Origin of the sequence: Lonsdalea quercina subsp. quercina, from assembly GCF_000688655.1 — a bacterium.
Lineage (GTDB): Bacteria > Pseudomonadota > Gammaproteobacteria > Enterobacterales > Enterobacteriaceae > Lonsdalea > Lonsdalea quercina.
This window is the reverse complement of the sequence record NZ_JIBO01000004.1, coordinates 1-115,343: the sequence shown is the minus strand read 5'-3', so window position 1 is coordinate 115,343 and position 115,343 is coordinate 1. Positions and strand designations below refer to the sequence as shown.

The following is a 115,343-nucleotide window of genomic DNA, read 5'->3' as shown; positions in this document are numbered from 1 at the left end:
GGTAGCTCATACGCTACTTTTCAACCTATGCGCGTGTTTTTTTTGGCTGCTAACGTTTTTACCTATAGTCACACGGCGTGACTATTCGTTACGATTCACTCAGGAGACAGACAATGGAATGCCCAGATGTGATCAAGGCGACTATTTCACGTACAGGTTAAGAATATAATAATGCGATAGCCGTTAGTATCGGTCAAATACACCATCCCGAATGGGAAAATGCATTACGATAAGCTGTATAAATGCTAACTTATAGAAGAGTAAGAGAAGGCTCTTTATGTCAGACAATATCCGTATCGAAGAAGATCTGTTAGGCAGCCGAGAAGTACCCGCCGATGCTTATTACGGCATCCATACCCTTCGCGCTATTGAAAACTTTTACATCAGCAATCAGAAAATCAGCGACGTCCCCGATTTCGTCCGCGGCATGGTGATGGTGAAAAAGGCGGCGGCAATGGCCAACCGCGAACTGCAGACCATCCCGCGTAGAATCGCCGACGTGATCATTCGCGCCTGCGACGAAGTGCTCAACAACGGCAAATGTTTGGATCAATTCCCGGTGGACGTCTTCCAGGGCGGAGCAGGCACCTCGTTGAATATGAACACCAACGAAGTACTGGCTAACATCGGTCTCGAACTGATGGGACACCAAAAGGGCGAATACCAATACCTCAATCCCAACGATCACGTGAACAAGTGCCAGTCGACCAACGATGCCTATCCGACCGGTTTCCGTATCGCCCTCTACAACGCGATCCTGAAACTGGTTGATGCCAACACGCATCTGGGAGAAGGGTTCGAGCGCAAAGCTAAAGAGTTTGAAAACATCCTGAAAATGGGACGGACCCAGTTGCAAGACGCCGTGCCGATGAGCCTGGGCCAGGAGTTTCACGCCTTCAACATTCTGCTGCAGGAAGAGAACAAAAACCTGCTGCGCACCGCAGAACTGCTGCTGGAGGTAAACCTGGGCGCGACGGCGATCGGCACCCGGCTGAACACGCCGGACGGCTACCAACAATTGGCTGTGCAAAAACTGTCCGAAGTGAGCCACCTGCCCTGCGTTTCCGCGGAAGACCTGATTGAAGCCACATCTGACTGCGGCGCTTATGTCATGGTGCATAGCGCGCTCAAACGCCTGGCGGTCAAACTGTCGAAAATTTGTAACGACCTGCGCCTGCTCTCCTCCGGGCCGCGCGCCGGTCTTAATGAAATCAACCTGCCGCAGTTGCAGGCCGGGTCATCCATCATGCCGGCGAAGGTCAATCCGGTTGTTCCTGAAGTAGTCAATCAGGTGTGCTTCAAGGTGATCGGCAACGATACCTGCGTCACGATGGCGGCCGAAGCAGGCCAGCTACAGCTGAACGTGATGGAGCCGGTGATCGGACAGGCCATGTTTGAGTCCACCCACATTCTGACCAACGCTTGCTACAACCTGTTGGAAAAATGCGTGAACGGCATCACCGCCAATCAGTCTGTCTGTGAGTCCTACGTATTCAACTCTATCGGCATCGTCACCTACCTTAACCCGTTTATCGGTCATCATAACGGCGACATCGTCGGTAAGATCTGCGCCGAAACCGGAAAAAGCGTACGTGAAGTCGTGTTGGAACGCGGCCTGCTGACCGAAGCTGAGCTGGACGATATTTTCTCCGTACAGAACCTGATGCACCCGGCCTACAAAGCAAAACGTTACACTGACGAAAACGAACCGCAGTAACCTTCTCCGCTCCCTTCGCCCCGACACTCGGCGGCGAAGGGAGATTCTGTGACCTTCCCCCNCTTCCTGAAGCGTCTATTTTCAACACGATCCGCGCTTACGCTCACGCTGGCCTCAAGGTATAGTGTGGCGACATTTCACGTTTCCGCTGCTGAGGTCATTATGTCTGAACCCAATGCCTGCGACGCCGTGGTGGTACTGTGTACGGCTCCCGACGACGCCAGCGCCAGAGAGTTAGCCGCCGCCGCGCTGGAAGCCGAACTGGCGGCCTGCGTCACGCTATTGCCAGGCGCCACGTCGCTTTATCGCTGGGAAAGTAAACTGGAGCAACAGCAGGAAATCCAGCTGATGCTGAAAAGCGATCAGGCGCACCTTCAAGACCTGTTTACGTTGCTGAAACAGCAGCATCCCTACCAAACGCCGGAATTATTGGCGCTCCCGGTTCACGACGGCGATAACGATTATCTCTCATGGCTCAACGCTTCTTTACGCTGATTATCCTATTCGGCACATTGCTTTTTACCGCTGTCGCACCTGCCGACAACCCCTTCGGACGTGCGCAAACGTCTCGTTTTCTACCCGCCGCGCAGGCGTTTGTCTTCGACTTCCAGCAACAGGGGAAGCAGTTAAAACTTCAGTGGATCATCCACTCCGGCTATTACTTGTATCGCCAAAAAATAGTGATTCACTCAGGCGGCACAAGGCTCACACAGGTTGATTTTCCGGCGGCCGAACGTCATCAGGACGCTTTTTTCGGCATGGTCGATATTTTCCGAAACCGCCTGCAACTGAATATTCCTTTGGACGGGATCCCACAGGGCAGCACCTTAACGGTCAGCTATCAGGGCTGCGCCGATGCCGGATTCTGCTATCCGCCGGAGCAGCACAGCATCCCGCTTAGCCAATGGGATACGGGGGAAAAGTTGTCTACCGCGCCACCGCTGCCGTTTTCGCCGTGGTGGGCCATATTGATTGGTATCGGGATCGCCTTTACACCCTGCGTGCTGCCGATGTACCCACTGATCTCCAGCTTGATTCTGGGACGGCGGGAACGCCTTTCCGCTCGACGCACTCTGCTGCTGGCCTTCGCCTATGTGCAAGGCATGGCGCTCACCTATACGCTGCTGGGATTGGTCGTGGCGGCGGCGGGTCTGCGCTTTCAGGCGGCGTTACAGCATCCTTACGTGTTAATAGGGTTGGCGTTGATGTTCACTCTGTTGGCGCTTTCCATGTTCGGGCTCTTTAACCTGCAGTTACCTTCCGCCATGCAAACGCGACTCGTTGACTGGAGTAACCGACAGGAAAGCGGTTCGTTGTATGGCGTCTTTTTGATGGGGGCGCTCGCTGGTCTGATTTGCTCGCCCTGCACCACCGCCCCACTCAGCGCGCTGCTGCTGTATATCGCCCAAAGCGGCCATATGCTGGCAGGCGGCGGTACGCTATACCTGTATGCGCTGGGGATGGGGCTGCCGCTAATCGGCGTCACCCTGTTCGGCAACCGCATCCTCCCGAAGAGCGGCCCCTGGATGAACCACATTAAAGAGGCCTGTGGCTTCGCGATGCTGGCGCTACCCGTATTCCTGCTGACGCGTCTGCTCGGCGACGATTGGGCCTGGCGACTATGGGGACTCCTCGGCGTCGCCTTCTTCGGCTGGGCGTTCGCCCTCAGTCTCCGTGGGCGAGGCGGATGGATTCGGGGTCTACAGGTCTTATTACTGCTCGGCGCGCTTATCTCCGTACGACCAATACAAGACTGGGTGTTCACCTCGGCCACATCGCCTACCGAATCCTCTTCCGGCACCGCTTTCTCGCCGATTAATACTGTGGATGAGTTGAATGCCGCGCTTCGCGACAGCAACAAGATAACTATGCTGGATCTCTATGCCGACTGGTGCGCGGCCTGTAAGTCGTTCGAGAGGGTCACATTCAGCGACGGCGAAGTTAAGCGTCAAATGTCGCGCCTGCGGCTACTGCAAGCCGACGTGACGGCGAATACGCCCGAGCAGAACGCCCTACTGACGCGGTTGCAGGTACTGGGCCTGCCAAGCATTCTGTTTTTCGACGCCTCTGGCAAAGAAATTCCGGGGTCGCGCATTACTGGTTTTATGGACGCGGCGCAGTTCCGATCGCATTTGCAGAAACTATCTCCGTCAACGACACTTGTTGATTAACGGTCACGCACTGAGAGGGGGCCCCATGCAACGGGAAAAAGTTTTGGAGCATGCGCTGACCTTGCTGGAACAGCATGGTTTCACCGCCATGACACGGGAAAAACTGGCCGACAGTCTGCACATTTCTGTGGACGAGCTGGCTCCCTTCTGGCCGGATGACGAAGCGGTGCTGTATGACAGCCTGCGCTATCACAGCCAGCAAATCGATGGTTGGCGCAGACGACTGATGCTGGACGAATCGCGTGATGTCGAGCAAAAGCTCTTGGCGCGTTATCACGTCCTGCACGAAGCGGTTAAACAAGGGCGCTACCCGGGCTGTTTATTCATCGCAGCCTGCAGTTTTTACCCTGACGTTCACCACCCTATCCACCAACTGGCCGAGCAACAAAAACAGGCGTCTTACCACTACACTAAGGCGCTGCTGGTCGAATTGGAAACAGACGATCCTGCGATGGTCGCACAGCAGATGGAGCTGATTTTGGAGGGTTGCCTGAGCAAACTGCTGGTGAAGCGTCAAATAACCGATATTGCCGTCGCCAAACGGTTGGCGGAAGACGTGTTGCGCATCGCGTGTTGCCGCCAAAACGGCGCGTTGAGTTAAGCCAGTCCTTTGATATATATCAGATAGCGTGTCTTTGACTGAAAAGTCACCAGTCAGCGCTGTTTTCCCATAAAGCCGTTGACGGCGCGGAACCAATACGGTTTAATGCGCCCCGTTGCCCGGATAGCTCAGTCGGTAGAGCAGAGGATTGAAAATCCTCGTGTCCTTGGTTCGATTCCGAGTCCGGGCACCACTTATTAAAGAAACCAGCCTGATGGCTGGTTTTTTGCTATCTGGAGTATGGACTCTCCATCGAACTCCGTTCGATTATTCGCCGCAAGCGGCTCACCCCTTTGGGGCCAGCGCGTAAACCGCGCTGTTCAACGCCTACGGCGTAGTCCGAGTCCGGGCACCACATTTCCTTTTTTATGCCTCCTTATCAATCCCTATGTTGTTGCGATTCAATAAGTTGGCGTGAAAATCTTTTCCGATGCGTTTTGATTTATNCCTTCGTATCGGGGAATTTGTGGGTCAGATTGCGGGTCATTCAGTTCGATGAACGAACGAGGCCCTATAGGGCAGGATCGTCTACCGGGGTGGGGTCAGTCCACTTCGGGTGCAGCATTACATCGATCGGAATTGATGAAGCTGCTACAGGATACAGAGCCAGGGGCTGCGATTCTCATCGAACAAGTAGACCGGACTTTCACGTTTGGATGATAGCGAGCGTTGCTGCTTTTTATTGCCAACAAATGACCACATTTCATCAACTTCGCAGATAAGCTGAATCTGGAGATTATCCAGTGGAAGTGTGGTTACATATCGCGGCGCGAGTTTTTTAAGGTGCGAACAACAGCATTAATACTGATATAACGCCCTGGCAGTATCACGAATGCCGGCCTTGTTCATTGCAAGGTCAACACTTTTACAAGAATATCCACGAATTGAACAAATGATCCTTTTAGGCTTAAATAAGGTTTTATACATAATGATATATCCTTTTTATGGCGTTATATTTAATAATAAATACAGTTACAGTCTATGCTCCGAATAATTCTCGTTGCAGACAGGTCGTCAGGAATTCGAGTGATGAGGCGCAGCCAGCGCACAAGCAACTTGAAGTATAAAGAATATAGCGACTTATCATTAATTAATTGTGTGATTTAAATCATCCCGCCTATTTTTGTTGTTGCTATTTAATCGAAGGTTTTTGATTAAATGTAGAAACAAGCGAGAATCATTCGTTCACAATGAATCGACTCGTAATCAATGCGCAAACTTTATTGTCAATAAAGTCGATCACGTTAAATATAAAATATTCTATTTTTATTTTTAGTACGGGGAGAGATAGCGATAGTTAATTTATTCCTCTGTCGAGTCACTTAATAAAAATAATTCGTTTTTTATAAAAATACATTGGCCGACGAATGATATTGAGTTATTCGCCGCTATTCCGACCGACGGATTTTCGCCGACCGATGTGCACCAACATGGATCGAACCTGCACAAATTTTGCGCTTTCAACACCGTATTCTTGGCCGAAAAGGCGAACAACTACCGCTGCAAGGCGGTTTTAGCGCCGGGAAAAAATTGGCACGCCCCCTGCATTGTTATTCGTATAACAAAAGTTCTATTGATGACAACAAGATAACATCGGGGCGGGAAATGGCGGAAAAAACGGAGTTAATCGCAAAGATTGAGGCAAGTTTTAGTCAGCAAACGCCAAGCGGCAAGCGTATCGCCGCCTGGCTGCTCACGCATGTTGAACAGATTCCGTTTGAAACTGCGGACAGCATCGCCAAAGCCACGGGAACCACCGGCATTACCGTGGGCAGATATTTACGCAAGCTGGGCTACCGTAATCTGGAGGATGCCAAAAGCTGTTTGCGCACGGTGCCGGAGATTCCCTACCGGCCCTGGGGCGTAACCGATCGTCTTGATTCATGGCAACAACAGCCCGCGTCCTCCGAACGTTTTTCCCAGTCGCTTCAGCTTGAGCTGGATGCCATCACCCGCGTTTATCAGCTGGCCCGAAGCGAAACCTTTGCTCGCGTGAGCCAGCAGCTTGCCGAGGCGGAAGCGGTCTTTGTGCTGGGGATCCAATCCACTCGCGGCATCGCCAACGTGTTTTTCAGTCACCTTGAATACCTGCGCCCGCGCGTCAGCTATGTCGACGGATTATCCGGCACCTGGGTGGAGTCGCTCAACTCGGAGTTCTCCCGACCCTATCTGGTGGTGACCGATACGCGCGCCTATTCCGCGGTGGCCCGCCGGTACTGCCGGGCCGCCAGCGAGCGCAACCTGCCGCTGGCGCTGGTGACGGATATCTGGTGTCCGTGGGCGCGGGATTACCCGATGGATTTATTACAGGTGCACACCGATACCGGCCATTTCTGGGATTCACTGGCTCCGCTGAGCTGCCTGTTTAACCTGCTGCTTTCGGCCGTGGTGGAACGGCTTGGCGAGCGTTTAGGCCCGCGCCTGGCGTTGAACCGCCAATTGCAGGAGGAGTTTGGGCAATTTGAACGTTAAACAAGGTCTGTATATGACGCAACAAATTGAATTAGTTGATGTTTTCTCTTCCATATCACAGGTGGAAGTCGATATGAAGTATGCAACGCCGGACAATATTACGGGCCAGATCATTTATAGCGAAAATCGCTGTTTACTCCATCCCGACGCGGCAAGCGCCTTGATGCGCTGCGTGGAGATCGCCGCGCTGGCGAATTTCACGCTGTTAATTTACGACGCCTACCGTCCAAAGCAGGCGCAAGAGTATCTGTGGCTGGCCTGTCCGGACCCGAAGTATGTGATGGAAGTTCCACTCGGTTCCAATCACAGCCGCGGCACCGCGGTTGACGTCACCCTGATTGATGCCGACGGCCGAGTTCTGGATATGGGCACCGGCTTTGATGAAATGCATGAATGCTCTCACCCTTATCACCCTGATGTGCTGCCTGCGGCGCAACGTAATCGTCTATTGCTGAACGCCATCATGTTTGCCGGCGGTTTTGTCGGTATCAGCAGCGAATGGTGGCACTTTGAACTGCCCGACTCCGCGGCCTATCCGTTATTAAGCGACCGTTTTAGCTGTATCGCGCCGCAAAAGGCCACGGCACCCTACCTATCTTGACACCAGGAGTACAGCCATGAAGATGACCAACACTGTTGTTTCGCTGTTTCGGCCGGNGCTGATTGCCGTGGCGATTGCCATGAGTATCACGCCTACTCTGGCGGCGGTGCCGAAAGATATGCTGGTGATTGGCAAGGCCGCCGATCCGCAAACGCTCGATCCGGCGGTGACCATCGATAATAATGACTGGACGGTTACCTATCCGGCCTATCAGCGTCTGGTGCAGTATAAAACGGTGGATGGAAAAGGTGCGACGGAGGTGGAAGGCGATTTGGCCGACAGCTGGCAAGCATCCGACGACCAGAAAGTCTGGACGTTTAAGCTGAAAAGCGGCGCCAGCTTTGCCGACGGTACGCCCGTTACGGCCGACGCGGTGAAATTCTCGTTTGAGCGGTTGCTGAAAATCGGCCAAGGGCCGTCGGAAGCCTATCCGAAAGATTTAAGCGTGGAGGTGGTCGATCCCCTGACGGTTCGTTTTACCCTCAGCGCGCCTTTCGCGCCGTTCCTGTATACCCTGGCTAACGACGGCGCCGCGATTATTAACCCGACGATGTTGAAAGAACATGGCGCCGATGACGCCAAAGGCTGGTTGGCCGAGAATACGGCCGGCTCCGGGCCTTATATGTTGCAGCGCTGGCAGAAAGGGCAGCAGCTGGTGCTGGTACCCAACCCGCATTACGGCGGCGCGAAACCTGCCTTTAAACGGGTATCCATCAAGATTATCGGCGAGAGCGCGTCCCGTCGCCTGCAGCTTTCCCGCGGCGATATCGATATCGCCGAGTCGCTTCCGGTCGACCAGCTGGCGGCGCTGAAAAAAGAAGGGAAAGTCGCGGTGGAAGAGCATCCGTCCCTGCGCGTCACCTATCTCTATCTGAATAACGGTAAAGCGCCGCTGAATCAGGTCGATTTACGGCGCGCCGTCTCATGGGCGACGGATTATCAGGGCATGGTGAACGGCATCCTCGGCGGCAACGGCAAGCAGATGCGCGGCGCCATTCCGGATGGGCTATGGGGCTACGATCCGCAGGCCATGCAGTACAGCCTCGATGCGGAGAAAGCCAAAGCCGCTTACGCCAAGGTGGCGGATAAGCCCGCCGGCCTGACGTTCCTCTATTCGGACAGCGATCCCAGCTGGGAACCGATCGCCATCTCCACGCAGGCAAGCCTCAAAACCCTGGGCATTAACGTCAGGCTGGAAAAACTGGCCAACGCCACCATGCGCGATCGCGTAGGCAAAGGAGATTACGACATCGCCATCGGCAACTGGAGTCCTGATTTTGCCGATCCCTACATGTTTATGAACTACTGGTTCGAGTCGGATAAGAAAGGTCTGCCGGGCAACCGCTCATTCTATGACAACAAAACCGTCGACGGTCTGTTGAAGAAAGCCGTCGCCACCGTCGATCAGGGGGAACGCATCAAAGATTATCAGGCGGCGCAGAAGATCGTGATCGACGAAGCGGCGTATGTCTATCTGTTCCAGAAAAACTATCAGGTGGCGATGAATAAAGACGTAAAAGGCTTTGTGTACAACCCGATGCTGGAGCAGGTGTTTAATGTGGCGGCCATGAGCAAATAACCGGCGCCGCTAATAAAAAGCCCGGCGTCGCTATTTCCCGCGCAGGCGGGGAATCCCGGTAATAACGAACAAGGATAAATAAACGGATGCGAAGGCCTTGGGGAATATCGTTTCTTTCGTCAGGACGTTGACAGCAAACGTTAAGCGACAATCGCCGGGTCAGACGCCTGNCCCTTCTTTTTCGGGGAATGCGGATCAGCGACACGACAGGGTGCGCGTCCAGACGCCACTGAACGGCGTTACTTTTTTACTGGGGGCTTCAATATGACCTTCTGGAGTATTTTACGCCAGCGCTGTTGGGGGCTAATACTCGTGGTGGCGGGGGTTTGCGTCATCACCTTTATTATTTCCCACCTTATCCCCGGCGATCCGGCCCGTCTGTTGGCCGGCGATCGCGCCAGCGATGAGATGGTGCGACATATTCGCCAGCAACTGGGATTGGACCAGCCGCTGTATGTGCAGTTTATCCGCTATGTCGGCGATTTGCTGCATGGCGATTTGGGCACGTCCATCCGCACCGGCCGTCTGGTGCTTGACGATCTGCGGACTTTCTTTCCCGCCACGCTGGAACTGGCCTTTTTCGCCCTGCTGCTGGCACTGGCGCTCGGGATTCCGCTCGGGGTGCTTTCCGCGGTGTACCGCAATCGCTGGCTCGACCACATGGTGCGTTTGCTGGCGCTCACCGGTATCTCAACCCCCGCATTTTGGCTGGGGCTGGGGGTTATCGTGCTGTTTTACGGCCAACTTAACCTACTGCCGGGCGGCGGTCGTCTGGATGACTGGCTGGACCCGCCGGCGCACGTCACCGGGTTTTATACTATCGACGCGCTGCTGGCGAAGGATGGCGAGGCGTTCTGGAATAGCCTGCAGCATTTGATTTTGCCTGCGGTGACGCTGGCCTTCGTGCATTTGGGCATTGTGGCGCGCCAGATCCGTTCCGCCATGCTGGAGCAGCTCAGCGAGGATTATATTCGCACCGCGCGCGCCAGCGGCCTGCCCGCCTGGCGCGTCATTCTTGGCTATGCGCTGCCGAATGCGCTGATCCCGTCGGTCACGGTGCTGGGGCTGGCATTGGGAGACCTGCTGTACGGCGCCGTTTTGACCGAAACCGTTTTTTCCTGGCCGGGCATGGGCGCTTATGTGGTGTCTTCTATTCAGGCGCTTGATTTCCCTGCGGTAATGGGCTTCGCGGTAGTGGTTTCACTGGCGTATGTTGCGGTGAACTTGGTGGTGGATCTCCTTTATTTATGGATTGATCCCCGTATTGCGCGTGGAGGGGCAGAATGATGTTGACCAATGAGGCGACTGCCGCGCCGGTTAAAAGCGAGCGCCAGCAACGCTGGGGTAAACGCTTCTGGCTGTTGAAAAGCAGTCCGCTGACGCTGATAGGCGGCGTCATTATGCTGGTCATGCTTTTTTTGATGATTTTCTCGCCCTGGCTAACGCCGGCGGACCCGAACGCCATCGATCTGGCGAGCCGCCTGCAGCCGCCATCGGCGCAGCACTGGTTCGGCACCGACGAGGTCGGGCGCGATCTGTTCAGCCGTGTGATGATCGGTAGCCAGCAATCGGTGGCCGCCGGGCTGGCGGTCGTGCTGTTCTCCGGCATTATTGGTTCGCTGCTGGGCTGCTTTTCCGGCGTTTTGGGCGGCTGGGCCGATGCGCTGATTATGCGCGTGATGGACATCATGCTATCGATTCCCTCCCTGGTGCTGACGATGGCGCTGGCGGCCGCGCTTGGCCCCAGTCTATTTAATGCGATGTTGGCCATCGCCATCGTGCGCATTCCGTTTTATGTTCGCCTGTCGCGCGGACAAACGCTGGTGGTGCGCCAGTTGGCCTACATTCAGGCGGCCAAAATCTTCGGCGCCACCCGTTGGCATCTGGTCAGCTGGCATGTGCTGCGCAATGCGCTGCCGCCGCTGATTGTGCAGGCTTCGTTGGATATCGGCACCGCCATCCTGATGGCCGCGACGCTGGGATTCATCGGTCTCGGCGCCCAGCAGCCAACGGCGGAATGGGGCGCGATGGTGGCTAACGGCCGCAACTATGTGCTCGACCAGTGGTGGTATTGCACCTTTCCCGGCTTGGCGATTTTGATTACCGCCGTCGGTTTCAATCTGTTCGGCGACGGTTTGCGCGATTTGCTCGATCCGAAAAGCGGGGGACGACACTAATGCACGACGACGTTCTGAATATCGATAATTTGCAGCTGAGTTTCCCCATCTATAACGGCGAAGTTCAGGCGCTTAATGAGGTTTCGCTGCATGTGAAGCGCGGCGAAATCGTCGGCGTGGTGGGGGAGTCGGGATCCGGCAAGTCGGTGACCGCGATGTTGGCGATGCGCTTGCTGCCGCCCAATAGCTATCGCATCAACGGCGGCAGCCTGACCTTGCTGGGTCAGGATGTGCTCAACGCCGACGAGAAACAGATGCGTCGGTTGCGCGGCGCCAAAGTGGCGATGATTTTTCAGGAGCCGATGACCGCGCTGAACCCGACGCGTCGTATCGGACGGCAGATGACCGACGTGATCCGTCAGCATCAGCCCCTGTCCCGCAAAGCGGCGCTGGAGAAAGCCGTCAGCCTGCTGAGCGATATGCAAATTTCCGACGCGGCGCAGGTGATGGATCGCTATCCCTTTGAACTCTCCGGCGGCATGCGGCAGCGGGTCGTGATCGCGCTGGCGTTCTCCTGCGATCCGGCGCTGATTATCGCCGATGAACCGACCACGGCGCTGGACGTCACCGTACAGCGCCAGGTGCTGCGTCTGTTGCAGCAAAAGGCGCGCGCCAGCGGCACCTCGGTATTATTTATCAGTCACGACATGGCGGTGGTATCCCAGCTTTGCGATCGGTTGTATGTGATGTACGCCGGCAGGGTGATAGAGAGCGGCGTGACGCAGGATGTGATTAAGCGTCCTGTGCACCCTTACTCAATCGGCCTGCTGCGCTGCGCGCCGGAGACATCGGCGCCCCGCGCCGTATTGCCCGCCATTCCGGGCACGGTGCCCAACCTGGCGTCGATGCCGGCCGGCTGCGCCTTTCGCGAACGCTGTTGCGCCGCAGACGAACGCTGCCTGCAACAGCCGGCATTAACATCTTGCGGCGCCAGCGGACAACGCGCCGCCTGCTGGCATCCGCAACGGGAGGTGGCGTATGTCTGAAATCTTGCTGGAGTTACAGGATGTTCACGTCAATTTTCCCGCCCGCAAAAACTGGCGCGGCAAAGTCACCGAGCGGGTACATGCGCTCAACGGTCTGGATTTACGCATTGTTCGCGGCGAAACCTTAGGCATCGTCGGGGAATCCGGCTGCGGTAAAAGCACCCTCGCCCAACTGCTGATGGGGATATTATCGCCCGCCAGCGGTGAGTGTTTTCGCGCCCGAAGCCCTTATTCGTGGCTGGGCAGCGGCATGCAGATGGTGTTTCAGGACCCGCTCTCCTCGCTCGATCCGCGTTTACCGGTATGGCGCATCATCNCCGAACCTGTCTGGCTACAGGAACATAACCGTGAACGCGAGCGCCGCGCACTGGCCGTGGAGCTGGCCGAGTTGGTCGGTATTCGCCCGGAGTATCTCGATCGGCTGCCCCATGCTTTTTCCGGTGGACAGCGGCAGCGGATTTCCATCGCCCGCGCGCTCTCTTCGCAGCCTGACATTATCGTGCTGGATGAACCGACGTCGGCGCTGGATATTTCCGTACAGGCGCAAATCCTCAACCTGCTGGTGAAATTACAGCGTCAGCGCCAACTGACCTATGTGCTGATTTCGCACAACGTGTCGGTGGTGCGGCATATGAGCGATCGGGTGGCGGTGATGTATCTCGGACAGATTGTCGAACTGGGCGATGCGCAGCAGGTGCTCTTTGCGCCGCAGCATCCCTATACCAAACTGCTGCTTGATTCGGTGCCGCGCGTCGACGGTTCGCTGGACAGCGAAGTGAAGGATCGGAAAGGGGAGCTGCCGAGCAATCGCGTATTACCGCAGGGCTGTTTTTTCCGCGAACGCTGCCCGCTGGCGGCCGCGGGATGCGAGCGGCAACAGCCGATGCAGTCGACGGCCCAGGGCAGTGAGGTTCGCTGCTGGCGCGCAGGCTAGTTTTTGTGCGCATGGCGGCGGCTTTATCCCACCCCATGACGGAATCAAAATCGGATGCAAGCCGGGACCACGCAGAGAACGCCGATTACGCTCCGCGAAATCGGCGATGATTGAGTTTTTAGGGCGGCAAGCCGCCCGCTACGCCCCTGTTCCCGCCGACGCCCGCCGCAACAATCGTCCCTGCCGCTGCTGTACGCGGCCCTGTTCATAACTCACCACACCGTTGACCACCACCAGGTCGATGCCTGGCGCAATCTGGCACGGATCGCGGTAGGTCGCCACGTCCTGAATCGTCATCATATTCACCAGCGTCACGTCGGCGAAAGCGCCTTCGCGCAACACCCCACGCTCCTCCAGACGAAAGCGCGCGGCGGACAGCCCCGTCATTTTTCGTACGGCCTCGGCAAGGCCGAACAGCTTCAGATCCCGGCAGTAATGCGCCAGCACGCGCGGAAAGGTCCCCCACAGTCGCGGATGCGGATTGGGGTCGTTAGGCAGCCCGTCGGAGCCAACCATCGACAGCGGATGCGCCAGGATCTGGCGCACGTCGTCTTCGCTCATCATGTGATAGATCGCCCCCGCAGGGCGCAGCCGCTCCGTCGCCTGCCACTGATCCACGCCCCACTGTTCAGCAATCGCTTTGAGCGTCTGTCGGGCCATCTCCGGATGGGGATCGGACCAGGTAATGAAGATCTCCATCTTGCCGTCGACGCGCCAGGCATCCAGCGTGGTGGAACTGGCTGAATAGGGATAACAGTCGCAGTTGCAGGATTGTTCGCTGGCCGCCTTTTCCAGCGCGGCCAGCGCCAGCGGCGCACGTCCCCAGTTGCCCGCACCGGCGCACTTAAGATGGGAAATCACCAAATCGGCGCCCGCCCGTCGAGCGGTGCTGAACGACTCTTGCAGCGAATCCAGCAGGCCATCATGTTCGTTGCGCATATGCGTGGTGTAGAGCGCGCCGTGTGCGCCGACGATGTCCACCAGTCGCTGCATCTCCGCCGTTGGCGCCTGCTTCGCATTGGTGTATGCCAGCCCAGAGCTGAGGCCGATAGCGCCCGCGTTGAGCGCTTTTTCCAGCGTCTCGCACATCCGTTCTAGCTCTGAAACCGTCGCCGGTCGATCGAAGCGATCCATGACGTTGGCCCGCAGCGCCGTATGGCCGATCAACGCCGCTACGTTGACGCTGGGACGGGCGTTTTCGACGGCGTCGGCATAGTCACAGAAGGNCGGATAAATGAACGCGTCTTCACCCCCCAATAAATTCATCGGATCCGGCGGCGCTCCCGGCAGCGTCACTGGCGACGCGCTGATCCCGCAGTTGCCGACGATCACCGTGGTCACGCCCTGCGAGATCTTCGCCAGCATGTCCGGTGTGCGGATGACGTGCGTATCGTCATGCGTATGGACATCGATGAATCCCGGCGTCAGACAACGGCCATCTCCTTCGATCGAACGGCCTGCGGCGTGTCCGGCCAGTTGACCGATGGCGGCGATCCGATCGCCGCGGATCGCAACGTCGGCGACATAGGGATCGGCGCCCGTCCCATCGACCACGGTGACGTTCAGGAACAGCAGATCGTAGGTCATGGTCATATCATAGCCTCCGTCCGGCGGCGAAGTCCCACTCCTTACCGGGGACCGCCTCCATCAGCTGCTGGGTATAAGGCTGCTGGGGATGGGCCAGCACATCGCTCGCAGGCCCATATTCGATCACCTGACCGTGCTGCATCACCAGCACGTCGTCGCAGATCTGCGCGGCCACACGTAAATCGTGGGTAATGAACAAGATGGCGACCTGCATACGCCCCTGAATATCCGCCAGCAGTTGCAGCACCTGCGCCTGCACCGAAACATCGAGCGCAGACACAGCCTCATCGGCGACGATGACATCCGGCTCCATCGCCAGCGCGCGGGCAATCGCGATACGCTGCCGCTGCCCGCCGGAAAACTGGTGCGGAAAGCGGTCGATAGCGTCCGCCGGCAACCCGACCAGCTCCAGCAGCTCCTGACCTCGCGACCAGGCCTGCGCGAACGGCATACCGAAATTCATCGGCCCTTCCACCAGGCTCCGGCCGATACTCATGCGTGGATTCAGCGATCGGTTAGGATCCTGAAACACCATCTGAATGCGCTTGCGGTGCGGCTTCAGCCCCACCGGCGTCAGCTCGGAAATATCTTTGCCGGTCACCCGCACCGCGCCGCAGGTGGGCGTCAGCAACCGCATCACGCAGCGCGCCAGCGTCGACTTGCCGGAACCGCTCTCCCCGACGATGCCCAGCGTACGGCCGCGCTTGAGCATAAACGACACGTCGTGCACGGCCCGCGTGCCTTGCCGCCGTTTCCGAAAGAGTGACCACGCGCTGCCCGCTGCCGAATAGGTTTTACCCAGCTCGACGACGTCCAGCACCACCTGTGCGCTGGCGGCCTCGCGCCGTGCCGCTCGGGGAGCCAGACTCGGCACCGCCGACAGCAGGGCCTGGGTATACGCTTCTTTCGGCGCTGAAAGCACCTGCTGTACGGTGCCGGACTCCACAATATGTCCTTGGCGCATCACGCACACGCGGTCGGCGATATCCACCACCACGCCCATATCGTGCGTGATAAACAGCACTGCCGTACCGTGCTTCTGTTGCAACTCGCGGATCAGTTTGAGGATCTGCTGCTGGGTCGTGACATCCAACGCGGTGGTCGGCTCGTCGGCGATGAGCAGGCGCGGCTCCAGCACCAGCGCCATCGCAATCATGATGCGCTGGCGCTGACCGCCGCTCAGCTGATGCGGATAGGCCTCGTACACCCGCTCAATATCCGGCAGGTGCACCTGCGACAGCGCGTTCATCACCCGCGCCTTACGCGCCTGAGCGTTCAGAGCCGTATGGGTCTGCAACACCTCGTCAATCTGCCGCCCGACCGTCAGCACCGGGTTAAGCGCGGTCATCGGCTCCTGAAAGATCATCGCCATGCGGCTGCCGCGCAGCGCCTTGAGACGCGCGTTGCTGACCTGCAACACATCTTCGCCGTCCAGCAGGATGCGCCCGCCGGTCGCGCTCAGCGCGCCTTTGGGCAACAGCCCGAGCGTCGCCAGCGACGTCACCGACTTGCCCGATCCGCTCTCTCCCACCAGACAGACCGTCTCTCCCGGCTGGATCTCGAAGGAGATGTCTTGCAGGATGGGCACGCCCTGCGCCGTACTCACACAGAGGTTTTCTACGCGCAAAATGTCCTTCCGGTGTTCGCTCATGCGGCTCCCCTTTTCTTCAGGCGCGGGTCGAGCGCATCGCTCACCGCATCGCCCAGCAGGTTGATCGACAAAATACACAGCGACAGCGCCAGCCCGGCCCNCAGCACCAGCGAAGGCTTGAGCTGAAAATAAACGCGCCCTTCGGAAATGATGTTGCCCCAGGTTGGGATCTCCGTGCCGATGCCCGCGCCAAGGAACGACAGGATCGCCTCGGTGAGGATGGCGGAGGCGCAAATATAGGTGCTTTGCACGATAAGCGGCGCCAGCGTGTTCGGCATCAGATGCCGGGTGAGCACCTTGAACGTCGAGGTGCCCATCAGCACCGCCGCCTCGACATACGGCTCTTCGCGCGTCGACAGCACCCGGGAACGCACCAGCCGCACCACCTGCGGGATCTCCGGCACCATGATCGCCACCATGACGGTCCAGATCCCGGCGCTGCTCAGGGAGACGATCGCAATCGCCAGCAGGATACCGGGGATCGCCATCAGGCCGTCCATCACCCGCATCATCAGCGCATCAATGCCGCGGAAATAACCGGCCAGTAGGCCCAGCGGCAGGCCAATCAACACGCTCATCACCGTCACGCCCACACCGACAATCAGGGAAATGCGCGCGCCGTAGACAATGCGCGAAAACAGGTCGCGTCCGTAGGCGTCCGTCCCCAGCCAAAATTCCGCGCCGGGCGGTTTCAGACGTATCGCGGGCGACAACGCGACCGGATCGTGGTTGGCGATCCAGGGCGCAAAGATCGCCATCGCGACGATAATCGTCAGGATCGCCAGCGCGATCGCCGAGGTCAGCGGCATGCGTGGCAGTGTGATCCATCGATGCCGGGGCGCGGGCAGGGTCAGAGAATCGGGTTTGCTCATAGCCTTGCCCTCAGTAACGAATGCGTGGATCGCTGATCGCATAGGACAGATCGATCAGCAAGTTGATGATGACATACACCCCGCTGGTCAGCAGGATCATGCCCTGAATCACGGGATAGTCGCGCGCCAGTACGGCGTCGACGATCAGCCGTCCCAGACCCGGAATATTGAATACGCTTTCGGTCACCACCACGCCGGAGATCATCAGGGCGAAACCGGTGCCGATCACGGTGAGGATCGGGATCATCGCGTTGCGCAGCGCGNGCCGGAACAGCACGTGGATCTCCGACAGCCCCTTGGCGCGCGCGGTGCGGATATAGTCTTCTCCCAACACTTCCAGCACGCTGGCCCGGGTCATGCGCGCCACCAGTGCAATGTAGACTGACGACAGCGTCAGCGCCGGCAGCACGATGCGCTGGGCGAAAGGCCCCACGCCGCGGGTGATGCTGCTAAATCCCTGCACCGGCAACCATCTCAGCTCCAGCGAAAACACGGTGATCAACACATAGCCGATGACGAAAACCGGCACCGAAAAACCCAGCACCGACGTCGACATCACCAGATTGTCGATCCAGGTGCCGTGCTTCCACGCCGCCAGTACGCCGAGCGGCACGGAGATGAAAATGGTGAAGACGATGGCCACCAGCGCCAGACTCAGGGTCGGTTCCAGCCGCTGGCCGATCATCGTCAGCACCGGCGTGTGGGCCATCAGAGAAGTACTGAAGTCCCCACGCAGCAGCTGTGAAATCCACACGAAAAACTGCTGATATAGCGGCTGATTCAGACCCAAACTTTCGCGGATCGCCTCCAGTTGCTGCGGGGTCGCCATGTCGCCGGCGATAATCGCCGCCGGATCGCCCGGTGACAGCCGCAACAGCAGGAAAACAAACAACGCGACCACCAGCATCACCGGGATCGCCGCCAGGACGCGGCGAATGAAGTAACCAAGCATAGGGACCTCCGAAGGCATTAATCACACAATAATCAGTCGCTTTTCTCGACGTTCCAGAACACCGTGGACGGCCCTGTCATCAGGTGGCTGATGCGACTGCTCCAGACCGCCACGTCATAGAACTGGCCAAGCGGGATGTAGCTGACCTGGTCCATCGCGTGTTTCTGGATTTCCACCGCAATCGCTTTCTGTTTGGCTGGCTCGGTGGCGGTCGCGAACGCTACGCGCAGCTCATCCATCTTCGGATCGGTCGGCCAGCCGAACCAGGCGCCCTGTCGTCCGCCGCCATCCAGCATCGGGTTCACCACCGGGTTCCAGATGGTTTCCGCGTTCCAGTAGGTAAAGAACAGGTTCCATCCGCCCTGAGCCGGGGCGTTCTGATTCGCCCGGCGCGACACCAGCGTCTGCCAGTCCATCGGCTGCAAAGCGACGTTAAATCCGGCCTTGCGCAGCGCCTGCGCCACGACCACCGGCTGCGGCGCCTGGCTGGGCACGTCGGTCGGCTGCATGATCACCACCGGCGTGCCGTCATAGCCCGCTTTCTTCAGCAGTGCCTTGGCCGCGTCGATGTCGCCGCCTTTCAGCAGCGATTCGCCGCCCTCCTGCGTCTCCAGCGCGGTGCCGCAGCCAAAGACGGAGGCGCACAGCTTGAAGTATTCCGGATTGCCCACCAGCGCATCGAGCACATCTTTCTGGCTCATCGCCAGCAGCGCGGCGCGGCGAATATCCGGGTTATCAAACGGCGGATAGAGGAAGTTCATGCGTCCGCCGGTCAGCGATCCCAGCTTGCTGAGCACCCCGGACTTCAGATCCGGATTGGCCTGCACCATCGGCAACAGATCGATCGGCAGCTGTTCGATAAAGTCGATATCGCCGGAGGAGAGCGCGTTAATCGCCGTCATGCGATCCGGCATGTTGATCCACTCCACCCGATCGACCTTGACCNCCTTGCCGCCCGCGCTGCCGCTGGCCGGCTCTTTGCGTGGGACGTATTGCTGGAACTTCTCGTAGACCACGCGATTGCCGGGATCGAATTCGCCGGCGACGAACTTGTACGGGCCGGAACCGGTGTAATCGGTGATCATCTTGCCGTCAGGCGTATTGGCGACACGCTCCGGCATCATGAATGCCGCGACGGAGGAAGGCTTGGCTAACAGTTGCAACACATAGCCAAACGGTTTGGATAGCGTCAGGACGATCGTTTTGTCATTAGTGGCGGAGATCCCCGCGGTGTACTTCATCATCAGCTGACCGCCCACGTCGTAACGCGCCCAGCGCTTGAGAGAAGCAACGCAGTCCGCGGCGGTCACCGGTTTGCCGTCATGCCACAGCAGACCGTCGCGTAGCGTAAAGGTATAGGTCAGACCGTCGGGAGACACGGTCCAGTCGGCCATCTGCGGTTTCGGAACCTGATGTTCATCCATCCCGATCAGCGTGTCGTAGATCATATAGCCGTGGTTACGGGTGATTTGCGCGGTGGTCGCAATCGGATCCAGCACGCGCAAAGAGGATGACATGACCGCGTGCAGCGTTTTCTCCGCAGCCAGCGCAGAGGGGGAAAGCAGCGCGGCGCTCAGGCCGATCGGCAACAGCAGAGAGGCAATCAAGGAACGGGATGGAGACTTTTTCATTCTCAACACTCCTTAAAAAGGCAACAAATGGTGTCGGGGCTTGCTGTGTGGTCGCGTTAAAAGAAAGCGGTATGCCGGAAGCCGTGGCCTGCCGCCCGGTTATGTCAATGCGCTCAGCGCGTGGTCGATATAGAGGCGGCGTAACCGCGGGGCCAACGGCCCAGGTTTACCGTTGCCGACAGGCTGGCCATCCAGCTTCACCACCGGGTACACAAACGAGGTGGAAGAGGTAATAAACGCTTCAGCGGCCTGTTTGACTTCATCCAGCGCAAAGGCGCGTTCCTCAAAACGCAGACCTTGCGCCTTTAACAACGCGAGCAGGGAACCGCGCGTGATGCCGGGCAGCAGCGCATGCGACAGCGCCCGCGTGACCACTGCGCCATCGCGGGTCACGATGAACGCATTGTTGGACGTGCCTTCGGTAATCCAGCCGTCTTTCACCAGCCAGGCGTCGTCCGCGCCCTGCGCGCGCGCCTGTTCTTTCGCCAGACAGGGATACAGCAGCTGCGTGGTTTTGATGTCGCAACGTCCCCAGCGCAGATCCGGCAGGCTGATGATGCTCATGCCGCGTTCCGCCATCGGGCTGTGGATCACGGCTTTCGCCTGCGTATACAGCACCACCGTCGGCGGCGTTCCCGCCGGCGGAAACTGAAAGTTGCGATCTTCCGCGCCGCGGCTGACCTGCAAATAGATGAGGCCCTCCTGCAGATGGTTGCGGGCGATCAGCGTGCGGTGGATCGCCAACAGCGCGTCATTATCCAGCGGGAGCGACAACGACAACTCGCTCAGCGACCGGCGCAAGCGGGCCAGATGCCGTTCAACGTCCACCAATCGGCCTTGCAGCACGGCGGTCACCTCGTAGATCGCATCGGCGAACGTGAAACCACGGTCGAAGACCGAGATCCTGGCTTCGTTCTCCGGCACAAATTCCCCATTCAGGTATACGGTGCGCATGGCTTGCTCTCCAGGTCAGGAACGCTCAACGCCGGTTTGGCGGGTGATGATGCCGTAGTGCTCAATACGCCGGTGACGGGCAAAATCGAAGATCGTGGTCTTGCCGAACTGGCACAGATCCATATCGCAGCGATGCACGATCAGCTCGTCGTCCTGCCCTTTGGCGCGGGCCACGACAAACCCGTTCGGATCGATGATGACGCTGCCGCCCATCAGCGGAAAACCATCTTCCACCCCGGCCTTGGCGACGCCGACCACCCAGGTGGCGTTCTGGTAAGCGCCGGCCTGCATGCACAGCTCGGAGTGGAACAGACGGTGTTCCTCGCCCTCGCCGCGATTCTGCGAATTGACCGACGGCGTGTTGTAGCCCAGCGTGACCAGTTCAACGCCCTGCAATCCCATGACGCGATAGGTTTCAGGCCAGCGGCGGTCGTTACAGATGCACATGCCCATGATCGTGTCCTGCGTTTCCCAGGTCGGAAAACCCAGATCGCCCGGCTCGAAATAGCGTTTTTCCAGATGCTGGAAGTCGCGCTGAGTATCGAACTCCACGTGCCCCGGCAGATGGACTTTGCGGTATTTGCCGACAATGTTGCCCTGGCGATCCGTCAGGATCGACGTGTTGTAGTGGTGGCCGTCCGGGGTCAGCTCCGCATAACCGAAGGTGATCGCGATGCCGTGTTCGCGGGAAAAATCAAACAGCGGACGAGTCGCATCGTTCGGCATTTCACGTTCGAACCAGCGATCAACCTCCTGCTGATCTTCCATGAACCAACGGGGAAAGAAGGTGGTCAGCGCCAGCTCGGGGAAAACGACCAGCTCACAGCCTTGCTGCCGGGCCTGCTCCAGTAGCGCCAGCATGCGCTGGACCACGCTTTCTCTTGAGTCGCTTTTTTGGATCGCCCCCAACTGGGCGCCGCCGATAACGATATCTCGCATGCCGTCTTCCTCCACAAGACCGACCCGATGTCGGTCAATCATTTACCGTGTGTAAGGCCATTGTGGGAGCTACGGCTGCCCCTGTCGTATGCCTATTTGTCGGTCAGGATTAACCTGATGTTAATCCAGGTTGAACAGATGAAAACCGCCCTCGTCCAGCGTACCGCGCAGGGTGTCGACAAAGACCTGCGCAAACTGGGCCAACGGTTCACGCCGCAAGTGAACCAGGCTGATCGTCAGCCGTTCTTCGTTGAGGATCGGCAGCACCGCCATGCGCTCAGAGCCGGAGGCGCGGAAAGAGATCTCATCGACGACGGAAAAGCCGGTGCCGTTCTTCACTAGCGCGCAGGCGTGATGCGGGGAGTCAACGTCGATGCTGGGCCGATACGGCAACCCCACGCGTTCGAACGCCTGCTTCATAAAGCTGTGGAAAGGGGTGTCGGCGGCATAACCGATGAACGGCGTTTCGGCCAGCGCGTCGGGCAGCGCGTCTGCCGACACGCGCGTTAAAGGGTGATCCGCCGGGCACACCACCATCACCCGGATATAGCTCAGCGGCACCGCGCGCAGATTGGGGTGATCGATAGGGAACAGAGAAATACCGAGATCCGCCTGCTGGTCGAGCAACCTGTCGCGCAGCAGAACATGACGCAGACATTCCAGGCTGACAAGGATGTCTTCGTTGCACCGTCGGAAGGCAGCAATGGCGTCAGGCACCAGCTGATGCCCCAGACTGGGGCTGCTGGCGATGCGCAATACGCCGTGACGCTGCTGGACCAGATTGTGCAGCGTGGTGTTGACCCGCTGAATATCGCGGTAGACCGACTCGACGTCACTGAAGAGGCTGCGCGCTTCAGGCGAGGGGTACAGCCGCCCTTTGACCCGTTCGAATAGCTGGAAGCCGATCCTGGCCTCGGTATGAGACAACATGCGGCTGACGGCGGGTTGGGAGACGTATAAAAGTTGAGCGGCACCGTTGATTGAACCGGTGATCATCACCGCCCGAAAGACTTCGATCTGACGCAGGTTGAGCGACGGCATAGGGGGACCCCGTTGGCATTTTGGCGTCGTCGTCCCATCAAACGCTTAACAATAGGTTATATAACGTTAGCAATTTGTATGCCAATGGCCCGAACGGGCCGAAAGTCACGCTGACATCTAAGGTCAGAATCGCTATTAATAGCCTTCCGCCATTTTTCACAGGAGGTTTCCGCCGTGGCGATTCCACAAACGATCCTGCCGATCTTCCTCTTGATCCTGCTCGGCTACGCGCTGGCCCGCCGTGGGACGCTCGATCCTCATGCCAACAAGGCGTTGGGCGTGCTGGCTTTCAAGCTGTTCATGCCGATGGTCCTGTTTACCGGCATGATCGCGGCGCCGCTGCACGATGGCCTGAACACCACGCTGCTGGCTGCCTACTTCGTTCCCGCACTGCTGATCTTCGCGGCGGTCAATGTCTTCGCTCACCGCAGCCTGGGTCGCCCGACGCCCTTCGGATTGACCGCCTCCTTCGGCAACAATGCCTTGATCGGCCTGGCGATGGTGGCCGGGCTGTATGGCAGCCAAGGACTGGTACTGCTGTTTACCGTCCTCGCCGTACACAGCCTGCTGCTGTTTAGCGCCCAGAGTTTCTATGACAGCCTCGCGGGCAACGAACCGTTCAAGCCAGGCATTCTCATCGCCAGCCTCGCTAACCCGATGATTATCGGCCTGCTGTTGGGAACGGCGGTCAATATGTCGAATCTGACGCTGCCCGGCTGGAGCCTGAAACTGGCGACCTGGCTGGCGCAGGCGGCGCTGCCCTGCGCGCTCATCGTGCTGGGGGCCAATCTCTCCGGCTACCGGCTGCGTCCCAGCGCCCACGCCGTCGGCATCGCCGCCGCTAAACTGGTGTTCATGCCGTTACTGGTGCTACTAACCTGTTTACTGCTCCACATCGACGGCATTCCGCGCGGCGTGCTGGTGCTGATGGCGGCGAATCCTTCCGGCGTCAACGTGCTCGGCTTTGCCCGCACGCAGGAGGATACCCAGATCGGCAGCGCCGCCATTTGCCTCACGACGCTGCTGTCGATGGCGACATTGCCGCTGTGGATGTGGGTAGCCAGCCTGGGGTGAGTCCCCCGCCATGCGCGGAAAATAAAGGCAGTGAAATTCGCAGGCCACCCGGTATGGAAGAATCCGTGAAGTCCAAACCGGGAAAGCGTCACCCCAGACACAAGCAGGGCGGCGGCTCTCCGTATCGTCGCCCCCTGCTCCCGTAATATCACGAGAAAGAATCCTGATACGTGGGACGCTCTCCCGACAAATCCCTTTGTTGATGGGAGAGGCCGAGAGGGTTATGCAGGGGTGTCTATACGTCCGCTTTCCTGAACGGCAGCGACGGTCATGACGGTTCATCGCTTGGATCGCGCAGACCGGAGAGAAAAGCTCCGTGGCCGTTTCTCGCTGGCGCCGTTTTTTATTTGTCGGTCATTCAATATTTTTACCCGCGTCAGACTATTTCTTTTTATTAATGACTTTCAACCATATGATTTAAATAGATTTAAATGCGAAATTCTCCCGTGTTGCGTGCGATAAATAAAACGATTTTCACGGTGCTCACCGGCGAAAAGTTCGGGCGCAAAACGATAGCGCGAAGCCTGCATTCATGTTTTCATACCCATCCTGACTTTTTTTTACCTTCTATTACATGCCACTTACACTATGGATGGGTGGTCTACGTCTGGGGATCAGAGTTTGAAAGNGAAGCACTTACGGAAAGCCGCCGTTCTCGCCATGATTGTCTCCCTAACTTCCAGCTGTTCCAGCCTTCACAATATGGGTCAGTCCTACGGTACGGCGATTGGCTGTATCGGTGGCGCCGCATTGGGCGGCGGCTTAGCCTACCTCGCCACACATAATGCGCAAAAAGCCGTCGCGGGGGGCATCATCGGGGGGATCGCGGGCTGTGCCGTCGGCAATGTCTGGCAAAACAGAGAAAAAGCGCTGGCGCAGATCGCCGCCGATGAAAACATCGCGATCTATACGGAAACGCTGAAAACCGATCGTTCATCCGGCGGTGAGACGGTAGGGATCGTCGCACAGGTGGAAGATAGCGCCATGTTCCCAACAGGGAGCGCGGATTTGACGCCCGACGGGCTGCGTCAGGTGAAAAAGCTGGCCGCCGCGATGAAGACCGGGGAAGGCAACGATGCCGGACTGTTGCTGGTTGTAGGCCATACTGACGCAACCGGCAGCGCCAGCCTGAATCAGCGGTTATCCGAACGCCGGGCGCGCAACGTCGGCCACATACTGGAACAGGCGGGCATCAGCGCCAGCCGCCTGTATTTTCAGGGCGCGGGGTCATCACGGCCTATCGCTGACAACGACACGGACAAAGGACGTGCCGCTAACCGCCGGGTTGAACTGGTCGGACTCGCGAGCGAAGCCCTGCTGAAACAACGTTTGCAGCAGGAAGGCAACAACCCCCGTTACCTGGAGCACGGCACCGCTGGCACGGCGACTGTCGTAGCGAAGCGTCCCTCGGACAGTACNAAGACGGCTCCCCGTAAGGCAGAACCCGCCGTATCCATTCCCGCAACGCCGTCCAGCTCAGCCGCCGCCCCTCGGCCAGCAAAAGCAACCGAGAGCAAACATTACGTCGATTTCGGCGGCGATGCGGTCAACGCCAGCCTGCCGAGTCTGGCGGCCAATCTAACCCCTCAGCATCGCGGCTTCAGCCTGATCGGCGAAGCCCATGCCAGCGTGGTCGCCAAAAGCTGCATCGCCGACACGGTACGCGTCAGCGGCGAGGCGCGGAATCTGGCCAGCGGCCAACCGGTCGGCGTCCATGAAACGCGGGAATATCTGCCGGGAATGAACGGCCGCGCCTGGGCCGGGCTGGTGAACGGCCATCTGGTCACACTGTCTCCGGTACGCGTATTGCGGGAAAACGCCAGCGTGACGGAAGACCCCAGGGTCTATGTCACGCGCAACTATGAGGATAACAACCGTAAATCCGATGCGCCGCTGAAGGCGGTCGCTAACGCGTGGGAAGGTGAAGACAACATTCTTTATCGCGTTTACATCCAGGACGGACAGCAGCAAAACCTGTCCTGTATCGACCTGCTGGTCGCGAAAGACCAGCCTAAAAGTCAGCAGGGCCAACTGTTCTACTTCGGCAACGGCGACAACAAAAAATATATGGCGGCCTACACGCCAGCACGCAGCTAATTTAAGGATAATGATATGGAGTTATTTCAGACTATCGCCGAGGCCATTGCGGCCTACGGCTACATTTTCTGGCCCCTATTCGGATTGATGGTGCTCACGCTGGTGGTGATCCGCTGGTGGAACACCGTCAGCTATTTTTTCCTCAATCTGGCCGCCAGCTTTCCGCTTATCGGCCATATCGCTCGCCTGTCGCGCAGCCACGAACCCCGTCGGCCTGGCACCGGGAATAAAGAGTGGTATCCGTCGGAAGAAGCCCTGTGCGCCAAATATTACGCCTATCACCAGACCACCAGCCGTGATGCGAGCTTTTATCGGCGCTGCGTCGATTATCTCGATAAAGTCGAGGAGCGCGGACGCAAACCCNCCGGCATCGTTCTGTGGCTGTGCAGCATCGCGCTGGTGATTCTGGAAGCCTTTATTTTTGCGCTGGTACTGTCGCCCTTTATCGCCAACAACATCTCTGCCAATCAGGCTGAATTTTCCGCGTTGGTCATCTCGGTCTTGATCGGGGTCATTTTGGTGCCGGCCACCCATCTGATGGGGGCGGAGCTGCACAAAAACACGCTGCTGAAAAAAATCCGCTACTGGCACTCCGAAGCGCGACACAACAAAAGCGCCAAAGAGCTGATGAGCAGCCACCGGATCACGCTGGAAAATAGCCGCGACGACGACGGCGAGCCGAACTACATCCAGATCCTGAACCGCATCAATCACGGTGTTCAGGTCAAGCCGCAATACTGGTGCACCTTCGTCGCGTTGGTCCTGATCACCACGTTCGCCTTTGGCGCCTACTTTATTCGCGCCGCCACGATTAATGCGATGGAGACCCAGGCCGTCAACGCCTCCCCGTTTAGTCAGAGCGGCGCAGAAAGCGGCGGTTCGCCGTTCGAGCTGCCTGCCGCCGCGGTCGAGGACAACCATGCCGCAGACAAACAGGCCGTCGCCGAAGTCGCCAGCAATCGCGTTTTCGCCTCGAAGCTGACCTTCATCATCCTCTCTGTGATTTTTGTGGGCGTGCAGCTGATCGGTATTCTTATCGGAATTTTCCGTTCCTTCGCCGGCATTGACTCCGCCAAGGCCGCCAAATATATCGGTAACTTCAGCGGGTCGGATGAGTTCGCCGCCTACCATGCCGCCCGCCGCGAACGCGTAGAGCGCGATGCGCAGCAGAAGCTCGCCTCGTTGCAAAACCGGCTCATGATGCAGCGGCAAAACGGCCGCAGCGAACCGCTGTCGCAGATGCCGACCTTCGACGACTACGTGCTCGGCAAGCAGTCGGATCGCGAAAAGAACCAACGTCACCAGAACCATGAACAGGCTCCGACAAAAACGCCGCAGGCTGCGCAGGTCGTCGCCTCTCCGGCTCCGGAAACCGTCAGCCCGGTCGCATCGGCAACGCCTGACGTGTCGCCCGCGGCCCCCGTCGCTGCCGATCGCGATGACACCGCACGGATTGAATCCCTCGGCGATCTGACCACGCTGAGCGCAGAAGAGCTGGCGCAGGTGGCGAAAGCGCTGGGACTGTCTCTGGATGCGCTGGCGAGCCGCCAACGTGTGCAGGCGATCCTCAACAAAGCGCGCGCCTAGAAGAGAGAAGAAAAAAAGGAACCGGTCATGAAATATTGCCTTGCCCTGCTGCTGTGGGGGATCAGCACGGCGGTCGCCGCCGCGCCGCGTAACGATATCCCCAGTTGCTATGACTATGCGCACATGGCGCAGTATCGCCCGGCGGAAACGGGCCGGGAGCTGGTCATCATCGTAGACCAGACGGTCACGGTCCCGCTCGACCTGAAAAAATCCACCTGGAATCAGGTACTACGTTTCGTGCAGCCGGGCGACCACGTCATGCTGTACCAGTTCTCGGCGCTGCTACAGGATAACTACATGAAGCGCGTCTTCGACGGACGGCTGGAAATGCCGTTCATTGACAAAAAGACGCGTAATGGCATCGGGATGGACAGCCTCAAATCGCTGGATGCTTGTCTGGTTCAGCAACAGCAGTTCTTTGCTAAGACCCTCGGCGGACACATGGCCGCAAGCTTCGCGGATAGTCAAACCCGTATCGCCAAAAGCGAAATTCTCGATAGCCTGAAGCATATCGCCAGCGATCTGCAACACAGCCCCTCTTCGCAGACCACGATTTTGCTAATTTCGGATATGCTGGAAAACAGCGATTTTGATAGCTTCTATCGTCAGCAGGCTATCCGTGAACTCTCGCCGCAGAATGAGCTACAGCGCGTCACGCGACAAGGGCTGCTGGCGGACTTTGGCGGCGCTAACGTGTATGTGGCGGGTGCCGGCCTGATCGNTATCAATGCGAAAAACAGCTATCGTTCGGGGAAAGTGTTGCGACAGCTGAAAACCTTCTGGCAAGATTATTTTGAGGCGTCGAATGCCAAACTCATTAGCTTCGGCACGCCGGAACTGACGGTGGATTTGCGTTAACCGCCGCACTCAAAGACGGCAGGGCGCTCCCCCCGCCGTCTTTTTCCTTCCCCAACGCGATATCATTTATCCCGGCGATAAATTATGCTTTTCACTACCGCTGACTCGTTGCTCCCCTTAACCACAAAAAAAAACGCTATGACGCCATCTTCCGATACCGCAGTAAAAACCCCGGCCGGACCCGCTTCCGTGGCCGCGGTATTTCGTTCCCCCTCAGCACTCATCCGTGAATGTCTGGCCGGAGTCATCACCGCACTCGCGCTCATTCCCGAGGTCATCTCGTTTTCCGTTATCGCCGGCGTGGACCCGAAAGTGAGTCTCATCGCCTCCGTCGTGCTGTGCCTCACTCTCTCCGTGCTAGGCGGCCGCCCTGCGATGGTGACCGCCGCCGCCGGTTCGGTCGCGCTGGTCATCGGCCCGATGGTGCATGCTCACGGCGNGGGTTATATCCTTCCCGCCGTCATTCTGGCGGGCATCATTCAGATAGTGTTCGGCCTGGTCGGCCTATCGCGCATGATGCGCTATATTCCGCGCTCGGTGATGCTCGGCTTCGTCAACGCGCTGGGGATACTGATTTTTGCCGCGCAGGTGCCGCACGTCCTGGGCCAGTCGCCTGCCGTCTGGCTGCTGTTTGTGGCGACAATCACGATTGTCATCCTGCTGCCTTATTTGCTCAAAAGCGTGCCGTCGCCGCTGATTGCGATTGTGGTCATCACCGCCGCCGCGCTGATGCTCGGCCTGCACGTCCCGACCGTCGGCGATGCGGGGCCGATGCAGGCCGGACTGCCAGGGTTCACCCAACTGACCCAGCCGCTCAATCTGGAAACGCTGTCCATTATCTGGCCGACGGCGCTCAGCGTGGCGTTTGTCGGGCTGATGGAGTCGCTGCTAACGGCCAAAATGGTGGACGACATGACCGATACGCACTCCAGCAAACAGCGCGAATGCTGGGGGCTGGGCATCGGCAATATCTTTGCAGGCTTTTACGGCGGCATTGCAGGCTGCGCGATGATCGGTCAAACGGTCGTCAACGTCGAAATGGGTAAAGCCCGTAGCCGGGTTTCCACCGTGGCGGCAGGGTTAGTTTTGCTCATTCTTGTGACGAGTCTAAGCCATATCATGGCGCAAATCCCGATGGTAGCGCTGGCCGGTATCATGATGATCGTCGCGTTGAAAACGGTTAACTGGCACAGTTTGCAGCCCGCGACGCTGAGGAGGATGCCCCTGTCTGAAACCCTGATTATGGTCATCACCGTCATTGCCACCGTGTGGACCGGCAATCTGGCGATCGGCGTCGCGGGCGGCGTCATCTTCGCCATTCTGCTGTTCGCCCGGCGCGTCGCTCACGTCATCGATGCCGAGCGGGAACTCAGCGCAGACGGAAAGTCAGTGTGTTATCGCGTGAAAGGCCCACTGTTTTTCGGCAGCAGCAACGATCTGTTCGAACATTTTCAGTATGCCGAAGATCCGCAGCAGGTGACCATCGATCTCACTCTCGCCCAGATCTGGGACGCGTCCAGCGTGGCCGCTTTGGACGCCATCGAAAATCGCTATCGGCGCTACAGCACCCGCGTGTCGATCGTCGGGCTGGATGCCCACAGCACCCACATGCATCAGCGTTTGTCCGGTCATCTGTAAGCGACGCTGCCGGGGCAGGAGGCATGGCGCTGGTGCGCCTGCTCCAGCGCGTGCCTGACATTCTCCAAACAGTGATTTTTGTCGCCGTATTTCTCCTGAATACGGCGGCATCGCTCACGCATGTTTTCATCGGTCATCACCCGATCGAGGGCGTCTGAAAATTTCTCCGGCAGGCGGCTCTTGGCCTGAATGCCGCAACCTAGCTGTTCAACCCGGTAAGCATTATCAAATTGATCGAACGCGCTAGGGAAAATCAACTGTGGCACACTTTGGTAGAAGCAGTGCGAGATAGTGCCGATGCCGCCGTGGTGTACCGCAGCCACGCAGTGACGCAGGCAGGCCGCCAGATCGACCTCCTTTTTGACTAAAACGCCCGGCCGTACGGGGACATCCTCCGGATTCACCCCGACGACCAGACACTGCCGCCGCTGACGTGTGACTTCGGCGACAATGGCATTAAAGAAATATTCATCGAACTGCAGCGACCAGCCGGGAGAGAACAACACCGTTTCACGTTCAAGGAAGCGGCCCAGTTCTTCGTCGACGGGCGCATTCTCAGCTTCAAACAAGGGCAGCCCCACAAGGTTGGCATTGCGCGGCCAGTCTGGCTGCGGATGGGCGAACCACTCGGGAAACAGGCAGATCAAACCATCGGCAGACGTATGCACCCACTGCGACAGGATCCGTTTGACGGGCGCCAGACCCACGCGCGATCTCAGCGTGTTGACCTCGGCGCAGAACCGTTTATCGAGCACCTGTTTTTCAAACAGTGACACTATTCCTTTGCGCAGCGTCATCGGAAGCGTGTTCGCCAGCGCCAGTTTTCCATGCTGAGGCAGGTTGTAGCACGACAAAAACGTCGATGGCCCCACACGTACCGGAAGAGTGCAGCAGCCTTTCCGCTCTCCCAACGTTTTGGCGGAAAAAGACCAGAGCGACGTCAGCAGCACCGAGGAGCCGTCTACAACGCGCTCCAACTGCTGGTACATCTCATCCTGCTGTTTCAACATATAGCGGCACAGAGTATCCAATGCCGTTTCACTGTCCCACAGCGCTCTTGAATGTACCCCAGCAATATATTCCTGCGCTGAACCCACGCTGATAAATTCCAGCCCGCGAGACTCGGCCAAACATTTAAAATAAGGGTTAGTACACAAAAAGACCTTATGGCCACGTTTGGCCATGTGCTCACCAATTATAATAAAAGGAAATACATCGCCGGACGATCCAAGGGTCGCCAAAAACAAATTCATACACACTCCTGTTGGTTAATAAAAATCTCTTCGAATATCGATTTCACCCCCAAAGAAGCCGCTTTNCTCTCCAGGTCAAGAAAATGACCGGCATCCTTCAACGTATAGAATCGAGCATCATCAAGATAACGACCGAGATTTTTTACCTCTTTAGAAGTCGTGTATTCATCCTTTTCACCATTAATAAATATGACTGGAATGGATATCTTGCTAATAAATTTTTCATAATCATAATCCCTCAACGTCAAAATTTGTTCAAGATGAAAACAAGCCTGACGATATTCATGCTCATCCAGATGAGCCACGTGATTAAAATTAGTTCTCTTAAATAATCTCGGCAGGTATTTTCCCACCTCATTGTTTAACAGGTTAGCGACTGCTTCGAACTCTTTCTGATAAACATAGTCACGGGCTTTGAGAATATAGCGTTCCATTTTTTCATTGATTGTCATGGAGAAGGCCCCGATAACCGCCATCTCCAGGATGTCGTTGTTTTGCGAGGCAGCCATCAGCGCCCCCAACCCGCCCCAGGAAACGGACATGATGATCTCAGGCCGATAACGTCTTATCAGGAAGTTGATGATATCCACTTCCTGTTCTTTCGTGATGATATCCAATGAGTCATTCAACGGCTTGGATTTACCCGCAAAAGGGAAATCGAAAAGAATCGTATTTACCTTTCCTTTTAGGTGTTTTACCCAAATAAGAAATGAAGACGATGTGGCTAAAGCCCCATTTATAAAGATGGCCGTTTTTAGTTCAGGGTCGTATATGTTTTTGTCGACATGGATTTTATAGCCATTATAAATCACAACCTCACTCTCAGTTGCCATAGTTCTCTCCTCGCTATGTGTGAAAAAATGTCAATAAAATTATTGTTTTTAATCCGTAATGTAACGGTTATATTTTAATAATATACAATACTATTTTTAATTTCGCGCTAGTCGTGACGAAATAATTTAATATACCGGCGCGCCAAATAAGACCAATCAAAATAAATTACCAAAAATAAATCATTTTATAAAAAAATAAGGAAGCTAATAAACAGAGTTTATAGGTAATATATTCCCATAAAATAACAATCTTTCATTAGAATGAATAAGGTGAAAATAAGCATGTTATTTAAGCAGGAGACAGAGAGAAAATAGATTCACTTTAACTATCTTTTTCTTGTCGCTGGGTCGAATAACCTGTCATAGAAAAGCGTTGTGTCTTTCCCATGCCAAAAGCTGTGGCAACCGNCGATTCAACACCCCGTCGTCGTCAGCCATGACCGCTTAGCGAGAGAGCGCCTTAACGAGACAAGACGACAAGGTCTCGACCGGTCTCACCGTACCATCGCAACGCAACGCCTCTCCGGGGACGTCCCGATGAAGGAGAAGTGAGGATAAGAAGAAGGGAGGCCGGCATGAATTAACCGGCAGAACGTCGCTGTGATGAGTTTATGAAAAAAAAACCGTCACGCATCTCAGTTTCACCGTGAGCTGCGGCGGTCAAAGTTTAATTATCAATGGTAATAATTTGCGTGCGATGTAATGAATAAAATAGCAGGTTTTAGGTTATTTAGATGAGGGGTTTTAATAACTAAAATTGGAACATGATGATTAATAGGGGATAAATGTCGTCCCTGACAGTTTTATTATTAGAGTAAGATTTTTATTATTAAAATAGCCAGTAGGCATCCGATTTTTTAACTCAACAAATCAGTTGTAATTAATGACCATAGACTTCACGCCCGGCTGAAGCGTTATCGTTTTTACAGAACCAATATTCTGAGGCAAAATATTGGACTGTGATTGGTTATTTACCTGAATTGCCTGGCTTTTTCCGTTACGAAAGCAGCTAACCGCGATGTGCTGGGCATTTGGAGTCACATCACAAGGAGACTCAACAAACGCTCCGGTAAAATGAATAACGCCGGATGCGGCAAATGCTTTCGGAAGAATCATGGTAAAGATAATGGGTAATGCGATTTTCAAAAAAGAATAATTATGTTTCATAGTGAATTCCCTAGTTGTATTGGCGAATATATATTAACGGTTTTATCTTATAAAACTTTAGTCCTTAAATCGTTATTTTGTGGAATTATTATCACATTTACACTCTGCTGACACTAATAGGTTAAATTGGTAAAAAATTACATTATTTGATGTCCAAAAAACCATGCATATCCCAAAAACCTATAAAAAATAGTACTTGAAAATATTATTTATTCTATCCGCTGGATTTTTAAAAAATAACAGTAGAGGTGAGTCATTTTTTAAATAGCGACTTAGTTATTACAAAGGCGAGCCAATAGAAGAAAAAGGAGCAATGAAAAGTATCCCCCTCAAGCTCGATGAACAAACTCGTTGAGGGCGCTCCCCCCTACGGCGTGTGAAAGCGCTCGTGTTAAGAGGCTTTATCAACACGCCGACACCTGTCAGGAGGCCGAGGCGCCGTTGCTGCCGGGCAAATTCAAGCCCGCCTCGATCCTCGTACATTTTTTCCCGTTTCCTACCCGATCCCCTCGTCATTCTGCATTTCACCGTGTAGGAATAACAAGATGGTGACCTTTCATCGCATAACGGCTTATTCAGGTCGAAACAATACCTCCTCGCGCCTCAAACTCGCCTAAATGCGTTCAAGGCGTGAGAGCAGATTTATTACAGGTCAAAACGCCTGAAAAGGCCTGTAGGCGTTTTTACAGACCGGATTTGTGGAGCCAAGGATCAGGATGAATATCAAAGCCATGACACAGATATTGGGCGAAGAATTCGCCTACCCTATCCAGACGCGTGAAGCCACAATACGTTCGCGGTTGACCCTTTCATCGCACGTGGGAGATAGACGAAAAACAACCGCTCAGCAAAAGCCGAGCGGTTTTCCAGACACAGACACAACAAGAGAGATATTTTCACGGCGCCCCAGCGCCGTATCGGCAGTTATGCCGACTGCGTTCTGATCAGATAATCAAACGCGCTCAGCGAAGCTTTCGCCCCTTCGCCGGTGGCAATGATGATCTGCTTGTACGGCACCGTGGTGCAATCGCCAGCCGCGAAGATGCCTTTAACGCTCGTTTCGCATTTCGCGTCGATCTCGATTTCGCCGATACGGTTTCTAGCCACCGTCCCTTCCAGCCATTGGGTGTTCGGCAGCAGACCGATTTGCACAAAGATCCCTTCCAACGCCAGCTCGTGCTCAGTTTCGCTGACGCGATCTTTATAAGACAGTCCGGTCACTTTCTGGCCGTCGCCTTTCNCTTCCGTCGTCTGCGCATTAACAATAATGTCGACGTTCGGCAGGCTGCGGACTTTATCTTGCAGCACGGAGTCGGCTTTCAGCTCTGGAGCAAACTCCAGCAGCGTGACGTGTTTTACCACGCCAGCGAGGNCGATGGCCGCTTCGACGCCAGAGTTACCGCCGCCGATGACTGCGACGTGCTTGCCTTTAAACAGAGGGCCGTCGCAGTGCGGGCAATAGGTGACCCCTCGGGTACGGTACTGGTCTTCACCTGGCACATTCATGTTTCTCCAGCGTGCGCCGGTAGAAATGATGACCGTGCGGGACTTCAATACCGCGCCGGAGGCGGTTTCAATCTGGTGCGGCATGCCCGGTTCAGCGGCTGGGATCAGCGCCGTAGCGGTCTGCGCGTCGATCACGTCCACATCGTAATCGTCTACGTGGCTCTTCAGCGCGGTCGCCAGCTTGGCGCCCTCTGTTTTCGGCACGGAGATGTAGTTTTCAATGTCGACGGTATCCAGAATCTGGCCGCCGAAACGTTCGCCCATCAGGCCGGTACGGATGCCTTTACGCGCAGAGTAAACCGCAGACGCCGCCCCGGCAGGACCGCTGCCGATGATCAGGACGTCGTAGACCGAACGCTGATTCAGCTGTTCAACCTGCTTGGCGCTGGCGCCGGTATCGATCTTGTTGACGATTTCGCTCAGCGTCATACGACCCTGGCTGAAGTGTTCGCCATTCAGGAACACGGTTGGCACGCCCATGACGTTTCGGCTTTCGATTTCGTCCTGGAACACACCGCCATCAATCGCGCTGTGGGTGATGTTCGGGTTCAGCACTGACATCAGATTCAGCGCCTGAACGACGTCGGGGCAGTTGTGACACGACAGCGAGTAGTAAGTTTCAAAATGGAACTCGCCGTCCAGACCACGAATCTGGTCGAGCAATTCCTGAGATTCTTTAGACGGGTGTCCGCCGACCTGCAACAGTGCCAGCACCAACGAAGTAAATTCGTGGCCCATCGGGACACCGGCGAAACGCGGACCGCTCTGAGAACCCGGATTGGTGATCAGGAAAGAGGGCTTACGCACTGGCAGGTCATTGTTTTCGGTGAAACTGACCTGTTCAGATAATCCTGCGATCTCAGTCAGCAATTCTCTGACTTCAGAAGATTTTGCTGAGTCATCCAGCGTCGCGACTAACTCAACAGGTTTGGTTAATTTTTCCAGGTAGGCTTTCAACTGGACTTTCATTGTGTTGTCGAGCATTGATTATCCCTCAGTGCGAAAAAAATCGGGTGCTATGCACCCGATAAAAGTATCAATAGATGATTAGCGAAAGCAGGCTTAGATTTTGCCGACCAGGTCCAGAGATGGAGCCAGAGTCGCTTCACCTTCTTTCCATTTTGCCGGGCAAACTTCACCTGGGTGAGCGGCAACGTACTGAGCGGCTTTCACTTTGCGCAGCAGGTCGGAAGCGTCACGGCCGATGCCTTCAGCGGTGATCTCAACCGCCTGGATAATGCCCTGCGGGTCAACGATGAAGGTACCACGGTCTGCCAGGCCTTCGGCTTCACGCAGGTTTTCGAAGTTACGGCTCAGCTGGCCTGTCGGGTCGCCGATCATGGTGTATTTGATCTTGCCGATGGTATCTGAGCTGCCGTGCCATGCTTTGTGCGTAAAGTGGGTATCGGTAGACACAGAGTAGATTTCTACGCCACGCTCCTGGAATTCATCGTAGTAGTCAGCCACGTCGCCCAATTCGGTCGGGCAGACAAACGTAAAGTCAGCCGGGTAAAAGAAGAACACACTCCACTTACCTTCAATGTCTTTTTCGGTAACTTCGATGAATTCACCGTTCTTGAAAGCCGTGTTTTTGAATGGTTTAACTTTGGTGTTAATTACTGACATCACTTTATCCTCATGCGTGTTGGTATGGGGTTAAAGTACAGAAATGCGCGGCGGCGGGCTAATGCGTTGTCATTATCGAATCAATAAGCGATACCTTGCATAATAACGATAGGTGGCGATGGGCGGGACGGGATACCGCGGCGCAGAGCTTCTTCGGCGCGGTATGCAGGCATTGGTTCGCGCATCTCGCCGCGACGAGATGCGCGCGGCTTAGGATTTCGCCAGTTCGGTGGTGCGTTTGACCGCCGCCAGCACGCTGCGTTGCAGTCCGGCGGCGAAGTCACTATTGTTCAACTCATACAGGCCATGCATACCGACGCCCGCTGGCGAATTATTGATGTCCAGCAGCTGTCGCGGATGTTTGCCGCTGATATTGAGCATCGCGACCGCGCCGACCAGATTCTCATAGGCGACCTGCGTCGCCTGTTGCCGCGGTAGCCCGGCCAAAACGCCAGCATCCACCAGCGACTCGATGAAATAGTAGACGTAGTTGGGGCCAGCGACACCAAAGCCGGTAAAAATATCCAGCAGCCGCTCCTCCAGTACCATGACCTTGCCGAAACTTTCCAAAAACGCCCGCAACGGCGCCTCTTCTACCCGATCATTCAGCACCGCGCCGCTGTAGCCATATCCGGTATCGGTTAACGTGTTCGGGATGACGCGCGCGATGGGACGCGTTTCGCCCAGCTGTTCGGTCAGCGTCGCTAGCGTGACGCCCGCGATGATGGAGACCACCGTCGCCTCGGGGGCCGCATGCTGACGGATGCGGGCAGACACCGCCGCGATGTCATCCTGCGGTCGAACGCCCATCACAATGTAGTCGGCGTTTTTCAGCGCGGCATCCTCGCTCAGAGCCGACGTCAGCTGATAACGCTCCGTGAGTGTCGAAATTCGTGAGGCGTCGATATCTTCCAGCGTCACGGCATCGTGCGCCAGCTTACCGCTGTTCAACGCCGCCCGAATAATGGCCTCCGCCATTTGCCCTGCCCCGATAAAGTGAATTTGACTCATGATATTCCCCTGAAATGACGTAACTAATTCTATTTGATGACTGGGAGCATGACCTACGGCGGCGCCCAATCTCCTCATCCGACCGCAGACATTGCACGCGAAAATAAACACAAAATTTCATCATCGTCGTCTAACGGCCGATAACGTGGCGTCTTCGTGCGGTCATTTGATGGTTTAGCCAGCGGCGTTTTCTTGACGCGATCTCCCTACCTGCGGCACGCCGCATTATCGACAGAGAGATCCGAGCGTCAGAGACACTGGCCGTCAATAACGCAAAAAAAACCTTTGCTTTACTCTCAATCGCTATTTCAGTGATGCGATGGAATAAAGAAAAAGAGCGCAACGATTTATTTTTTCCACCTATGAGCATCCAGGAAGCGTTATTCAGAATGCCCCCAGATGGGTTATTTAAGACGGTCTCGTTTGCCGAAATAAATACGCGCCAGCCCTTCTTTTGTCACGGCAATAGCATGATCGGCGCTGAGCGAAACATGTTTTTCCATTAACGCCGCACCGCGTTCGATATCACGCTGACGCATTGCATCGATAATATCGATATGTTCATCGTACGCATTATTACGACGGCTGGGTGTTTCCAGATCGATTCGGCGGAAAAAACGAATCAGGGAGTTCAGACTCTCCAGCGTTTCGTACAGTCGACTATTCCGCGTTATGCGGGCGATGGCCAGATGAAAAGCCTCGTCGTCCTCCGCCACTTTCGTCCAATCCGAAATGGTTTCCGGGTCTGGAAGCGCCCGGCAACTCTCCTCCCAAATTGCCGCCGTTTGTTCAATCTCTTCGTCGCTGGCCCGCTGACAGGCCAGACGAAATGCGGCCTGTTCAACAATGGCGCGCATCTCATAGAGGTCGTGTACGCCTTCTGGCGTGATGTCTCGAGAGTAGAAACCGCGGTTAGGTACGAAGCTCATGAAGCCGTCCTGCGCCAGACGATTCAGCGCCTCGCGAACCGGCGTGCGGGACACGCCCAGACGCGCAGCCAGCTCAACTTCGTTAATTCTTTCGCCCGGCTTGAAGTGATAATCAATCGCCAGCGCCTTCACCGCTTCATAGACTTTTTCCACACTGTCTGCGCTGCGCACTGTTTTCGAACTCACCGGCACGTTATTTCCTCTCGAAAGCCGACACGGGGTTGGCGCGGGATTTAAAATGATGATTACCGTATTCTGGGGGATGAGCGCCCTATATAAGTACGGCGTAAATGAGCTTAATTAAATTGATAACACGCCTGAATTCATAACACAACGACGATGTGCATACACCTCTATCCACACATTAAACCGAGAATGAAAATACAATCCCAACCTTGTTTATAACGAGAATCAGAAAATAAGGCGATAATGATAAAACAATGAAAACCTTGCACAACGGTGAATCCAAATGCACCAATCTGAAGCAATTTCGTACAAAACAGCGGTTATATTCCATCTATTTATTATCTATTCGTATTCCGTATAAATAATCAAAGTCGCGTTTTCCAACTTCGCCTGTATCACGTTATTGCTTGTTATTACTGTGAATAGTCGTCAATCGAGAGAAATATTAACGCGCGCCGTTTCCATTAAAGTGCGTTTTTTGACCAGGGTGGCATAGCAATTGCTCCAACGTTTCTGGCAAAGTGTATTCACTTCATCATTCACTCTGTCATTCAGTTGGTGAAGCCCCGGATTGCGGGGTTTTCCGCCCTGACGGTGGCATTCTCAACGATTAATAACAACGCCAGGGATGAAGCCCGCTACGGCTCCGCTTTTTTGATGATTCCGACCAGGAGAAACAGGTATGACCGTGCATTTTCGTCAGGCTCTTTTAGCTTCAGCGCTGCTTGGCGGCGCACTCTTTGGCGCGACCCTGCCCGCACAGGCGGATGTGACCGTCGGCGCCATTCTGCCACTGACTGGCGTCAGCGCCACCATCGGCGAAGACATGCGCCGGGGAATCGAATTAGCCGTGGATGAGGTCAACGCGCACGGCGGCGTCAACGGTCAGAAGCTGGCCGTGATGATTGAAGACTCCGCGGGTAGCCCGGTCACCGCGCTTGATGCCGTACGCAAACTGACGCAGGTCAACAACGTACCGCTGGTCGCCGGGGAATTTTCCTCCAGCGTGACCATCCCCGTCGGACAATATCTGGTAAAAAATCAGCGAGTTCACATCAACATCACCTCTTCCAGCACCGATATGCGCAACGTCGGTAAATACTCCTACAGCGTGATCGGCCTTGCCGATCTGGCGACGCGATTCTCCGCCAAAGACGTTTATGAGATGGGCTATCGCAAAGTGGCATTCGTCGCCCCCAACGGCGCTTACGGCCAAAGCATGCTGGATCAGTTCAGTAAAGATTTTCAGGCGCTGGGCGGCAAAGTCGCCGCCAAAATGCTCTACACTGGCGGCCAATCCTCCTACCGCCGCGAGCTAAGCCAGCTTTCCCGCGTCAAGCCTGACGCCTACGTCTACACCACCTACGGTCAGGATGCGGTGGTACTCAACCGCGAATCCTATGAGCTAGGTCTGAACAAAACGCCGTGGTACGGCATGTATCTGACCATGAGCACCGCCAACACGCCGGCAGAATACATCGAAGGTCGTGTAGGGATGGAAGTCGCCGGTACTGGCGATCAAGGACAAGGGTACATCGACCGGTTCAAACAGCGCTATGGCACCGCCCCGCAGTCCGCCTACAGCAGCTATGCCTACGACAGCATTACGCTGGCCGCCGCCGCGATCAACAAGGCAGGCAGCGCCGACCCGGCAGCATTGCAAGTGGCTATGCTGAACGTGGCGCCGCACTTCGACGGCGTGACCGGCCCGCTCAATCTGGGCGCCGACAATCAGCGCCAGACCCAGCCTTATAAGAAGGTCAAAATCGTTAACGGAATTCAGGAACTGCGCTAAGCGGTCGTGGGCGTTCGCGCCCCGTTTCCCTTTCAGGAAGAGTCTATGCTTCAGTTCATTCTCGATACTCTGCTTCGCACCGCGGACCTGGCGCCCATCGCGCTCGGCCTCAGTCTGGTCTACGGGCTGGTGCGGTTCGCCAACGTGGCGCACGTGCAATATGCCATGGTGGGTTCCTTCATGACGGCCGCGCTGCTAGGGATTGGCAGTCCGTTCCTGCTGGCTATTTTGCTGGCCAGCGTGCTGACCGGCGCGATGGCGACGCTGCTGCATCATGGGATCTTTCGCCGCCTGGCGCAGTCCGGGCCGGCGAGCGCCATGATCGGATCGCTGGCCGTCTCGATGATCCTGATCGCCCTGATTCTGGGGATCGCCGGATCGTCGCCCGTTAGCTACAACCTGCCGCTCAGTCCAACGCTTTCGCTGGCCGATAGCTTCGTCTCTCGTCACCAGCTGTGGACGCTCGGCGTCACGCTGGCACTGCTGGTCGCCTTCGGCGCGCTGCTGTTCTATACCTCGCTCGGGCGTTCCATTCGGGCGCTGGCCAGCAACCGCGATCTGGCTGCCGCGTCGGGCCTGAACGCCGATGCGCTGGTACATACCGTCAACTTCATCGCCGGTACGCTGGCAGGCCTCGGCGGCTCCATGCTGGCGCTCAACTCCAGCGCCTACGTCAATCAGGGCAGCGATCTGCTGTTGCCGATTCTGGCCGCCGCCATCCTCGGCGGATTGGGGAATCCGCTGGGGGCTATTTTCGGCGCGCTGCTGATTGCGGTCACCGAAACGCTGGTCACCAATCTGGACTTCGGCTGGCTATTCGGCAGCGAACTGGTGTTTATTCCCGTCACCTATATCAATGCAGCGTCGTTCGTCATTCTGCTGCTGGCGCTACTGCTGCGTCCTTACGGACTGTTTAACCGGGAGGTGCGCCGTGTCTGAGTTTCTGCTCCATCTGATTAGCATCACCGGCATCTATGCCCTGATCGCGCTCGCGCTGAATATTCAGGCCGGCTATGCCGGACTGCTGAACTTCGGCCATATCGCCTTTGTCGGTATCGGCGCTTATTCCGCCGGAATTGGCGCTCGGCTGGGACTTTCCTTTGTCGAAGCCAGCGCATTCGGCCTGGCGCTTTCCATGCTGATTGGCGCAGGCATGTCAGTGCTGGGCCGTCAGCTGGCGGCGGATTACTGGGGGATCGCCACGCTGGCCGTCGCCGAGATCATTCGCACGATTGCGATCAACGAAGACCATCTAACCGGCGGCGCGCAAGGGCTGGGCAATATCGTCCCGTTGTGGTCGACCGGTTCAACGCGAGGGGACGGCATGGTTTTCGCCGTTGTGATCTTGTTGGCTGTGGCGCTAGTCGCGCTGATCACCCATCGGTTGGGTCAAAGCCGCTTCGGCCGGGCGCTGCGCCTGATGCGCGAGCAGCCTCAGCTGGCGACGTGCATGGGCTATCACCTGCAATGGCTGAAATGCCGCACGCTGATGTGCAGCGCGGCAATCGCTACCGCCGCGGGCATTCTGATGGCCTATTACACCAGCTATGTCAGCCCCGATTACCTTCTGCCCTCCGAAACCTTCCTGATCTGGAGCATGGTGATGATCGGCGGCATCGGCAATGTCGCGGGCGTGCTGTTGGGCGTTCTGGTCGTTGAATGCCTGTACACCTTCATTCCTTTCGCCAAAGACCTGTTCCAAATCGGTTCCGATATCACCGGCGCACTGCGTCTGGGCACCGTCGGCGTGATCCTGCTGGCCTGCCTGCTCTGGCGTTCCGGCGGACTGCTGCCCGAAAAATTGAGGAGAATGCCGTCATGACGCCACTGATGCAGATCGAAAATGTCAGCAAGGCCTTCGGCGGCAACCGCGTGCTGGAGGACGTGAGCGTCACTCTAAATCAAGGGGAGATCCTCGGTTTACTCGGGCCGAACGGGTCAGGAAAAAGTACGCTGCTGAATGCGATCTCGGGATTCACCCCCGTAGACGGCGGCGCCATTCGCGTGGCGGGGAAACGGATTGATAAGCTGCCGACGCATCGCATCATTCAGTCCGGCGTCGCACGGACGTTCCAGCTCCCGGCGATGCCGCAAAAGATGACGGTAATGGAAGTGGTGATGGCGGCGGGAACCCGCCACCACGGTTTCTGGAGCAGTCTGCTGTCGCTCCCGGCGACTCGCCGCGTCGAACGGGAAGATAGCGCCAAGGCGCAGGCGCTGATTGACGCGCTGCTGCTCAACCCCGTTCGTGACCTGCCCGCCGCCGCGCTGTCCGGCGGCCAAAAGAAATTGCTGGGCATCGCCTGTGCGCTGATGGGCGATCCGCAAATTCTGATGCTGGANGAGCCGATGGCCGGCGTTCACCCCAACCTGCGACGGGACATTGTGGAGACGCTATTGCGTCTGAATCGCGAAGGGCTATCGCTGGTGATTATCGAACACGACATGCACTTTATCCGCGAGCTATGCCAGCGCTGCATCGTGCTGGACCGCGGGCACATCGTCGCCAGTTGCCATCCGGACGAGCTGGCGAATAATCAGCAGGTGCTGGACGCCTATCTGGGCCGCAGCGCCCAAACACAGCAGGAGGCCGTATGATTACGTTGCACGACGTCGTGGCGGGTTACACCCCCGGCATCGACATCCTTCAGGGCATCTCCCTGCACGTGAATAACGCGGAGATCGTCACGCTGCTCGGCCCCAATGGCTGCGGCAAGTCGACCTTGTTGAAATGCATTGCGGGCTATCTGACGCCCCGCAGCGGACAGATCCTGCTGGACGAACGCGACGTGGGCCGAATCCCGATCCACAGAAAAGTTCGTGAGTGCTCACTTGGCTTTGTGCCCCAGACGGACAACGTATTCAATAACCTGACTATCAAGGAAAATTTGCAAACCGGCGGTCAGTTTCTGCCGGACAGACAGCGCCGACAACGTATGGAAGCGCTGTGCGAACGCTATCCGTTGCTGCGCAAAAAATGGCGCGCGACGGCGTCGGCACTTTCCGGCGGAGAGCGCCAGATACTGGCGTTGACGCGCGCCCTGATGCCCCGGCCCGCAACCCTGCTGTTGGACGAGCCTTCCGCCGGACTATCGCCCAAGATGCTGGCGGATGTCTTCGACGCCATACAGTCAATTCGCCGGGAAGAGAACGTGGCGATATTGATGGTGGAACAGAATGCGATGGAAGCCCTGCACATCTCAGACCGAGCCTATGTGCTGGCGCTGGGTAAAGTCGCGCTCACCGGCCAGGCGAATGAACTTTTGAACGATCCGCGCATGCGTGAGCTGTATCTCGGCGGACGCGCGGCTTAAACCCACGCGCAAGCCACGCCATCAATCGCGCCTGTACGTATACGCAACCGCGCCTACAGGCCCCGATAATGAAGCGTCGAGGCGCCGCGCCACGTGTTCCAACCGCGGCGCGGCGACGCTTGCCGTCAGACGCGGTTCACCCACTCCACGACCGCGTTGTCATCATTCCTTTTTCTTATACCCGCCACCATCATGGTGCTTCGGCTGCACTATGAAACATCAACAGGGTGAGCCGGGAAATCGTGTCACTATTTTTTATTAGCCAAATCATTATGTTGATGATTGGCATGCAAGTTGCTTTATGGATTCCATGTTGTATACAAGTTGGAATTCATCATGACATCGACACTGGGTTTGACGCTTCAGGCATGGCGACGCTGCTACCAACACGATCCCCAACGGATCGAAACGCTGCTGGCAGCACACCTCGCAGCGCTCGATAAACAAGATAACGCCTGGCTGTATCTCGCCACTCCGCAACAGTTGCGGCAGCAAATCGAACCGCTGCTGCCGCGCTACCGGCGCGATCCCGCATCGCTGCCGCTGTTCGGCGTTCCCTTTGCGGTGAAGGACAACATCGACGTCGCGGGCTGGCCGACGACCGCCGCCTGTCCGGCCTTCACGTACACCGCCGAAAACGACGCCGTGGTCGTCGCACGCTTGAAAGCCGCAGGCGCGGTGGCGATCGGCAAGACCAATCTCGATCAGTACGCCACCGGACTGGTCGGCACGCGTTCACCGTTCGGCGCGGTGCATAACCCCTTTAATCCCGACTACGTCAGCGGCGGCNCCAGCTCCGGTTCGGCGTCAGTGGTGGCTCGCGGGCTGGTCGGCTTCGCGCTCGGCACCGATACCGCCGGGTCCGGACGTGTACCCGCCGGCTTCAACAATATCGTGGGTCTGAAACCGACCAAGGGCTGGCTCTCCGCCCGCGGCGTCGTACCGGCCTGCCGCCTCAATGACACCGTGTCCGTGTTCGCGCTCACCGTCGAAGACGCTTTTACCGTCGCGACGATCGCGGGCGGTTACGATGCCGACGACGCCTATTCACGCCGCGCGCCGTGCTTCGCGCCGGCGGGGATGAAAGCGCAGCCCGATTTTGCCATTCCCGCCGTCCCGNCCTTTTTCGGCGACCGCCTGGCCGAAGCGGCATGGCACCACGCGCTGGAACTTCTGACGCAAAGCGGCGCCACGCTGCATCCGATCGACTTCACGCCGTTCCATCAGTTGGCGGAACAGCTTTATTCCGGGCCGTGGGTGGCCGAACGCACCGCGGCGGTCGGAGAGATGCTGGCCCATCCGGAAGCGATGGATCCGGTGGTGTACGGCATTATCCACAGCGGACGGCAATACAGCGCGGTGGAAGCCTATCAGGCCGAGTATTTACGCGCTGATCTCGCCCGCCGTATTCAACGGGCGCTGGCCCCATTCGACGCCCTCGTGGTGCCCACCTCTCCGACCATCCGCACGCTGCAAGACATCACGCAGGAGCCGGTGCGCTACAACTCGCAATTCGGCACTTACACCAACTTCACCAACCTGGCCGATCTCGCCGCGCTGGCGCTGCCCGGCCCATTTCGTGACGACGGGTTGCCCGCGGGCATCACGCTGATCGCCCCCGCCTGGCACGATCGCGCGCTGGCCGGGNTCGGCCTGCGCTGGCAGCAACAACTCGGGCTGCCGCTCGGCGCCACCGGCAAGGCTTCTCCCGAAGAGCGCGCCGCGCTGCCGCCGTCGGTCGAACACGTTCGCGTGGCGGTAGTGGGCGCTCACCTCACCGGCATGCCGCTCAACCATCAGCTCACCACGCGTCAGGCGGTCCTGATCGAAGAGACGCAAACCGCCGCCGAGTACCGCCTGTTCGCCCTGCTTGACGGGCCGGTCAAGAAGCCGGGGCTGCTGCGCGACGCCAACGGCGGCGCCATCGCCGTCGAACTGTGGGATATCCCGCTGGCGCGCTTCGGCGAGTTCGTGGCGGAACTCCCCCCGCCGCTCGGCATCGGCTCGCTCACGCTGGCCGACGGCCGCGTGGTGAAAGGTTTTATTTGTGAACCGGCCGCGCTGGAGCACGCGCTGGAGATTACCGAATTCGGCGGCTGGCGCAGCTGGCTGGCGACGCAGAGGAGCGAATAATCATGTTCAGCACGGTACTCATAGCCAACCGCGGCGAAATCGCCTGCCGCGCCATAAAGACGCTGAAGCGTCTGGGCGTCACCAGCGTGGCCGTTTACTCCGACGCCGATCGCAACGCCAGACATGTCAAAGAGGCCGATGTGGCGATCGCCCTCGGCGGCGACAAACCCGCCGAAAGCTACCTGCGCATCGACAAAATCCTCGCGGCCGCGCGCGAGACCAGCGCAGAAGCCATCTGGCCGGGCTACGGCTTTCTCTCCGAGAGCCTGCCGTTCGCCGCCGCCTGCGAAGAAGCGGGCATCGTCTTCGTCGGCCCGACCGCTCAACAAATCGGCGAGTTCGGGCTGAAACACCGCGCGCGTGAGCTGGCGGCGAGCGCCGGCGTACCAATGACGCCCGGCACGCCGCTGCTGAACTCGCAGGAAGACGCGCTGAGCGCCGCGGACAGTATCGGTTATCCGGTGATGCTGAAAAGCACCGCGGGCGGCGGCGGCATCGGCCTGACGCGCTGCGCCGACGCGGAGGCGTTGCGNCAGGCCTGGGAAAGCGTGCGTCGCCTCGGCGAGCAGTTCTTCAGCGATGCGGGCGTATTTCTGGAGCGCTGCATCGACCGCGCGCGCCATGTCGAAGTCCAGATCTTCGGCGACGGCCACGGTCAGGTCGTCGCCCTCGGTGAGCGGGACTGTTCGTTGCAGCGCCGCAATCAGAAGGTGGTGGAAGAGACCCCCGCGCCCCATTTGCCACAGGCCACGCGCGACGCGCTGCTGAATTCCGCAGTACGGCTCGGCGAACGGGTGAATTACCGCAGCGCCGGGACGGTAGAGTACATCTACGACGCCGAACATGACGCGTTCTACTTCCTTGAAGTGAACACCCGTTTGCAGGTGGAGCATCCGGTGACCGAATGCGTGACCGGCCTCGATCTGGTGGAGTGCATGTTGCGGGTCGCGGCGGGCGACCCGCTCGACTGGGCGCGGATGCGGCAGGCGCCGCACGGGACCGCGATCGAGGTGCGCCTCTACGCGGAGGACCCGCTGAGAAACTTCCAGCCGAGTCCAGGCGTGCTGACCCACGTTCATTTTCCCGACGGCGTGCGCATCGATAGCGCGATCGATGCCGGGACCGAGGTCTCCGCCCATTACGACCCGATGATCGCCAAGCTGATCGTCCACGCCGACACGCGCGACGCGGCGCTGGAGAAAATGCAGCAGGCGCTCGCGGCCACGCAGTTGCACGGCATTGCCAGCAACCTTGACTATCTTCGCCAAATCGTCGCGACCTCCGCTTTCCGCCGCGGCGAAGTGTGGACCCGCTTCCTCGACGGCTTTACCCCGACCGCCTCCATGATCGAAGTGCTGCAACCCGGCACCTTCAGCACCGTGCAGGATTATCCCGGCCGTCTCGGTTATTGGGATATCGGCGTGCCGCCGTCCGGCCCGATGGACGATTTCGCCTTCCGCCTCGCCAACCGCATCGTCGGCAACCATGAGGCCGCCGCAGGGCTTGAATTCACCCTGCAGGGTCCGTCGATGCGCTTTCACTGCGACGCCGTGATCGCACTAACCGGCGCGGATTGCCCGGCGGAACTGGACGGCGCGCCGGTAGCCTACTGGCGGCCGATCGACGTCAGCGCGGGACAGACCCTAACCCTCGGCCGCGCGCAGTCGGGCTGCCGCACCTATCTCGCCGTCCGCAACGGTATCGACGTGCCGGAGTATCTCGGCAGCCGTTCCACCTTCGCCCTTGGCCAGTTCGGCGGACACGCGGGCCGCCCCCTGCGCATTGCCGACATGCTGCCGATCTCGCAGCCGCAGCTGGCCGCCTGCGCCACGCCAGCGCCGGTCAGCAAACCGCAACCGCTGGATCACGCGCTGGTGCCGCAATACGGCACTAAATGGCGCATCGGCGTGCTGTATGGCCCGCACGGCGCGCCCGACTTTTTCACCCAGGACGCGATTGACGAGTTCTTCGCCAGCGAGTGGCAGGTCCACTACAACTCCAACCGCCTCGGCGTACGTTTGGTCGGTCCCAAGCCCACCTGGACGCGCGCCGACGGCGGCGAGGCGGGCTTGCATCCGTCCAACGTGCATNACTGCGAATACGCCGTCGGTGCCGTCAACTTCACCGGCGACTTCCCGGTGATCCTGACCCGGGACGGACCGAGCCTCGGTGGTTTCGTCTGTCCGGTGACCATCGCCAAAGCGGAGCTATGGAAAGTCGGTCAGGTGAAACCGGGCGATCGCATCCGCTTCCATCCCATCGGCATTGAGGAAGCCGTCGCGTTGGAGCAGGCGCAGGCGCAAAGCATCAGCACGCTGCGCGCCTGCCCTGTCCCGACATTTGCGCCGCCCTCGCTGGCGGCGAGCGAGGCGGGTTCCGCCACCCTGCTGGCGGCGCTGCCCGCCACGCGAACCACGCCGGCGGTCGCCTATCGTCAGGCGGGCGACGGCTATGTGCTGGTGGAGTACGGAGACAACGTGCTGGATCTGGCGCTGCGCCTGCGCGTGCATTTGCTGATGAACCAGCTGCGCGAACGCGCGACGCCCGGCATCGAAGAGCTGTCACCCGGCGTGCGCTCGTTGCAGGTGCGTTACGACGGCAGGCTCCTCAGCCAGCAACGGGCGATCGCCCTGCTGCTTGAGCTGGAGGCCGGACTCGGCGACGTCTCGCAGTTGAAGGTGCCATCGCGCATCGTCTGGCTGCCGATGGCCTTTGAAGACAGCGCCACGCTCGGTGCGGTGGACCGCTACCGAGAAACTGTGCGCGCCAGCGCGCCCTGGCTGCCGAACAACGTCGACTTTATTCAACGCATCAACGGGTTGGATCATCGCGACGCCGTCCGCGACGTACTGTTCGACGCCAGCTACCTGATCCTCGGCCTCGGCGACGTTTATCTCGGCGCGCCCTGCGCGGTGCCGATCGATCCCCGTCATCGCCTGCTGAGTTCTAAATACAGTCCGGCCCGCACCTTCACCCATGAGGGCACCGTCGGCATCGGCGGCATGTACATGTGCATCTACGGCATGGATTCACCCGGCGGCTATCAGTTGGTCGGCCGCACCCTGCCCATTTGGAACAAATTTCTGAAAANCGATCAGTTCGCCGCCGACGCGCCGTGGCTGCTGCGTTTCTTCGATCAGGTGCGTTTTTATCCGGTGACCGAAGACGCGTTAACGCAGCTGCGCGACGATTTCCGCGAAGGCCGCGCGCGCATCCGTATTGAAGAGACCGTGTTCGACTTCGCGGCGCATCAGCATTTTCTCGCCGACAACGCCGCATCCATCGCGGCGTTCCGGAAACGACAGGCCGAGGCTTTCACGCGCGAGGTGGCGCTTTGGCAAGAGGAAGAAGCAGATAACGCCGCCGGTCCGGCTTTCGAGGAAATAGCCGAGGAGGATGAGAGCGCNTTCTCGGTCTGCGCCGACGTCAGCGGCAATATCTGGAAAATACAGGTACAGCCGGGCGACAAGGTCGAAGCCGGACAGACGCTCATCATCGTCGAGGCGATGAAGATGGAATTAGCGATCGCCGCTCCCCGCAGCGGCACGGTTAAACGCATAGCCTGCCAGGCGGGCCGTCCGGTGAATCCGGGCGACGTTCTGCTGTGGCTGGAATAAGGAGCGACGATGACTCTTCCCACACAACGCGGCAAAGGCCGCCCGGAACCACTGGCTGAAAAGGTCTATCAGGCGCTGAAGCAGGACATTTTCGAGTTCCGCCTGATGCCCGGCGACCGTTTCAGCGAGAACGAAATCGCCGAACGCATGGCGGTGAGCCGCACCCCGGTGCGTCAGGCCCTGTTCCGGCTGGAGCGCGAAGGTTATGTCGAGGTGTGGTTCCGCAGCGGCTGGCAGGTTAAGCCCTTCGATTTCGAGTATTTCGAGGANCTGTACGACCTGCGCATCTTGCTGGAGCGCGAGGCGGTGCGCCGCTTGTGCGCGCTACCGCCAGCGCAATGCGCGACGACGCTCGCCGCGCTGAAAGCCTTCTGGATCGACGAGGCGCGTGAGGAGGACGGCAAGGCGGTTTCGCTACAGGACGAACGCTTCCACATCACGCTGGTCAGCGCCACCGGCAACCGGGAGATGACACGCATTCACACCGAGCTGACCGAAAAAATCCGCATCATCCGCCGTCTCGACTTCACGCGCGAAGACCGCATCGATGCCACCTACCGCGAGCACGCCCAGATCTTACAGGCGATTTTCCGGCAACAGACCGAGGAGGCGCAGCACACGCTGACCACCCACATCGCCGAGAGCAAGGCGGAGGTCAGAAAGATCACCTTGCACCGGCTACAGCAAGCCAGGCTCCACCCCGTTGAATAAACGAACACCTATTGAGAGGGTTAGACGATGAAAAGACGTTCGCTGCTTAAGGGTTTCGCACTCTCCGCCACCGTGATCGGCATGGGCCTGTCCTGGGGAGTTCAGGCCGCCGACACCATCAAGGTGGGGATCATGCATTCGCTTTCCGGCACCATGGCGATCTCGGAGACGCCGCTGAAGGACGTGGCGCTGATGACCATTGATGAAATCAACGCCAAAGGCGGCGTGCTGGGCAAGAAGCTGGAGCCGGTAGNGGTCGACCCGGCCTCGAACTGGCCGCTGTTCGCCGAGAAAGCCCGCCAGCTGCTGACGCAGGATAAGGCGGCGGTGGTCTTCGGCTGCTGGACCTCGGTGTCGCGCAAGTCGGTGCTGCCGGTATTCGAGGAGCTGAACGGCCTGCTGTTCTACCCGGTACAGTATGAGGGCGAGGAGATGTCGCCGAACGTGTTCTATACCGGCGCCGCGCCGAACCAGCAGGCGATTCCAGCCGTGGAATACCTGATGAGCGAAGACGGCGGCGGCGCCAGGCGCTTCTTCCTGCTGGGCACGGACTATGTCTACCCACGCACCACCAACAAGATCCTGCGCGCTTTCCTGCAGGCAAAAGGCATTCAGGACAAAGATATCCAGGAAGTCTATACCCCGTTCGGCTATAGCGACTACCAGACCATCGTGTCCGACATCAAGAAATTCGCGGCCGGGGGCAAGACGGCGGTGGTCTCCACCATTAACGGCGACTCCAACGTCCCGTTCTATAAAGAACTGGCCAATCAAGGCATTAAGGCGACCGATATTCCCGTCGTGGCATTCTCGGTCGGCGAAGAGGAGCTGCGCGGCATCGACACCACACCGCTGGNCGGTCAGTTGGCCGCCTGGAACTATTTCCAGTCCGTCGATAACCCGACCAACGCCAAGTTCGTGGCGGACTATCGCGCCTACGCCACAGCCCGTCGCCTGCCGAACGCCGACAGTGTGGTGACCAATGACCCGATGGAAGCCACCTACGTCGGCATCCATATGTGGGCGCAGGCCGTCGAGAAAGCCGGCACCACCGATGTGGACAAAGTCCGGGCGGCGATGGCGGGACAGACCTTCTCTGCACCCAGCGGCTTCACCCTGACCATGGATGCGAACAATCATCATCTGCATAAACCGGTGATGATTGGCGAAGTGACAGAGAACGGCCAGTTCGACGTGGTATGGCAGACCGATAAACCGGTCCGCGCCCAGCCGTGGAGCCCCTATATCGCGGGCAACGACCAGAAACCCGACCATCCGGTGAAATCAACGAAGTAAGCGGCACGGCCTTTCTCCCGCTGTCGGAGCCAAGGCCGTTCTCCCGCGCCACAAAACGGGAACACCATCATGAAAATTCACCGCTCTTTCTGCGCTCTGCTGTTACTGCTGCCCTGGCTGGCGCTGGCGGGAGACGGCGCGGAGTTCGCCGCCGCCGGCCGCGCCCAGCAGGCCGCGCTGCTTGAACAGTGGGCCGCCGCGCCGCAGGCCGCCCGCCTGCCGTTGCTGGAGGCGCTGCGTCGCGAATCCGTGGTCATCGACCAGAACAAACAGCCTTTCAGCAGGCAGGACGACGTCTTCACGCCTCTCGACAGCGCGCGGCAGCCGAGCGGCGATACCAAAAAGTTGTTTATGAACAACCGTCTTCGCGTAATGATCGCCAGCGCGCTCGCCGCACACCAACTGGTCAGCGATGACCCGGCGACCCGCCTGCACGCCGCGCAGCAGCTGCAAAGCACGGACGCGGCCGCTCTGCTCCCGGTGATCGAACGGCAGCTCGCCGGCGAAACCGNCGACCCAGTGCGGGCCTCGCTGGCGTTGGCGGCCGCCAATCTCCAGCTCGCCAGCCCCGATGCCGCAGTACGGTTGCAGGCGGTAAAACAGCTGGGCGAGTCGAGCCATCCCGCCACGCAGGCGCGGCTACAGCGCCTGACGCAGGCCGCCGACGAGCCTGAACCCGCCGTCCGGGACGCCGCCGCAGAGAGCCTGCGGCAAATCGAACAGCGCCTGATGTGGGGCGAACTGCTCGGTCAGGCGTTTACCGGGCTGTCGCTTGGTTCAATCCTGCTGCTTGCCGCTCTCGGCCTCGCGATCACCTACGGCCTGCTCGGAGTGATTAATATGGCGCACGGCGAGATGCTGATGCTGGGGGCTTACGCCGCCTGGCTGGTGCAGTCGCTGTTCCAGCAGTTCGCGCCCGAGTGGCTGGCCTGGTATCCGCTGCTGGCGCTGCCCGCGGCCTTTTCGATCACGGCGGCGATAGGCATGGCGCTGGAACGCGTCGTCATCCGCCATTTGTACGGCCGACCACTGGAAACCCTGCTCGCCACCTGGGGCATCAGCCTGATGCTGATCCAACTGGNGCGCGCGCTGTTCGGCGCACAGAATCTGGAAGTCGCCAACCCCGCCTGGCTCTCGGGGGGTCTACAGGTACTGCCCAATCTGGTGCTGCCGTTCAACCGCATCGCGGTGATCCTGTTCGCATTTGCGGTGCTGAGCCTCATCTGGCTGCTGCTGAACAAAACTCGTCTCGGGCTGAACGTACGCGCCGTGACGCAGAATCGCGCCATGGCGGACTGCTGCGGGGTTCCCACCGGCCGTGTCGACATGTTGGCGTTCGGCCTCGGCTCCGGCATCGCCGGACTCGGCGGCGTGGCGCTGTCGCAGCTGGGTAACGTCGGCCCGGAACTGGGGCAGGGTTATATCATCGACTCCTTCCTGGTGGTGGTGCTGGGCGGCATCGGCCAGTTGGCGGGCACCGTGGCGGCCGCCTTCGGTCTCGGCATCCTCAACAAAGTGCTGGAACCGCAGATCGGCGCGGTGCTCGGCAAGATTCTGATCCTGGCGCTGATCGTTCTGTTTATCCAGAAACGTCCGCAGGGTCTGTTCGCCGTGAAAGGGAGAGTGATTGACTGATGANCCTGCCGCTGACTTTAACCCTGGCGCGCAAAGCGCCGCGCCTGACCTTCAGCCTTGGCATCCTGGCAACGCTGGCGCTGCTGACCCTGCCGTTCTGTGCGCTGCTGCCCGCCGACCATCCGCTGGCGATCTCCACCTATACCCTGACGCTGATCGGCAAAATCCTGTGCTATGCCGTCGTTGCCGTGGCGCTCGACCTGGTATGGGGCTACGCCGGATTGCTGTCACTCGGCCACGGGCTGTTCTTTGCGCTGGGCGGTTACGCCATGGGCATGTACCTGATGCGTCAGGCTGCGGGAGACGATCTGCCGGCGTTTATGTCGTTTCTGTCGTGGAACGAGCTGCCGTGGTTCTGGGCCGGCACACAACATTTCGCCTGGGCGCTGTGCCTGATTATGCTGNCGCCCGGTCTGCTGGCGCTGGTGTTCGGCTTCTTCGCCTTCCGTTCGAAAATTAAAGGCGTCTACTTCTCGATCATGACGCAGGCGCTGACCTACGCCGGGATGCTGCTGTTTTTCCGCAACGAAACCGGCTTCGGCGGCAACAACGGGTTTACCGGCTTCACCACCTTGCTCGGCTTTAACGTCAGCGCCACCGGCACGCGCATCGGCCTGTTCATCGCCNCCGTGCTGTTGCTGCTGACCAGCCTCGGCATCGGCTTCGCGCTGGCGCGCAGCAAATTCGGCCGCGTGCTGACGGCGGTGCGCGACGCGGAAAACCGGCTGATGTTCGTCGGGTACGATCCCTGTGGCTTCAAGCTGTTGGTCTGGACGCTCTCAGCGGTACTGTGCGGGCTGGCGGGCGCGCTGTATGTGCCGCAGGTCGGCATCATCAACCCCAGCGAGATGTCGCCGACCAACTCTATCGAGGCCGCCATCTGGGTGGCGCTCGGCGGACGCGGCACGCTGATCGGCCCGCTGCTCGGCGCCGGTATCGTTAACGGCGCCAAGAGCTGGTTCACCATGGCGTTTCCCGAATACTGGCTGTTCTTCCTGGGCCTGATGTTCATCCTGGTCACGCTGTTTCTGCCGCGTGGCGTCATTGGCCTGTTGCGCGGGAGGCGTGATGACTGAATCCCTGTTGACCCAATCGCTTCCGGCGGATCGCTACCGCCATCAACACGATCCGGTCCTGCTGCTGGAGAAGATCAACGTCTCGTTCGACGGCTTCCGCGCGCTGACGGATCTGTCATTGCAGATTNGCGTAGGTGAACTGCGCTGCGTTATCGGTCCCAATGGCGCGGGAAAAACCACGTTGATGGATGTGATCACCGGCAAAACGCGGCCGGACGCCGGTCAGGCGATCTTCGATCAGCACACCGATCTGACCCGTCTGTCGCCGGTGGAGATCGCGCGTTTAGGCATTGGCCGCAAATTTCAGAAACCCACGGTGTTTGAAGCGTTGACGGTGTTTGAAAACCTCGAAATCGCGCTGAAAAACGATAAGTCCGTTTGGGCCAGCCTGTGCGCGCGGCTGGACGGCGAACAGCGGGACCGCATTGACGAGACGCTGACGCTGTTGCGGCTCGNCGCGGCGCGCGGTCACAAAGCCGGGTTGCTGTCGCACGGACAAAAACAGTTTCTCGAAATTGGCATGCTGCTGGTGCAGGAGCCGCATCTGCTGCTGCTCGACGAACCGGCGGCCGGCATGACGGATGCCGAAACCGAGTACACCGCTGAACTGTTCCGCGGTCTGGCCGGCAAGCATTCACTGATGGTGGTGGAGCACGATATGGGCTTCGTCGAAACCATTGCCGACCGCGTCACCGTGCTGCATCAGGGCCAGGTACTGGCCGAGGGGTCGTTGCGCGAAGTGCAGGCGGACGATCGGGTTATCGACGTTTATCTGGGGCGCTGACATGTTACAGGTATCGGAACTGAATCAATATTACGGCGGCAGCCACATCCTGCGCGGCCTGTCATTCGAGGCCCGGCCCGGCGAAATCACCTGTCTGTTGGGACGCAACGGGGTAGGGAAAACGACGCTGCTCAAATGCCTGATGGGCCTGATTCCGGCTAAATCCGGCGAGATCCGCTGGCAGGATCGCGTCATCAATCACCGAAAACCGCATCAGCGAGTCCAGGCCGGTATTGCCTATGTGCCGCAGGGCCGGGAGATATTTCCACGCCTGACGGTGGAAGAAAATCTGCTGATGGGTTTGGCGCGTTTTTCCGGCGCGCAGGCCAGATCGGCGCCGGAAGAGATCTATCGGCTGTTTCCCGTCCTGAAGGAAATGAAAGCGCGGCGCGGCGGCGACCTATCCGGTGGCCANCAGCAGCAGTTGGCGATCGGCCGCGCCCTCGCCTGCCGGCCGCAGTTGCTGATCCTCGATGAACCCACCGAGGGTATCCAACCTTCCGTGATCAAAGAGATCGGCGCCGTGATCCGACAGTTGTCCCTGCGGGGAGATATGGGTATTTTGTTGGTCGAGCAATTCTACGACTTCGCGGCGGCGCTGGCCGACCGTTATCTGGTCATGTCCCGGGGCGAAATCGTCCAACGCGGTCTGGGGCCAGACATGGAGAAAGAGGGCGTGCGCCATCTGGTCGCGATATAGTCGCGCAAGGGGCGTTGCTGGCGGTAGACAACGTCAGCCGGGGATGGCGGGAGAAAAAGCATTTGCCGCTCCGCAGACGTTTCAGTTGCGTTCGGGTGGCGGGCACAGGAAAGCCCCTAAGACGCACGCCTGACTCTAGAGTCCTCTCGAAACAGGCTATCCATCATTGATGTTGAGTTCGGCTTTTCCTTCATCAGGGAAGAGGGATCGTTCTCATCACCCTAATCAGGAAGATTTAATGAAAAAATCGATGCTTTCTCATACCGGCTATTCTGACGTGGATCCCGGTGCAGCCCTCATGGCTGAGCGCCAGCGCATAGCCGACCGTGGTGATCTTGACGATGCGCCGGTCAGCGAACTCCTGTGCCTGTTTGACCAGCTGTGTGAATTCCCCCTGGGCAGATTTTTAATCCTCAACAAAGGGTTAGATGCTTTCTGGACGAACGAACTGGTGACGTGGACGCCGGAGAATCCACGCGTGATGCATCCGCTGGAACGCATTATCTTTGAGCAGCTGCCCGCCACGCTGGCGACCCGGGAGCGTTACGGCATCTTTTGCCGGGAACTGAAAAAGCGGACGATGTCCGGCGGCGCGATGGCCTCCGTACCCTGCGGCCTGATGACGGATTTGCTTCATCTCGCCGGCACGCCGGACATCCGTCTGGTCGGGATTGATTTGGACGAAGCCGCGCTGTCGCAGGCCCGCGCCCTGGCGGAGCAAAAAGGCGTTCTGGCGAACACGACGCTGATTGAAGGCGATGCCTGGCAGATGACATTCTCGGAGGAGTTCGACGTGCTGACCAGCAATGGATTAACGATTTATGAATCCAGCGATGACAGAGTGACGGAGCTTTACCGCCTTTTTTATCGCGCGCTGAAGAAAGGTGGCACCCTGGTCNCCAGCTTCATGACGCCCCCACCCTCGATGGCGAATGACTCCAGCTGGAAAATGGAACGACTGGACCCGGCGTTGCTGCGCCTGCAAAAGTGTCTTTTCATGCAGGTCATCGGAACACAATGGAACGCGATGCGCACTGAAAAGAACACGGTGCAGCAACTGACCCAGGCAGGGTTCAGGAATATACGCGTCATTAACGACCACGCCGGTCTGTTCCCCACGGTGCTGGCCGAAAAAGGCTAACGGACCTGCCTGAGAAGACGGTGCCCGGCACGTGTAAACGGTGCCAGGGCACGTCAACCCGCGTCGTCGGGCGACTCCGGCTCCGGCGCGTTGAACGCACGAAACAGCGCGTGGTAATCGTCGCGTCGGGGCGCATCGCGCAGGCGTTGAGCGCGGGCGACCACGATCTCCTCCGCCTCCGGCCGATCCCGCAGCAATGCCATCGTTTCACGGATAAACGCGTTGAGCGGCATCGCCCGCGGATCGTGACCCTGCTCGCCCTGCAAATCCGTCTGCACCCAGGGCGGGATGATCTCGATGACTTGCACCGCGCTATTGCGCAGCTGAAAACGCAGCGATTGCGTATAAGAGTGCAGCGCGGCTTTGCTGGCGCAGTAGGTCGGCGTGGCCGCCTGAGGCAGAAACGCCAGTTCGGATGTCACGTTGAGGATCGCCGCACGGGGTTGCTGAAGCAAATGCGGCAACAACGCGGTGGTCAGATAAATCGGCCCCAACAGATTGGTGGCAACCGTCTCCTGCACCGTCTGCCAGTCACATTCAGTCACGTCTTCCTGCCGCTGAATTCCTGCGTTGTTGATCACGCCATTCAACGTTGGAAAACGCGCCGTCAGCTGCTGGACGAAAGCCGCTACGCCGTCCGGAGAACAAAGATCGAGCGCGAGATAAGCCATGCCCGGATGGGCAGAGGCCATTTCGCGCAGACGGGCAACGTCGCGTCCAGCAATGACGATCTGGTTCCCCGCGCGATGAAAGGCTTCCGCCAGTCCGCGACCGATTCCCGAGCCGCCGCCGGTAATGAGCAACGTGTTTCCCGTCATCTGCATGATGAGTTCTCCGCCCCCCGATTCATCACTGGTGGTAGATGAATGTTGTCACGTCGTTATCACGCAGTTGATATGTCCCGCTGAAGCGGCGTCCTCGCAGGAAGTCCGGCGACAGGTCGCACAGCAGTTCCAACGTGAAAGAGTGACTCGCGCGATCCAGCTCCAATATCTTGACATCCAGAAAATCAAAATAGTGTTTTACCTGCGGATACAGTGCTTTATACAAACTTTCCTTGGCGGAAAACGTCAGCGTCAACAACGTGGAAAAGCGACCGGGGAAAACCTCATGCATCCAGTCGAACTCTTCATCGTTGATGATGCCCGGCCATAGGCTATTCGCCCGCTCTTCGCTCATGACCGTTTCTACATCCAATCCGACGTAGGAGGCCGTATCCTGACGCATGTGCGCCGCGCAGAGCGCGGAGTCTGCGTTGTGGCTCAGTGATCCGACGATAAAGTCCGGCCACTGCGGCGAACGATCCTCGCCGTTTTTCAGCGTGTATCGTTCAACCCCCAGGCGCTCAAGCACCCTGCGGGCGAGATAACGTCCAGCCAGATACTCAGCCCGACGCTTAGGCACTGAGCGGGCAATTTCTGCTGTGAAAGGAATCCCTGCTCGAAAGAACAAATCATCACGATAAGTCCGCAGAGAAAAATGACAGCGAGCCCCTACCCCAGGGTAAATAGCTTCGCTGTCAGCCTGGTGGAACGTAACCCACTCTATATCTTCTATAAAAACAGAAAGCATATTCGTTAACTCTTCAAGCGGAACCTAGTGCACATGCCACTAGTTCACAGTACAGAGATGCAGCAGCGCTACCTCCCTGTAAAACACGACTCACAAAGCCAGAAAGAAACCGGCGATACTGGCGCTCATCAGATTCGATAACGTTCCTGCCGCAATGGCTTTCATTCCGAAGCGGGCAATGTCCTGACGTCTGTTCGGGGCCATGCTGCCCAGACCGCCAATGAGAATGGCGATAGAGGACAAATTGGCGAAGCCGCATAGAGCAAACGAGACAATCGCTTTCGTGTGTGTAGACAGCACCTGTAAACCGGAGGCAGCCACAACATCGTCAGGCTTGAGGTAGGAGCTCAAATTCAAATAGGCCACAAATTCATTAACAACCAGTTTCTGTCCAATGAACGAACCGGCCACGGTCGCTTCACTCCACGGCACGCCGATCAGGAATGCCACAGGTGCAAAAATCCAGCCCAGAACCAGCTCCAGGGACAGCTGAGGATAATCGAACCAGCCTCCAACGCCGCTGAGGATACCGTTAAGTAAAGCAATCAGAGCGATAAAAGCCAGTAACATTGCGCCAACATTTAACGCCAGTTGCAAACCCGATGCCGCTCCGCTTGCCGCCGCATCAATAACGTTGCCTGGTCTTTGTTCTTCGCCGTCGAAATTTCGAACGGTATCACGGTCATGCGTCTGTTCCGTTTCCGGCATAATCAGTTTGGCAAAGAGCAGACTCCCAGGCGCGGCCATAAAGGAAGCAGCAATCAGATACTCCAGCGGCACGCCCATCTGCGCATAGCCCGCCAGAACGGAGACGGAGATGGAAGCCAGCCCGCCGCACATGACGGCGAACAGTTCAGACTGCGTCATGCCTGCGATGTAAGGGCGCACCACCAGCGGCGCCTCCGTCATGCCGACGAAGATATTCGCGGTGGCGGAGAGAGATTCGGTGCGGGAGGTCCGCAACAGCAGCTGTAAACTGCCGCCCAGCAGGCGTACCACCCATTGCATGATGCCGAGGTAGTACAGCACTGCGATCAGCGAGGAAAAGAAAACAATCATCGGCAATACCCGCAGCGCAAAGACAAAGCCGCCGCCGCCGAAGAGGTCGAACATTTTGTCCGAGGCCAGACCGCCGAACATAAAAGCAATCCCGTCATTGCCGTAGGCGATGACGTTACCTACACCGGAAGTGATACTGGCAAGGACCTGACGCCCTAAGGGCACATATAGGGCCAATACACCAATACAGACTTGGATCAAAAAAGCGCCGATGACCGTACGAACGTTTATTGCGCTACGGTTATGAGACAGCATGATTCCGACCAGGATCAGTACAGCCATTCCCACCAGACTCATCAACATTTCCATGAAAAATCCCTTTAGTAGAGAAAGTAATGAATTAGAAACTAAGAGCTACCGCCAGGGCGCATCCCTTCTCTTTAAAAAACTTAACAAACTGAGAAGCCGAGCGACAAAAGACATATCGGCAGCAACCAACGATGCATACAACATTAAATGAATAAAAACGTCAAATATTCTTAAATATTGTATATTTTGGGACAAAAGTGCATTATTCCTCATCTTTCTACTCACTATTCATCACGTTACCTATTGTCATAAAACAAAAAAACTATCGGAAGACGGAAGATAAAGTGATACAGAAGGGAGAAATGGACGAGTTAGGCGGAAAGAAAAAAGGAACTATTCCGGCATTGTCGAACCAGATGTTAAATTTTCCAGCATTGATAACATATGATTAGGATTTACTCNCTTCCGCAGGAACCGAGTCTTCAGCAGCAAGATCGAACACACGCCGCGTATTAGCCAATAAGGCCGCAACAATTTGCGTCGGGCTTTCGTCCCGCAGTTCACATAATGTTGATAAGACGTTGCGAATGCGCTCAGGCCGATTGGGCGTACCCTGATGCCCATATACCGGCATATCCGGCGCGTCCGTCTCCAACAAAAGACACTCCAGCGGCAATTGCGCGATGGCTTTGCGCGTTTTACTGGCGCGCGGGTAAGTGATCGTCCCTCCAACGCCGATAGAAAAACCCAGCCGGATGAACGCCATCGCCTGCTCATAACTGCCTGAAAAACCGTGTACAACGCCCGTGCGCGGCACCGAGCATCGCCGAAGTATCGCCGCCAGACGGTCATGTGTACGCCGAGAGTGCAGTATCACCGGCAGATCGTGACGGCGCGCCAGCGCCAGCTGTTCGCCGAGAAAATAGCACTGACGATCGAACTGCGGATCGTCCATGTAGAGATCCAATCCTATCTCACCCACCGCGACCACGTCGTTGCGATGAGACAGCAACCGTGCATCCAGCAACGCCAAATCCTCTTCGCCATGATGGGCAATGTACAACGGGTGCAATCCCAGCGCCGCATGCAGACCAGGCCATCGACGGGCGAGTTGCAAGATGAGATCGAAATGAGGGGAGTTCACCGCGGGGATGATGATGTCGGTAATGCCCGCGTCCTGAGCGCGCCGCACGCTGTCCGCTTCATCGTCCAGAAACAGTGGAACGTCAAAATGACAGTGGGTATCTATCAGCGGACCCGGCGCGTTGGAGCGCCGCTCGGTCCGGCTGGCGGTTTGTTCGCAATCCGGCATGAGTAATGTGCGACCCCTTTGCTGAATAAGAGGATGTGAGGATAGCAGTTACCGAGCTTAAGCGTCATGCCTCTACAGCATGGCTAACCAGCAGCGGCGCCCATTCATTCCCCTCTCGATTCACCGACGAAGGCCGACAAAAGGGACGCCACCCTATCGAAGTATCGAGCATGACAAAAAGCCCAGGCCGCCTGACGTAGAACCGGCCCGCGCATCCTGAGGGATGCCGGGCCGGCGTTAACAGACGTGATGGAGAACAGACCGAAACTCACATCCTTTGCGGCGAACTCTAGCCGCGATCCCTAGGGTCGCTTACGTCCCATAAAGAGACTGATCAGGAACAGAATGATGCCGATCACAAAGACAATTTTAGCGGCACTCGCCGCTACGCCCGCCAGTCCGCCAAAGCCCAGCGCCGCAGCGATCAGCGCAACAATCAAAAATATAATACCCCAACGAAACATACGCTCTCCTTCAATATCGGATGATTAAAGTGATGTTGTTGCAGCCTGCGTTATAAGACGCACCGCGGCTGTCCGACGGGACAGCGTCACAAGCCCGAAACCGCGCTCATTTGTCGGATGGCGCCAAAACCGCCCTGAGCAATGATACCGTCGGTGAGTCGTCCTGACAGGCGCGGTGGAGAAATGACCGCCGCGCTGGTGTGATCGCGGGTTACCCGTTGAACGGCATAACCCGGAGTCGAAGCTGAATTAGGATTTCACCGTCAGATCGTTCTTGACGCTTTTGACCCCTTCAACAGCCTTGGCCAAACTTTCCGCCTGAGCGGATTGTGCCGCCGTCGACACCTGACCGGTTAGCTGCACGATACCGTCATGCGTTTCAACTTTGATGTGGCGAGACGGAACGACGCTGTCTGCCAGGAGTTTCGCTTTAACTTTGCTGGTGGTTACCGTGTCTCCGGCATAAGCGCCGACGGTCTGGGAACCTTTCTCATCTTTAACCTGTAGCTTATCGCTCACGGACTTCACACCCTCGGTCTTACTCGCGATGCTGACCGCGTGTGCAGAGAGATCCTGGCTGGCGACAAAACCGCTCAGGGTCACGATGCCCTTGGACGTTGCGACGGAGATATCGCCGCTGTCGATGGTTTTGTCTTCCAGCAGCGCGCTTTTCACCTTGGCGGTAATTGTGCTGTCATCCAGATAGTTTCCTGCAGAAGTCATGGAGCTATCGNCTTTCTGTCCGGTGGTGTCGGCCACGTTCTTCACCTTCTGGCTGAACGTTTCTTGTGCCATCGCCTGACCGCCCAGCAACATAGTACCCAGAACAACGGCCATTACTGATTGTGCAATCTTGGTCTTCTTCATCTAGATCTTCCTTTTTGTTGCCACTATTTCACTGCACGGAATGTGCTCATAAAGAGTCAATCACGAGGCCAGCGCGTCGTAGCCGCCATCGGCAACTAAATAGATTGTCATGCCGTGAATTNCTTTCACTCCAATACAACCCACTACTTCTCGTTAAATTAACAGTGAAACAAACTAGAAATGTCGTACACCTAGTTAACTATAGTCCACTGTGGATAAAAACCCAGGTAAGCGGAGGAAAAAGGCCGCAGATTCGAGAGATTCAGATTTGTCTGTGCGGTCAAACGCCGCCTGATGGTGAGGGGGATGTCGTTAATCAAATGAAATATATCGATAAAAAAAAAGAAACCAGGCATTTGCCTGGCTTGCTTCATCTGCGCAAATATTAAGCAGAGGATTAATGTTCCCGCGTTTTATGGAACTGCACATCCGGGTAGCGTTCCTGCGTCAGGTTCAGGTTCACCATCGTCGGGGCCACATAGGTGAGGTTGTCGCCGCCATCCAGCGCCAGATGCTGCTCGTTCTTGCGCTTGAATTCTTCCAGTTTTTTGACGTCCTCGCATTCGACCCAGCGGGCCGTCGAAACGTTGACCGACTCATAAACCGCTTCCACGTTGTACTCCGTCTTCAGGCGGGCAACGACCACATCAAACTGCAGCACCCCCACCGCGCCCACGATCAGATCGTTATTGATCAACGGACGGAATACCTGCACCGCGCCCTCTTCGGACAATTGCACCAACCCTTTCAGCAGCTGTTTCTGCCTCAGCGGATCGCGCAGGCGAATGCGGCGGAACAGTTCAGGGGCGAAGTTCGGAATACCGGTGAACTTCATGTCTTCACCCTGCGTAAACGTATCGCCAATCTGAATGGTGCCGTGGTTATGCAAACCGATAATGTCGCCGGGATAAGCCTCTTCTACATGAGAACGGTCGCCCGCCATGAAAGTCAGCGCATCCGCAATCGNCACATCTTTACCGGTCCGCACCTGACGCAGCTTCATCCCTTTTTCATATTTACCCGACACGACGCGCATGAAAGCCACGCGGTCACGGTGTTTCGGGTCCATATTGGCCTGGATCTTGAAGACGAAACCGGAGAATTTCTCTTCCGACGCGACCACTTCGCGCACGTTGGTGTTACGCGGCATCGGCGTCGGCGCCCAGTCGACCAATCCATCCAGCATGTGATCCACGCCGAAGTTACCCAACGCGGTGCCGAAGAAGACCGGCGTCAGATCGCCGCTCAGGAAAGCGTCTTCGTCGAATTCGTTGGAAGCACCCTGCACTAATTCCAGTTCTTCGCGCAGCTGAGCCACCAGCTCTTCGCCGACTACACTATCCAGCTCAGGGTTATTCAGTCCTTTAATCACGCGCAGTTCCTGAATGGTGTGCCCCATTCCGCGCTGATACAGGTAGATTTCATCTTTATAGAGGTGATAGACCCCTTTGAACAGCTTGCCGCAACCGATAGGCCAGGTGATGGGCGAACAGGCAATGTTCAGCTCACTTTCCACTTCGTCCAGCAGTTCCATCGGATCGCGGATGTCGCGGTCGAGCTTATTCATAAAGGTGAGAATCGGGGTATCGCGCAGGCGGGTGACGTCCATCAGTTTACGAGTGCGATCTTCCACCCCTTTCGCGGCATCAATGACCATCAGACAACAGTCGACGGCGGTCAGCGTACGGTAGGTATCTTCTGAGAAGTCCTCATGCCCCGGGGTATCCAGCAAGTTGACCAGGCTATCCCTATATGGGAACTGCATCACGGACGTCGTGATGGAGATACCACGCTGTTTTTCCATTTCCATCCAGTCGGATTTGGCGTGCTGGTTAGAGCCGCGGCCTTTTACCGTACCGGCAGTCTGGATCGCCTGTCCGAACAGCAAAACCTTTTCCGTGATGGTGGTTTTACCGGCGTCAGGGTGGGAAATAATGGCAAAAGTCCGTCGTTTCGAGACTTCGCGGGCAAATTCACTTGGAGACATGTTGTTCAGGCTTCTTCAGGTTAGCACCCGGCGTCGGCATCAGATCGCAGCGATGTCACGTCAGGCAGAGCGGAAATCAATCGTTAAGCCGGGCATTTTCTCTGATTTACCGGTCATAAACAATCGGTGACTGAAAGAGGCGCCTTTTCTTCACCGTTTATCGCCCCACATCGGCAAACGATCCTCACGTCAGCGCCGTGTCCGCCGCGGAACCCGTTTTTGATCCAGGCAACACTGAGCGTTCAGCGGCGTGAGTCGGGCTTTCGCGGAGNCTCGCTGTTTTCGTCGTCGCTGTCTGGCTCGTCATCTTCGACCGGCGTGTTGGCGGTCAGCAGATAGGGAGACTGCTGCCATCGGGAGCGGCGGTGCTGCAACAACGTACGCGCGAGAATGATGCCGATGGCCAGCGCCAGCAAAATCATCAGCCGAAGAATGTTGGTCGTGTTGTCCACCTGCTTGGCTTCGGTCGCCAGAACATGGGTGTCCAGCGTCACGCGGAGAAAGCCAATCGGCCCATCCTTGCCGTTAATCTGCTCCACCAGTTGATGGTTGAAGTAACTCCCGGCCCGATTGCCATCGAGCGCCAGCCGGTCACGCAAAGGGATCTGCTCGCCGGCCCGCGATATCAGCGTGCCGTCCAGCGCATAGATGCCGGCATCCAGAATCCGGCTACGATCGGTCAGATTTAACAACACGTCGTGGATTCGCTGGCTGTTGTCGTCATTATCTTCCAGCAACGGGGTCAGGCTGAACGCGACCTGACGGGTCAACGTCCGCGTCAGCTCCTCAACCTGTTCAGAACGAGCCATCTGATGACTGAGGCTGAAGTACGACGATCCCTGCATAAGGATCACCAGAAGCGCCAGACAGATCAGCACAATAGCCGTACGATGTAAGCGAAATTTCAACCGAGCCCGAACCATGGGAACACCTGCGCGATTTGGAGAGTTTAATGTTGCCAGAAGCGTTGACGATAGGATAGCTTGTTCCGTTGTTTTATCATTGTCCTCTTTATGACCGTTCTACGTCGTCAACACAACACCCGCAGGAAAGGATTTACCCCATGTCGAACCGTTTGACCTATCGCGATCTGCCCGTCGAGATCAATTGCTGGCCCAATTTACCGCTGTCGCTCAGCGGTGACGAAGTCATGCCTCTGGACTATCGGGCGGGCAATACCGGCTGGTTGCTCTACGGCGACACCCTCGACAAAAACGCGTTGTCTCGCATGCAGCGTCTGCTGGACGAACCCATGGTCATCGTCAGCGCCTGGAGTGTGGGCGACTATCAGGTCGTTCGACTGGCGGGGATTCTGACGCCGCATATCGCCGAGTCGGCGCACACGCTGGGGCTGGACGTGGCAGCGATGGGCAATCATCCGACGCTGAGATCGCCCGGTTTGCTGGTCATGGATATGGACTCCACCGCGATCCAGATCGAGTGTATTGATGAAATTGCGCGTCTGGCGGGCGTGGGCGATCAGGTGGCGGCGATCACCGAGCGCGCCATGCAAGGCGATCTGGATTTCTCTTCCAGCCTGCGCGAGCGCGTGGGCACGCTGAAAGGCGCGGACGCGAATATCCTGTTGCAGGTACGCGACGCTCTCCCGCTGATGCCCGGTCTGGAACAGATGGTGAAACAGCTGCAGGAAGCCGGTTGGCATCTGGCGATCGCCTCCGGTGGTTTTACCTTTTTCGCCGATCATCTGCGCTCGAAACTGGATCTGGTCGCCGCCGTCGCCAATTCCTTGGGCATGCGCGACGGCAAACTGACGGGCGAAGTGGAAGGCCCGATCGTCGACGCCCAATATAAGGCGGATACCCTGCGGCAGTTGGCCGACAAACTGGAGATACCTTTGGAACAGACGATCGCCATCGGCGACGGCGCCAACGATCTTCTGATGATAAAAGCCGCGGGGCTTGGGATTGCCTATCACGCGAAGCCCAAGGTCTATGCCCAAACGTCAACCAGCATCCGCTATGCGGACTTGACCGGCGTGCTGTGTATTCTCAGCGGCAGCCTGCGACATGAACAACGTTAAATAAAGAAGTGAGGTAAACCGTGGCAAAAGCCGCTAAACGCGCCTTCGTCTGCAACGAGNGCGGCGCTGATTATCCGCGCTGGCAGGGACAATGCAGCGCCTGTCAGGCCTGGAATACCATCACGGAGGTTCGTCTGGCGGCCGCTTCGTCGTCAGCGCGCAGCGACCGCTTCGCCAGTTATGCGGGCGACAGCGCCGGGGTCAGCCGGGTACAGAAACTCTCCGAAATCAGTCTTGAAGCGCTGCCGCGCTTCTCTACCGGCTTTCAGGAGTTCGACCGGGTGCTGGGCGGCGGCGTCGTGCCCGGCAGCGCCATTTTGATCGGCGGCAACCCCGGCGCGGGTAAAAGTACCCTGCTGTTGCAAACGCTGTGCAAACTGTCCGAACAGATGAAAACTCTGTACGTCACAGGCGAAGAGTCGTTGCAGCAGGTCGCGATGCGCGCGCACCGGCTCGGCCTTCCCGCACAGAATCTCAACATGCTGTCGGAAACCAGCATCGAGCAAATCTGCCTGATCGCCGAGCAGGAACAGCCGAAGCTGATGGTCATCGACTCCATTCAGGTGATGCATCTGTCCGATATCCAGTCCTCGCCGGGCAGCGTGTCTCAGGTGCGTGAAACCGCTGCCTACCTGACCCGTTTCGCGAAAACCCGCGGAGTGGCGATCGTGATGGTCGGCCACGTCACCAAAGACGGTTCGCTGGCGGGTCCCAAGGTGCTGGAGCACTGCATCGACTGTTCCGTACTGCTGGACGGCGACGCGGACTCCCGTTTCCGCACGCTGCGCAGCCATAAAAACCGTTTCGGCGCCGTCAATGAACTGGGCGTTTTCGCCATGACGGAACAGGGACTGCGTGAAATCAGCAACCCGTCCGCCATTTTCCTGAGCCGGGGCGATGAGATCACCTCCGGCAGCTCGGTGATGGTGGTATGGGAAGGCACCCGGCCGCTGCTGGTGGAGATTCAGGCGCTGGTCGATCATTCGATGATGGCGAATCCCCGCCGGGTCGCGGTCGGACTGGAGCAAAATCGTCTGGCGATCCTGCTGGCGGTTCTGCATCGCCACGGCGGCCTGCAAATGTCGGATCAAGACGTGTTCGTCAACGTCGTAGGCGGTGTGAAAGNGACGGAAACCAGCGCCGATCTGGCGCTGCTGCTATCGTTGGTCTCCAGCCTGCGCGATCGCCCGCTGCCGCAGGATCTGGTGGTCTTCGGCGAAGTCGGATTGGCCGGCGAGATCCGACCGGTGCCAAGCGGACAGGAGCGGATCACCGAAGCGGCCAAGCATGGCTTTAAGCGCGCGATCGTACCCTTTGCCAACATGCCCAAGAAGCCGCCGGCCAACATGCAGGTGTTCGGCGTCAAGAAGCTGGCGGACGCGCTGGCCATTCTGGACGATCTGTAACGGCAGATAGCTTTGGATTCTGACCCGGCCACTGTGGTATTTTGTTTAGTAAGCTAAACAAGGAGCGCCGGATCATGTCACCATTCGATTACCTCAAATCGGCTATCAGGCAACAGGGCTGTACCTTACAGCAGGTTGCCGACGCCACCGGGATGACGAAAGGCTACCTTAGCCAACTGCTGAACGCCAAAATCAAAAGCCCCAGCGCGCAGAAGCTGGAAGCGCTGCATCGATTCCTGGGGCTGGAGTTCCCCTACCACCAGAAAAGCATTGGGGTCGTGTTCGGTAAATTTTACCCACTGCATACCGGCCACATCTATCTCATCCAGCGCGCCTGCAGCCAGGTGGATGAACTGCATGTCATCATGGGATTTGACGAGGAAAGGGACCGCACCCTCTTCGAGCACAGCTCCATGTCGCAGCAGCCGACCGTCAGCGACCGCTTGCGCTGGCTACTGCAAACCTTTAAGTATCAGAAAAATATTCATATTCACGCCTTTAACGAAGAAGGCATGGAACCCTACCCGCACGGCTGGGACGTTTGGAGCCAGGGCATTAAAAATTTCATGGCGGAAAAAGGCATCGAACCCAACTTCGTCTACACCAGCGAAGAGCAGGATGCGCCACAGTACGCACCACATCTGGGGATTGACGCCGTGTTGGTCGACCCAAAGCGCTCGTTTATGAATATCAGCGGCTCGCAGATCCGCCAGAACCCGTTCCGTTACTGGGAATATATTCCTACGGAAGTGAAACCCTTCTTCGTGCGCACCGTCGCGATTCTGGGGGGCGAGTCCAGCGGAAAATCGACGCTGGTCAATAAGTTGTCCAATATCTTCAACACCACCAGCGCCTGGGAATACGGTCGTGACTACGTGTTTTCACATCTGGGCGGCGACGAAATGGCATTGCAATATTCCGATTACGACAAAATCGCGCTTGGACAGGCTAAGTACATTGATTTTTCAGTGAAATATGCCAATAAAGTGGCGTTTATCGATACCGATTTCATCACCACGCAGGCCTTTTGTAAAAAATATGAAGGGCGCGAGCACCCGTTCGTGCAGGCGCTGATTGAGGAGTACCGCTTCGATCTGGTGATTTTGCTGGAAAACAACACGCCATGGGTGGCGGACGGTCTGAGAAGCCTGGGCAGCACAGCGGACCGCTCGGAATTCCAAAACCTCCTGAAAGAGATGCTGGCGCAAAATAACGTCGACTATGTCTATGTCACCGAATCAGACTACGACAGTCGCTTTCTGCGCTGCGTGGAGCTGGTTCAGAACATGCTGGGACATGACGGTCGCAGCATAAACTAAACCAAGCACGCTTCACGCCGGCCACCGCCATTCACGGGACGGCGTGAGGATTTCCGGCAGCGGTACGTCCCAGTGGGCGGCCGGCACCCGCTCAACCTGCTGGCAATCATGAGCCAGACCCATCGGATAAGGCCCGCGCTCCTGCCAATGTTCCAGCGTACGATCGTAAAATCCGCCCCCCATCCCCAGTCGTTGTCCCCGGTCGTCAAACGCCACCAGCGGCGTAAACAGGATATCGAGCTGGTCAGTCGGCAGCACCTGACGCACGTCTAATCGGGGCTGCAAGATATTCAGCCGGTTGAGCGTCAGCTCCGTGTCACGTTCATAGCGCAGAAACAGCAGCTGACCGGCGCTGAACGGATGCAGAACCGGCAGGTAGACCTGTTTGCCCAGCCGCCAGAGCGCGACAATTAACGGAGCGGTATCCAGCTCGCCGTCAAATGAGAGATACGCCGCCACATGTCGGGCCTGCTGAATGCGAGGGTGAGCGATAATGCGTTGCGCCGCCTGTTGAGAAAAGCTCGCCTGCTGTTCGGCACTGAGCGCCCGGCGCCGTTGGCGTATACGCTGGCGGAGAGTTTGACGGTCAAGATCGGCGGAGAGATCGGCAGAAGAATCGGTCGTCTGCATATCGGTTATCAGCCTGTAGGAAAAGGATATAAAGAGGAAGGAATCTCCGAGATGCCGCCGCAGGCTGTAACCCTTGAACCCTTGGTTCAAGGTGAACGTCACGTCGCAGTTTTTAGGCTTCTCGGACGGACCGAGCATGCGCACCAACCACAAGCATAACATTCTGTTGGTTGTAAATATCGGCTCAGGGGACTGGCCCGCTGGCAAACATCTCAGAGAAATTTTATTCGTTACTCGCTGTTACCCTAACATGTCTAACAGCGTTTTGTTACCCGAAATCCACGACCTTTTTTACCAAAATGCGCGCTCATTCAAACTGGGCATCCTGATGGTCGGTGATACGGCCTTGCTCCAACAGCGCCTGTTCGATGGTCTGCTGCAGCATGCGAATTCGTTGTTCCATATTGGAGGCATAGTCACGGGTTTTTGTCCGTTCCTGCGCCAGCTCATGGCACACATTGAGCGCGGCGATAAAGACCAGTTGCTCTGTGTTTGTGACTCTAGTGCGAACTTTGAGATCTTGCAACCGCTGGTTAAGATCTTCCGCAGCCTGATTCAACGCATCCTGTTGTTCTGGCGGACAATTGACTCTTAACGAACGGCCAAAAATTTGAATATCTACCGGTTGTGCAGACATGCCACCTTCCTGCCCTTGTGTCGTTTCGCGCCCGCGCAGGTTTTACCTAGCGCTGCCTGGCAGCCCGTCCAGGTAAAAAAGCGGGCGCTACTATATATACCCCAAATAGAAGATACAAGCCCTTTCTGGTATAGCAACGGAGCTTGGTGGTAGCATAACACGAACTCCCCGCAACGACGATGAATGCGCATGTCTATAGAGAACAAACTCCCTGGCTATGAGGCCACTGAACAACTACTGCAACAGCACCAGGTCGCCCTGACGACGGCGGAAATGCACGGCCTAATCAGCGGTATGTTGTGCGGCGGCAATCATGACGACAGCTGGAAAACGCTGGTGTCGGAACTGACCAACGACGGTCTGTCTTTCCCCCAGGCGCTGGCGCAGCCGCTGCTGGAAATTTATCAGATCACCCGCGATACGCTGGAAGATGAAGGCTTCATGTTCCAGTTGTTCCTGCCGGACGATACGCAAGATAACGTGACCGTGTTCGAACGCGCCGACGGTCTGGCAGGCTGGGTCAACCACTTCCTACTCGGATTGGGCGTGGTGCAGCCGCGTTTGGATAAAACGCAGGGCGAATTGAAAGAAGCGATTGACGATCTGCGCAATATCGCTCAACTGGGCTATGACGAAGACGAAGATCAGGACCAGTTGGCCCAGTCGCTGGAAGAAGTCGTCGAATATGTGCGGGTTGCTGCCATAATGTGTCATAACGAGTTCACGCATCCGGTGGTAACCGCCCCCGAACAAAAGCCGACGCTGCACTAACGTTCGGCTATCCGCCTTACAGGTCAGCGCCCGGCGCTGACAATTCAGGAGCAGGTGATGAATCAACAAGAATATCTCCGTCGACGGCAGGCTCTGCTGGAAAAAATGGCGCCTGCCAGCGCCGCGATTATTTTTGCGGCCCCCGAAGCGCAACGTAATGCCGACAGCGACTACCCCTATCGGCAAAGCAGCGATTTCTGGTACTTCACCGGCTTCAATGAACCAGAAGCCGCGCTGTTGCTGATCAAGAGCGACGAAAATCATCATCACAGCGTCCTGTTCAACCGGGTACGCGATATCAACGCCGAGATCTGGTTCGGACGCCGTCTGGGACAAGATGCCGCACCCGCCAGACTGGGCGTGGATCGCGCGTTGCCGTTTGACGAAATGGGCGAACAGCTGCATCTGTTGCTGAACGGTCTGGACGTGGTTTACCACGCGCAGGGCCAGTACCGTTACGCCGACAAGCTGGTATTCAGCGCGCTGGAAACACTGCGCGAGGGCGCCCGTAGAGGCTATTCCGCTCCGTCGACGCTCACGGACTGGCGCCCATGGGTGCACGAAATGCGCCTGACCAAGTCACCGGTCGAAATCGACCTGATGCGACGCGCCGGAGAAATTACCGCGCTGGCTCATACCCGGGCAATGCAAACCTGCCGTCCCGGCCTGTATGAGTACCAGTTGGAAGGGGAAATTCACTACGAGTTCACCCGCCACGGCGCTCGCTACCCGTCTTACAACACGATTGTGGGCAGCGGTGAAAACGGCTGCATACTTCATTACACCGAGAACGAGAGCCAGATGCAGGATGGCGATTTGGTGCTGATCGACGCTGGCTGCGAGTATCAAGGATATGCCGGCGATATCACTCGAACCTTCCCGGTCAACGGAAAATTCACGGCGCCCCAGCGCGAGATTTACAACATCGTACTTGCCGCCGAAGAACGTGCCATCGAGCTGTACGGTCCTGGGCGCAGCATCCGCGAAGTGAATGAAGAAGTAGTCCTCATCATGCTGCAAGGGCTGCTGGACCTCGGTATTTTGCAAGGCGATATTGACGAACTTTACGCCGCAGAAGCGCATCGCGACTTCTATATGCACGGACTGAGCCACTGGCTGGGGCTGGACGTCCATGACGTCGGCGACTACGGGTCGGGCGATCGCGATCGCATCCTTGCGCCGGGCATGGTGCTGACGGTCGAACCGGGCCTTTATATCGCCCCGGACGCCGACGTTCCGCCGGAATACCGCGGCATCGGCATACGTATTGAAGACGACATCGTCATTACCGCCAGCGGCAACGAGGTGCTGACCGCAGGCGTGGTCAAAGATCCGGACGATATCGAAGCGCTGATGGCCGCCGCGGCGAGCAACGCTTCATGAGTATCCTGATCGTCGGCGGAGGCATGGCCGGCGCAACGCTGGCGCTCGCGATCTCCNCCCTGTCTCAGGGGAAGATCGCCGTCGATCTGATCGAATCCCGCGACCCGCAGGATCGCCAGCATCCCGGATTCGACGCTCGCGCCATTGCCCTATCGGAAGGCACCCGCCAGCAGTTGGAGACGATTGGTATCTGGCCTGCTCTGGCGGATGCCGCCACGCCGATCACCACTGTCCACGTCAGCGATCGCGGGCACGCGGGCTACGTCTATTTGCACGCCCGGGACTATCACGTTGATGCTTTAGGCCATGTCGTTGAGCTGCATGAAGCCGGCAAACGCCTGTTTTCACTTCTGGAGCACGCGCCGGGCGTACGGCTCCACTGCCCGGCAACGGTGGTCAACGTCGAACGCGACGCTGACGGCGCCACGCTGACGCTGGACAACGGCGACGCGTTACGCGGCCAGCTGCTGATCGCTGCCGACGGCTCCCACTCTCAGCTCGCCTTTGCGGCGGGGATACGCTGGCAAGAACATCCTTACGATCAGGTGGCGGTCATTGCCAACGTCGTCACCTCGGAACCTCACTGCGGACGCGCCTACGAACGCTTCACGCCGCATGGCCCGTTGGCGCTGTTGCCAATGAGTCAGGGGCGCAGCTCCCTGGTCTGGTGCCACCCGCAGGCGCATCAGGCCGAGGTGGATGGTTGGAACGACGACACGTTCCGGCGTCAGCTTCAGCTCGCCTTCGGTTGGCGACTGGGCGCAATAACGCACGTCGGTGAACGCCACAGCTATCCACTCGCGCTGCGCACCGCAGAGCGCCACATCAGCCACCGACTCGCGCTGGTCGGTAACGCGGCACAGACGCTCCATCCTATCGCCGGTCAGGGTTTCAACCTTGGGCTACGCGATGTGATGACGTTGGCGGAAACGCTGGTAGACGCCGTGTCTCGCGGAGAGGATCCCGGCAGCTATCCGGTGCTGGATCGCTACGAGCAACGGCGTCAGCCGGATCGCCAAACGACCGTCGCCATCACCGACGGACTGGTGCGGATCTTCGCCAACGCGTATCTCTCAATGGAAGTGGCGCGCAATCTGGGCTTAATGGCCATGAACAGTTTACCCGTGCTACGGGATAGTCTGGCCCGCAGAACGCTGGGCTGGGTGGAACGATAACCGTCGCCGACGGCAACAACAGGAATTCACGCTTTATGCAATCATTCGACGTGGTCATTGCCGGCGGAGGCATGGTCGGTCTGGCGCTCGCCTGCGGGCTGCAGGGCAGCGGGTTGAGTATCGCCGTGCTGGAAAAACAGCCGGTCAATGCGCCCTCTTCCCTGCGGGGACTGGCGCCGCGCGTTTCAGCGATCAACGCCGCCAGCGAACAGCTGTTGCGAAGGATCGGCGTGTGGCAAACCATCGCGGCCCAGCGCATCAGCCCCTATAACGCGATGTCGGTGTGGGATCGGGATAGCTTCGGAAGCATCAGCTTCAACGGCGAAGAAACCGGGTTTTCCCATCTTGGCCACATCATTGAGAACGACGTTATCCAACAGTCGCTGTGGCAACATGCGGAACGCGCGCGCGACATCACCCTCATCGCCCCCGCCGCCTTAAAACAGGTAGCGTGGGGCGAAAACGAAGCCTTTATCACGCTCGAAGACGGCAACATGCTGACGGCAAGGCTGGTCGTGGGCGCGGATGGCGCGCACTCATGGCTGCGGCAGCATGCCGATATTCCGCTGACCTTCTGGGATTACGGCCATCATGCATTGGTCGCCAATATCCGCACCCAACGCCCGCATGAGTCCGTGGCGCGTCAGGTGTTTCACGGCGACGGCATGCTGGCGTTCTTGCCGCTCAGCGATCCGCATCTCTGCTCCATTGTCTGGTCTCTGCCGCCGGAACGCGCGCAGAGCCTGTTAGAAGCCCCCGCGGCGACGTTCAATTCGCAGCTGGCCGCCGAGTTTGATATGCGATTGGGATTGTGCGAACTGGAGAGCGTGCGACAGAGTTTTCCTCTGACAGCCCGCTACGCACGCAGCTTTGCCGCGCACCGCCTGGTGTTGATGGGCGATGCGGCGCACACCATTCATCCGCTGGCGGGTCAGGGCGTGAATCTGGGCTTTATGGACGTCGCCGAGCTGATTGCCGAGCTGAAACGCCTACAGACTCAGGGTAAAGACATCGGCCATTATCTTTATCTGCGTCGTTACGAACGTCGTCGCAAACATAGCGCTGCGGTGATGCTCGCCAGTATGCAAGGCTTCCGCGATCTGTTCGCCGGTTCGCATCCGGTTAAAAAAGTGCTGCGCGACGTGGGGCTGAAGCTGGCGGATACCCTGCCCGGCATCAAACCCNCGCTGGTGCGCCAGGCAATGGGTTTCCATGACATGCCCGAGTGGCTGGAGGAGCAACGCTAACCCGCCGCCTCATCAACGGGAGCGTCCTCGGCGCTCCTGATAACTTTCCCTCTCGCAATTTATCCTCCAGCCGACGCTAAGCGCCTCAGTACACCTTTTCGTCGCGAGTCCTTGCTACCTCACGTTGAACGACTGAGAACCAATAAATTATTTATCTGAGAAGCATTCGAAGATAAACGCAGGATAAATATACTGCACAATAAAACGACGAACTTTTCTGACATCATGTTAAAAGTGATATCGTTTATTTCTCATTACCGAAATAAGATAAAAGTGCTATTTACATGATATTTATGACTTAAAATATTCGTCTATAAAATAATAGTGGCTCTATTTCTCAAGTGCTGCATTGCACTAACCCTCTTGCGCCCTTTTATTAGCATTTCCGCTACACTATTCAGGCGTGACGGTAAGCAGATCATGTCGACACCTTTCATAGGTAGGTATATGATTACAACCACATATAATCACAGATCTTCAGTTTCTGCCGGATATTACCAGCGGGGGGATCTGCCGTTTCCGTTCCCTGTTTTTTGCGTCGTTATTAAGGAGAAAATAACATGCTGCAAGCGCGCACTATTAAAGAGAAAGTATTACTGGCTATATTGGTCGGTATTATTGCAGGCATTATTTGTGCCATTACAAAATTCGGTTGGGAAATTCCTTTTCCGCCCCGAACGCCCGCACGCGATCTCACTAACCCGCCTCAAGAATTGCTGCAACAACTGGGCATGTCTTTTCAGCTTTCTCATATTAGCTACATGTTCAACGGCAACCCGCGCCCGATCATGAGCTTCATTATGCACTTCGGTTTCTCCATCACCTTCACCGTGCTGTACTGCATCGCTGCCGAATTCTGCACCAAAATTAAACTGTGGCAGGGCGCATTTTACGGCCTGGTACTGTGGGTGGTTTTCCACGTCGTGCTGCTGCCGCTGTTCGGTACCGTGCCTGCGCCGTGGGATCAACCGTTCGCTGAACACTTCTCCGAACTGTTTGGTCATATGTTCTGCTTCTGGGTGGCCGAGCTTGCCCGCCGCGACCTGCGCAACCGTATGACTCACCTGCCAGACGCCGGCGAAACGCGCTAATTCGCCGTTAAAAACCCGCACGATTCTGCCGCTGCCTGCNCTGGGTAGCGGCATTTTTTTACCTCGCCCCTTTCAACGTCTTCCTTTCGACCTTCATACGCTGTGTTAAAGCCGCCGCTATTCTATGGCCGATGACCATTGGCCTTGGCCGGCTTGACTCACGCAAAGCGACCACAGCAGCACGTTCGATATCGCTAACGCTCAAACTTATTGAAAAAAATTGACGCTAATTTACATAAAAAGGGCCACCGACTGCATGACGGTCCCCAATAATTACCCTATCGTCGAAAAAACCGCGGTCAGAAGCGCTCCATTTTGTCGATTTCCGCTGTTCGGCCGCTGAATATCCGTCATTATGTATTTTGATTTTCATGATATTTTTATTTCATTTTTATTACACAAAACCCAACTTATTGTCAGGGTATTTTCCGTGTCTTATTAAACTGGCAAAACTGCGGGACATTGCTATAGATATATTAATACCGAATGCATTTTTCCGTCATGGGGAAAAACGGGACTCGTCCTCTAGCCATTAAAAAATGGAGCAAATTTAAAAAATAATTGAGATATCAGGATTCGCAGACTCGACAGGGAGTTGACATCTCGATGTAATAATAAAAACAATAAAAATCAATCAATTAAAATAAAATNAATCCATAAAAACGGTCTCCACACCCTACATCGGCGTATACAGCCCTTTTCCGCACACAGCAATAGAATAATGACAATATCATTCACCTTAATTAAGTAAATTAATAGCCACTGTCTGAGGCACAACGCTACGTTACGTTATAGCCGTTAAGGTAATTAATCTGATTTATGTTTTTTCAACTGGTGAATAATTCTTTTTTTCTTACAATCACAACACGTTATTTATTTTCACCCGTGCCGCCCCCTGAGTTCAGACGATATTCATAATCAGTCATTTAACCCATTTTTTTTGGATCGCTATTATCGGGGAAAGTGAAAGTGNGTCCACAAGCTCAACTGATCTTCAATTTTTTTCACAGGAGAGACCTATTTTGACGACTTTAAAACCGTTACTCGCCAAAAATCGCAGTTGGGCGCTGCAACGCCGCCAACGACACCCGCATTACTTCAAGCAGCATGTCTCTGTCCAGAAGCCACACTCGCTGTGGATCGGCTGCTCAGACAGCCGCGTTCCCGCCGAAGTGCTGACGGGTTCCAGTCCCGGAGAGCTGTTTGTTCATCGCAACATTGCCAATATGGTGAGTCATGAAGACGACAACTTCATGAGCGTGCTGCAATATGCCCTGGAGTACCTTCGCGTTTCGCGCATCGTGTTGTGCGGCCACTACTGCTGCGGCGGCGTGCAGGCCGCCATCGAACTACCGACGATGGCGCTGGATCAGGAGAATTCAGCGTTGTCTCGACGGATTACGTCGCTGCGCTCGACGCTGCTCCCCCATCTGTCCTTTCATCAGCGTCAGGACAGCGAGGAAACGCCGGATGAACAAAGAAACCGGCTGGTCGAAGCCAACGTTCGTGAACAGTTCACCCGGCTGGTCCATGCTCCCCCGGTTATCAAAGCCTGGGAGGACGGTATGGAACTGAGCGTGTTCGGCTGCGTCTACGACCTGCATAACGGTCATCTGAAGGAGTTGATTCATCAAAGCAACAGGGAGGGCGCCGCATGAACCTCTCAACGCTTCGCCAAGATATTCCCGCCGGGATTGTCGTCTTTCTCGTCGCATTGCCGCTCTGTCTGGGGATTGCGCAGGCCAGCGGGTTGTCTCCGTTTGTCGGCCTGGTCACCGGCGTCATCGGCGGTCTGGTGGTGACGCTGCTAAGCCCGTCGCGCTATGCCGTTAGCGGCCCGGCCGCGGGACTGGTCACGATTGTCTCCGGAGCCATTGAATCGCTGGGGTCTTTTGCCGCTCTGCTGTTCGCCATCATGCTGTCGGGCGTACTGCAATACCTGATGGGCATGGCCCGTGTCGGTCGTTTCATTTCGGTGGTGCCCGGCAGCGTGATCCGCGGCATGCTAGCCGCCATCGGACTCCTGTTGATCATGCAACAGATCCCATTGGCGCTGGGGTTAGCCGATTCGAAACAGATCAGTTCCCTATGGCGCGGTCTCGGTTCGCTGCCATCCTTCAGCGCGCCCTTTGTCGCTATCTCGGGACTGCTGCTGCTTTGGTGCTGGGACCATCCCGCCATCAAACGGCATAAAATCTTGAGCTGGTTCCCCGGACCGCTGGTTGCCGTTCTCTTTGGCGGGCTGTGCGCGCTTTTTGGAGATCGCATCATCCCCGATTTCGCCGACACGCTGCCGCGCATTCAGCTACCGGAATTCGATAACCTTGGTCAGTTGGCTGCTGAAGTCATCCGCCCCGACTGGCAGGTCTGGAACAATCCCGCCGTTTATATCGTCGCCGTCACGCTGGCACTGGTCGCCAGTCTGGAAACGCTGCTCAGTCAGGAAGCTCTGAAGAAAATCAAGCCGCAGACACCGCCGCCATCGCCGGATAAAGAGCTGCGCGCTCAGGGCGTCGGAAACTTGCTGAGCGGATTTGTCGGCGGCCTTCCCATTACGGCCGTGATCGTACGCAGCTCCGTCAACGTGAACGCCGGCGGTCGCAGTAAAATCTCCATTTTGCTGCACGCCGTCCTGCTGTTGCTGAGCGTGCGTTATATGAGTCAGCTGCTGAACATCATTCCTCTGGCCAGCCTGGCGGCAGTATTGCTGTATACCGGATACAAGCTGGCGGCACCCGCCCTATTTGTTTCTCAGTGGAAAAATGGCTGGCAGCAATTTGCCCCGTTCATCATCACCATCACCGGTATTATCGTATTCGGTATGTTGGCGGGGATTGGGTTGGGGATAGCGTCTCAACTCGCCATTAGCAGCTATAAAAGCCATCGCAATGCGCTGCAACTCACGCGCTACGGCAACCATTTCGTGCTGCGCTTCCAGAAGAACCTGACGTTCGTGCACAATCCGCACCTACAGTCGTTGCTCAACAAGATCCCCGCTCACAGCGTGGTCATCGTCGAGCATGACAATGCAGACTACATTGATGCGGATGTCAAAAACATGCTGCTAGAGTTTCGAGAGGAGGCAACGCAGCGCGGCATTCGTCTGGCGCAGTGGCCGCTGTAATACGATACGGTTTTATGCCGTGCCACGTCTATCCCGCCTAACATTCTAAAACCCGGGCCAATGTGACGGCCCGGTATCCGCCTACTCACCGCCGCTTTAAACCCAACAGCAGAGCTAAATAGAGCAAAAACAATAAGTCCGCAAATTATTCCCAAACAAATTGACAACGAGAGGGGAAAAATAGATTAGGGTTTACTTTATGTCGACCACATCATTATATTGGTGCGACATAGGCTTTAGGCTTATTTATCATTGCGCTTCGGCACGGATTCCCCCACGGGTGTTTTAATAAAAATTTTTTAATTTAAAAAACGTCCGTAATATTATTCAGGATGAAGTAATAAATGAATCCTATTCCACTTTTTTTTGTTAATTTAGCCTTTATTGCAGACGGTCTGATGGTGTTTTTGATCCCCATCCTGGTCTACGCGGAAACCCAAAGTCTGACCTATTCGGGGCTGGCCTACGCATTGTGGTGGTTGCCCCGGATCATATTGACCCCGTTACTGGGAACAGGCATCGACCGCTGGGGCGTGCGAACGCTTTCCATTGCCTCAGATTCAGTCAAAGCGCTGTCTTGCCTGCTGCTGTGTCTGGTGCTTCACTTTACGCGAGACCCTCTGGTCCTGTCCCTTTGCGCTGGCCTGTTCGGCACCGTCGTGTCTGCGGGCAATACGCAAACAACATTGGCTATTGAGAAACTGATCGCCGCTTATAGCCAGGATGTGAATAAAGACGCCAACCTGCTGACCCGTGCGGATTTAACAGGCTTTATTGTGGGTCCGTTGATGGGCATCCTATTTTACGACTCGGGCTACATGACGATTTTATTCATTGCGGCCACCGGTTATTTAATCAATGCCTATTATTTTCTGACGACTCAGCATCTCACTCTCGACACAAAATCCGCCAGTTTTACTCCGCCCGGTTTAATTTCCTCATGGGGCCTATTAAAAAGCCCGCTTATTATTTTTATGATACTTCTGGCGGCGGGAAATAATTTCTTTGCTGGATTAATTGCCTCAAGCGGTCCGGCTATTATCGAAACCAATATGGCGTTGCCCATCGAATATTTCGGGCTGATTCAGATTTTTGCCGGGGCCGCCGGCATGTTCACAACGTTCATTTATAGCGCAGGGAGGCAACGTTTCGGGAAAGAGGCGCAGCTGGCGTTCGGTATTCTTATTATCATGCTGTCGTCGCTTGCGCTTTCCCATGCAATGGACAGGTTGATACCGTTCCTGATCTTTTATTCCCTGTGCATTGCAGGAAAAGTTTTCACCGATAACGTCATGCGAACGCTGCGTATCACTCTGCTCCCATCCCGACAACTGGCTGGCGCCTCTTCGCTGATCGTGATGCTAAACCAGTCTATCCTGCCGTTCATGTGGCTGTTTCTGTTTATCGCCGAACATTATCACCTGCCGCTTCAGCGTTTTATGTATATCGCCGTGGCAATCTCTCTGTTTTCGGGGTTGGGGATCGTGCTGGGAATGCGTAAAATACAGCAACATGCACACCTCTCGTCATCATAGACCGAATAGCGCCACCGAGTTCTCGTGACGAGGGTATGGACCTCACCAGATAAACCTAGCAAGGAGCCGCCATGTTACGGAAAACGATGCTTCTCACCCTCGTCATTTGTTGCAACGCCATCGCTGCGGAGACATCGCCGGTCGCCAACCTCATCAATCAACGCCTCAGTTACATGAAGGACGTCGCTGCCGATAAGATGGCGCATCAGCGACCGATTGAAGAGTCGAACCAAGAGCACAGCGTCCTTGAAATCAGCCTGCGTCAGGCGGAAAAATCTGGCCTGGACTGCGCCTCTACCGCCCCTTTCGTACAGGCGCAGATGGACGCGGCCAAAGCGGTGCAGTACCGCTATCGCGCGGACTGGCTCTCCTCTCCCGAGCTGAACTACCAACCTCTTCCACTGGAAACGGTACGCGCGCGTTTAACCGACATCAACATGCAGTTGCTGCAACAAATTGCCGTCATTTTGCAGCGGGAAGGTAATCTGCATCGGTTGTCCTATGCCCAGTTCGCGCAGTCCCTCACGGATAAAAAACTGAGCGTCGGCGATAAAAAACGCCTCTACACCACCCTACAGCAAATCCACCTGCATCACTGACGGTCAGGCGCGTGGCAACACATCGGCGCGCTATTTCCCCTCTCTTCGTCACTCTGTCGCGTAGCGATCACACGCCCAGAACGCGAAACCAGCGGGACCGCCCGCTGATATTCCCCCAGACAACAAAACAGCGCCCCCGCAGAAGAAAATGGGGCGGGAAACCGCTTTGCCATTTCTCTACGGGGGCGCTGCATCACGCGCTGACGCTATGCCGTCGGCGACGTTCTATAACCTCGGCAAGATCAAACGAGGACGTCCGATCATCGCCGCCCGCCGGGACGACGTCGACCTCGATCAGAGGCCGCCCGGCAGGCTTCGGCAGTCGCTCGGATCAGACCGCTTTTTTCACGTTATCCTGATTCTGCGCNCGCAGGAACGGCAGCAGGAACAGTGCGGACAGGCAAGCCGCGATGGAGATCACGACGAAGAAACCCGACCAGTGCCATTTTTCCATTACCTGCGCAACCGGATAACCGGACAACGCCGCGCCCAAATAGGCGAACAGGCCGACAAAACCGGTCGCCGCACCGGCAGCATCTTTATGAGAGCACTCAGCCGCCGCCATACCGATCAGCATCTGCGGACCAAAGATGAAGAAGCCGATGGAGAAGAAGCAGCCCGCCTGCAGCACATAGCTGATGCCCGGCATCAGCCACAGCGCGGCCACGGACAGGAAGATGCCGATGGCGAAGATCAGGTTCATCGGCCCCCGGTTGCCGCGGAACAGTCTGTCGGAACCCCAGCCCGCAACCAGTGAACCGATAAATCCGCCCACTTCAAACAGCGACAGCGCCGAGTTAGCCGTCAACAGGGAGTAGCCTTTCTCCTGAGTCAGGTAAAGGTTACCCCAGTCATTCAAGGCCGTACGGACGATATACACCAGCACGTAGGACACGGCCAACAACCAGATGTACTTGTTGGTGAGCACGTAGCGTTTGACGATCTGACGGTTGGTGAGACCCTGTCCTTCGGACTCCTGCACCAGCTCCATCTCGTCATTACGCCATTTCCCGACGCTGGGCAGGCCCATCGTGTTCGGTTTGTCACGCAACCGCCAGCACACAAGCAGACCCAGCACAATCCCGATGATACCGGGGATGATCATGCCGTAACGCCAGCTGAAATGCAGGGAAATAAAGCCCACCAACAGGGGGATCAACGCGCCACCGAAATTGTGAGAGGTGTTCCAGATAGCCCACCAGCTTCCACGCTCAGAGCGGGAGTACCAACTGGTCAGGATTTTGGAGCACGGCGGCCATCCCCAGCCCTGGAAGAAGGCATTGACCATCCATAGCGCACCGAACACCAGCAGCGAGGAGCTGAGTCCGAATACGATGTTGATAATCCCGGTCATAATCAGGCCAATCCCCATGAAATAGCGCGGATTGGAACGATCGCTCATCATACCGGAGATGAATTTGGAACAGCCGTAAGTGATATAAAACAGCGTGCCCAGGATACCGATGTCCGACATGCTCAGGCCGAGATCCGCCACCATGGCTGGCATGATGAAGGTGAAGCTCTTGCGTGTGAAATAGAAAGCGGCGTAGCCGACGTACATAACCCACATCAATTGGATGCGCCAATATTTGTAGGCCGCATCGATCTGGGCGCTGTCCTGCACCTGAGGGGCGTCAGGACGGCTTTTTAAAATGAACCACATGAAAACCTCGTTATACTGCTGTAGCGTTAGTGGCGCTTATGGTGCCTCGCGCGCGCCCAATCCGACCAAGCCAATGGCGCATTAAAACTAAGACTTTTTCCTAGTTTTGAGTGTTTTTTCCGAAAATTGCGGGGAGGATCACAACCAGACGCGTTCCACCTTCATTACGCAGGGCGCATTCGCCGCCGATGGCGCGCACACGATCCTGAATCCCGCGTAGCCCATAGCCCGGTTTGACGCTCTCCACATCCACGCCCCGCCCGTTGTCCTGAATACTGACGCAGTACTGCCCGGCCGCATTGCGCTGGCCGCAGACGCTAATGTGCGACGCATCCGCATGACGGCATGCGTTGGTCACACCTTCCTGACACAGCCGGTAGAGAATGATCTTCAGCGTATCGTCCAGATGCGCATCCGGAATTTGCCAGTCCAGCGACGTCGTTATCCCCTGATCGGGCGGCACCAGATCGCGCAGCAACGCCGCCAGCGCCCCCGACAGGGGAAGCGCACTTAGCGCCGCGGGCCACAACTGTGCCAGCAGATCGTGAATGCCGTCGTACACCCGCAGGGCGTAGGACTCGATCGCCGATGCGCTGGAGAGCACCCGAGGCTCCTGCGTCAATTTGCTGATGATGCCCGAGTGGGTCCGGATCACGGTGATTGTCTGCCCAACTTCGTCATGCAGCTCGCGGGCAATCTTGCGGCGGGTGTCCTCTTCCGCCGTCACCAGCGAACGAGCCAGCTGTCGGTTCTCCTCCAGCCGGAGCGCCAGCTGATGATTCAGATGGCGCTGACGTTCGATACCCGCGCCCAGCAGCATCCCGGTCAGGCTTTGCGCCAGCAGCGACAACAGCAGGTCGCGGTGGGGTCCCATGCCGTGAGGTTCGGACGCAATCAGCACCACGCCGTTAAGCAGCGTCGCCAGCAGCGCGCCCTGCCAGCCATAGCGGTAAGACATGAAAACAATGGGGATCGCCAAACAAAATGGCGCAAAGCGCCGCAGTTCGACGTCGTCCGCCTGGCGTTGCAGCCAGACGCTAAAGGCGAACAGCACCAGATATCCGCCCAGATGGTGCAACCGCATATTTAGCGGCTGGTGAATCAACCCCGGCTCCAGCGGCGCCCAACGCTGCCGGGACAAATATTGCCAGATCAACAGGCAGGTCGGCGCGACCGNCAGTCCGCCGCTCAGCCCCAGCAGCAGCGGTTGTACGGGGGCGACGCCCGTGACCAGCGACCAGATCGCCGCCTGCAACGACGCCGCCAGTACGACGACGGCCCCCTGCTGCAAAGGCCACTGCCACTCGGCTTCGCTTTGCAAGGATCGCTGCAGCCACCCGGCCGTCAGATGCAATAGCACCAGACACGACGGCAGAGCACACAATAGCGCCCCGAGTTCGGCGCTGGTGCCAAACTGCTGATACAGCATCCACAGCATGACGGCTTCCGCGCACAAGATCCCGTTCCAGCACCAGCGCGGCGTTTGCAACAGCACGCCGACCCGCAGCCCGAACGGAAACAACATCACGGCCTCGAGCGGATTAGCGACCAGCGCGGTGCCGATCCCCCACAGGCAAAACCAGGCGGCGGCATACAGGAAGAAAATAGATAGGGCAAACACGACCCGCTGCATCAGTACCCCAGCATGCGGTGCGCCAGCTCGACGTTATTGCTCACGCCCAGTTTGGCGAACAGATTGGCGCGATGGACATGTACGGTTTTCGGGGAGAGNCCCAGCTGCAACGCGACCTCGCGCACGTCGTGTCCCTGCGCCAGCAGCATGGCGNCTTCGCCTTCGCGCCGCGTCAGCGGATCGACCTGCGAACGCGTCAACTGACGGGCGATCTCCGGCATCAGATAGACACCGCCCTGCCCCACCGTGCGCACCGCCGTCACCAGATCTTCCGGATGACAACGCTTGGACAGGAATCCGCGCGCACCACGCTCCAGCGCCAGTTCTACCATGGCCGGGTTGTCGTGCATCGACAGCATAATCACCGCCAGCCCGTAGGGCAGGTCGGCCAACAGATCCAGCCCGTTTTCGTCGGGCATGGAGATATCGCAAATACAGATGTGTGCTTGTAGCCCCGGCAATCCTTTGCGCGCTTCGGCGGCCGAGCTGAACTCGCCCACGACGTCGATATCCTCTTCCAGCGCCAACAGCTGCACAAATCCTGAACGCACGATGTAGTGGTCATCAATGAAGACTACACGGTAAGTCATATCAGGCTCCGGGGAATGAACGGTAAGGCGGGGATTATACATAATGCCCGGCGCAGGCCACAGTCCCCGACTTCGGCACTGATCTTACCCCCGAGAACAGTGCGTCTGACAACTCATCTCGCGGGTCAGCCCGTTGGCGATATCGTAGTCGTAGTGTAGTGGGTACAGCGCCAGCTCATCCTTTTGCCTTTGTCTTGAAAAGCGATCAATTCAATCCACTTAGAGGCTGAGAAGATGATAACAGCACTCTATTTCAAGAGGCTCCTATGTCATACCCTAAATATCCCATCCCAATATATGAACGGCTATACGTTAATAGTGCTTTGCGAGGCTATCAGTTCGGCACCGCAGGCCGTTTTCATCCCTTCGGTGGCAAGGTCTTTTCCTTGATATTTGACGGTCCCCGAAGATGGCAATATGGGGTAAATTCCTAAGCATAGCGGACAACTGACCTTATCATTAACGCAAGCGACAGCCGTCCCGGAAATTGTCAATGGAGATGGTCCCGCAATCACCGTCCCACCATGCGTAGTGGTATCGTTAAGCAATATGACAGGTTTAGGCATCGTCTCTATCCTTTAAAAATAGTACGATACGTGGGAAGAATTTCATGCTCGACAAGTGCTATTTCCAGCGCATTAGCTATTTTAATATCTTCTTTATTTTCACCATCAAAGAGGCCTCGTTTGCTAATGAACAGCGATCCTATTGGCATACCATCGTTATTAACCGCCACCATATGCTCATCCAAATTTAATGTATTTTTATCAAATATTTCATCGATATAAAACATCCAACCAACCGGAAGGCGGTCGGGAAATGTTTGGGATTGATTGAAACCATAATCATTAGTTTCGATAGTAACGATATGGGGAGTAAGATCTCTAATTAATGCACTTAGATATTTCACCACTAACTCAAAATTCGGTTCTATATTTGGTGAGCGTACTGTTATTTGGTATGAAATATTGTTGTAGCTTTCGCAAATGTAGTTAGATGCAGTGATAATATCATCGAAATTATTCCAAATAGTCTCCGTGATACTAGGTAAAGACTTTATCTTCTTATCCAGAAGCGATAAAGCTTCATCTGCCATCTTATTTTCATGAAAAATTTTTTTCTTCAGCGCCTCCGCTTTACTTTTACCCGTCAAAAACCACTCAACTGCCCCTCCTCGCAAATAACTGGTTATGTTTGATAAATACAGAAACCGTTCAAGGAGATTTTCGATAGCGATCGTATCTTCTTTTTTATATATAGTCAGCTTTAGTTCTTCCACGTTATTTCCTCCTTCAGGGGGTATAATTTATTGTCAGATCAAAATAAATTAAAAATCTTTTTTGGAAATGGCCAGCGCTTACTGGCTCCATAAAATGCCAATGGCACTTAGGGATTCTCATACAAATATCAATAACATTTTGTTGCCGCTTAGCCTGTTCTTCTATTTCATTTTGACCGCTAAACCATGCAAAAGGTCTATTTTCTTTGTTGAAAAATTGATCATAATGTCCTTTGGTTTCCAAAAATAAACACTGCTCTGGTTTCCAGCCATCAAACTTAACTTTTTTTCACTATTAAGCAAAAAAATATCCCTGAATGCATATTCAGTTATTTTTTTTGCCATCATTGTTTTTTATTATTGATGACGCTTGTTCAATTTTTATTTGATTTTAACTGTCCGAAATGGAACCGATCCGGGCAATAAAAATAATATGGCCTGAATTAAATTTACCTGCAAAATCTGCTGCTTTTCCTATAAGCGATAAAAATCAAGAAGGGCCATATTAATGAGATTCTAGAATTAATCCTTTTATTTAAAGTGGATTGATTAAAAATGCGAGTCCGGCCTTCGCGCCGTCACCCGCCCTCGTGCCTATCCCCTGGCCTGAAAGATATGCTGTCGATGGTAGGCCATTTGCGCCATGTCCGGCGGAAACTCGCTGGGGAGGCGGAGCGGGCGCCCCTCATACTGCGCGAAGTAGATCTCGCTGACCGGGCTTTTCAGCTTTTTGATTCTGGGGGAAAGCTGCAACTCTAATGCCTCGTTAAAGGTGATCAGCCCGGTATCGAAGGCTTTGTCGTGCAGATTGGACAGGCACAGGCCGTTGCTAGGATTCAGCCGGTGCTCCTCCGCCGTTTTCCACGGCCGAATATGGCTGGCGACCAGCAGCATCGGTTCGTCCAGACCGGTGACGCAACAGCGTTCGCCGTAGGCGCCCAGCACACGCTTGCGAAACAGCTGTTGGCCGATACGCGTTTTCACCGGCGTCCAACGTTCCCCGCCCCGGAAATCCTCCGCCGCTTCCTGCGCCTGTGGCGTAATCGCCGGCAATGCAATGCGTGCCATCGCCTGCTCACACTGCTGTTCGAAGCGCGCCGGATCGGCGTTCATTTCCTGCCACATCGCCCGGTCAGCATTGGACGCGCCGCGCAGGCCGATACGCCCGGAGGCGATAATAAACGGATCGAGACTCGCCAGATTGACCAGCTTCATCGCCAACGCCGAAGGGGTGCGATTCAGCAGTGTGGCATAGTGGATGATGTCAGGATTGCGCGAATGCAGCTTGCCGAACGGCAATTGACTATACAGTGTGAAGGCGACCAGCAGTTGGTCTCGGGTCCAGGGTTGGGCAGCAGCCATCGGCGTTCCGTCAGGTCGTGAAAGTATCAAGTTACGCGTAACGCCAACTATGCCAGGTCAAACGAGAAAAAGCATGCGTCGCCGCGCTGGATCATCATCGTGCGCTGCGCTAACGTCATGTCAGCCCTTTACCTGTCGACCCGAGATAACATGCCGAATCTGCACCGTTTTTCATTTCGCTCCCCGCTGCACGCGCTGGGCCTGCTCGCCGTACTGGCGCTGGCCGGCTGCGCCGATAAAGTCGCCCAAACGCCTGCGCCGCGCCCGGCGGATGTCCGCGCGCAACTGCTGACGCTGCTGCCTGCCAACGTTAGCGATCGACAAGGCTGGGCGGAAGATATCGCCGCCGCCTTTACCGCACAGCAGCTCGACCCCAGCCCGGAAAATCTCTGTTCCGTCCTCGCCGTCACCGAGCAGGAGTCAACATTCAAAGCCGACCCGCAGGTGCCCGGTTTATCAAAAATCGCCTGGCAGGAGATTAATCGCCGCGCCGAACCGCTGCACATTCCTTTGTTTCTGGTACGTACGGCGTTGTCGATCACCTCGCCCAACGGCAAAACCTATAGCGAACGCTTAGATAAGGTACGCAGCGAGAAAGAGTTGAGCGCGATCTTTGACGACTTCATCGAGATGGTGCCGATGGGACAGCAACTGTTCGGCCGCCTGAACCCAGTGCGCACCGGCGGCCCGATGCAGGTCAGCATCGCGTTCGCCGAAGCCCACGCCAAAGGCTACCCCTATCCCATCGACGGCACCGTGCGTCGGGAAGTCTTCAGCCGTCGCGGCGGCATGTACTTCGGCATCATGCATCTGCTGGGCTATCCGGCCAGCTATACCCAGTCGATTTACCGTTTCGCCGACTTTAACGCGGGCTGGTACGCCAGCCGTAACGCGGCATTTCAACAGGCCGTCAGTCGCCTGAGCGGCATTGCTCTGGCGCGGGACGGCGATCTGATCAACTACGGTTCAAACCAGGCGGGCGCAACCGAACTCGCGGTACGCTCCCTCGGCAAACGGCTCAAACTAAGCGACAGCGCGATCCGTCGGGATCTGGAGAAAGGCGATACGGCGGCTTTCGAAAAAACCGACCTGTACCAGAAGGTCTATGCGCTGGCGGACCGCTCGGCGGGCGGAAAATCGCCNCGCGAGATGCTGCCGGGCATTTCGCTGGAAAGCCCCAAAATCACCCGCAAGCTGACCACGGCGTGGTTCGCCAAACGGGTGGATGAGCGACGCCGGCAGTGTCTTCGTCGGGTGAAATGAGTCGGGAAACAGAAACAGTGAACGTAGCCGGAGCCAAGAGACGGCATCGCNCCCATCGCCATGGGGTCATCCAACCCGGCGATGGGCGCGATCGGGGAGATCCGCGCGAAAACTCAGTCAGCTATCGAGAAGCGACATCGCCGTCCGCCTTCGACTGCCTTCACCTACGCTCAGGCTGATGGAAAATGCCCCAGCCCTCTGCTTGCCGGGGCCTGACGCGACGTCAAGTGTTGGCGGGGAAGGTTACTGGCTGTCCCGCTCGCTGGCCATACCTTTGCCGGAGGACCAGNGCATCGCCAGCTTCTGCGCCGCCTTCACCTCATCCGGCTGCATGCCCTCTTCAAGCGCGTTACGGGCATTGATGGCGTTCACCATACCTTCGGTGGCCGCCAGCGAGAACCAGGCGTAAGCATGAATGCGGTTGCGCGGCACGCCCAGCCCTTCCTGACGCATCGTGCCCATACGATACTGGGCCATGCGGTTATTGGCGGAAGATGCCTGACGATACTGTTTAACGGCCTCAGCGTAGTCCTCCTTGCCGCCCAGCCCCAAACGCAGCATCTCGCCATAGGCGAGCTGCGCCAGAACATCGCCTTGCGCGGCCGCTTTACCGAACTCGATCCGAGCGTGAACCAGATCGCCCGTTTGCTGATAATAAAGACCCAGCTCGTACTGCGCTTTGAGAAAACTTTTCGCCGAGGCGGTCTGCAAGTACGCCACCTTCTCGTCTGCGGTCTGTGACAAAAGACCGAGCTGGTAGTTGGCTTCCGCCGAACCGCCCGCCGCCGCCTTTTTCAGCAGCGTCTCGCCCTGAGGTTTATCAAGCGGTAGTTTGTCGCCGGTCAAATACGCCATTCCCAGCCACAGCTGCGCCTGTGGTTCGCCGCCCTCCGACGCCTTGCGATACCATTCGATAGACTCCGGAGCTTGCGTGTGTTGCGCCATCCAATACTGCGCCTGCGGCTGGCCTGCCAACGCCGCTTTATAGTACCCGCGCTCGGCCATGTCGCTACGCTGCGTGACGCCCAGCCCTTTCTCATAACGCAGCGCCAGCTGATACTGCGCATCCCGGTTGCCCTGTTCGGCCGAGCGTTCAAACCAACGGATCGCCTCTTTGGCGGAGTCCGCATGCGCCGCGTACCACTCCGCCATTGCAAGCTGAGCGCCCGCATGACGCTTCCCGGCGGCCGCTTCGAACGCGTCCATGCACTCCGGCGCCAACGTGTTTTGATGACGTAATTTGCACTGCATCCCCAGGCGGTAATTGGCCTCGCTATTGCCGAAATACGCCGATTTATGCCACCAGCGTTCAGCTAACGGGACATTTTTCGGTTCGCCCAGCCCTTCCTGATACCAGTCGGCGACCTGTAGCGCCGCGGTGCCGCGCAGGTCGCTGCTCGCGCTCAGTCTCCCCCCTTGCTCCGCCGCCTTCTGCATCCAGCGCATCGCGGCCGGATAGTCCGGTTTGGCGGCCAGTCGTCTCGCCAGCTGATATTGCGCCGTCCCGTTGCCCTCGGAGGCGACGCGCGTCAGGTCTTGCTCGGACAGCGACGACACAGGGGTGCCGCACGCCGTAAGACACCCGGCTGTCAGGAGTAGAACCGCTGTTTTACGCATCATCATTTCATCTTTACCGTCAATAGATCGCCGCGTCTCTTGCATCCGCCACGCGGTTCGCAGGCGACGCGGCCTCGATACCTGTGGGCCGTCAGCTGCCCGTATTTTTCTGCTTGAGTTTGAATAACCGAATACTCAGCGCATCCAGCTCGTTCTCCATCCGCTCCAGTTCGCCGGGGTTGACCGAACCTCGCTCCGCCTTCTGCGTTTCCAGCTGCTTTAACCTCTGGGTGAACGGCGTGCCGGAAAGCAGGCTTTTCTGGATCTCGTAAAACTGGGATTTCAGATAGGAGATGCTGACCGTTTTTCTCTGCTGCTCCAGTTCCTGCAACTGCCTGAGCATCCCGTCCACGCGAGCCTGCGCCTCCAGATACGCAGGNGAAGACGTCGGTACATCCTGACGCAACGACAGCGACTCCTGCCACTGTCGTCCCATCTCTTTGACGGCCAGCGAGTCGGGATAGAGCATCTGCAACGAGTTCTTGAGATCCTCGCCATACTGGTAAACCGCGAGCGGCGAAGCGTGTTTGACCTGATCCAGCTGCGCCTGATAGCGCGCGATGACCCGGCCTTCCATTCCCTGCAACGTCTGTTCGCCCAGCGAGATGCGGACCTGGCGGATATCGTTGTAATCCAGCGTGTCCGGCAGCGCCTGAGCAGGCTGCATCAGCAGCTCGACCGCGGCGTTTTCNCGCGCCTGCATCGTCTGCCAGCCGAAGACCGTCGCGACAGGCAGCGCGCAGGACAGCAAACCACAGGCAAACCAAAACCACGCCGGTTTATGCTTACGACGCGCCTCGATTTTCAGCACGGTGGGTTTGACCTCGCCCTTTTCTCGCCCGNCCAGAATGCTGCCGGTCGGCAACGCAGGCTGATCGGGCGCGCTCGTCGAAGCATCCCCGTCCGACTTGAAGTACACCATCGGCGGGATCTGCATGTCCTNCTTTTTAATCTCTTGGTCGTCAGAGACGATCACGATTTCCGTCTCGTCGAACAGGTGGGTATACCCTTCGATAAAGNGAACCAGATTCTCGATGCGCGGCACGCGGCTCAGGCCGACGTTGTGTAGCTTTTCGCTAATCAGCTGCAGCGAGCGTTCACAGCGGTAGATCAACCGGCGATCGTCCTGACTGATGGCATAGCCGCGGATCACCTCGCTGACGCGGGCGATAAACCAGTCGATCATTTCGATGCGAGCGCGATCCTGGTGCACCGGCGGCCAGAAGTTGTCCCACTGGGTCACGATCAGGTTGGCGAGAAATTCGCAGCCTTCGGTAAAACCGTTCAGCCCCTGTAGCCGTGACCGGGCAAGGACGAAATACACGGCGGTCTGCAAATCCACCCCGTGCTTTTCAAAAATGATGCCCGCCATTTTATGGATCAAGGCCCAGTCCACTTCCGGCCGTGAGGCATGGCTCAGCTTGTTGATTTCGATGCGTAAGGTTTCATATTCGGGCAGCATTCGCGGATCGCGACCGACTGTCAGAGCCTGCTGTGCGTCTTGCATAGTGATGAAATCCATTCAATGGGGGCGCCATCAGCGCCCCCTTTACATTAATACAGTGATTCAGGCAGTTGGAACTGGCTGAACAGACCACCGGCGAACGGGTTGTGGCTGGCGTCGGTGTAAACGCGATAGGACATCGATCCCTGGTCGACGGCGAATTGCACGTCGAATGTGTTCTCGTTGACCTGCCTCAACTCGCCCGTATTGATCAGGCGGAACATCGCCCACGGTCCGATGTAGCCCAGACTACGCGGCGAACGCTCGCGGTTGTCCGGTACCAGCGTGATTTTGCTTTCCGCGCCGTCCCGCATGTTGTTCGGCCACACCAGCGGCGTTTTCTGACGGCGGCCGTGAGAGTACTCCAGCAGCTGTCCGTCGAGATTGAGTACGCTGCGGCGCTTATTCGCGGTTAGCTCGATAGGCTCCAGCACGAAGTGCACCTCCAGTCCGCCCTGCGCATTGAACAGGGTTTTACGGATGCGATCGGCGCGATCCAGCTGCTTGACCAGCTCCGTCTGCAACGTCGAGCTCACATCGCCGCTCCCCTGACTATCGTTCAGGATGGACTTCAGGTTGGCCTGATAGAAGCTGTCCAGCGTGCCGCCGGGAGCGAAGAAGCGCTCCATCTCCGACAGCGCCACGTCCCTGTCCGACTCAGGATTGAACGGGTAGCGATCCGCCAGCTGATCGTTGAACGGCGTCACCACTTTGTCCTGCCATTCCTGATTCAGCGAAGACATCGCCAGATCCATCACCAAATGCGAACTCTGCTCGGCGATCTGCCCGACCCAGCGGTCCAGCGGCGTCGGCAGGCTGCGCGCGTACTGTTGCAGTGCGAACGCCGGATCGGCGAAGCGGTTGGTCTGGCGCAGCTGCATCGCTTTGAGCGCCGCCTGCCCCGGATCGCCCGCATTCACGATCTGTTCCAGACTGTGGTAGAACTCCGTCAGCTTTTGGTTCACTTCCTGGATCAGCGCGACCTGATCGCCACGACCACTCAGCGTCGNGTTGGTGGTCATAAACGTGCGGCTGATGCGCGCATTCATGAGCTGCGCCGGGTCGTTGTCGTTATCCGACAGCTTACGGGCGCGAGTATTATCGTTAAGGGCGGCGATCACACGCTGGAAAGGCTGATCGTTACCGGTGATGGCCGTCAGCACGTCCAGCGCCTGCTCCGGCGTTTCCAGCGGCTGCACGTCCAGACCGGCGAGCACTTTCTGCCACTGGTTGACGTAGTCGGTGATATAGCGATCGTTGACCTGACGCTGGATCTCCCTTCGGTCTTCCTCGCTCAGATAGACTTTCTCACGCTGGCCCAGCACCCACGCGTCAAGCGCGGCCAGATCGAACAGCGTCTTATCCTGTTTAACGAAATATTCACTGAAGCCCGCATTGGTCAGCAGCCGAGGCACCGTGCCCGCTTTGTCGTTGCGCAGCGCGAAGACGGTATCGAACACCGGCCCGACTTCATCGCGCATCATCATATCCGGCGGCAGCACGTCCAGCGACTTGGTCACCAGACTCTGGTAGATACGTTGGAACATCGGCAGTTTACTCAGCTCACGCTGCGCGTCGGCGATCGGCATCCGGAACGGTTCGAAGGCGGCGATCGCCTGCGCGTCCTTCTGCTGACGGGCCTGGTGCCAGTCGGTGTGCTCCAGCGCATAGTCCAGATGCTGCATCAGATGTTCCTGCACCTTGCCCTGNCCGGGGAACGCCCGCTGCCAACGCTGTCCCATATACTGCTCGACCNCCGACTTGTTGCGGCCGGACGCATCGTCGATCATCCGCATGATGCGCAGGATCGCCAGCTTCTGCTCGCTGCCTTTGGGGGCCTGATTCAGATCGTCCTGCAACCCCTGCATCACCGCCGGCAGGAAACGCTGACTCAGCAGCTGAAGATAAGTGCCTTCCACGAAAGGACCGATCTTATCGCCCTGATATAGCCCCATTTCCGACAGCACCGGCGTTTTTTCGCGATAGTCGCCGAACGACAGCGTGGCCTCGCGGATCAGGTTAAGACGCGGCAGCTGTCCATAGCCAAAGCCCTGATTCTGCTGCCCTGCCAGTTCGGNGGTGTCCGTAAACGCCTGCGCCTTGTTAAGTACGTTGCGCCCGGCCTCTTCGTTCAGCCGGTAGTAGTGATGCCAGCCGATCACCAACAGCGCGGCGAGCACGCCCATGCAGCCCATACCGATGCCGATCCGGCGGCGGCGGTAAAGACTGTGCAAACGGTTCTCCCCGGCCAGATGCGCTTCGGGGAAGATGACGCCGGAAAACAGGCGTTTCACGAAGAAGGTGTTGGACTCGCCCTTCAGGGCCGAATTGACCGGCTCCGGCAGTTGATAACGGAAGGTGGCCGCCTGCGCGAAGGCGTCGAACGGCACGCCCTGCTGATAGACAGAGCACGCGTAAACGCCGCGTACCAGCAGTGGTTTGTACTCTTCCGGCGTAATGGCGGCGGCGAGGATCTCCTCAACATAGTCCTTCAAACCGGCTAGCTGGCGCGTAAAGCTGAACAGAGCGCTGCGCTGCTCGCTAGTGAGATTGGAGAGCATCTTGCCAGGCAGATTGTCGTTGAGCACGGAAACCCATTTATCCCAAAAGGCATCCAGCTCTTCCTGCCAGCCTTTCCCGGCGCTGGCCTTCAGGTCAAAGGTCACCCCCAGAATGGACTGACGGGTCTCCTTGTCCAGCTGACGGTAGGCGATATCGAAGCCGCGCAGCATATCCAGCTTGGTGAGCGCGACATAGATAGGCAGGCGGGTGTTCAGCGTAGTGGCGATTTCCTGAATCCGGCCGCGGATCAGCTGCGCATAGGCTTGACGTTCCGGCACGCTGGCATGAGATAACCAGGCCAGATCCAACGTCAGCACCAGACCGTTCAGCGGCTGACGCTTACGGTTTTGGCTCAGCCACTGCAACAAATGCGTCCACAGACGTTCATGTTTGCGTTCATCCGGAGCGTGATCGGGATTCGACGGTGCCATCATCTGACCGTCGGGATCGAAGATAATGGCGCTTTCGCCCACCCAGCAGTCCACTTCCTGACCCGCCGCGAAGTCTCGCAGTTCGGCATCCAGATGCGGATTGAGCTTGTTGGCCTCGTTGGCGCGGTGGATCAGGCTGCTTTTACCGCTGCCCGGCAAACCGATCGTCAGGTACCACGGCATCTTGTAGAGGATGTTCGTTCCCAGATTTTCGCGCAACGCCAGCAGCCAACGATCCAGAAACGCCTGCTGCTTGTCGACGAAGATCTGTTGAGGATCATGCTCGGCGATCTTCTGCTTCTGCTGCTCCGCCCGGATATGACGTACGCGACGCCATAGTCGCCAGGCGCTGATGCTGAAACCCAGCCAGAGCCACAGCAACGTAAAGACGATGCGCGACCAAATCGTATCCAGCGGCCGCGTGTCGAACACGGTCAGTCGCGGGCCGAGCCACCAGGCCAGCGGCAACACGACAATCCAGAGCACGATCCCCAGCATGACCCAGGAGAGCTTTAGCTTCGGCAACTGTTGCCGCAAAAAGGTAATGATTGTTTTAAACATAAGTGACCATTCACTCCGAATGTCTTATTTTGACCACGAGGTTGCAAAGCGCTCAAGGCGGCTAACCAGTCCCGGCTCCCACTGCGACAGTCCCAATCGCTGGGTTTCTTGCCACAAAGCGTGGTAATGCTGTGTTGCTAACGTCTTCATTCCTTCCTCCGCCAGCAGATCCGCTAAGATCAGCTGGGCGTAGAAACGGCCTCTGGGCTCTTTCATCTTGGCCATCTTCTCATCCAGCAGCGTCATGGCGGCGTTCAGGCCCTTCTCCGCCCGACATTTCGCCGCCTCGCCCGCCAGATCGTCGGATTGCCCGGACGACGACGCGCTGTTCGCCTGTCCGGCATCCACCCACTCTCGGCAGGCGTCGGTCAGGAACGGCGTCCCATCGTTGAACGTAAGTTCCCGCAGGGTCGGCAGACGCGTCAGGAAGGCGTGCAGCTCATCAGCGATGGCCGAAGCCGTCGCTTTACAGTCCAGCGATGTGGCGATCTGCGCCGATAACATGTGCCCTTCAAACCAGTACGGCGCCAATACCAGACTCTGCTCCACCCGCGCCCACAGGGCCTTGTCCGCCTGCCCCATCGCCGCCTTGTACTCGTCCACCCTATCCACCGACATGGGAGCCAGTTGCGTGGCGTTGCCTTTTGCGGTCAACGGCGGCGTGGTGATGCCGGACCAGATAGCGTGCCGACGCAGACGGTATCCCACCGGGGTATCCACCTGCTGTTCCACCAGCAGTTCCGCCACTTTGAGCTGCGTTTGCCGCCAGGCGCGGTCATCCGAATGATTGATGTCGACGGACGGTTTCGGTTCCGCCTGACCGGACGAAGCCGATGCGACGCTGGCGCTCGCCTGCGCGCGCGGAGGCGGTTCATTTGCCTTGTTCTGCTCTGCGCGCCGNCTCTGCGCGCGACGCAGGCTGACCGTCAAATCGTCAAACAGCGTGTTGTCGGGCGCGATGGCGGACCAACGCTGGGCGAACTGCTCCGACAATGTCAACAACTGACCCAGTTCGGCCACCGAGGCACTCTCGGCGACGCGCGGCAACACGCTGTCGAAACGCTTGGCGGCCTGCGTCATCAACCGGGTTTTCTGCAACGAGTTCTGCGGCCATGCCGTGGTCCAGTAGACGTTCACCCAGTCGTCCAGCAGCATCATTGCAGTCGCGAATGGCGTCGCCTTCGCCGGATGCTGCAAGCAGCGCAGCAGTTGGACGACGACGCGCATGTCTTTGGTACGGCTTTCCAGCAGCGTCATGCACTGCTCCGCCACCGCGTTGATATCCACCTGGCTGTGGGCGAGCGATCCCAGCTTCACCATCTCGGTTTCGATGTCTTCCCAGAGCGGATCGTCCGACGGAACCGCGCCGCTGACCCGGTCTACCGGCAGGGGCGTCAGCAGCCGCTGACACCAAGGATGAGAGTGGATTGCCATCGACTGTTCTCCTACCAACGACATTGCTGACGCAGCGGCTTCAGGGCGTCCCCCAGACCAGTGAGGTCGACCTGCACCGTCCTGCCGCGATCGTCCGACAGCAGCAGCTCACGATGGCCGATCCAGCGTTTAAGCTCTTCGATGGCGGGCAGACCGCGCCCGAATTCCAACAGCATCCCCCGGTTGCGGACGAACCAGTTGTCTGCGGTCGGTTCGCCATCGATGCGAGCCTGAATCTGCTCACCTGGCCACGCGTTATCCAGCTGTAAGCGCAAATGCGTAATGGCGCTGGAGCAGGAGATGGTCAACGTGCCCCCCTCGACGGCGCGGCGCGTCAGTGTCTGGCTGTCCGAGGCATCATCGCGATTGAGGACGAACCCGTCGCGGCCGCGAGCGGAATGATTCGCCACGAGATCGTGCCAGTCCGCCGGACGCGCAGACGTGCCGGCAGTCGGGGCCGACGCTCTGCCGATGGCGTCGTAGCAGGCTAACCGCACCTGCGGCACGGTTTCCTGGCCGCACTGCTGCAATAGCCGCTCCCAGTGGGGGGCAGGCGCCGTCGACGCCGAAACCAGCAATGGCAACAGGGATAAAATACTCATCATTTCACCTCCAGCTTCTGGCACTTGTGGTCCAACGTCCGTTTGGGGATGTTGAGACTTTCCGCCACCAGTAAGCGATTTCCCTGGAAATAGCGCATACGCTCGGCGATCACCGCCGCTTCGTACTGCTGCGTCGCCAGACGCAAATCCCGGATATGGTTGTAGCCGTCTTCCAGCACGATAGACTGGTCGTCGAGGCGATTTTTCAGCTCCGGAGGCAACGCGTCCAGACTGATTTCCTGTCCCGCTGGGGTATTGGCGCAGGCCACTTCCAGCAGGTTCTTGAGTTCACGGACGTTGCCGGGGAAGTCGTAATCGATCAAATGCTTGAGAACGGCGCGCGGCAATGCCCCGAACGTTTTGCCTTCCTGACGTTCGAACAGCGCGATGAAATGTTCGCACAGCAACGCGATGTCATCCGGCCGTTCCCGCAACGGAGAGACCTGGATCGCGCACTGGCAGAGCCGGTGGTACAGATCCTGCCGGAAGCGTCCTTCGCTGACGTACTGCTCCAGCGGCTGATGCGTCGCCGCGATGATGCGAAAGTCGGAGTGGCACTCCTTATCGCCGCCCAACGGACGGAAGGCATGCGTTTCCAGCACGCGCAGCAGCTTGGCCTGCATAATCATCGGCATATCGCCGACCTCATCCAGGAACAGCGNCCCCCCGTTGGCCTGCGCCACCAGTCCGTCTTTGTTGCACTGCGCGCCGGAAAAAGCCCCTTTTTGATAGCCAAACAGCTCGCTTTCAATCAGATTTTCGGGGATGGCCGCGCAATTGATGGCGATAAACGGCTTGTCGGCGCGGACCGAACACTGATGCAGCAGACGCGCCACCACGTCTTTGCCCGCACCAGTTTCGCCCTGGATCAGCACCGCCAGATGATGTTGAGCCGCCTGACCGATTTGCTGATGCAGTCGGCGGATCGCCGCCGACTGCCCGACGAGCGAGGTCTCCAACAGTTTCTCTTGCTGGCGCAGCCGCGCGTCCTTACCCTTGATCTGNCGCAGCGAGTCTCGCAGCACGGTCTGCTCACGGCGGCTGCGGCCCAAATCCCGCAACAGGGCAAGCTGATGCGNGAAAATGCGCGCCAGCAGCGGCAGCTCATCTTGCTCATGCCACATCCGCAGCCGGACGCCGCTGTCGAACAGCGCCAGAACGCCGACCGACTTGCCGTTCTCACCGTTGACCGGCAAGGCATGCAGACCGCACTGCGCCCCGGCTTCCGCCAGCAGTCCGCGAAACGCGGCGTGTTCTATGCGCGCGCCGCCGTACAGAGAGTCCCAGGTTCTCACCTGATTTTTGTGCAATACGTAAGCCAGGGGATGGCTGAAGTCATCGACGTCCAGCGTCAATAACACCGGTTTGCCGTGAATCCATCCCTCACAGGTAAATTGCCGCCCGCTGATATCCACCAAGCCCAGAACTGCACCGCTCGGCCGCCAGTGGTCCCGCAGGGTATCCAGCAACCAGTCGCAGAGTTCGGCCTCGTCATGAGGCCGGGTCAGCGAAAGCGTGAATTCAAGGGCTTGCTGCATCCTCAGCCCTCCACCTCTGAAACAAACTGGCCGTCGTTCACGCTGAAGCGAATGCGCGCAATGGCATCGCCTGCGGAGATCCGTTGCAGCAGCTGCAACGACACCGGCGGCAACAGATGACCGTCGATCACGGACTCCAGCATGCGCGCGCCGTTTTCGCTGCGGTTAGCCAACCGCAAGATCTCTACCGGCACGTCGTCGTCGATAACCACTTCAGCGTCGAAGCGGGCCTTCAGCAGATTGACCAGACGAGAGAGCTTGCCGTGGACGATATCGACCAGCGTATCCTGAGCCAACGGCAGGTAAGGAATGACTTCCATACGCGCCAGCAGCGCCGGTTTGAAAAAGCCCGCCAGTTCGGGATAGAGCGCATCCAGCAGATCGTCCTGCCGGTCGGCGTAATCCACGATGGTCTGGAAGCCCAGGTTGGACGTCAGGAAGAAGACGACGTTCTTACAGTCGATTAGACGACCTTCGCCATCCGCCAGCTCCCCTTTATCAAAAGCCTGGTAGAACAGGTTCAGTACGTCGGGATGCGCTTTTTCGACTTCGTCCAGCAGCACCACCGAGTACGGCTTCTGGCGGATGGCTTCCGTCAGGATGCCGCCCTCGCCGAAGCCGACGTAGCCCGGAGGAGAGCCGATCAGGCGAGACACCGTGTGTTTCTCCTGATATTCCGACATATTGATGGTGGTCAGGTAGTTGCGGCCGCCGAACATGAGGTCGGCGATCTGTAGCACGGTTTCGGTCTTGCCGACGCCGCTCGGACCGACCAGCAGGAACGCCCCTAGAGGACGGCCCGGACGACGCAGATCGGCGCGGGCGGTCAGCAGATGNTTGTGCAGTTGGGCTATCGCCAGATCCTGCCCTTTGATCGTGTCGCCGAGGTGCGTCGGCAACTGGGTGACAACGTCCAGCTCGCCCTGCGAAATGCGGTTCAGCGGCACGCCGGTCCACTCGGCGATCACCGCAGCGATCTGCGCTTTATCCACGTGCGCGGAGACCAGAATGGCGTCTTCCTGCAAGGCGGCCAGCGCCTGTTCGCGCTCGNCCAGACGCTGCGTGGCGTCCGCCAGCGACAGGGTTTCCTCGCCCAGCGTGACCTCGTCGGTGAGTTCATCGGCCAACAGCGCCGCGCGCAGTGCGATCACCTCGCTGACCAACGCCTGCTGCGCCTGCCAATCCGCGTTCACAGCGGTAAGCTCCGCTTCATCGGCCTGCTGAGCGTCACGCAGCAACGCCAGTCGTTCCGCATTATCCCCCAGACCGATCCGGGTCTGACGCTCAAGCTGAAGAATTTCCTGCTCGCGCTGGTGCAGCTGATTTTGCACATGGCTGATGGCGCGCGGCGGCGTGGTCAGATTGATGGCGACGCGAGCGCAGGCGGTATCGAGCACGTCGATGGCTTTATCCGGCAGCTGTCGGCCCGAGATATAGCGTGATGACAGTTGGGCCGCGGCATGCAGCGCCGCTTCGTCGATCAGAACGCCGTGCGCCTTCTCGTAAATGCTGCGCAGGCCGCGCAGGATGACGGTGGCCTCTTCCGCGTCCGGCTCACCCACTTTGACCATTTGGAAACGGCGCGACAGGGCGGCGTCTTTCTCGACGTATTTCTTGTATTCGCTCCAGGTCGTGGCGGCGATGGTACGCAGCTCGCCGCGCGCCAGCGCCGGTTTAATCAGGTTGGAAACGTCCAGCCCGCCGGCCTGATTGCCCGCGCCGATCAGCGTGTGGGCTTCATCAATGAACAGAATGATGGGCTGAGGCGAGGTTTTCACCTCCTGCATCACCCCTTTGAATCGTTTTTCGAATTCGCCTTTGACAGCGGCGCCAGCCTGCATCGCGCCTAAGTCCAGCGATAGCAGCTCGACGTTGCGCATTTTCTCAGGCACCAGATCCGCCACGATGCGCAGCGCCAGACCTTCGATCAGCGCGCTTTTACCGACGCCGGCTTCACCCACTACAATCGGGTTGTTCTTACGGCGGCGCGACAGGATATCGATCATCAGATCGATCTCTTTATCGCGACACAGCACCGGGNCCAGCCTGCCCGCGCGGGCCTGCTCGGTGATGTTGTCGGTGAAGCGAGCCAACAACGACGCATCGCCCTGAGACGCCGCCGCGCCGCCGCCCGCGTTGCCGGCGGCCGTAGACGAGACGTCCGTTTCCGCAGAGTCTTTCACCCACTCGTCGAACTGCTGACGCAGCAGCTCACGGTTCACTTTCGCCAGAGAGCGCGTAACCGCTCCGGCGAGGTAGCGATTGGGGGTCATCAGCAGGACCAGCAGCAGCACCCCGCTGCGCAACGTGGCGTGCTGCATCTCCGCGGACGCCAACAGCCAGCTGTCCTGCAACCACTCAATCAGCAACGGCGAAAACGAGGGGTAGCCCTGATCGTACTCTTTATCCACGCCGGATGGCTGGAGCAGTTGCGTCAGCTCATCCACATCCACCTCAGCGCGCTTGAGGATCTGACGCACGTCGCTGAGCGGCGTGTCCAACATTTTCAGCAGCAAGTGTTCGACCCGGATTTCCGCGCCCTGGCAATTCACACACAGGGCCGCAGCCTCTTCCAGCATGTGTCGACAAATAGGATTAAGCCGTTCAACCAACACCGGCAGTTCTATTCGAATCATCGTGTGATCTCCTATCTTATTGTAATAATTCCCCCAGTTGACGAAGCACGTCCTGGGTCTGATTGCTGAGCTGATAGTGATAAAGACCGAAGATCGCCGCTAACACCACGCTGACGCATAAAAACAGCGTGAAGAGCGAAATCTGCCGGCGCATCCGGTAGCCGGAGGACTGCTGTCCCAGATCGAGATGGAAGACGGAGGGTGTCTCCGCCGATTCCGGATGCAGAATGTTGTGAAGCTTGCGGACAATACCTTCGAATTCGTCGCGGCCCTGCGTCATCACGCGGTAGCGCCCCTCAAATCCCAGGCACAGACAGAGATAGATGAACTCCAGAATGTCCCGATAATGGACCGGATCGGTCTGCAATTTGCCCAGCAGGACAAACACCTTCTCTCCACCCCAGGTTTCGTTGTGGAATCGGGTCAGCAGCGAATGCTCCGACCACACGCTCTGGCTGCCCCATTCGCGGCCCATGACGGCCTCGTCGATATAGGTGCAGAGGATGTAGCGAAACGACAAAATGACGCCGTTTTCATAGCCGTGCGTAATCAGCTCCTGCTCAATGGCCTGAATTTCCGACACCACTTTTTGGTACAGATCGGGCACCTGGTCATACGCCGTCAGATGACGCACGCGCTCCACCATGCCCAGCAGCGGCGTCACGGCGTCAATCATGGGGTTGATGCTTTGGCCGCGTAGCCGAAACCAATAGTCTGAGTCCATATCCAGCTGTTGGGCGTGGTCGTACAACAAGTCGCCCAGCAGCTCATTGCGGATAACATCGATCGTCATCTAGCTCTTCCCCCGGTAATTAGCTACGAATAGCCCAAAGCTGCATATCCAGATCCGGGAAGTCCCCGGCAATATGGAACGCCAGCGTGTTGTCGCCCACCAGCATCTGCCAGGCGGCGCTCTGTCGATCCAGCTGGAAATAGCTGTAGCCCGCGTGGTACGGCAGCTGACGAGGCGCTACCGGCAGCGGCAGCAGCGGAACGCCCGGCAGCTGCAGGCTGATCAGTTCGCGGATCTTGTCGCTGGACGCCACTTTGGTCTGCTGCAACAGCTGTTTGCGCAACTGCTCCTGCGGCATTCTGGCGCGTACGGCCAGGACGAAGTCGGCGCTGGCCATCAGCTCGCTGTCGCCGACCATCGCAATCATCACGCCGTACTGGTGCTTACGCAGCTGCAACGAGACGGCGCGCGGCGACAGCACGGTGCTCAGCGCCTGACGGAACGCCATCATCAGCGGCTCAAAACTGCTCTGCTGGTCGTCGTGGCGATAGGCGGGAAACTCCGGCGGCAGGCGGGATTCATCCGTGAACGTCATCAGTTCGCCGCAGACCTGCACCAGCGCTTCATGCAGACGCTCGGGGTGCAGCGTCCCCATCCGCGCCAAATGCGACAGCAGCGGCTGCGCGCGGTTGAGCAACTGCAACATCATGAATTCGGCGACGTCGGCGACCCCCTGCTGTCCCGGCGCGGCGATGCGCTGCGCCAGACTGCGGGCGCGTTCGGCCACCAGTCCGGCGGACTCGCCGAGGAAACGCTTAAGCGTTGGGATCGCGGAAATGCTGATGCTGCACGGCATGAAGTTCGGGTCCAGCACCAGACCGCCATCCGGCCGTTTATCCAGAATCTGGGCAATCGCCAGCGAGGCGTAGGCGCTGCGATCGTCGCGCTCCAGCATCAGACGCAGGCTGACCTGCCCCACTTCCAGCGACACCACATCGCCGCCTTCGCTGTGCAGATCGCGCACGTCGTGGCGGTGTGCATGCAGTCGCGTCGCAATCTGCTGACCGCCGTGATTGACCTCGCTCACGCCGCTGACGGACAGCGGGATCGCCAGATAGACCTTCTGATTGACGACCGACGCATCGGTGATCTCCAGCGGCTGCGGCAACATGTCATCGCTCGGAATGTTAAAGACGGTGCCGTCCGGCATGATCCCGGTAGCGGACACCAGCGCGATGCGCCCAAAGTTCAGGTACTCTTCGTTAATGGTCAGCGACTGAAGGCCGTAGAAAAAATCGCCCATCGCGCTCAGACGCGCGTGCAGAGTGTAATCCGTATGCCTTTGCTGCTGTTGAAAATGCTGAGGTTTGATGAATAAACCTTCACGCCAAATAATCCGATTTCGGCTCGACATAGCTATTCTTCTTCTTTTTGGAGTTCGACTTCATCCAGACGCAGATGCACGAGAATCTGATAGGCCCGTCCGGTATTTTTCACTTTGATGACCTTGCGCCATTCGGCGCTGTCGGGATCCGCATAGCGCGCAACGACGCCGATATAACGTATCTTCTCATCCAGCTTGACCGGCGGCAGATACTTGAACTGTCCCGGCAGCAAGGTGTAGTCCTGGTGGTCGATGTAATTCTTGCCCAGCGATTTCTCCAGATCGGCCGTCACCTGGTCGTAGTCCGTCGCCAGCAGCTTGGAGTCTTCCGACAGCATGACGATCTGAAACTCAATCGGCGCCGCTTCCCCACTCTCGTTGGGGTTCACGTCCGGCTCGGCAAGCAGGCTGAACCCGGCGGTCGAGGGTTGGCTATCGTTGCTCCCCACCTGAATATCCGGGTTCATTGCAACGTCAGCCATCTTGCCCATAGTGGTACAGCCTGAAAGCAGCAGTAATACCCCGGAAAGCAAGAATGTCCGCAGCATCAGATTAACTCCTGTTGCTCACGAACGACGCGGTCGTAGGCCTGGGAATACACCTGCTGGAACAGCTTCTGGAATCCCTGCTGGCGTTCGGACGTCAGCTCGCGGAAGTAGTGCTGGTACATGGACCAGGCCCAGCCATCGTCCATGGGATTCTGCTCGCCGGCACGGCGATAATGTTCGAAGCGCTTGAGCAACACGTCGGGGGAGAACGCCTGCAAAATGCTGTCCAGCGCGGTCGCGATGGCCTGCTCGTTGGCAATGTGGTGGATACGCACGTTGCGCAGGACTTCATCGACGGCGGCAGGTGCGGAAAGGTGCACCGGGCTTTTCTCTTCAGCGAACAGCAACGACAGCGTGTCGTGGTAGTCCAGACTCAGACGCAGCGGATTGTCTTCAATCGGACGCAAATGCTTGTCCGACAGCGCCGCCTGGTCGGCCTGCAGCTTCAACAGCCCTTCAATCATGGCGCGCAGCGTTTTTCCCATGTCCTCAAGGAAATTGCTGAGATGCTGATTGTTGCCGATGTCCAGCGTCTGACCGAGGCCGCGCATCAGCGGGGCCAGCGCGTTTTGTTCGATGTTGTCGCCGGCTGTCAGCGAATCAAAACGGTCCTGTATAGCGGGTAGCTCGAGAAATTCCTGGTCCATGGTGCCCTCAACGGCTGAAGAAGAAGTAGATGAAACACGAGTCGTAGTGGAGAATTCGGGCGTTGCCCGCGTCTCCTGAGTAAGGAATGCGTTTGCGCCGGTTTGTTCTTGCTGTAGCGCCAGTAGCGGGTCGCTGGCCGGGGATGGCGTAGACGTTTNTTCGTTATTCTCCGTGGCTTTTTCCTGCGCAAGCCAGTCATCCAGCTCATTTTCCGAGCGGTTGCCAATGATCTGCGCCAGTTCCGGCTCCGCGCTGACCTTGCCCATATACACTCGCAGCCTGAACGGTCCGACCGTCAGTTCGTCGCCCTGATCCAAAAAAACTTTTCTTGAGCGCCCGATGGGCGAGGTCGCACCATTGATGAAGGTTTGGCCGCTGAGATCACACAGGCAAAAGCGCCCATCATGCAGTTCGATGCGCGCATGTTCAGGCAGCACCGCGCCTAGCCGATCTTTCAGCTTCCAACTATCCTGCTCCGAGGAGCCCAGCGTGCCGCCACTTTGATGAAACTGGTATTGAACCTGGGAGTTGCCTTCCAGCTGTTCACTGTTCAGCACCACCAAAGAAAGTTGTTGATTAAGTTCGTTCACGATTACTCCTGCACGCAAATAGTCACATCAGGCTCGCTCGGCGGCTCGCCGAGAAAGCTGCTCCATCCCAAACGAGCGCTCTGCTCATGTCCCAGGCGAAGCCCTTTCGCTTCTCCCAAACCGAACCCCAGCCGCAGGTCCCACGCGCATTGGTCGCGCAGGATGAAGGAAACGAAGCGCACCAGTGGCTCGAAATGTTCGCCGTTGGGCAAAAACTGTAAAAACTGCGCAAAGCTCAGGTTATTGATTTTCAGCAAAAATTTTCCCGCGCAGTCGTTAACCTTGTCGCCGATAACGAAGTCGTTGCCCATCATGGAGTTGGCCCTTCCCAACCGATTCTGCTGGTCCGTATGAATCGGCACTTTGCGCGCCTGCCACGCGATAACATCGACCATGTCCAGGNCAAAGCAGTGCGCGACCAGCCCGGCCACCACTTCCGGCGAGCGACTCGGACTCGCCAGCATTCCGGCGTAGGACAGCATCTTGGCCCGGTTGACCGGCAGGCTCTCGCGCACGGCGTCATTGCCCAGGCCCACCAGCGCGAACATCAGCCGCGAGAATCCATCTTCCCCTTCGTCCTGAAAGCGGACGTGGTAACGGTATTTGCGCCAGAGGCGGTGTAACAACGTCAGCAGGCGGTGGTGGAAGAAATCCAGAAACGCGCCCAGTTTCTGTTCGCCCTGCGCATACTCCCAGGCCAGATCGTCCAGGTAGTAGCCGGGCATAGGCGATTGACTGCCGTGCAGGCCCATGAAGGCGACTTCCAGCACATGGCCCTGCGTTTCGTCCTGCGTAATGCCTTGTATATCGCTGCTATGAAAACCCAGGGACGCGGTGGATTTGAACCGTATGCGTTCCTGTTCAGGCCGGTAGTCCAGCCCCCGCTCCTGATCCACGCCTTCCAACCGGTTGACAAGCTCGACCAGCTGGAAAAAATTAAAGCGCGGCGCATCATCCCGAAACATCACATCATGGAGTGCTGACCTATCTGGACTGGCCATTTGTAGCGCTCCTTGTTATCAAGGTTGATGATTTCCAATAAATGGAAGGCGTTGACGCTGGCGTAAAGCGAGAAGAAATGCGCCAGTACGGTGCCGAATAGATACAGCTCGCCTTCGCTGGCGAAGGCGGACTGATACACGGACAGCACCGACTTCAGCCCACGTACCGGCATCCCGCGAATCAGCCGGTCTATCGGCGTGGTTTCTATTGATTCGATCCCGGCCAGACGCTTGCGGGACGCCTGCTCGGCCTGTTTGTCATGCAGCGCCGGGAAGTCGTACGTCCGCAGGATCTGCACCAGCGCGTCGCGACGCAGCAACGAAACATAGTTCAGCGACAGGTTGGAGATCAGCGTCCAATGCAGGCTGCCGTCCAGTGCGGGACGCAGCGGCCGCGTCGGCCGGATAATATTTCTGAACTTCGCGAACGACGGCGAGCTGCCGGTCGGCATGCAGACGGCGCCGACTGGCAACTGAGACGCTTTGGAGCGGTTCGTGCAGGTCAGCGATACCGAAATGGACTCGTCCATATCAACCGCTTCGGTTTCATCACCGCGCACGAACGATAGCGCATGGTCGAAACCGTCGCCGCTGACCGCCTCGCGCACGCGGCTGCGGTAGTACAACGCCAGACGGCCTTTGGCGCGCTCAATCTGGTGCTGGAAGCTTTCAAACGGCTGATACTGTCGCGGCTCGCCGCGAGCGCGCCCGATATGGCCTTCAATCCATCCCTCGACTTTGTCCACCGAGAAAATTTCGTAGGCATCCGCATGTCGGTAACTGGCTTTGAGCGGATACTCCGTCTGGCGGCCGTTGAGGTTGATCGGCTCGCTGTCATGCTGGAACAGGTTGATCGCCGGTACGCAGTTCAACATGAAAGAGTCAGGACGGATTTTGAGTTCCGCAGGCAGCGGGCAGGCAAAACAGAAGTGGATTTTGAAATCAGTGACCGACAACGGCTGGTTAGGCCAGTCCGCACCGGAAAGCTGAAAGAACAGGAAGGCTTCCGGGAAGCAGAAAAATTCCTGCAAAATTCGGTAGCCGGAATAGACGTTGCTCGGATAAGGCAGCAGTGCATCTTCCCGTTCGAAGCCGATCGTTTTTAACGTACTGGCTTCTTGTCTGAATCGTGTCCCATCGATTTCAAGCTCGATGTGGGAAAGCTTACTGGAGAGCCAGAAATAGAGTTCGTAGGCGGTGTAGCTGTCGCCTCCCAAATAAAACCGCAGCTTGTCCAACTGCAACTCGTTGAGCAGCATCGGTCCGTGCAGGTTGAAGTCCAGACTAATTTTGGAGAGGTCGTTACCGCTTTGTACGCTGATGTCGCGGATATCCGCAGGATACACCCAGGCGTCATGACAGGTCTGGAAATGGCATACGACGTCGTCGACTGGCTGGCTATCCAGCATACAGCCGCGGCTAATTAAAGCAGGCCGTGCAATGGCTCCAGGGATCACTGAGAACTGCATAATCGTCATGCTGGGAACCGGACGTAAATAGTTCGGCCACAGCATGCCCAGCAGCCCGTGGGTCAATTCAGGAAATTCATCCTCAATTTTTGCCCGCAAACTTCCCGTCAGAAAAGCAAACCCTTCCAGCAGCCTCTCGACGTCCGGATCGGTGGTTTGTTCTGATAGAAAACGGGTCAGTTCAGGGTGGGCATCGGCAAACTGGCGTCCTTGCAAACGCAGGNAAGCTATTTCATCCCTGAAGTAGTGTTCCAGAAGCATAGTTACGTCATTCTATAGTGTCGGTGACTGTCCATATGGATATTGAAGGAAGTGACCTGCTCCAGCTGTTCCAACCGTACGTGAGCTGTCACCTGAAACGCCATTTCGAGCGGGCTAGATGGATAGTCGTTGGAACTGACTTCGACATGAACGATGCGCGGCTCATACTGACAAATGCATTGCCGTATCGCCTCACGTATCCGACCACGTATATCTGCTCCGCCCTGCGTCGCGTCATTAAAATCAATGACGCCGAGATCAGGCGCACTGCGACAACTTCCCGGACGCGTATTGAGCACCTGGTCGAGTTTGCGTTTTACCGACTCAATCAGACACTCCAGCTCGTCCTGAGGCGAAGAACTGCGACGTTCTTCGCCCCGGATACGATCGAACAAACTGGCGGCACTCCCTCTATCCCACGAAGAGAGAGAGGCCATCAGAGATTATTCCTTGTCCAAACGTCCCACCAACGACAGTTCAAAATTCGCCCCCATATACTTGAAATGAGGACGTACGGACATTGCGACCTGATACCAACCCGGTTCACCTTCAACATCCAGAACCTTGATCTGAGCGGCACGCAACGGGCGACGGCTACGAACGTCTGCCGGCGGGTTTTCCTGATCGGCAACGTACTGTTTGATCCAGCCGTTCAGTTCACGTTCCAGATCCTGACGCTCTTTCCAGGAACCAATCTGTTCGCGCTGCAGCACTTTGATGTAGTGAGCAAGACGGTTGATAATGAACATGTATGGGAGCTGTGTGCCCAATTTGTAATTGGTTTCCGCTTCTTTCCCTTCTTTGGTGTTCGGGAACACCTTCGGTTTTTGCACCGAATTGGCAGAGAAAAATGCAGCATTATCACTGTCTTTACGCATGGTCAGAGTAATGAAGCCTTCCTCTGCCATTTCGTATTCGCGACGATCGGTGATCAGAACTTCCGTCGGGATCTTGGCCTGCAATTGACCCATCGCTTCATAAACGTGTACCGGCAGGTCGGTAATCGCGCCACCGCTCTGCGGACCGATGATGTTCGGACACCAGCGATATTTCGCAAAGCTGTCTGTCAGCGCCGTTCCCATCAGATAGGCCGTGTTACCCCACAGGTAGTGATCGTGGTCGACGCTGATATCTTCTTTGTAGTTGAACCCTTTGATCGGGTTTTCGACCGGATCGTACGGCAGACGCGCCAGGAAACGCGGTGCCGTCAGGCCCAGATAGCGGGAATCTTCAGATTCGCGCAGAGAGCGCCATTTGGTATAAGCCGGGCCTTCGAAGACGGATTTGAGGTCTTTGATGGTCGGCAATTCGGTGAAGCTGTCAACGCCAAAAAACGTCGGGTCAACCGAGGAAATGAAAGGTGAATGGGCCATCGCGCCCACCGCGCTCGTGTATTGCAGCAGCTTGATATCCGGAGAACTTTGCGTGAAAGCATAGTCACCGATGACCGCGCCGATCGGCTGTCCGCCGAACTGGCCGTAACCGCTGGAGTAGACGTGTTTGTAAAAACCGGACTGGGTGATTTCGGGCGCGAACTCAAAGTCATCCAACAGCTCCTGCTTGGTGGCATGGAGCAATAGAATCTTGATGTTTTCACGGAAATCAGTGCGATCGACCATCAGCTTCAGCGAACGCCAGGAAGATTCCAGTTCCTGAACTTCCTCGGCGTGCAAAATGACATCGACCTGCTTGCTGAGCTTTTTATCCAGCTCAACAATCATGCTATCTACCAGCGCCTTGTTGACCGGCTCGCTCGTATCGCCACTGTCCAGAATATTTGAGATCAGTGCGGCGATCCCCTGCTTGGCGACGCTATAGCCTTCATCGACAGGCGTAAGCCGGGCTTGGGCCATGATCTCATCAAGCAAGGAAGGAGCGGCACTTTCTGCGCCCGCCTGTACTTTCTCTTCTACTACTGACATGTTTGTTTCCCTTCTCGTCAATCCAACGTATTACTCAGCTGGTTTCACCAGATCCAGCTCTTTCAGCAGCTGTTCCCGCGCATCTTCGCTTGCCAGCAAATCCTGCAGACGATTACGGAATGCAGGGATGTTGCCAAGCGGGCCCTTCAGCGCAACCAGCGCTTCACGGAGCTCCAGAAGCTTTTGCAATTCAGGTACTTGTTCAGCAATACGGTCGGGGGAGAAATCAGCTAAAGATTCGATATTGAGTTTTACAGGCAGGTCATCCTGGCTCTCTTCTTCCAGGCGATTAGGCACGCTGAAATTGAGTTCCAGTTTGGATTCTTTCATAACGGAAGAAAAATTGTTTTTATCGATCGATACAGTAGAACGTTCCTCAATCGGCGTTTCTTCCGTACGACCTTTCATATTACCAACGACCATCAGAGTCAGCGGCAATTCAACTTCGCTTTGCTGTCCCCCAGTCGCGGGTACATATTTGATATTAATACGTTCCTTTGGTGCAACGGATGCACCGTCAATTCCTTTTCCCATATTCGCATACCAGGTTTAGGCCCTGACTGGCCAGAAAACACATGGTCGATTCCTTCCAGGGTACGTCCGAGGTTAATTAGAACAACACTGTTCGGATAAGAAAAATAAATTACTTTTCGTTTATCGACCGTTGATATTACCTAAGCAACTGGATATAACCAATATTACTTCCTCTTGGTATATCCATTACCAAATAGTAAAAAAGCAGTTAACTTCGAGCTAATTGAGCGATATAACGCTAAATACTGACGAGGCGATGATACACACACCTGTTATAAGTGGTCAATAATAATATCATTCTGTATTGCTAAAACAAAAATATCTATAGAATCATAGATATAAAAAGAAATCCAAAATCAAAAAAGAGAATAAATCAACAAAAAACCAAGTTTTTCAAACATAAAAAAACGGCACAATAATGGCGCTTAAATTTTGATTAATGACCAAATAGTCACCATAGTTACTGTAACCATCGTGTCGATAGCACGCCGGTTTATCACAGATAAATGCACACATTGAACTGTAAAAAGTAGTTTTTGTCAGGTTGTCGCGGGGTTTGAGGCATCGTTATTCACTTTACATGTGCTGTATCGATTGTTAACAAAATAACTTCTGAATAAGAAATCAGATAAAACCATTGGACTCAGCAAATACGGTGTACCGTCGTCATCATGCCCGTTATCTAATAATAGCAGTTGTGTTCCCAAGCTTAACGATCCTATTAAACATGACATTCCTGGCAACACAATTAACATCTCTATCACTCATTTCAAGCGAATAACAAAGAATCGACCACTCACTGAAAACCGATTATGTCCTGACAATATGACTTAAGGTGGTTCTAACTCCCATCTTACAAACCCCAGTTATTTTAATACCATTAAGGAACAGGAAATTAGATGTGCCATATAATCTATTTGCAATTTGGGATAAATAATTTTTTGAGACTGATAACCAGCTGGTATAAAAACAAAAACGATAATGGCGCAAAAGTCAAACAACGAGATAACATAGCAAGACGGACGACAAGTTCGAGCACATTGTTGGTATGTGGTGAAGAGAAGATAAGGAAGTTATTTGTGAAACGTTCTTTGGCAGGATGTATGACAAAATCGTGCCGCTCGCCGCAACAACATAATGCATCCGTTAACGTGATGTTTGGAATTCGCCTCGGCTCATCCATCAAAACGTCACCGATGATATCAATCCGTTCATCAATAAAACTCAAGACTATGGAATTTCCGGTAATAAGGCGTTATTGACTCTCCGGATCCAGAGTAATGAACCGATCGTGCGAGATGAGTGTTTAGCGCTGAAATGTCTTGATTTGAAGACGGATCAATCGCCCTTACCTATCAACATGACGGACTCTGGCGATCGCTAAGTCAAATTATCAGAACAATTGCCAAATCTGCGCAACTTCTTGCGCACTTTCCAGCACAAATCACTTTTTGCGCAATGTTTGCAAACGATCTGCGCATTCTGCGCAACTTTTTGCGCAGATTTTGAATAGGCTGAAATGTATATTTTAAATTCCATTATAAAACAATAGGATAAAAGTTGGCATAGCCATTGCATTGTCAAGCGGGCGAAAGTAAAAACCGTTCAACAACAAGGAGCAAGACTATGCCAACCCCATGTTATATCAGCATTGAAGGGAAAACTNAGGGCAACATCACCGCCGGTGCCTTCACGTCCGACTCCGTCGGCAACATCTACGTGCAGGGCCACGAAGATGAAATGCTGGTGCAGGAATTCAAACACATCGTGACCGTCCCGACCGACCCGCAGTCCGGTCAGCCGTCCGGCCAGCGTGTGNACAAGCCGTTCAAATTCACCGTGGCGCTGAACAAAGCCGTTCCGCTGATGTACAACGCCCTGGCGTCCGGCGAAATGCTGCCGACCGTGACCCTGAAATGGTACCGCACCTCGGTTGAAGGCAAGCAGGAGCACTTCTTCTCCACCACGCTGACCGACGCCACCATCGTGGATATCGACTGCCAGATGCCGCACTGCCAGGNCCCGTCCAAACTGGACTACACCCAGCTGATCCAGGTGTCCATGTCCTACCGCAAAATCGACTGGGAACACACCGTCGCCGGAACTTCAGGCTCCGACGACTGGCGTGCGCCGGTCGAAGCGTAATACCGACCACCCGGGCTGCGGCCCGGGTTTTTCCGTTGTATTCGGGTGTTGCGGCGTGGGCAGACCCAGGCCACAGCAAAAGCAAAAAGATAAAAGCACACAAGAGTACCGACCACCATTACGGCGGCATCGCAGGCGCACGGAGCCACACTCCGGGGCGTGCGGTAGCCGTGGCGTCAGGGAAAAAGGAGAGGGATAACGTGGCAAGCATGACCGGGCTTCAGTTTACCGTAACGATAGGCGCACTGCCGGAGAGCACCTTCTCGGTAGTGGATTTTCAGCTGGACGAGGAGCTGAACCAGCCCTTTGCGCTGGGGTTGTCGCTGGCGAGCGCGCTGCCGGCGGTGGACTTCGGNGCGGTGCTGGACCAGCCGTGCGAGCTGCGGGTGTGGTACGAAGGCGAGCTGCAACGGCGGGTGAGCGGTATCGTCAGCGAGTTCGGTCAGGGCGACACCGGCTTTCGGCGTACGCGTTATCAGGCGGTGGTGCGTCCGGCGCTGTGGCGGCTGGGCCTGCGCACCAACGCCCGCATCTTCCAGGCGCAGAAGCCGGAAGAGATTATCAGCGTCCTGTTGCAGGAGGCCGGTATCACCGACTTCGCCTTTGCCCTGCGCAACGAGCACGCCCAGCGGGAATACTGCGTGCAGTACCGGGAGAGCGACCTGGCGTTTATCAACCGGCTGGCGGCGGAGGAAGGGCTGTTCTACTTCCNCGAATTCGAGGCGGGCAAACACCGGGNGGNGTTCGCGGACGACGCGGTGGCGCTGGGCAAAGGCCCGGACCTGTTCTTCAACCTCGCCAGTCAGGGATTATCAGAAGGCGCGTACGTGCGCCAGTTCAGCTACCGGGAAGCGGTGCGCACGGCGGAAGTGGAGCTAAAAGACTACAGCTTCAAGACCCCGGCCTACGGCCTGTCGCACAAGAAGCTGGGCGAGGCGCTGGACCATCAGCGTGAAAGCTACCAGCACTACGACTACCCGGGACGTTTCAAGAAAGACCCGAGCGGCAAGGCGTTCAGCGGCCACCGGCTGGATGCGCTGCGCGCCGACGCGGTCNCCGGACAAGGCGCGTCGAACTGCGCGACGCTGATGCCCGGCAGCGCGTTTACCCTGACGGAGCACCCGAACCTGACGCTGAACATCGGCTGGCAGGTGGTGACCGTCAGCCACACCGGCACCCAGCCGCAGGCGCTGGAAGAGGAAGGCGGCGGCGAGCCGACGACGCTGACCAACNCGTTTGGGGTGGTGAAGGCCAGCACCACGTGGCGAGCGAAAATGCCGCATCGCCCGATGGTCGACGGCCCGCAGATTGCGACGGTGGTCGGTCCGGCAGGGGAAGAAATTTACTGCGACGAATACGGCCGGGTGAAGCTGCAGTTCCCGTGGGACCGCTACGGTTCGAGCGACGACCAGAGCTCGTGCTGGGTACGCGTCAGTCAGGGCTGGGCGGGCGGTCAGTACGGCATGATAGCCATCCCGCGCATCGGTCATGAGGTGGNGGTAAGTTTTCTGGAGGGCGACCCGGACCAGCCGATCGTCACCGGGCGCACCTATCACGCCACCCATCCCGCGCCGTATGAACTGCCGGCGCACAAGACCCGCATGAGCATCAAGAGTGCGACCCACAAAGGGGTCGGCTTCAACGAGCTGCGCTTTGAAGATCAGGCCGGGCAGGAAGAGCTGTTCCTGCATGCCCAGAAAGACATGAACACCGTGGTGCTGAATAACCGCAGCACCTCGGTCAACGTTGACCACAGCGAGAACGTCGGGCGCGACCAGACGCAGGTGGTGCAGCGCAATCAGACGGTGTCGGTACAGGGCGACCAGGTGACGGAAATTCAGGGGCAGCAGACCATCGCCGTGACCCGAAACCGCAGCACGGTGGTGAACGAGGCCGAGACGCTGCACGTCAAGGGCAACATCACCATTCAGTCGCGGGAAGGCAGCATCCAGATTGGCACCGGCAGCGGCTATATCCTCATCACTCAGGATGGCGACATCAATATCGTGGGCAAGCACATCGTACTCAACGGTACCCGCATCGATTTGAACTAAAGGACGGCAACAGCATGTATCAGATGAATGAAGGCACACTGGCGATCCCGGCGGACTGGCGCGACGAATCTCTCCATGT

At 57.2% G+C, this 115,343-nt stretch carries 90 protein-coding genes, 1 tRNA gene, 1 other RNA gene and 2 pseudogenes; 44 read left to right on the top strand and 50 right to left on the bottom strand.

Annotated features, from left to right (window positions below; translation table 11 throughout):
- The first annotated feature begins 277 nt into the window (after nucleotides 1–277).
- From aspA to RZ35_RS03360, 5 genes are all read left to right on the top strand, one after another.
- Nucleotides 278–1,717: an aspartate ammonia-lyase gene (gene aspA / locus RZ35_RS03380; protein ID WP_026742041.1), complete on the top strand. Its 1,440-nt coding sequence runs from the start codon at nucleotides 278–280 to the stop codon at nucleotides 1,715–1,717.
- A gap of 162 nt (nucleotides 1,718–1,879) precedes the next feature.
- On the top strand, nucleotides 1,880–2,212 hold the full coding sequence (gene cutA, locus RZ35_RS03375) for a divalent cation tolerance protein CutA (protein WP_026742040.1): 333 nt from the start codon (nucleotides 1,880–1,882) through the stop codon (nucleotides 2,210–2,212).
- The gene (locus RZ35_RS03370; protein WP_026742039.1) at nucleotides 2,188–3,888 is read left to right on the top strand and encodes a protein-disulfide reductase DsbD; all 1,701 of its coding nucleotides are present in this window, start codon (nucleotides 2,188–2,190) and stop codon (nucleotides 3,886–3,888) included. The genes cutA and RZ35_RS03370 overlap by 25 nt, the downstream gene beginning before the upstream one ends.
- Nucleotides 3,889–3,913: 25 nt before the next feature.
- Nucleotides 3,914–4,489: a division control transcriptional repressor DicD gene (gene dicD, locus RZ35_RS03365; protein WP_026742038.1), complete on the top strand. Its 576-nt coding sequence runs from the start codon at nucleotides 3,914–3,916 to the stop codon at nucleotides 4,487–4,489.
- A gap of 117 nt (nucleotides 4,490–4,606) precedes the next feature.
- Nucleotides 4,607–4,682, top strand: a tRNA-Phe gene (locus tag RZ35_RS03360).
- 467 nt (nucleotides 4,683–5,149) lie between these two features.
- Here the strand turns inward: RZ35_RS03360 and RZ35_RS17605 are convergent.
- Nucleotides 5,150–5,350, bottom strand: a pseudogene (locus RZ35_RS17605) (IS1-like element transposase); the annotation flags it as partial.
- Nucleotides 5,351–6,094: 744 nt separating this feature from the next.
- Here RZ35_RS17605 and RZ35_RS03355 point away from each other — a divergent pair.
- The 7 genes from RZ35_RS03355 (at nucleotide 6,095) to RZ35_RS03325 (ending at nucleotide 13,238) form a co-directional block, all read left to right on the top strand.
- Complete coding sequence (locus tag RZ35_RS03355; protein ID WP_026742037.1) at nucleotides 6,095–6,961, top strand: MurR/RpiR family transcriptional regulator; 867 nt, start codon at nucleotides 6,095–6,097, stop codon at nucleotides 6,959–6,961.
- 13 nt (nucleotides 6,962–6,974) lie between these two features.
- Nucleotides 6,975–7,562 (top strand): D-alanyl-D-alanine dipeptidase, encoded by a 588-nt coding sequence (ddpX, locus tag RZ35_RS03350; protein ID WP_026742036.1) that lies wholly within the window; start codon nucleotides 6,975–6,977, stop codon nucleotides 7,560–7,562.
- Between the two features lie 16 nt (nucleotides 7,563–7,578).
- A complete protein-coding gene (locus RZ35_RS03345) occupies nucleotides 7,579–9,141 on the top strand; it encodes an ABC transporter substrate-binding protein (RefSeq protein ID WP_036152575.1) in 1,563 nt (520 codons plus the stop codon).
- 264 nt (nucleotides 9,142–9,405) lie between these two features.
- Complete coding sequence (locus RZ35_RS03340) at nucleotides 9,406–10,428, top strand: ABC transporter permease (protein ID WP_026742034.1); 1,023 nt, start codon at nucleotides 9,406–9,408, stop codon at nucleotides 10,426–10,428.
- Nucleotides 10,425–11,318, top strand: a complete 894-nt coding sequence (gene ddpC, locus RZ35_RS03335) for a D,D-dipeptide ABC transporter permease (protein ID WP_026742033.1) — start codon at nucleotides 10,425–10,427, stop codon at nucleotides 11,316–11,318. Before RZ35_RS03340 ends, ddpC begins: the two co-directional genes overlap by 4 nt.
- Nucleotides 11,318–12,304: an ABC transporter ATP-binding protein gene (locus RZ35_RS03330; protein ID WP_026742032.1), complete on the top strand. Its 987-nt coding sequence runs from the start codon at nucleotides 11,318–11,320 to the stop codon at nucleotides 12,302–12,304. Before ddpC ends, RZ35_RS03330 begins: the two co-directional genes overlap by 1 nt.
- Entirely contained in the window at nucleotides 12,297–13,238 is a 942-nt protein-coding gene (locus tag RZ35_RS03325; RefSeq protein WP_026742031.1) for an ABC transporter ATP-binding protein, read from the top strand. Before RZ35_RS03330 ends, RZ35_RS03325 begins: the two co-directional genes overlap by 8 nt.
- 138 nt (nucleotides 13,239–13,376) lie before the next feature.
- Here the strand turns inward: RZ35_RS03325 and RZ35_RS03320 are convergent, their stop codons facing one another.
- The 8 genes from RZ35_RS03320 to RZ35_RS03285 all read right to left on the bottom strand — a co-directional run bounded on the left by RZ35_RS03320 (nucleotide 13,377) and on the right by RZ35_RS03285 (nucleotide 22,865).
- Nucleotides 13,377–14,825 carry an N-acyl-D-amino-acid deacylase family protein gene (locus RZ35_RS03320; protein ID WP_026742030.1) on the bottom strand — a complete coding sequence of 483 codons (1,449 nt, stop codon included), beginning with the start codon at nucleotides 14,823–14,825 and terminating at the stop codon, nucleotides 13,377–13,379.
- A gap of 7 nt (nucleotides 14,826–14,832) precedes the next feature.
- A complete protein-coding gene (locus tag RZ35_RS03315) occupies nucleotides 14,833–16,476 on the bottom strand; it encodes an ABC transporter ATP-binding protein (protein ID WP_026742029.1) in 1,644 nt (547 codons plus the stop codon).
- Nucleotides 16,473–17,285, bottom strand: a complete 813-nt coding sequence (locus tag RZ35_RS03310) for an ABC transporter permease (RefSeq protein WP_455709688.1) — start codon at nucleotides 17,283–17,285, stop codon at nucleotides 16,473–16,475. The genes RZ35_RS03315 and RZ35_RS03310 overlap by 4 nt, the downstream gene beginning before the upstream one ends.
- 73 nt (nucleotides 17,286–17,358) lie before the next feature.
- Nucleotides 17,359–18,300 carry an ABC transporter permease gene (locus tag RZ35_RS03305; protein ID WP_026742027.1) on the bottom strand — a complete coding sequence of 314 codons (942 nt, stop codon included), beginning with the start codon at nucleotides 18,298–18,300 and terminating at the stop codon, nucleotides 17,359–17,361.
- A 32-nt stretch (nucleotides 18,301–18,332) separates the two neighbouring features.
- Nucleotides 18,333–19,694, bottom strand: coding sequence for an ABC transporter substrate-binding protein (locus RZ35_RS03300; RefSeq protein WP_455709687.1), 1,362 nt, complete (start codon nucleotides 19,692–19,694; stop codon nucleotides 18,333–18,335).
- Nucleotides 19,695–20,030: 336 nt separating this feature from the next.
- Nucleotides 20,031–20,885 carry a D-amino-acid transaminase gene (locus RZ35_RS03295; RefSeq protein ID WP_026742025.1) on the bottom strand — a complete coding sequence of 285 codons (855 nt, stop codon included), beginning with the start codon at nucleotides 20,883–20,885 and terminating at the stop codon, nucleotides 20,031–20,033.
- A gap of 15 nt (nucleotides 20,886–20,900) precedes the next feature.
- Nucleotides 20,901–21,824, bottom strand: a complete 924-nt coding sequence (locus tag RZ35_RS03290; protein WP_026742024.1) for an N-carbamoyl-D-amino-acid hydrolase — start codon at nucleotides 21,822–21,824, stop codon at nucleotides 20,901–20,903.
- Between the two features lie 120 nt (nucleotides 21,825–21,944).
- Complete coding sequence (locus RZ35_RS03285; RefSeq protein WP_026742023.1) at nucleotides 21,945–22,865, bottom strand: LysR family transcriptional regulator; 921 nt, start codon at nucleotides 22,863–22,865, stop codon at nucleotides 21,945–21,947.
- 174 nt (nucleotides 22,866–23,039) lie between these two features.
- Between RZ35_RS03285 and RZ35_RS03280 the strand changes: the two genes are divergently transcribed.
- From RZ35_RS03280 to RZ35_RS03260, 3 genes are all read left to right on the top strand, one after another.
- On the top strand, nucleotides 23,040–23,939 hold the full coding sequence (locus tag RZ35_RS03280; protein WP_026742022.1) for an AEC family transporter: 900 nt from the start codon (nucleotides 23,040–23,042) through the stop codon (nucleotides 23,937–23,939).
- Nucleotides 23,940–24,527: 588 nt separating this feature from the next.
- Nucleotides 24,528–26,036, top strand: coding sequence for an OmpA family protein (locus RZ35_RS03275; RefSeq protein ID WP_455709683.1), 1,509 nt, complete (start codon nucleotides 24,528–24,530; stop codon nucleotides 26,034–26,036).
- A 2,583-nt stretch (nucleotides 26,037–28,619) separates the two neighbouring features.
- Nucleotides 28,620–30,119, top strand: coding sequence for a SulP family inorganic anion transporter (locus RZ35_RS03260; RefSeq protein WP_026742018.1), 1,500 nt, complete (start codon nucleotides 28,620–28,622; stop codon nucleotides 30,117–30,119).
- On the opposite strand, the gene RZ35_RS03255 is transcribed toward RZ35_RS03260, so the two are convergent.
- The 7 genes from RZ35_RS03255 to RZ35_RS03225 form a co-directional block, all read right to left on the bottom strand.
- Nucleotides 30,110–31,372 carry a glycosyltransferase gene (locus tag RZ35_RS03255; RefSeq protein WP_026742017.1) on the bottom strand — a complete coding sequence of 421 codons (1,263 nt, stop codon included), beginning with the start codon at nucleotides 31,370–31,372 and terminating at the stop codon, nucleotides 30,110–30,112. The genes RZ35_RS03260 and RZ35_RS03255 overlap by 10 nt on opposite strands.
- The gene (locus RZ35_RS03250; protein ID WP_026742016.1) at nucleotides 31,369–32,205 is read right to left on the bottom strand and encodes an alpha/beta fold hydrolase; all 837 of its coding nucleotides are present in this window, start codon (nucleotides 32,203–32,205) and stop codon (nucleotides 31,369–31,371) included. Before RZ35_RS03250 ends, RZ35_RS03255 begins: the two co-directional genes overlap by 4 nt.
- A gap of 870 nt (nucleotides 32,206–33,075) precedes the next feature.
- The gene (locus RZ35_RS03245) at nucleotides 33,076–33,372 is read right to left on the bottom strand and encodes a fimbrial protein (protein WP_051625455.1); all 297 of its coding nucleotides are present in this window, start codon (nucleotides 33,370–33,372) and stop codon (nucleotides 33,076–33,078) included.
- 924 nt (nucleotides 33,373–34,296) lie between these two features.
- A complete protein-coding gene (gene ahpF / locus RZ35_RS03240; protein ID WP_026742015.1) occupies nucleotides 34,297–35,862 on the bottom strand; it encodes an alkyl hydroperoxide reductase subunit F in 1,566 nt (521 codons plus the stop codon).
- Nucleotides 35,863–35,940: 78 nt separating this feature from the next.
- Nucleotides 35,941–36,504, bottom strand: a complete 564-nt coding sequence (gene ahpC, locus RZ35_RS03235; RefSeq protein WP_026742014.1) for an alkyl hydroperoxide reductase subunit C — start codon at nucleotides 36,502–36,504, stop codon at nucleotides 35,941–35,943.
- A gap of 210 nt (nucleotides 36,505–36,714) precedes the next feature.
- Nucleotides 36,715–37,515 carry a pyrroline-5-carboxylate reductase family protein gene (locus RZ35_RS03230; RefSeq protein WP_026742013.1) on the bottom strand — a complete coding sequence of 267 codons (801 nt, stop codon included), beginning with the start codon at nucleotides 37,513–37,515 and terminating at the stop codon, nucleotides 36,715–36,717.
- Nucleotides 37,516–37,919: 404 nt separating this feature from the next.
- Complete coding sequence (locus tag RZ35_RS03225) at nucleotides 37,920–38,630, bottom strand: GntR family transcriptional regulator (RefSeq protein WP_235195075.1); 711 nt, start codon at nucleotides 38,628–38,630, stop codon at nucleotides 37,920–37,922.
- A 682-nt stretch (nucleotides 38,631–39,312) separates the two neighbouring features.
- On the opposite strand from RZ35_RS03225, the gene RZ35_RS03220 reads away from it, so the two are divergent.
- From RZ35_RS03220 to RZ35_RS03155, 14 genes are all read left to right on the top strand, one after another.
- Nucleotides 39,313–40,425, top strand: coding sequence for an ABC transporter substrate-binding protein (locus RZ35_RS03220; RefSeq protein ID WP_026742011.1), 1,113 nt, complete (start codon nucleotides 39,313–39,315; stop codon nucleotides 40,423–40,425).
- 45 nt (nucleotides 40,426–40,470) lie between these two features.
- Nucleotides 40,471–41,364 (top strand): branched-chain amino acid ABC transporter permease, encoded by an 894-nt coding sequence (locus RZ35_RS03215; RefSeq protein WP_026742010.1) that lies wholly within the window; start codon nucleotides 40,471–40,473, stop codon nucleotides 41,362–41,364.
- Nucleotides 41,357–42,247 (top strand): branched-chain amino acid ABC transporter permease, encoded by an 891-nt coding sequence (locus tag RZ35_RS03210; RefSeq protein ID WP_026742009.1) that lies wholly within the window; start codon nucleotides 41,357–41,359, stop codon nucleotides 42,245–42,247. The genes RZ35_RS03215 and RZ35_RS03210 overlap by 8 nt, the downstream gene beginning before the upstream one ends.
- Nucleotides 42,244–43,023 (top strand): ABC transporter ATP-binding protein, encoded by a 780-nt coding sequence (locus RZ35_RS03205; protein WP_026742008.1) that lies wholly within the window; start codon nucleotides 42,244–42,246, stop codon nucleotides 43,021–43,023. Before RZ35_RS03210 ends, RZ35_RS03205 begins: the two co-directional genes overlap by 4 nt.
- On the top strand, nucleotides 43,020–43,739 hold the full coding sequence (locus tag RZ35_RS03200; RefSeq protein WP_026742007.1) for an ABC transporter ATP-binding protein: 720 nt from the start codon (nucleotides 43,020–43,022) through the stop codon (nucleotides 43,737–43,739). The genes RZ35_RS03205 and RZ35_RS03200 overlap by 4 nt, the downstream gene beginning before the upstream one ends.
- Before the next feature lie 336 nt (nucleotides 43,740–44,075).
- A complete protein-coding gene (atzF, locus tag RZ35_RS03195) occupies nucleotides 44,076–45,872 on the top strand; it encodes an allophanate hydrolase (protein WP_026742006.1) in 1,797 nt (598 codons plus the stop codon).
- A gap of 2 nt (nucleotides 45,873–45,874) precedes the next feature.
- Nucleotides 45,875–49,489: an urea carboxylase gene (uca, locus tag RZ35_RS03190; protein WP_026742005.1), complete on the top strand. Its 3,615-nt coding sequence runs from the start codon at nucleotides 45,875–45,877 to the stop codon at nucleotides 49,487–49,489.
- A 9-nt stretch (nucleotides 49,490–49,498) separates the two neighbouring features.
- Entirely contained in the window at nucleotides 49,499–50,200 is a 702-nt protein-coding gene (locus RZ35_RS03185) for a GntR family transcriptional regulator (RefSeq protein WP_026742004.1), read from the top strand.
- A 27-nt stretch (nucleotides 50,201–50,227) separates the two neighbouring features.
- Complete coding sequence (gene urtA / locus RZ35_RS03180; RefSeq protein WP_026742003.1) at nucleotides 50,228–51,496, top strand: urea ABC transporter substrate-binding protein; 1,269 nt, start codon at nucleotides 50,228–50,230, stop codon at nucleotides 51,494–51,496.
- A 69-nt stretch (nucleotides 51,497–51,565) separates the two neighbouring features.
- Nucleotides 51,566–53,131 carry an urea ABC transporter permease subunit UrtB gene (urtB, locus tag RZ35_RS03175; protein ID WP_026742002.1) on the top strand — a complete coding sequence of 522 codons (1,566 nt, stop codon included), beginning with the start codon at nucleotides 51,566–51,568 and terminating at the stop codon, nucleotides 53,129–53,131.
- Nucleotides 53,131–54,207 (top strand): urea ABC transporter permease subunit UrtC, encoded by a 1,077-nt coding sequence (urtC, locus tag RZ35_RS03170; RefSeq protein WP_026742001.1) that lies wholly within the window; start codon nucleotides 53,131–53,133, stop codon nucleotides 54,205–54,207. Before urtB ends, urtC begins: the two co-directional genes overlap by 1 nt.
- On the top strand, nucleotides 54,200–54,991 hold the full coding sequence (gene urtD / locus RZ35_RS03165) for an urea ABC transporter ATP-binding protein UrtD (protein WP_026742000.1): 792 nt from the start codon (nucleotides 54,200–54,202) through the stop codon (nucleotides 54,989–54,991). Before urtC ends, urtD begins: the two co-directional genes overlap by 8 nt.
- Before the next feature lies 1 nt (nucleotide 54,992).
- Nucleotides 54,993–55,691, top strand: a complete 699-nt coding sequence (urtE, locus tag RZ35_RS03160; RefSeq protein WP_026741999.1) for an urea ABC transporter ATP-binding subunit UrtE — start codon at nucleotides 54,993–54,995, stop codon at nucleotides 55,689–55,691.
- 169 nt (nucleotides 55,692–55,860) lie between these two features.
- A complete protein-coding gene (locus RZ35_RS03155; protein ID WP_081825686.1) occupies nucleotides 55,861–56,832 on the top strand; it encodes a class I SAM-dependent methyltransferase in 972 nt (323 codons plus the stop codon).
- Between the two features lie 53 nt (nucleotides 56,833–56,885).
- On the opposite strand, the gene RZ35_RS03150 is transcribed toward RZ35_RS03155, so the two are convergent.
- The 8 genes from RZ35_RS03150 to RZ35_RS03120 all read right to left on the bottom strand — a co-directional run bounded on the left by RZ35_RS03150 (nucleotide 56,886) and on the right by RZ35_RS03120 (nucleotide 65,265).
- A complete protein-coding gene (locus RZ35_RS03150; protein WP_026741997.1) occupies nucleotides 56,886–57,656 on the bottom strand; it encodes an SDR family oxidoreductase in 771 nt (256 codons plus the stop codon).
- A gap of 25 nt (nucleotides 57,657–57,681) precedes the next feature.
- A complete protein-coding gene (locus RZ35_RS03145; RefSeq protein WP_026741996.1) occupies nucleotides 57,682–58,404 on the bottom strand; it encodes a 4'-phosphopantetheinyl transferase family protein in 723 nt (240 codons plus the stop codon).
- A gap of 90 nt (nucleotides 58,405–58,494) precedes the next feature.
- Nucleotides 58,495–59,772 (bottom strand): NupC/NupG family nucleoside CNT transporter, encoded by a 1,278-nt coding sequence (locus RZ35_RS03140; protein WP_036152562.1) that lies wholly within the window; start codon nucleotides 59,770–59,772, stop codon nucleotides 58,495–58,497.
- A gap of 388 nt (nucleotides 59,773–60,160) precedes the next feature.
- On the bottom strand, nucleotides 60,161–61,024 hold the full coding sequence (locus RZ35_RS03135; protein ID WP_081825685.1) for a TatD family hydrolase: 864 nt from the start codon (nucleotides 61,022–61,024) through the stop codon (nucleotides 60,161–60,163).
- A 302-nt stretch (nucleotides 61,025–61,326) separates the two neighbouring features.
- A complete protein-coding gene (locus RZ35_RS17100) occupies nucleotides 61,327–61,488 on the bottom strand; it encodes a DUF1328 domain-containing protein (RefSeq protein WP_071999747.1) in 162 nt (53 codons plus the stop codon).
- 249 nt (nucleotides 61,489–61,737) lie between these two features.
- Nucleotides 61,738–62,355 (bottom strand): molecular chaperone OsmY, encoded by a 618-nt coding sequence (osmY, locus tag RZ35_RS03130; RefSeq protein ID WP_026741994.1) that lies wholly within the window; start codon nucleotides 62,353–62,355, stop codon nucleotides 61,738–61,740.
- A gap of 397 nt (nucleotides 62,356–62,752) precedes the next feature.
- Entirely contained in the window at nucleotides 62,753–64,342 is a 1,590-nt protein-coding gene (gene prfC, locus RZ35_RS03125; protein ID WP_026741992.1) for a peptide chain release factor 3, read from the bottom strand.
- Between the two features lie 242 nt (nucleotides 64,343–64,584).
- Complete coding sequence (locus tag RZ35_RS03120; RefSeq protein ID WP_026741991.1) at nucleotides 64,585–65,265, bottom strand: YtjB family periplasmic protein; 681 nt, start codon at nucleotides 65,263–65,265, stop codon at nucleotides 64,585–64,587.
- Nucleotides 65,266–65,405: 140 nt separating this feature from the next.
- Here RZ35_RS03120 and serB point away from each other — a divergent pair, with 140 nt between their 5' ends.
- The 3 genes from serB to nadR all read left to right on the top strand — a co-directional run bounded on the left by serB (nucleotide 65,406) and on the right by nadR (nucleotide 69,108).
- Nucleotides 65,406–66,383: a phosphoserine phosphatase gene (serB, locus tag RZ35_RS03115; RefSeq protein WP_026741990.1), complete on the top strand. Its 978-nt coding sequence runs from the start codon at nucleotides 65,406–65,408 to the stop codon at nucleotides 66,381–66,383.
- Nucleotides 66,384–66,403: 20 nt separating this feature from the next.
- Nucleotides 66,404–67,789 carry a DNA repair protein RadA gene (gene radA, locus RZ35_RS03110; protein WP_026741989.1) on the top strand — a complete coding sequence of 462 codons (1,386 nt, stop codon included), beginning with the start codon at nucleotides 66,404–66,406 and terminating at the stop codon, nucleotides 67,787–67,789.
- A 74-nt stretch (nucleotides 67,790–67,863) separates the two neighbouring features.
- Complete coding sequence (gene nadR, locus RZ35_RS03105) at nucleotides 67,864–69,108, top strand: multifunctional transcriptional regulator/nicotinamide-nucleotide adenylyltransferase/ribosylnicotinamide kinase NadR (RefSeq protein ID WP_026741988.1); 1,245 nt, start codon at nucleotides 67,864–67,866, stop codon at nucleotides 69,106–69,108.
- A gap of 12 nt (nucleotides 69,109–69,120) precedes the next feature.
- On the opposite strand, the gene RZ35_RS03100 is transcribed toward nadR, so the two are convergent.
- From RZ35_RS03100 to zapA, 3 genes are all read right to left on the bottom strand, one after another.
- Nucleotides 69,121–69,738 carry a 5-formyltetrahydrofolate cyclo-ligase gene (locus RZ35_RS03100; RefSeq protein WP_026741987.1) on the bottom strand — a complete coding sequence of 206 codons (618 nt, stop codon included), beginning with the start codon at nucleotides 69,736–69,738 and terminating at the stop codon, nucleotides 69,121–69,123.
- Nucleotides 69,739–69,777: 39 nt separating this feature from the next.
- Nucleotides 69,778–69,960, bottom strand: a non-coding RNA gene (ssrS, locus tag RZ35_RS17095) — 6S RNA.
- 85 nt (nucleotides 69,961–70,045) lie between these two features.
- Nucleotides 70,046–70,375 carry a cell division protein ZapA gene (gene zapA, locus RZ35_RS03095; protein ID WP_026741986.1) on the bottom strand — a complete coding sequence of 110 codons (330 nt, stop codon included), beginning with the start codon at nucleotides 70,373–70,375 and terminating at the stop codon, nucleotides 70,046–70,048.
- A gap of 189 nt (nucleotides 70,376–70,564) precedes the next feature.
- Between zapA and RZ35_RS03090 the strand changes: the two genes are divergently transcribed.
- The 9 genes from RZ35_RS03090 to RZ35_RS03050 all read left to right on the top strand — a co-directional run bounded on the left by RZ35_RS03090 (nucleotide 70,565) and on the right by RZ35_RS03050 (nucleotide 81,300).
- Nucleotides 70,565–71,146, top strand: coding sequence for a YecA/YgfB family protein (locus RZ35_RS03090; protein ID WP_026741985.1), 582 nt, complete (start codon nucleotides 70,565–70,567; stop codon nucleotides 71,144–71,146).
- A gap of 57 nt (nucleotides 71,147–71,203) precedes the next feature.
- A complete protein-coding gene (gene pepP / locus RZ35_RS03085) occupies nucleotides 71,204–72,529 on the top strand; it encodes a Xaa-Pro aminopeptidase (RefSeq protein WP_026741984.1) in 1,326 nt (441 codons plus the stop codon).
- Nucleotides 72,526–73,704 (top strand): 2-octaprenyl-6-methoxyphenyl hydroxylase, encoded by a 1,179-nt coding sequence (gene ubiH / locus RZ35_RS03080; RefSeq protein WP_026741983.1) that lies wholly within the window; start codon nucleotides 72,526–72,528, stop codon nucleotides 73,702–73,704. The genes pepP and ubiH overlap by 4 nt, the downstream gene beginning before the upstream one ends.
- Before the next feature lie 35 nt (nucleotides 73,705–73,739).
- Nucleotides 73,740–74,951 (top strand): FAD-dependent 2-octaprenylphenol hydroxylase, encoded by a 1,212-nt coding sequence (gene ubiI, locus RZ35_RS03075; RefSeq protein ID WP_026741982.1) that lies wholly within the window; start codon nucleotides 73,740–73,742, stop codon nucleotides 74,949–74,951.
- A 563-nt stretch (nucleotides 74,952–75,514) separates the two neighbouring features.
- A complete protein-coding gene (locus RZ35_RS03070) occupies nucleotides 75,515–76,042 on the top strand; it encodes a YagU family protein (RefSeq protein WP_026741981.1) in 528 nt (175 codons plus the stop codon).
- Between the two features lie 1,022 nt (nucleotides 76,043–77,064).
- On the top strand, nucleotides 77,065–77,700 hold the full coding sequence (locus tag RZ35_RS03065) for a carbonic anhydrase (RefSeq protein ID WP_026741980.1): 636 nt from the start codon (nucleotides 77,065–77,067) through the stop codon (nucleotides 77,698–77,700).
- Nucleotides 77,697–79,166: a SulP family inorganic anion transporter gene (locus tag RZ35_RS03060; RefSeq protein ID WP_026741979.1), complete on the top strand. Its 1,470-nt coding sequence runs from the start codon at nucleotides 77,697–77,699 to the stop codon at nucleotides 79,164–79,166. The genes RZ35_RS03065 and RZ35_RS03060 overlap by 4 nt, the downstream gene beginning before the upstream one ends.
- Before the next feature lie 344 nt (nucleotides 79,167–79,510).
- The gene (locus tag RZ35_RS03055) at nucleotides 79,511–80,701 is read left to right on the top strand and encodes an MFS transporter (RefSeq protein ID WP_026741978.1); all 1,191 of its coding nucleotides are present in this window, start codon (nucleotides 79,511–79,513) and stop codon (nucleotides 80,699–80,701) included.
- Between the two features lie 71 nt (nucleotides 80,702–80,772).
- A complete protein-coding gene (locus tag RZ35_RS03050; protein WP_026741977.1) occupies nucleotides 80,773–81,300 on the top strand; it encodes a chorismate mutase in 528 nt (175 codons plus the stop codon).
- A gap of 331 nt (nucleotides 81,301–81,631) precedes the next feature.
- Here RZ35_RS03050 and uhpC read toward each other — a convergent pair whose 3' ends face one another.
- The 7 genes and pseudogenes from uhpC to RZ35_RS03020 all read right to left on the bottom strand — a co-directional run bounded on the left by uhpC (nucleotide 81,632) and on the right by RZ35_RS03020 (nucleotide 87,827).
- Nucleotides 81,632–82,963: an MFS transporter gene (uhpC, locus tag RZ35_RS03045; protein ID WP_026741976.1), complete on the bottom strand. Its 1,332-nt coding sequence runs from the start codon at nucleotides 82,961–82,963 to the stop codon at nucleotides 81,632–81,634.
- A gap of 100 nt (nucleotides 82,964–83,063) precedes the next feature.
- Nucleotides 83,064–84,596: a signal transduction histidine-protein kinase/phosphatase UhpB gene (gene uhpB / locus RZ35_RS03040; RefSeq protein ID WP_026741975.1), complete on the bottom strand. Its 1,533-nt coding sequence runs from the start codon at nucleotides 84,594–84,596 to the stop codon at nucleotides 83,064–83,066.
- Entirely contained in the window at nucleotides 84,596–85,186 is a 591-nt protein-coding gene (gene uhpA, locus RZ35_RS03035; protein WP_026741974.1) for a transcriptional regulator UhpA, read from the bottom strand. The genes uhpB and uhpA overlap by 1 nt, the downstream gene beginning before the upstream one ends.
- Before the next feature lie 305 nt (nucleotides 85,187–85,491).
- A complete protein-coding gene (locus RZ35_RS17090; RefSeq protein ID WP_071999746.1) occupies nucleotides 85,492–85,752 on the bottom strand; it encodes a PAAR domain-containing protein in 261 nt (86 codons plus the stop codon).
- 5 nt (nucleotides 85,753–85,757) lie between these two features.
- The gene (locus RZ35_RS03030; protein ID WP_026741973.1) at nucleotides 85,758–86,465 is read right to left on the bottom strand and encodes an Imm52 family immunity protein; all 708 of its coding nucleotides are present in this window, start codon (nucleotides 86,463–86,465) and stop codon (nucleotides 85,758–85,760) included.
- Nucleotides 86,466–86,478: 13 nt separating this feature from the next.
- A pseudogene (locus tag RZ35_RS17085) lies at nucleotides 86,479–86,736 on the bottom strand (Tox-REase-5 domain-containing protein); the annotation flags it as partial.
- A gap of 323 nt (nucleotides 86,737–87,059) precedes the next feature.
- Nucleotides 87,060–87,827 (bottom strand): HNH endonuclease, encoded by a 768-nt coding sequence (locus RZ35_RS03020; protein WP_026741971.1) that lies wholly within the window; start codon nucleotides 87,825–87,827, stop codon nucleotides 87,060–87,062.
- 150 nt (nucleotides 87,828–87,977) lie between these two features.
- On the opposite strand from RZ35_RS03020, the gene RZ35_RS03015 reads away from it, so the two are divergent.
- Complete coding sequence (locus RZ35_RS03015) at nucleotides 87,978–89,090, top strand: DUF1615 domain-containing protein (RefSeq protein WP_026741970.1); 1,113 nt, start codon at nucleotides 87,978–87,980, stop codon at nucleotides 89,088–89,090.
- A gap of 243 nt (nucleotides 89,091–89,333) precedes the next feature.
- Here the strand turns inward: RZ35_RS03015 and RZ35_RS03010 are convergent, their stop codons facing one another.
- The 16 genes from RZ35_RS03010 to tssB form a co-directional block, all read right to left on the bottom strand.
- A complete protein-coding gene (locus tag RZ35_RS03010; protein WP_455709686.1) occupies nucleotides 89,334–90,707 on the bottom strand; it encodes a tetratricopeptide repeat protein in 1,374 nt (457 codons plus the stop codon).
- Between the two features lie 91 nt (nucleotides 90,708–90,798).
- Nucleotides 90,799–92,214, bottom strand: coding sequence for a VasL domain-containing protein (locus tag RZ35_RS03005; protein ID WP_026741968.1), 1,416 nt, complete (start codon nucleotides 92,212–92,214; stop codon nucleotides 90,799–90,801).
- A 47-nt stretch (nucleotides 92,215–92,261) separates the two neighbouring features.
- Entirely contained in the window at nucleotides 92,262–95,702 is a 3,441-nt protein-coding gene (tssM, locus tag RZ35_RS03000) for a type VI secretion system membrane subunit TssM (RefSeq protein WP_455709685.1), read from the bottom strand.
- An 87-nt stretch (nucleotides 95,703–95,789) separates the two neighbouring features.
- Nucleotides 95,790–97,199, bottom strand: a complete 1,410-nt coding sequence (gene tssA / locus RZ35_RS02995; protein WP_455709682.1) for a type VI secretion system protein TssA — start codon at nucleotides 97,197–97,199, stop codon at nucleotides 95,790–95,792.
- An 11-nt stretch (nucleotides 97,200–97,210) separates the two neighbouring features.
- Complete coding sequence (vasI, locus tag RZ35_RS02990) at nucleotides 97,211–97,804, bottom strand: type VI secretion system-associated protein VasI (RefSeq protein WP_235195074.1); 594 nt, start codon at nucleotides 97,802–97,804, stop codon at nucleotides 97,211–97,213.
- Nucleotides 97,801–99,339, bottom strand: coding sequence for a sigma-54 interaction domain-containing protein (locus RZ35_RS02985; RefSeq protein ID WP_026741964.1), 1,539 nt, complete (start codon nucleotides 99,337–99,339; stop codon nucleotides 97,801–97,803). Before RZ35_RS02985 ends, vasI begins: the two co-directional genes overlap by 4 nt.
- Nucleotides 99,340–99,341: 2 nt before the next feature.
- A complete protein-coding gene (tssH, locus tag RZ35_RS02980; RefSeq protein ID WP_026741963.1) occupies nucleotides 99,342–101,975 on the bottom strand; it encodes a type VI secretion system ATPase TssH in 2,634 nt (877 codons plus the stop codon).
- Nucleotides 101,976–101,991: 16 nt separating this feature from the next.
- On the bottom strand, nucleotides 101,992–102,768 hold the full coding sequence (gene icmH / locus RZ35_RS02975; RefSeq protein WP_026741962.1) for a type IVB secretion system protein IcmH/DotU: 777 nt from the start codon (nucleotides 102,766–102,768) through the stop codon (nucleotides 101,992–101,994).
- A 19-nt stretch (nucleotides 102,769–102,787) separates the two neighbouring features.
- Complete coding sequence (gene tssK, locus RZ35_RS02970) at nucleotides 102,788–104,122, bottom strand: type VI secretion system baseplate subunit TssK (protein WP_026739481.1); 1,335 nt, start codon at nucleotides 104,120–104,122, stop codon at nucleotides 102,788–102,790.
- A 2-nt stretch (nucleotides 104,123–104,124) separates the two neighbouring features.
- The gene (gene tssJ / locus RZ35_RS02965; protein WP_026739480.1) at nucleotides 104,125–104,640 is read right to left on the bottom strand and encodes a type VI secretion system lipoprotein TssJ; all 516 of its coding nucleotides are present in this window, start codon (nucleotides 104,638–104,640) and stop codon (nucleotides 104,125–104,127) included.
- Complete coding sequence (gene tagH / locus RZ35_RS02960; RefSeq protein WP_455709681.1) at nucleotides 104,640–105,896, bottom strand: type VI secretion system-associated FHA domain protein TagH; 1,257 nt, start codon at nucleotides 105,894–105,896, stop codon at nucleotides 104,640–104,642. The genes tssJ and tagH overlap by 1 nt, the downstream gene beginning before the upstream one ends.
- Complete coding sequence (gene tssG / locus RZ35_RS02955; protein ID WP_026741960.1) at nucleotides 105,881–106,879, bottom strand: type VI secretion system baseplate subunit TssG; 999 nt, start codon at nucleotides 106,877–106,879, stop codon at nucleotides 105,881–105,883. Before tssG ends, tagH begins: the two co-directional genes overlap by 16 nt.
- Entirely contained in the window at nucleotides 106,843–108,609 is a 1,767-nt protein-coding gene (gene tssF, locus RZ35_RS02950) for a type VI secretion system baseplate subunit TssF (RefSeq protein ID WP_026741959.1), read from the bottom strand. The genes tssG and tssF overlap by 37 nt, the downstream gene beginning before the upstream one ends.
- 2 nt (nucleotides 108,610–108,611) lie before the next feature.
- Nucleotides 108,612–109,046, bottom strand: a complete 435-nt coding sequence (gene tssE / locus RZ35_RS02945; RefSeq protein WP_026741958.1) for a type VI secretion system baseplate subunit TssE — start codon at nucleotides 109,044–109,046, stop codon at nucleotides 108,612–108,614.
- 6 nt (nucleotides 109,047–109,052) lie between these two features.
- Nucleotides 109,053–110,531, bottom strand: coding sequence for a type VI secretion system contractile sheath large subunit (gene tssC / locus RZ35_RS02940; protein ID WP_026741957.1), 1,479 nt, complete (start codon nucleotides 110,529–110,531; stop codon nucleotides 109,053–109,055).
- Between the two features lie 30 nt (nucleotides 110,532–110,561).
- Complete coding sequence (gene tssB / locus RZ35_RS02935; RefSeq protein WP_026741956.1) at nucleotides 110,562–111,065, bottom strand: type VI secretion system contractile sheath small subunit; 504 nt, start codon at nucleotides 111,063–111,065, stop codon at nucleotides 110,562–110,564.
- Nucleotides 111,066–112,691: 1,626 nt separating this feature from the next.
- Between tssB and RZ35_RS02930 the strand changes: the two genes are divergently transcribed.
- Nucleotides 112,692–113,210 (top strand): Hcp family type VI secretion system effector, encoded by a 519-nt coding sequence (locus RZ35_RS02930; RefSeq protein ID WP_026741955.1) that lies wholly within the window; start codon nucleotides 112,692–112,694, stop codon nucleotides 113,208–113,210.
- Between the two features lie 200 nt (nucleotides 113,211–113,410).
- The gene (tssI, locus tag RZ35_RS02925) at nucleotides 113,411–115,264 is read left to right on the top strand and encodes a type VI secretion system Vgr family protein (protein WP_026741954.1); all 1,854 of its coding nucleotides are present in this window, start codon (nucleotides 113,411–113,413) and stop codon (nucleotides 115,262–115,264) included.
- The last annotated feature ends 79 nt before the right edge of the window (nucleotides 115,265–115,343 follow it).

Bases quoted from the DNA above. Each gene is read 5' to 3' on its own strand.
- RZ35_RS03060 (WP_026741979.1), top strand. From the start codon at position 77,697: ATGAACCTCTCAACGCTTCGCCAAGATATTCCCGCCGGGATTGTCGTC.
- tssE (WP_026741958.1), bottom strand. From the start codon at position 109,046: ATGGCCTCTCTCTCTTCGTGGGATAGAGGGAGTGCCGCCAGTTTGTTC.
- RZ35_RS03290 (WP_026742024.1), bottom strand. From the start codon at position 21,824: ATGCGAGATATCGTTATCGGCGGCGCCCAGTTGGGGGCGATCCAAAAA.
- zapA (WP_026741986.1), bottom strand. From the start codon at position 70,375: ATGTCTGCACAACCGGTAGATATTCAAATTTTTGGCCGTTCGTTAAGA.
- RZ35_RS03285 (WP_026742023.1), bottom strand. From the start codon at position 22,865: ATGCCGTCGCTCAACCTGCGTCAGATCGAAGTCTTTCGGGCGGTGATG.
- tssB (WP_026741956.1), bottom strand. From the start codon at position 111,065: ATGGGAAAAGGAATTGACGGTGCATCCGTTGCACCAAAGGAACGTATT.
- RZ35_RS03145 (WP_026741996.1), bottom strand. From the start codon at position 58,404: ATGCTTTCTGTTTTTATAGAAGATATAGAGTGGGTTACGTTCCACCAG.
- serB (WP_026741990.1), top strand. From the start codon at position 65,406: ATGTCGAACCGTTTGACCTATCGCGATCTGCCCGTCGAGATCAATTGC.
- RZ35_RS03050 (WP_026741977.1), top strand. From the start codon at position 80,773: ATGTTACGGAAAACGATGCTTCTCACCCTCGTCATTTGTTGCAACGCC.
- cutA (WP_026742040.1), top strand. From the start codon at position 1,880: ATGTCTGAACCCAATGCCTGCGACGCCGTGGTGGTACTGTGTACGGCT.
- icmH (WP_026741962.1), bottom strand. From the start codon at position 102,768: ATGACGATCGATGTTATCCGCAATGAGCTGCTGGGCGACTTGTTGTAC.
- RZ35_RS03020 (WP_026741971.1), bottom strand. From the start codon at position 87,827: ATGGCTGCTGCCCAACCCTGGACCCGAGACCAACTGCTGGTCGCCTTC.
- RZ35_RS03140 (WP_036152562.1), bottom strand. From the start codon at position 59,772: ATGGAAATGTTGATGAGTCTGGTGGGAATGGCTGTACTGATCCTGGTC.
- RZ35_RS17100 (WP_071999747.1), bottom strand. From the start codon at position 61,488: ATGTTTCGTTGGGGTATTATATTTTTGATTGTTGCGCTGATCGCTGCG.
- pepP (WP_026741984.1), top strand. From the start codon at position 71,204: ATGAATCAACAAGAATATCTCCGTCGACGGCAGGCTCTGCTGGAAAAA.
- vasI (WP_235195074.1), bottom strand. From the start codon at position 97,804: ATGATGAGTATTTTATCCCTGTTGCCATTGCTGGTTTCGGCGTCGACG.
- RZ35_RS03100 (WP_026741987.1), bottom strand. From the start codon at position 69,738: ATGCAGACGACCGATTCTTCTGCCGATCTCTCCGCCGATCTTGACCGT.
- RZ35_RS03255 (WP_026742017.1), bottom strand. From the start codon at position 31,372: ATGAATTTGTTTTTGGCGACCCTTGGATCGTCCGGCGATGTATTTCCT.
- RZ35_RS03055 (WP_026741978.1), top strand. From the start codon at position 79,511: ATGAATCCTATTCCACTTTTTTTTGTTAATTTAGCCTTTATTGCAGAC.
- RZ35_RS03315 (WP_026742029.1), bottom strand. From the start codon at position 16,476: ATGAGCGAACACCGGAAGGACATTTTGCGCGTAGAAAACCTCTGTGTG.
- RZ35_RS03370 (WP_026742039.1), top strand. From the start codon at position 2,188: ATGGCTCAACGCTTCTTTACGCTGATTATCCTATTCGGCACATTGCTT.
- RZ35_RS03340 (WP_026742034.1), top strand. From the start codon at position 9,406: ATGACCTTCTGGAGTATTTTACGCCAGCGCTGTTGGGGGCTAATACTC.
- tssC (WP_026741957.1), bottom strand. From the start codon at position 110,531: ATGTCAGTAGTAGAAGAGAAAGTACAGGCGGGCGCAGAAAGTGCCGCT.
- ddpX (WP_026742036.1), top strand. From the start codon at position 6,975: ATGACGCAACAAATTGAATTAGTTGATGTTTTCTCTTCCATATCACAG.
- RZ35_RS03230 (WP_026742013.1), bottom strand. From the start codon at position 37,515: ATGAGTCAAATTCACTTTATCGGGGCAGGGCAAATGGCGGAGGCCATT.
- RZ35_RS03150 (WP_026741997.1), bottom strand. From the start codon at position 57,656: ATGCAGATGACGGGAAACACGTTGCTCATTACCGGCGGCGGCTCGGGA.
- RZ35_RS17090 (WP_071999746.1), bottom strand. From the start codon at position 85,752: ATGCCTAAACCTGTCATATTGCTTAACGATACCACTACGCATGGTGGG.
- RZ35_RS03245 (WP_051625455.1), bottom strand. From the start codon at position 33,372: ATGAAACATAATTATTCTTTTTTGAAAATCGCATTACCCATTATCTTT.
- nadR (WP_026741988.1), top strand. From the start codon at position 67,864: ATGTCACCATTCGATTACCTCAAATCGGCTATCAGGCAACAGGGCTGT.
- RZ35_RS03355 (WP_026742037.1), top strand. From the start codon at position 6,095: ATGGCGGAAAAAACGGAGTTAATCGCAAAGATTGAGGCAAGTTTTAGT.
- RZ35_RS03330 (WP_026742032.1), top strand. From the start codon at position 11,318: ATGCACGACGACGTTCTGAATATCGATAATTTGCAGCTGAGTTTCCCC.
- RZ35_RS03215 (WP_026742010.1), top strand. From the start codon at position 40,471: ATGCTTCAGTTCATTCTCGATACTCTGCTTCGCACCGCGGACCTGGCG.
- RZ35_RS03220 (WP_026742011.1), top strand. From the start codon at position 39,313: ATGACCGTGCATTTTCGTCAGGCTCTTTTAGCTTCAGCGCTGCTTGGC.
- RZ35_RS03200 (WP_026742007.1), top strand. From the start codon at position 43,020: ATGATTACGTTGCACGACGTCGTGGCGGGTTACACCCCCGGCATCGAC.
- tssK (WP_026739481.1), bottom strand. From the start codon at position 104,122: ATGTCGAGCCGAAATCGGATTATTTGGCGTGAAGGTTTATTCATCAAA.
- tssJ (WP_026739480.1), bottom strand. From the start codon at position 104,640: ATGCTGCGGACATTCTTGCTTTCCGGGGTATTACTGCTGCTTTCAGGC.
- aspA (WP_026742041.1), top strand. From the start codon at position 278: ATGTCAGACAATATCCGTATCGAAGAAGATCTGTTAGGCAGCCGAGAA.
- dicD (WP_026742038.1), top strand. From the start codon at position 3,914: ATGCAACGGGAAAAAGTTTTGGAGCATGCGCTGACCTTGCTGGAACAG.
- ahpC (WP_026742014.1), bottom strand. From the start codon at position 36,504: ATGTCAGTAATTAACACCAAAGTTAAACCATTCAAAAACACGGCTTTC.
- RZ35_RS03090 (WP_026741985.1), top strand. From the start codon at position 70,565: ATGTCTATAGAGAACAAACTCCCTGGCTATGAGGCCACTGAACAACTA.
- RZ35_RS03295 (WP_026742025.1), bottom strand. From the start codon at position 20,885: ATGCGCACCGTATACCTGAATGGGGAATTTGTGCCGGAGAACGAAGCC.
- ddpC (WP_026742033.1), top strand. From the start codon at position 10,425: ATGATGTTGACCAATGAGGCGACTGCCGCGCCGGTTAAAAGCGAGCGC.